Here is a 112,745-nt window from a genome sequence, read left to right as displayed (position 1 = left end):
CACACGGCCACGGTGGTCCCGCCACACCCCATGACCAATAAGGAGACGATCCGCGTCACGGGCCGCGCCGCGCGCGAGGCGTTCGCCGCATCGCCGCACCCCGATATCATCGTTTCAGATACTTACCTCGCGATGCTTTCGCGCGGGCTGACCGTGGCCAGCTACGTGCCCGTTCGCGGAGAGGCCGACCCGACTCCCCTCGCCCGTGCCGCCGTCGCGGCCGGTTGCGTCATCGCATTGCCTCACGTCACCGACCGCACCGCCCCATTGCGCTTTCTCGCATGGGATACGGAGGCCGCTCTGGTCGCTGGGCCAATGGGATTGCATCAGCCCGCCGAAAGCGCCGAGGAACTGGCCCCCGACATCGTGCTGACGCCACTCATCGCGTTCGATCGACGTCTGGGTCGACTCGGTCAGGGCGCAGGCTATTACGACCGCGCCTTCACCCGCTTTCCAGACGCACATCGTATCGGCGTCGCCTGGAGCGTACAGGAAGTGGGCGAAGTCCCGACCGACCCCTGGGACGTCGCGCTTCACGCGATCGCCACCGAAATCGAATGGATCACCCCATGACGCCAACCTGGCGCAAACCCGCGGGAATGCTCGCGATCCTGCTGCTGATCGCCTTGTGGTGCATCGCGATCGTCAGTTTCTCGGGCACGATCGGCGGCTGGCACTGGCTGGCGCAACTCGTCTTCTACCTCGTCACCGGCATCGTCTGGATCACCCCGTTGAAACCGCTGCTCCGCTGGATGGAGACCGGCCGCTGGCGCTAGAGTTCGTGGCATATCGGGACGGTCGAATCGTTCTCAGCGACGCCTTTCGTCTCCGGCTGTCTTTCCGACTTGATAGAAATCGCGATTTCCGGCGCAGCTCCGGCGAGCCCTTCCGCCATCGCATCGGGCATCGACAGTTGGTCCGATGAAATACGCAGGTTCTGGCAGAGGTGTCCCGCAGCGATCCGTTTACGGGACGTTCCGTCATAGACGCGCCATGAAATCTCGGCGACGCCCTCGCCATTGAATTTGCGCGTACGGCTCGTCAGCTTCGCCGGCCCCCATTGCGGGAAACAAGCATTCAACCGAACGCGCTTCACCGCGACGATCAGCCGCAGTTCTCCTTGCCTTTGCTTATCCCCGAGCCAATCGTCACCGTCGACCGATATGTCGACGCCGGACCGATGGAGCGCGCGCGCCAGCATACTGGCGGCGCGCGCAGGGTCCGGTGCCGCATCGCTCCAGCGAAGGTCACCTGCCGGAAGGCAAAACACACCCGATTTGCGTCGTCCAACGACGATGTCGGACGTGATTTCAAACCGTAGTGGGGCCACTGAATACGTCGGCTCGGCAGCGGACTCGCCAGCCGCAGACTGATCGAGGCCAACCTCAGCGCCCGCGGACTGAGCGGAAGCATTGGCCGCCGCCGACGCCGAAAGACCGACAATCAACAGCATTCGACATAGCGATCTGGTGATCGGCCTCTGGCGGGTGACGCTCGGGCTGAACACGCTAATTCTTGGGCGGGTTGACGACGGTGACGCTGGTTCCGGGCGTGACTGGGACGCTGATCGCCGCGGGTGAGGCGGTCGCCGTTGCCGGCGTTCCCGGTTGCGCTGAGGCATTGGTCGCGTTCCGCACGAAAATCGCTTCGTCGATCTTGTCCCAAGCGACCTTGTAGGTCAGCGGATCGAGGATCGGCTTGTCGTTCTTCGACTGCTGACCATAGGCGCTCGATGACGACTTCGAATTCAGGAAGTTGAGCCGAACCCGGGCCATCTTGTTCGGCATAGCCTCGACGAACGCAGTCGCCCGGGTATTGCCGCTGGATCGCTGACCCGCAAAAGCCTCCAGGAAATTGGTTTTGTTCTGCGTGGCGCTTGAGGCCGTGATGAAGCCACTCGGCATGTCGGCGTTTTCGAGCTGATATCCGAGATCCTGGAAAACGCTGACGACCGAAGCGAACAACACCTCCTTGCTCGTTTCGTATTCGTGAGACTGTAGCGCCTGCAGTTCCATCGGAGTCAGTTGCGGCTTCTTCTTTGCCTCCGACTGACTTGGAGCGACGAAAAGCAGTCCTGCAACGAAAACGGCGGCGATATTGCGCATCATCAATCCCCCTTAAAAATCACTGGTGCGGCTACGGAAGTCCGCGACCACATCAGATTTGTCGAACTTGATGATCAGGGTCATCGTCCGCGACGTTTGCGAAAATCCGTCCGCCGATCTGCCGCCGCCGGTGAGAAGGATCGTCCAATAGCTAGACGATGAACTGGATTGAGATACCGTCGCCATCCGCTGATAGCTCCAGACCTCCTGCCCCGCGCCGTCCCGCGTCGTGATGTTTGGCGAACCGAACTTTTCGAGCACTTCAGCCTTTGATGTCTGCCCCACCTGCAAGTTCAGCTGGACATTACCTTGCGTCAGCGCGCTGTTGCGCTGGTCGACCGGCGCGACCGCGGTCGCGCACGCGACTAGCGCTGCGCACAATGGCGCAACCCATAGAATTTTCATTGTTATCCCCCCGATTCGAGGGGATAAGGAGCCACTTGGTGGTCAGCCTGTCAAGAGATGCCGACGGTAAGGAAACTGAAATTCCTTACCCTAACGCCTTCTTCAGCAGGTCGTTGACCACGCCCGGATTGGCCTTTCCGCCCATCGCGCGCATCGTCTGGCCGACGAAGAACCCGAACAATTTGTCCTTGCCGCCACGATAATCCGCCACCTTGTCGCCGTTCGCCGCCATCACCTCGGCGATCACCGCTTCGATCGCGCCGGTGTCGCTCGTCTGCTTCAGTCCGCGCTCCTCGACGATTCTGCCCGGCGCGTCGCCGGTTTCGAGCATGATCTCGAACACCTGCTTGGCAAGGCTGCCCGACAACGTCCCGTCCGCGACCAGCGCCAGCAATTCCGCCGCCTGTCCGGGCGTTACGGGCGACTCTTCGATCGGCTTATCCAGTCGGTTGAGCGCGCCGAACAACTCGCCGGTCATCCAGTTCGCCCCGGCAACCGCGGGCGCGCCAGCATCTAGCAGCGCATCGAACCAGCGCGCAGATTCGACCTCCGCGGTCAGCACGTGGGCATTGTAGCGCGTGATTCCCAGCGCCTCGTATCGCGCGCGTTTCGCGCCCGGCAACTCCGGCAACGACGCACGACATTCGTCGAGGAACGCGTCGTCCAGTTCGAGCGGCAGCAGATCGGGATCGGGGAAGTAACGGTAATCGTGCGCGTCCTCCTTCGACCGCATCGACCGCGTTTCGTTGCGATCGGGATCGTACAGCCGCGTTTCCTGTACGATGCGGCCACCGTCCTCCAGCACACCGATCTGGCGTTTCGCCTCCTGCTCGACCACGGCCATCACGAAGCGCACCGAATTGACGTTCTTCGTCTCGGTCCGCGTGCCAAGCTCCTCGCCCGCCCTACGCACGCTGACGTTGACGTCGGCGCGCATCGATCCTTCTTCCATATTGCCGTCGCACGACCCGACGTAGCGCAGGATCGCGCGCAGCTTGCGCAGATACGCCCCCGCCTCCGACGGCGACGCCATGTCGGGACGGCTGACGATCTCCATCAGCGCCACGCCCGACCGGTTCAGGTCGACATAGGATCGCGTCGGATGCTGATCGTGCATCAGTTTGCCCGCGTCCTGCTCGACATGGATGCGCTCGACACCGATCGTCTTGACCCGGTCGCCATCCTCGATCTCCAGCGAACCTTCGCCGACAATCGGATGATAAAGCTGCGAAATCTGGTAACCCTGCGGCAGATCGGCGTAGAAATAATTCTTCCGGTCGAACCGCGACCATTTATTGATCTGCGCGTCGATCGCCATGCCGGTGCGCACCGCCTGACGGATGCATTCGCGGTTCGGCACCGGCAACATTCCCGGCATCGCGGCATCGACCAGCGACACCTGCGTGTTCGGCTCCGCCCCGAATTCGGTCGCCGCGCCGGAGAACAGCTTGGCGTTCGATGTCACCTGCGCATGGACCTCCAGGCCGATCACGACCTCCCACTCGCCCGTTGCACCCTGAATACGATAGTCGCTCATTTTACCACCAAGCCTCCGGCCGCGCGACGAACCCGGCGCGTTCCTCGATCGCGAGGGCGGCGTTCAGCACGCCTTGCTCGTCCAACGCTCGCCCGATGATCTGCAACCCCAGCGGCAGTCCCGCCTTGTCGACCCCGCCGGGCACGCTCATCGCGGGCAATCCCGCCAGCGACGATGGCACCGTGAAGACGTCGTTCAGATACATCGCGAGCGGATCGGCGCTCTTGTCGCCCAGCGCGAAGGCGGCGGACGGCGCGGTCGGGGTCAGCAGCACGTCGCACTGTTCGAACGCTCGCTCGAAATCGCGCGCGATCAGCGTCCTGATCTTCGACGCCTGCGTGAAATAGGCATCATAAAACCCTGCAGAAAGGACATAAGTTCCGATCAGAATGCGCCGCTTCACTTCTTCGCCAAAGCCCGCCGCACGCGTCGCGGCGTACATGTCCTGCAGCCCCGCCCCCTCGGGCAGATCGCGCAGGCCGAAGCGCACGCCGTCATAGCGCGCCAGGTTCGACGACGCCTCAGCCGGCGCGATGATGTAATAGGCCGGCAGCGCGTATTTCGTGTGCGGCAGCGATACTTCGACCACTTCCGCGCCCGCATCCTTCACCCATTCGATGCCCTGCTTCCACAGCGCCTCGATCTCCTCGGGCATATCATCGACGCGGTATTCCTTCGGGATACCGACGCGCTTGCCCGCCAGCGACGCGTTCAGCCCCGCCTCCCACTGCGGCACGTCGAGCTTGAGCGACGTCGCGTCCTTCGCGTCGAACCCGGCCATCGCCTCCAGCAGGATCGCGCAGTCACGCACGTCGCGCGCCATCGGTCCCGCCTGGTCGAGCGACGAGGCGAACGCGATCGTGCCCCAACGCGAGCAGCGGCCATAGGTGGGCTTGATGCCAGAAATGCCGACGAACGCCGCAGGCTGACGGATCGAGCCGCCGGTGTCGGTGCCGGTCGCGCCGGGGCAGATGCGTGCAGCAACCGCCGCCGCCGACCCGCCCGACGATCCGCCGGGGGCGAGCGGTGCGTTGCCGCCGTCGCTCCGCCGCCACGGACTGATGACATTGCCGAACGCGCTGGTCTCGTTCGACGAACCCATCGCGAACTGGTCCATGTTCAGCTTGCCGAGCATCCCCGCGCCCGCATCCCACAAATTCTGCGAAACGGTCGATTCATACTGCGGGGTGAAGCCGCCCAGGATGTGGCTGGCCGCGGTGGTCGTCACGCCCTTCGTGCAGAACAGATCCTTCATGCCGATCGGCACGCCCGCCAGCGGCTTCAGCACCTCGCCCGACGCCCGCGCATCGTCGGTCGCCGTGGCTGCGGCGATCGCGTGATCGGGGGTTTCGACAAGGAACGCGTTCAACGGCTTGGCCTTGCTGACCGCGACGACGAACGCATCGGCCACGTCGCGCGCAGAGAAAGTCCCTACACGCACGCCATCGCGGATTTCGCGAATGCCAAGGTCGGTCAGAACGGTCATTATTCGATCACCTTCGGCACGGTGAAAAACCCGTGCTCGGCCTGTGGCGCGTTCGCCAGCACCGCGTCGCGGATGCCGCCGCCGGTCAGCGGATCGGCGTTGACGACATCGTCGCGCAGCCGAAGCGTGTTCGGGATCACCGCGGTCATCGGCGCGACGCCCTCGGTATCGACCTCGGACAATTGCTCGATCCAGCCGAGAATGTTGTTGAGTTCGGGGACGAGCCGCTCGGCGGCGGCATCGTCGATCGCGATGCGCGCCAGGCTCGCGACCTTCTTCACGGTGGCAATATCTACGGACATGGCCGCGCCGCTACCACCACGCGGCGCGTCGGCGCAATGCCCGCGGTTGCGCGAAAGCGAGTGGTCGGGCACGGGCGCGGCATGGCCCGCAAGTTCCTCTACGTCGTCGCGTTCCTCATCGTCCTCGTCCTTGCCGGGGCGATCACCTATCGCATCTGGGGCAACGAGATCATCCGCTGGCGCTTCGTCCCTGCCGCCCCGTTCGAGGCGAAACCGCCGGTTCCGCGCGCGATCTACGACGACCAGAAGATGTGGTTGGCCCGCCCGGATATCGCGCAAAACCCCGCCCGCTGGACGCCCGCGGGCTACAGGGCGCAGCAACCGGGCAACGGCGCGGCGATCTTCTTCATCCACCCCACCTCCTACCTATCCGACGATCACTGGAACGCCCCGCTCGACGATGCCGAAGCGAACGGCCGCGCGGCGCTGTTCCTGCGCGGACAAGCGAGCGCGTTCAACGAAGCGGGCGATGTGTGGGCGCCGCGGTACCGCCAAGCGACCTTCGGCGCGTTCCTGACCAGCGCCGCCGACGCCACCCGCGCGCTGAACCTGGCGTACGGCGACGTACAGGCGGCGTTCGAATCTTTCCTGCGACAGGTCGGCCCGACCCGTCCGATCATCCTGGCCGGGCACAGCCAAGGCGCGCTCCACCTGACGCATTTGCTGAAGGACAAGGTCGCCGGCACACCGCTCGCACGACGCATCGTCGCGGCCTATGTGGTCGGCTGGCCTGTGTCGGTCGACACCGACCTGAAGGCGCTCGGGATGCCCGCCTGCACCGCCCCCGATCAGCGCGGCTGCGTGCTGTCGTGGGAGAGTTTCGCCGAACCCGCCGATCCGTCGCTGGTGCTGGACACCTACGATCGCACGACCGGCTTAGACGGGCGGCCGCGCAAGGATACGCCGATCCTCTGCACCAACCCGCTGACCGGGATAATCGGCGGCGACGCGCCCGCCAGCGCCAACCTCGGCACGCTCTTTCCGTCCAGCGACCTGGCGAATGCGGTCATCACCCCAGGCCGCGTGAGCGCGCGATGTGCCGACCGTGGTTTCCTGCTGATCGGCGAACCGCCAGAGGTCGGGCCGTACGTGCTGCCCGGCAACAACTATCATGTATACGACTACAGCCTGTTCTGGGCCAACGTCCGCGCCGACGCAGCACGGCGGCTCGCGGCTCGATGATCACCTCCGCCGCAGCGGATTTTCGCGCGGTGCTGCCGAACGGCGGACGGCTGATCGGGCTGGATGTCGGCAGCAAGACCATCGGCACCGCGCTGTGCGACGCCGGATGGAGCTTCGCCAGCCCCGCCACCCTCATCCGTCGCACCAAATTCCAGAAGGACAAAGCGCTGCTCGCCGACCTGATCCGCGCGCAGGCGGTGGTCGGGCTGGTCATCGGGCTGCCGATCAACCTGGACGGCAGCGAAAGCCCGCGCAGCCAGTCGACCCGCGCCTTCGCCCGTAACGTCTCCGATCTCGGCCCGGTGCTGCTTTGGGACGAACGCTGGTCGACCGTCGCGGTCGAACGCGTGATGATCGAACAGGACATGAGCCGTGCCAAACGCGCCGAACGGATCGACAACCTGGCCGCCGCGCATATCCTGCAGGCCGCGATCGACGCCTTGGTGCGCGACTGATCCGCTTTACCTTTCGTTAACCAAATTCCGTCATCCTTCGGTAAGGCGGACACGCGCTGTTTCCACGGCGGCGGGCACGCCACGGGAGTCATTCGAAATGTATCGCGCCATCATCGCGCTAGCTCTTCTGGGGCCGACGCTCGTCGGCTGCGCCACGCGGCCCAACGCGCTCGATATGGGGGCCACGGTCGCGATCGAGCCGACGAAGGCCGACCGCGCATGGCGCAAGGTGGCGGTTGAGGGAGATCAACTGCTGGTCGATGGCCTGCACGATCGCTTCGCACGCGCCCGCGCCGCTCTGCCCAGACGCGCCGTCCGCATGGCCTCGGACGAAGGCCCGCTGCTTGATCCGGCCGCAGCGCAGACCCTGCCGGCGCTGCCCCCCGGTCCCTATTACTGCCGCCTGGTCCGGCTCGGCGGACGCCGCGGCGTGGCCTCTTTCGCGCCCGATCTCTGCTACGTCGCTCCCGCCAAGGATGCGCTGGCGTTCAGCAAGCAGACGGGTTCCAACCTGCCCGAAGGATACATTTACGACGATGGCGATTCGCGGGCGGTGTTTCTCGGCACGTTCCGCACCGCAGGAGAGCCTGAAGGAGGCGGCTATGGCGCGGCCACGGGCGAGAATATCGTCGGCATCGTGGAACGCGTATCGTCGTTTCGCTGGCGGCTGATCCTGTCGCGCGCCGGGGGCGACGGCGCGCTCGACATGTACGAACTGGTTCCGGTCCCGCCGCAGGTGCCGGGCGCAAAGCCCGCCGTGCCGTCCGACTGATCCCGGGCGGACCGACCTTGCCCGCCGCGCAACGCGGCGCTAACCCGCGCCCTCGATGCAGCCATCGGACCACCGCCCCGCCACGTTGATTCCCGGCGGCACCGTCTTCCCGCACCGCCACCTGCTGGGTATCGAAGGGCTGGAGCCGCACCAGATCACCTTCCTACTCGACGAAGCGGAACAGTGGATCGCCGCGAACCGCGCGCATGCCGAGCCCGACAAACGCCTGGCGGGCCTGACGCAGATCAACGCCTTCTTCGAAAATTCCACCCGGACGCTGTTGTCGTTCGAGATTGCGGGAAAGCGCCTCGGCGCGGACGTGGTCAACATGCACGCCGCGCAATCCAGCGTGAAGAAGGGCGAAACGCTGATCGACACCGCGATGACGCTGAACGCGATGCGCGCCGACGTGATCGTGATCCGCCATATGTCCAGCGGAGCGGTCGCGCTGATCGCGGACAAGGTCGACTGCCCGGTATTGAATGCTGGTGACGGTCGGCACGAACATCCGACGCAGGCCCTGCTCGACGCGCTGACGATCCGGCGGCGGCGGGGCGGAATCGCCAACAAGCGCGTCGTGATCTGCGGCGACCTGCTCCACAGCCGCGTCGCGCGATCGAACATCCTGGCGCTGACCGCGCTTGCGGCAGAGGTGCGCGTCTGCGCGCCGTCGACGCTGATGCCCACCGCGATTGACCGGATGGGCGTCACCGCCTTCACCGATTTCGACGCCGCGCTGGAGGGGGCCGACGTCGTGATGATGCTCCGCCTGCAGACCGAACGGATGGCGGGCGGGTATGTCCCGTCCAGCCGTGAATATCGCCTGCGCTACGGCCTGACGCTCGACCGGCTGAAGCGGACGCCGGGGGCGCTGGTCATGCATCCGGGGCCGATGAATCGCGGGGTGGAGATCGATTCCGCGGTCGCCGATCATGCCGATCAATCCGCCATCACCGAACAGGTCGCGATGGGCGTCGCAGTCCGCATGGCCTGCCTCGACGTGCTCACACGCCGCGCGCGCGGTGTGGAGGGTTGGGCATGAGCGCGGTGCCAGCGCTCCATTTCGTCAACGCCGATGTGCTGGGCGGCGGCAAAGAATTGTTCGTTCGCGACGGCGTCATCGCCGGTTCCGCCGACCACGCCAACGGGGCGACGGTGATCGACTGCGGCGGCAAGTTGCTCGCGCCCGCGATCGTCGACCTCGGCGTCGCGGCGATCGATCACGCCGCCTTCCGTGCAGGGGGAATCGTTCGTGTCGGGCTGATGCCCGATCAGTCGCCGGTGCTCGACGAACCCGGCATCGTCCAGCGTTCGGCGTTGATCGGCCGCCCCGACCTTTGGATTCACCCGATCGCCGCCGCCACCCGCGGCCTCGCCGGGCTCGACCTCGCGGAGATGGCGATCTGCACCTCGGCGGGCGCGCGCGCGGTCGGCACCGGACGGCGCTGGATCGCCGATTCGGGCGTGATGCGGCGCGTGCTGGCCTATGCGCGCGACCTCGACCTGGCGGTGATCGTCCATGCCGAGGACGGCGGCCTCGTCGCCGATGCGGTCGCCACGGAAGGCGAGACCGCCACCCGCCTAGGGCTGCCCGCTGCGCCGTCGCTGGCCGAGCCGCTGGCGATCGCTCGCGATATGATGCTGGCCGAGGAAACCGGCGCGCGGCTGCATATCCGGCAGGTGACGACGGCAGCCGGGTTCGACCTGATCCGCGCCGCCAAACGCCGCGGCGTGCGTGTCACCTGCGGCATCACCCCTGCGCATCTTTTGCTGTCGGACATCGCGATGAGCGACTTCCGCACCTTCGCGCATCTGTCGCCGCCACTGCGTTCGGAGGACGACCGCAAGGCCGCGCTCGCCGCACTCGCCGACGGCACGATCGACGTCCTTTGCTCGGGTCACGACCCACGCGGTCCGGAAGAAAAACGCTTGCCTTATGCCGACGCCGCCGCCGGAATGGCGGGCGCGGCGACGCTGCTCGCGCTGGGTCTGGGACTGGTGCGCGACGGCGTCGTCACGCGCGTGCGATTGTTCGAGCTCGCGTCGAGCAACCCCGCACAGATACTTGGTGTCGAAACCGGACGATGCGCGGCAGGACTCCCGGCCGACCTGATCCTGGTCGACCCGGATGCGCCGTGGCGGATCGATTCGGACGAACTGACTGGCCAGGCTGGCAACACCCCATTCGATGGCCTGCCGGTTCAGGGCCGCGTCCTCCGCGTCTTCAAGGGCGGCCGCGAACTCTGCAGCCGATCCGCCCTTTAGTGAACCGCGGGGGATATTCGAATGGAGCGCCTTGCCGCCACACCCGCCGGGATCGCATTGAGCCCACTCGACAAGATCGTTGACGGCGCGGCGCGGAATTTCGTGCTGGAGATGCGCGCGGGCCGGTTCCACGGGTTCGTCGTGCGACGGGGTGATGCGGTTTTCGGTTATGTCGATCGCTGCCCGCATATGGGGCTTCCGCTTGCACAAAAGCTCGACGACTATGTCGCGAGCGGCCGGATCGTGTGCAGCTGGCACGGCGCGATCTTCGCGATCGACAGCGGCGAGTGTCTGGGCGGCCCATGCCCGGGCGCCGCGCTGACGCCGTGGCCGGTCACCGTTCGACACGGAACAATCTTCACCGTTTGAGCTTATGTTGCAATTCCGTGACGTCGCACGCACACTGCGCAGTCAACAGGAGTCGACATGGCGCGCGTTGCGGCAAACGGTATCGAGATCGAATATGAGGACTTCGGCGACAGGGATGCCCCGCCGGTCCTGCTGATCATGGGGCTCGGCGCGCAACTGGTGCGCTGGCCGATGCCGTTGGTCGACCAACTCGTCGAGCGCGGGTATCGCGTGATCCGCTACGACAATCGCGATGTCGGGCTTTCCACCAAGCTGGACGCGGCAGGCACGCCCAATATCGTGATGATGGCGGCGTCGAAATTTCTCGGCCGCAAGCCGGTCGCGCCGTACACGCTGACCGACATGGCGGCCGACGGCATCGGACTGCTCGATGCGCTGGGCATCAGGGCCGCGCATATCATGGGCGCGTCGATGGGCGGGATGATCGCGCAGTTGATCGCGGCGGGTTGGCCCGCTCGCACGCTGTCGCTTACTTCGATCATGTCGACTACCGGCAATCCGTCGCTTCCCTTCGCACGGCCGCGCGCGACCGGGGTATTGATGCGCCGGCCGCGTGGCGACGATATCGAATCGATCGTCGCGCACGGGGTACTCGCGGCGAAGGTCATCGGCAGCCCCGCCTATCCGATCGCCGATACCGATCTGGCCGAGCGCGTTCGCGCCGAAACCGAACGCGGCCACTATCCGCCGGGCTTCACGCGGCAGATGGCCGCGATCATCGCCGACGGCGACCGGCGCGATCGGCTCCGGACGATCGCAGCGCCGACCGTCGTGATCCACGGCAGCGACGATCCGCTCGTCAACGTGGCGGGCGGCCGTGATACCGCGGAGAGCATCTGCGGCGCGCGTTATGTCGAGGTGCCCGGCATGGGCCACACCCTCCCCGGCGCATTGATCCCGGTCGTTCTCGACGCGTTTGAAACGGTTTCAAAACCGCCGCTCGCCCGCGCCGCCTGAGGCTTGCGCTCGTTCGTATGGCTTCTTTGTAAGCTATTCGACAGTCACCGATTTAGCCAGGTTCCGCGGCTGATCCACGTCGGTCCCCTTGGCGACCGCGACGTGGTACGCTAGCAATTGCACCGGCACCGCATATACCAAGGGCGCGATCAGCGGATGGACTTTCGGCATCTCGATCGTCGCGATCGTGTTCTCGCCCGCCTGTGCGATCCCCTCCGCATCGGAAATCAGGACCACTTGCGCGCCGCGAGCTTGCGCCTCCTGCATGTTGCTGACGGTCTTGTCGAATAAAGGGCCGGACGGAGCGATGACGATCAACGGTACTGAATCGTCGATCAGCGCGATCGGGCCGTGCTTCATCTCACCTGACGCGTAACCTTCGGCGTGGATGTAGCTGATTTCCTTCAGTTTCAACGCACCTTCCAGCGCCAGCGGATATTCGGGGCCGCGGCCCAGGTACAGCACGTCGCGCGCCGCCGCGATCTTTGGTGCGATCGCCTCGATCTCCTCATCGTGCGCCAGCGCCGCGCTCATCGCTTCGGGCACCTGCTGGAGGTGCGCAACGACCTCGGCTTCGTTGGTCAGCCGACCGCGCGCCCGCGCCAGGTTGGTGGCGAGCGCAGCCATCACCGCGAGTTGGCACGTGAACGCCTTGGTCGAGGCGACGCCGATCTCCGGCCCCGCGTGGGTCGGGAGCAGCAGGTCGACCTCGCGCGCCATCGAACTGGTCGGCACGTTGATGATACCCGCCGTCGTCACACCGCCGGCCTTCATATGGCGCAGCGCGGCGAGCGTGTCCGCGGTTTCGCCGCTTTGCGAGATGACGATGCCGAGCGTGTTGGGCAGCAACACCGGATCGCGGTAGCGATATTCGCTCGCCACATCGACCTCGACCGGCAGCCGGGCCATCTGCTCGATCCAGTATTTCCCGATCATCCCGACATAGGATGCGGTGCCGCACGCCACGATCACGACGCGCTCGACCGTCGACAGGTCGAAATCGGTATCGGGCAGTGCGACCTGCGCCTCGAGCGGACGGAGGTACGACCGCAACGTCTGCGCGACGACCACGGGCTGTTCGTAAATCTCCTTCTGCATGAAGTGACGGTGGTTGCCCTTGTCCATCAACTGGCCCGACGCGCCCGAATTGACGATCGGCCGCTCGACCGCATTGTTGTCGCGATCGTACACCTCTACGCCCTCGCGCGTGATCGCGACCCAGTCGCCCTCCTCCAGATACGCAATACGCTGCGTTAACGGCGCGAGCGCCAGCGCATCGGAGCCGAGGTAGTTCTCGCCGTCGCCGTAACCGACGGTCAGCGGCGCGCCGAGCCGTGCGCCGAGCAGCAGGTCGGGATGCGTACGGACCATGACGCCCAGCGCGAACGCGCCGTGGAGTTGCGGCAGGACCGCAGCAAGCGCAGCGCGCGGCTCGGCCCCGCGCTCGATCTCTCGCGCGATCAGATGCGCGACGACCTCAGTGTCGGTCTGGCTGCGAAACTCGCGACCTTCCGCGACAAGCATGTCGCGCAAGGGTTTGAAATTCTCGATGATTCCGTTGTGCACCAACACCACGTCACCCACGATATGCGGGTGCGCATTGTCCACGGTCGGCGCGCCATGCGTCGCCCAACGCGTGTGCGCGATCCCCGCCGCACCGGGCAGCGGTTCCTCGGCCAGCCGCTTGGCAAGGTTCACAAGCTTACCCGGCGCGCGACGACGGTCGAAATCGCCATCGTGGACGGTGCAGATGCCGGCCGAATCATAGCCGCGATATTCCAGCCGCTTCAGACCGTCCAGCAACCGGTCGGCAACATCACCGTGCCCGAGTATTCCAACGATACCACACATTTAGCGGGCTTCCTTCTTGCGCGCGCTCATCATTTCCCGAAAACGTTTTGCCCAGTTGGGCTTGGCAGTCTGTGGCGGTCGGACCAGCGCCAGCGCGTCGGCCTCGACATCCGCAGTTACCACCGATCCTGCCGCCACGATCGCGCCATCGCCGATCGTGACCGGCGCGACCAGCGCCGAATTCGATCCGATGAACGCCCCCGCACCGATCGCAGTACGATATTTGAAAAAACCGTCATAATTGCAGGTGATCGTCCCCGCCCCGATGTTCGCGCCCGCCCCCACATCAGCATCGCCGAGGTACGTCAGATGGTTCGCCTTCGCGCCCTCGCCCAGCACCGTCTTCTTCACCTCGACGAAATTGCCGACGCGCGAGTTCTTGCCGAGCACCGCGCCGGGCCGCAGCCGGGCATACGGGCCGACCGACGCGCCTTCGCCGACGGTCGCGCCTTCGAGATGGCTGAACGCATGGATCACCGCGCGATCCGCCACGGTCACGCCGGGGCCGAACACGACGTTCGGCTCGATCCTAACATCGCGCCCCAGCGCCGTATCATAGGCGAACCACACCGTATCCGGCGCGGTCAGCGTCACGCCATCGATCATCGCCTGCGCGCGCCGCCGCTGCTGCCAGCCGAGTTCGACCGTCGCCAATTCCCCGCGACTGTTGACGCCTGCGACCTCGTCCGTTTCTGTTTCTATCACCGCGGACCCGCGCCCATCGGCGGCGGCCAGCATCACGACGTCGGGCAGGTAATATTCGGCCGCCGCATTGTCGTTGCCGACACGGGCCAGCAGCGCGAACAGATCGTCGCTGCGCACCGCCATCAGTCCCGAATTACATAGCGTTACGCCACGCTCCTCAGGCGAGGCGTCCTTATACTCGACCATCCGTGCGATCCGGCCGTCAGCGTCCGCGATCACCCGCCCATACGCCCCCGGATCATCGGGACAAAAGCCGAGCACCACCGCCGCCGGCGCATCATCGGCGTGCAGCCGCTCGGTCATCCGCCGCATCGTCTCCACCCCGACCAGCGGGACATCGCCATACAGGATCAGCACGTCGCCGGTGAAGCCGTCCAGTGCACGCTCCGCCTGTAGCACCGCATGACCGGTGCCGAGTTGCTCGGTCTGATGCGCGACCGCGACACCCAGCGGTGCGACCGCCGATTCGACCTGTTCGCGCCCGGCCCCCACCACCACCACGGTGCACGCGGGCGACAGCGCCTCCACGCTGGCGAGCAGGTGCAGCAGCATGGGCCGTCCCGCGATCGGATGCAGCACCTTGTGCAAATCGGATTTCATGCGTGTGCCCTTGCCGGCGGCAAGGACGATCGCGGCAAGCGGGCGATTGGTCATCGCCACGCCCTGCCACCGGAAACTTGCCATTTCCATAGCAACGCGTCACCGCGCGCAACGATGACCAGCTTTCGCTTCGATATCGTCGGGTTCGATCTCGACGGGACATTGCTCGACACCAGCGGCGATCTCGCCGCGGCGGTGAACCATGCGTTGGCCTCGATCGGTCGCACGCCGCTGACCGTCGAACAGGTGAAGCCGATGATCGGCGGCGGCGCGCGGCATATGCTGGCGCAGGGATTGGCGGCGACGGGCGGATGCGACGAGGCGGAGCTCGACCGGCTGCACGACCTGCTGCTCGGCTACTATGAGGCGAACATCTGTGTCCACACCGCGCCATACCCTGGCGTGATCGCAGCGCTGGATGCGCTGGCCGAATTGGGGCCAAAACTGGCGGTCGTGACGAACAAGAAGGAAGCCTTCGCGCTGTCGGTATTGCGCGCGGTCGGACTGATCGACCGCTTCGACTGCATCTTAGGCGGCGATGCGCTCGGCCCGGGCAGAGGCAAGCCCGCACCCGACCTGATCGAGGCGATGGTCGCGCGATGCGGCGGGGGACGTGCGGTGTTCGTCGGCGATTCGATCTATGACGTCACGGCGGCGCACGCGGCGGGACTGCCGGCGATCGCGTGCAGCTTCGGCTTCGTGACGGGTCCGGTCGCGGAGTTGGGTGCGGACGCGATCATCGATCACTTCGACGAACTGCTACCCGTGCTGAACCGCATATGACCGCGCGCGAACACCTGACCTTCTGGCGCTTGCTGCTGGCCGTGGCGATCACCGTCGCGATTGTGATGGCGCTGCTGCCGACCCCGCCGATGGTCCCGGCCAGCGACAAGACCCAGCACATGGCGGCATTCGGCGTGCTGACGGTGCTGTCCGCGCTCGCCTATCCGATGGCGCGGCTGTATCGGATCGGCGAGCGGCTGTCGTTTCTGGGCGCGATGATCGAGGTGGCGCAGTCCATCCCTGCGCTACACCGCGATTGCGACATACTGGATTGGGTCGCGGACACGTCGATGATCGTCGCGGTGCTGGTGGTGATCGCTCTCGTCAGGAGCCGTCGCGCCGTCGCGCCTTGATCCACAGATGCCGCGCCAGCATCGCGGGCGGCATCCGCATCCAATGCGAGCGGACGTAGAAGCCCAATCGCGTGACCGGCCAGATCGCGCGTCCCCAGCCGTCGCGCGCCAGCAACCGCCGCCGGATCAGCGGATCGAGCGCGTCGCGCTGGCGCCAGTCGTCGGGGATCGGCGTGCCGTACAGATCGTTCGCCTGCCGCGCCGCCCGCGCCACGACCGCGCCCGCCTCATGCTCCGCGGCGCGCGCGGCGAGTTTCAGCCAGAAGGAGTCGTCGCGGTCCGAGAACTCGCGCAGCAGCCGGTCGATATCCCACAGGTTGCGCAGCCCCCCCGACAGGTCGCCGTCCGCGAACAGATGGATCGCCGCGTGGACGACCATATCCTCCTGCGACAGGATCGAAAGCCCGCCCTCCAGCGGTTCGGCTGCCGCCAGCAGCTTCGCGGGGTCGGGCGTGATCCGGGCCGTGGGGGGAAGGATCGTATGGTGGACGTCGATCATCCAGTCGCGCTCGCGGTGGATCAGCGGCGGCAGTTCGTGCATCCAGCGGCGATAGTAATCGTCGTCATAGGGATCGGGCTTTACCCACTCCCAGCCCGCCGCGAGCAGCGCCGCCTCCACCGCATCGAGCGACGCACGCGGCACGAGGATATCGAGATCACCGATCGACCGCCCCTGCCCCGCGTCGAGCCCCGCAGCGACGAACGCCGTGCCCTTCAACAGCACGACCGGGCAGCCGAGCGGCGTCAGCGCCCGCCGCGCCATCTCCGCTTCCCACAAGGCGTGGCGACGACCTTCGGCGGCATCGGCGCGCGCATCCTCAAGGATCGCGGCGGCGCGCGGCGGGACGGCCAGGCCGTTCAGTCGATGCGCAAGGCTGCCAATCAATTGCTCCGCGCGCGCCATCGTCAGCAACTCGGCCCATCCGGCGGGATCGAGCGTCAGGCACGTCCCCGGATCGGTGAGCGTGCGGACGAGCAGGGTCGCGTCGCTCACCGCACCAGATCCTCGATCATCCGCGCGGCGGAAGCCATGTCGGGATAGTCGATCGCCGCCATCGGCACGGTCGAGACGAAGCGGGTCAGCGCGTCGAACCCGCGTTCGCCCAACGCGACGTAGTTGGTCGACGCCTGCGTCAGCCGCACGAACGCCTCCCCCGCCCCTACAGGCCGCTGTTCGGCAACGCTGCCGAAGCGCGGGAACAGCAGCAAGGCGGAGGTGGCGGGCGTGTCCATCATCGCGATCGCGCGCGCGTCGGGCACAAGATGCCGGATGTCGCCCTTCGGCGTTCCCGCGATCAACGGACCGAACATGGCCGCGGGCAAGGCCGCACGCGCCACCGCAATCGCTTCGTTCTTCAGACTCACCAGCCGCGGAAAAGCGTGGACCAGCCCCGTCACTGGATCGAGCAACGCGAATTCGTCGCCCATCAGCCGCCAGCCGCGCGCCTGAAGCAACGCAGCGAGCGTCGATTTCCCCGCGCCCGATTCGCCCGTCATCACGATCGCGCGCCCGTCGCGCTCGACCGCCGAGGCATGGAGCAGCAGGAAGCGCCGCTGCCCCAGCGCCATCTGCAGGTTCATGCCCATCTCGGCCGCGAGCAGCCCCTGCGACAGCGGCAACGGCAAGGCGTCGGGCAGTTCGTGATCGCCGGTCAGGCGGATCGACGGACGGATAAAGCGCCGCCACGGCCGCACCGCCTCAAGCCGGACGGTGAAGTCGGCGATGCCGTCGGCGGGGGCGGGATAACCGGCGTACAGCGTGCGCAATTGGTCGATCGGCGCGCGCCAGTCCGATCCTATGCGAAACCCCGCGGGGCCGATCCGCACCGCAAAGTCATGCCTCATGCCGCCTCGACTAGCCCGGCTTCCCCCAGTTCGTCGAGTCGCGCGATCAGCGCGTCGCGCCCGCCGTCGACCAGGTCGAACGCCGCCTCGATCTCGTCCGCCGTCCGCCACCGGCCTGCCAGTTCGTCGAGCAATTCGGGAACGGGCGACACGACGAGATGCGTCGTCGCCGACGCGCGGTGATAAATCGCGACGATATCGTCCAGCGGCACGATGCGCAGGCCGTCCGCGGGCGGCGCGCGCCACCGCGTCGCGGGCACCGTTATTTCCGCGGCATCTGGAGCGAGGCGTAGCAGGTGAAGCCGCTGGTCCCGCTGCGCAATCGCGACACGTATTTCAGATACGCACGGCTGCGTTCATATTCGATACCGGGCAGGTTGCCGCCGCCGGACAACGCTCGCCGCACATCCTCGCCCTTCAACGGTCGCGGCGGCGGGGCATATGCGCCCTTGGTGCCCGCGGCGACGACATTGCCGTCCTTGTCGATATAGCCGCCCGCGCGGCTCGGGTCGGGGACCGGGATTTCGCACGTCAGCACCGACCCCATCGTCTGCGCCATCGCGGGACGGATCGACACGATCGACGCCGCACCGACCGCGCCCAGCATCAACGCGCGGCGCCGAGTAGGATGGATCGGCTGGTCAGGATCGGTAATGTCGCTCATCGCATCCCTTATCGCTGATGCGCACTTCCATATTCCTAACGCGCGGACAAGGAGATGCGCGGATACGTTCCACAGCGGGACGTTAACCACGACGCGGGACGCGCGATCAGATAAGCGGGTGGCGTGTTAGAGGGAATCACGTTCCGGACCTGGCTTGGGGCCGCCATCGTCGCGATCACCGCGGGGATCGTCTTCGTCCTGTTCGATGTCCAGGCGGCCTTGCTGATGCTCGCGGGCGGAGTCGCGGCATTGCTGACCGCGACCAGCGGCGACGACCGCACCGCACCCGACGATCGCGTCGTGATGCCGGACGAGCCGACGACGCCGACCGACGCCATACTGGAGGCGATCGTCGAGCCGGTGCTGCTGGTCCGCGACAGCCGCGTCGCCTTCGCCAACAGCGCGGCGAAGACGTTGCTCGGCGCGCATATCGTCGGCGAGGATGCGCGCACCGCGATCCGCCATCCCGCTGCGGCCGGGCATCTGCTCGACCAGCGCGTGGGGGACGTGCTGCAACCGATCGAACTGGTCGGGCTCGGCACGCTAGACCAGCGCTGGGAAATGCGCGTCGCGGCACTGACCGACGGCACGCGCGTCGTCCACCTGATCGATCGCACCGGCAGCTATGCGGCGGAACGGATGCGCGTCGATTTCGTCGCCAACGCCAGCCACGAACTGCGCACGCCGCTGTCGTCGATCCTCGGCTATGTCGAAACGCTCGCCGACGCCGCGGGGGAAGAGCCCGAAACCCGCGCGCGGTTCCTGAAGATCGTGCTGGACGAGGCGCACCGGATGGAGCGGCTGGTCGAGGATCTGATGAGCCTGTCGCGCATCGAGGCGGAGAAATTCCGCCTGCCGGACGCGACCGTCGACCTGTCCGAACTGATCGACGAAGTGCAAGCCGAACTGGTCGACGCGCACGACGGCCGCGGGCGCGACGTGACGGTCGATGTCGCGAACACGATCCCGCTGGTGACGGGGGACCGGGTGCAATTGTCGCAATTGCTCCACAATCTGATCGGCAATGCGATGAAATACGGCAAGGCGGGCACGCCGATCCGCGTGACGCTGACCGCCGATGCGTCGCGCACGATCCGGCTGGTGGTGACGGACGAGGGCGACGGCATCGCACCCGAGCATCTGCCCAGGCTGACCGAGCGCTTCTACCGCGTCGATCCGGGTCGCAGCCGCTCGCTCGGCGGCACCGGGCTCGGGCTCGCGATCGTCAAGCATATCGTCGAGCGCCACCGTGGTCGCTTCGATATCGCCAGCACATTGGGTCAAGGCACACGCGTCACCGTGACGCTTCGCGGCGTAGAGGCCGTTTCGGCCGCGTCTGTCATCAAGGCGTAACGCGCATGTCACACGGGCTCGCTCGTCGCGGTCGCGCCGTCGCCGATCGCTTTGGGGTAATCATGATTCGCGCCAGCGCGCTTGCCGCCATGTCGATGCTCGCGCTCGCCGCCTGCCACGATCAGGCGGGCGGCGGCGGCGCAGGATCACGCGACCAGATAAAGGCGGTCGGATCGTCGACGGTCTATCCCTTCACCACGATCGTCGCCGAACAATATCTGTCGAACAATCCGGGCGCGAAGCCGCCGGTGATCGAATCGACCGGCACTGGCGGCGGCATGAAATTGTTCTGCGCGGGCGTCGGCGCGAATCATCCCGACATCGCCAACGCATCGCGCCGGATGAAGAAGGGCGAGTTCGAAACCTGCGCGAAGAACGATGTCGGCGCGGTGCTCGAAATCCAGGTCGGGATCGACGGGCTGGCCTTCGTCGAGGCGAAGAACGGGCCGAAAATGGCTTTGACCACGACCGACATTTATCGCGCGCTGGCCGCCGCGCCCGATGGCAAGCCCAACACCGCGCGGACATGGCGCGACGTGAACCCCGCGCTGCCCGCAACCCCGATCCAGGTTTACGGCCCGCCATCGACCAGCGGCACTCGGGACGCGCTGGCCGAACTGATCCTGACCAAGGGCTGCGAGGCGAACGACCCCGCGGTGAAGTCGCTCGACACCGACGCGAAAGAGGCGCGCTGCATCCGCGTGCGAGAGGACGGGCCGTATGTCGACGCAGGCGAGAACGACAATCTGATCGTCCAGAAACTGCAGTCGAACCCCAATGCGATCGGCATCTTCGGCTACAGCTACTTGGAAGAGAATGCGAATGCGGTGAACGGCGTCGCGGTGAACGGCGTCGTGCCGACCTATGAGGCGATCGCCGACGGCAGCTATCCGGGCGCGCGGCCGCTCTACATCTACGTCAAGAAGGCGCATCTGAACGCGATTCCTGGGCTGAAGCGCTTCCTGATTCAATATGCCCGGCTGTGGGACCGTGACGGGCCGCTGGTGCGACGCGGGCTGATCGCGGCCCCCGCCGACGTGCAGGCGAAATCGGCCGCGATCATCCGCGACGAAACTCCGCTCGACGGCGCGGCGCTTCACTGATGTCTGCCTCCGCGCTCCTTTTCCTCGTCGTCGCGCTCGGCCTGATCGGCTGGCTCAGTGGGCGGGCGCGCGCGGCGCGCTTCCGCAAAGGATCGCGCGAGCGGTTCAGTTCGCTGACCGGGCATTACGGCTGGTGGGTCGCGCTCTGCACCGTCCTGCCGCCGCTGATCTTCCTCGCGGTCTGGGCCTTCACCTCGCCCGCGCTGGTCACCGATGCCGTCTTGGCGACCCCCGCCGCGGCGCAACTTCCCCCGCCGGGGTTCGAACGCGCGTCGATCCTGTCGGAGGCGCGCAATCTCGCCCGCGGCGACGCTTATGGCGCGTTCAACCAGCTCTCGAACACGCTTGCCCCGGCCTATGCCTCGGCGCAATCGCGCTACGACTGGATCGCGACCGCCTTGTCGGTGCTGCTGGCCTTCGCAGGCGGCGCGTTCGCGTTCCTGCGCGTCGCGCCGCGCTTTTCGGCGCGCACGCAGGTCGAACGCGTCGTCATGGTGCTCCTGCTCGCCGCCTCGCTGATCGCGATCCTCACTACGATCGGCATCGTCGCCAGCCTGGTGTTCGAAAGCGCGCGGTTCTTCCGGATCGTGCCGGTGGCCGATTTCCTGTTCGGCACGCATTGGAGCCCGCAGGTCATCGACGCGCGCGATCCGGGCGCGAGCCTTGGCGCGGTGCCGCTGTTCTGGGGCACGTTCTTTATCGGCGCGGTCATCGCGATGCTGGTCGCGATCCCGTTCGGCCTGATGAGCGCGATCTACCTGACGCAATACGCCAAGCCGAACACGCGCAAGTGGATGAAACCACTGCTGGAAATTCTCGCGGGCGTCCCGACCGTGGTGTACGGCTATTTCGCCGCGCTGACCGTTGCGCCGGCGGTGCGCGATTTTGCGGTCGCGCTCGGGGTCAGTTGGGCGTCGTCCGAAAGCGCGCTCGCTGCGGGACTGGTGATGGGCGTGATGATCATCCCGTTCGTCTCGTCGATGGCCGACGATTCGCTCGCTGCCGTGCCATCTTCGATGCGAGACGGCAGTCTGGCGATGGGCGCGACGCCTTCGGAGACGATCAAGAAAGTGCTGGTTCCCGCCGCCTTGCCCGGTGTGGTCGGCGGCGTGCTGCTCGCCGTGTCGCGCGCGATCGGCGAGACAATGATCGTGGTCATGGCCGCATCCGGCGTCGCGACGCTGACGCTGAACCCCTTCGCCAGCACCACCACCGTCACCAAGCAGATCGTCGACCTGCTGACCGGCGAAGCGGCGTTCGACAGCGCCAAGACGCTCGCCGCCTTCGCGCTGGGGCTGACCTTGTTCATCGTCACGTTGCTCCTAAACGTCGTCGCGCTGATGGTCGTGAAACGCTATCGGGAGGCGTATGAATAAGCCCGCGCCCGCCGCGCCGGAACGCGCCCCGACCAACTGGACGACCGCCGCGATGCAGCGGCGTATCCGTGGTCGCTATGCCGCGGAACGCCGGTTCCGGATGCTCGGGCTGGGCGCGATCATCGTGTCCGCCTCGTTCCTGGCGTTCCTGCTCATCTCGATGTTTTCGCAAGGCGCGAGCGGGTTCACCGAAACGCGCGTGGCGCTGCCGATCGACTTCGCGAAGTCGGGCATGGCGCTAGACCCGGAACGCCTGCGCGGTCCGGGCGCCGACCTCGCACTCTCGGGCGCCGGTCTGGAAGGCGTCGTCGACACCGCCGCCGGAGCCGCGTTCGGCGCGGTCGGCGGGTCTGACATCCTGTCCGACGGGGCGTGGGTGCGCGTGCGCGATGCGGTGAAGGCCGACCCCTCATTGCTGGGCCGCAGCGCCGCTATCGAAGTGCCGGTATCGAGCGCGATCGACGTCGCCGCCAAGGGCAATGGTGCGCCAGAGGCCGAAGCGGTGGTCGCGAAGCTCGGCGACCGCCTGTCGCGCGGGCTGAATTTCGACTTCTTCGGCGGCGCGGATTCGACCGATGCGACCCGCGTCGGCATCTGGGGCGCGTTGAAGGGATCGTTGCTGACGATGCTCGTCACGCTCGCGCTCGCCTTCCCGATCGGCGTGCTGTCGGCGCTGTACCTCGAGGAATATGCGCCGAAGAATCGCTGGACCGATCTGATCGAGGTGTCGATCAACAATCTCGCCGCGGTGCCGTCGATCATTTTCGGCTTGCTGGGACTGGCCGTTTTCCTCGGCACCTTCGGCCTGCCGCGTTCCGCCCCGATCGTCGGCGGGCTGACGCTGGCGCTGATGACGATGCCCGTCATCGTCATCGCCGGGCGCAACGCGATCAAGGCCGTGCCGCCATCGATCCGCGACGCGGCGCTGGGCGTCGGGGCCAGCCCGGTGCAGGTAGTCTTCCACCACGTCCTGCCGCTCGCGCTTCCCGGCATCCTGACCGGCACGATCATCGGCATGGCGCGTGCGCTGGGCGAAACCGCGCCGCTGCTGATGATCGGAATGCGCGCGTTCATCGCCGCCCCGCCGGACGGCTTCCGCGATCCCGCGACCGTCCTGCCGGTACAGATCTTCCTGTGGTCGGACGAGGTCAGCCGCGGTTTCGTCGAAAAGACCAGCGCCGCGATCATCGTGCTGCTCGTCTTCCTGCTCGCGATGAACGGCGTCGCCATCTACCTCCGCAACAAATTCGAGACCCGCTGGTGATGATCAACGACGCGCCCAAGATGACCGCCGATCACGTCAACGTGTTCTATGGCGCGAAGCAGGCGATCAACGACGTCTCGATCAAGGTGTATCAGGACAATGTCACCGCCTTCATCGGCCCCAGCGGCTGCGGGAAATCCACGTTCCTGCGCACGCTGAACCGGATGAACGACACGGTCGCCAGCGCGCGGGTCGAGGGCAATATCCAGCTCGACGGCGAGGATATCTATTCGAAGGACATGGACGTGGTGCAGCTGCGCGCGCGTGTCGGCATGGTGTTCCAGAAGCCTAATCCGTTCCCCAAATCGATCTACGAGAACGTCGCCTACGGCCCGCGCATCCACGGGCTGGCCACGGGCAAGGCCGAACTCGACCGGATCGTCGAACAGTCGCTGCGCCGCGCCGGGCTGTGGGACGAGGTCAAGGACCGCCTGACCGACAGCGGCACCGCACTGTCGGGCGGGCAGCAGCAGCGGCTGTGCATCGCGCGCGCGATCGCGGTCGACCCGGAGGTGATCCTGATGGACGAGCCGTGCAGCGCGCTCGATCCGATCGCCACCGCCAAGATCGAGGAACTGATCCACGAACTGCGCGGCCGCTATGCGATCGTCATCGTCACGCACAATATGCAGCAGGCGGCGCGCGTCAGCCAGAAGACCGCCTTCTTCCACCTCGGCCAATTGGTCGAATACGGCGATACGTCAGACATCTTCACGAACCCGCGCCAGGAGCGCACCAAGGACTATATCACCGGCCGCTACGGCTGAGTGAGGGGAACAGAGCATGGCGACCGGCCAGGAACATACCGTCAAGGCGTTCGACAACGACATCGGGGAAATCCGCGGGCTCATCAGCCAGATGGGTGGACTGGCCGAGGAAGCGATCGCGGGCGCGATGAAGGCTTTGCAGCGCGGCGACCTGGAACTCGCCGCGCAGGTAAAGGCCGACGACAAGAAGATCGACGCGATCGAGGCCGAGGTCGAGAAAATGGCGGTGCGCATCATCGCGTTGCGCGCCCCGATGGCGAACGACCTGCGCGAAGTCGTCGCCGCGCTGAAGATCGCCGCAGTGGTCGAGCGGATCGGCGATTACGCCAAGAACATCGCGAAGCGCGTGCCGATGATCGAGAGCGAACACCGTATCGAGCCGATCTCGATACTGCCCGCGATGGCGAAGATGGCGTCGGAAATGGTCCACGACATCCTCGACGCCTTCGCCGCTCGCGACGCGGACGCCGCGATCGAGATCGTCGAACGCGACAATGCGCTGGACGATTTCTACGACAGCATCTTCCGCACGCTCGTCACGCACATGGTCGAAAATCCGAAAACGATCAGTCAGGTCGCGCATTTGCTGTTCGTTGCGAAGAACCTTGAACGCATCGGCGATCATGCGACGAACGTCGCCGAAATGGTTTATTTCGCTGCGACCGGCACACAGATGGCCGATCGCGAAAAGCCCGAATACGACTGAGAGGAAGTACGATGGCACGCGCCCGTATGTTGTTGGTTGAGGATGATTCCAGCCTCGCCGAACTGTTGATCTGGCATTTCAAGCGCGAGGATTTTGAGATCGCGCACACGATCGATGGGGAGGAGGCGCTGCTGCTGGCGCGCGAAAAGGTGCCCGACATCGTCCTGCTCGACTGGATGGTCGAAGGGATTTCGGGAATCGAGGTCTGCCGCCGGCTGCGCCGCACGCCCGAAACGCAGAACGTGCCGATCATCATGCTCACCGCGCGTGGTGAAGAGGAAGATCGCGTCCGTGGGCTCGAGACGGGCGCGGACGATTACGTCACCAAGCCGTTTTCGCCGCGCGAACTGGTCGCGCGCGTCGGCGCGGTGCTGCGGCGGGTACGGCCAGGGCTTGCAGGCGAATCGCTGATCTACGGTGATCTCGAGATGGATACTGTCGGGCACAAGGTCCGTCGTTCGGGCGAATTCATCCCGCTCGGACCGACCGAATTCCGCCTGCTGAAGCATTTCCTGGAGCATCCCGGCTGGGTGTTCTCGCGCGAGCGTCTGCTCGACGCGGTATGGGGCCATGACAGCGATATCGAGAGCCGGACGGTCGACGTTCACATCCGTCGGCTACGCAAGGCGATCAACGACGGCGGACGTCCCGACATCATCCGCACCGTACGTTCGGCCGGTTACGCACTCGATTCGGGCGCGTAATCATTCGCCCTATCTCGAATCGCTAACGAAACGATGGACCCTTCCCGGAACTTGCGCGTTGGCCAGCACGCGTAATTCGACGTTTCTGTCGTTCCCAAAAGGAGAGTTCCGCATGAAATCGTTTCTTCTGGCCGCCGCGGCGGTAATCGCCGTTCCAGTCGCCGTTCCGGCCATCGCGCAGGACCAGACCACGCAGCCCGCACCTGCTGGCGAAGCGCCTGCACCGACCGACCAGACCGCGCCGCCCCCGGCCGACGCGGCGACGCCCCCCGCCGCTGACACGATGACCACACCGCCAGCCGATCCGGCCGCACCTGCGCCCGCGCCTGCCGATCCGGCTGCGCCCGCCCCGGCCGCCGATCCTGCGATGCAGGCTCCGCCAGCACCGGCGGGCGATCCCGCGATGGCGCCGACGGCGGCTCCCGCCCCAGCCGCGGCAGGCGATCCGAACGCAGCCGACCCCTCAGGCGGCTATCAGCCCGCAGGCCCGGCGACGCAGGGCACGCCCGCACCGGGCGCAACCGTGCGCTTCCAGCCCGCGTTGTCGCCCGATCAGGCGTATCCTGCTCCGGCTCCGCTGAAGTCGTATCCGACCTGCAAGAAGGGCCAGTACGACAATTGCAAGAACCCCGGCGGCCGGTGACCGGCACATCGGGCGGTTGCATCCGCCCGATTGACGTTTAGGGAAAGGCGCTCATTCCATCTGGAGGGAGCGCCTTTTCCATGCCTGACACGATCCGTTTCGATAACAAGGTTGCGATCGTCACCGGAGCTGGCGGTGGTTTGGGCCGCGAATATGCGCTCGAACTCGCACGGCGCGGCGCGAAGGTCGTGGTCAACGACCTCGGCGGCGACCGCACCGGCACCGGCGCATCCGACGCGGCGCAAAAGGTCGTGGCGGAAATCGAGGCGATGGGCGGCGAGGCGATCGCCAACGGCGCAAGCGTCACCGAATATGACCAGATGGTCGCGATGGTGGCGCAGGCGAAGGAGAAGTGGGGCGGTGTCCACATCCTGATCAACAACGCCGGCGTGTTGCGCGACAAAACCTTCACCAAGATGGAGCCGACCGACTTCGAGTTCGTCGTGAAGGTCCACCTGATCGGATCCGCCTATGCCACCAAGGCGGTGTGGGATCTGATGCGCGAACAGAATTACGGCCGCATCCTGATGACCGCGTCGTCGACCGGGCTGTTCGGCAATTTCGGCCAGGCGAACTACGGTGCGGCGAAGCTCGGCCTCGCCGGGCTGACCAAGACGCTGTACCTCGAAGGCGCGAAGAACAACATCAAGGTCAACACGATCGCGCCCGTCGCGGGCACGCGGATGACCGAGGATCTGTTCCCCGAACAGGCGTTCAAGGCGTTCTCCCCCAACAAGGTCGTGCCCGCCGCATTGTATCTGGTCAGCGAAGACGCGCCGACCAACCAGATCGTCGGCGCGGGCGCGGGCGTGTTCCAGGCCAGCTACGTCACGCTGACGCCGGGCAAGCTGCTGACCGGCGACGATCTGTCACCCGAGGGCGTGGCGGCGCATTGGGCAGAGATCACCGACCGCACCGGCGAGATCGTGCCCGATTCCGGCGCGGGCCAATCGATGCTGATCGGCGCGAAACTTCAGGGGAAGTAAGCGAAAGGCTATCCCGGACGCCTGTTCGGGATAGCCTTATTCGTCGACCAGCTTCATCAGCCGCCGTTCTACTGGCGCGAGCACGGGAGCAAGTTCGTGCCCGCGTTTCAGCACCGCACCCGCTTCGTTGACCAGCGCCCACATCCCCTGCTTCCCCCGCAGCGACGGGCGCTTCTCGATGCGCACTTCGGGACGCTCGGCGCTGCGGCGGAAGGCGGCGAAGACGGCGGCGTCACGGCCGAGCTCGATCGCATAATCCCGCCAATGTCCGGCCGCGACCATGCGGCCGTAAAGGTCCAGGATGCGGGTCAGTTCCAGCCGGTCGAAGCCGATCTGGCTTGGCTTGCCGATCGGTAGCGGGAACGGGCTGACCGTTCCCATCAGGCGCGCGTCGCCTCACGATCAGGGGATTCGTGTTCGTCGAGCAGCGCGTCGAGCCGCTTCTTCATCGTCTGCAACTCACATCGCAGCAGTTCGACCTTCTGCGTCTGTGGATCGAACATCTCGCTGCACGGAGTGCCGTAAGGAACGAATTTCTTGTCCGCGGCCTGTCCGCCTTCGACCACTGTCGGACGCGCCGGAATACCCACCATCACCGCGCCTTCGGCCACATCCTTCGTGACCACCGCATTCGCGCCGACCCGCGCGCGCGCGCCGACGGTGACGGGTCCTAGCACCGCCGCGCCCAGTCCGACGATCACGCCATCGCCGATCGTCGGATGGCGCTTTCCCGCAACGCCATTGTCGGGGCTGGTGCCGCCGAGTGTCGCGCCCTGGTAGATCGTGACGTTATCGCCAATCTCGGCCGTCTCCCCGATCACCACGAAGCCATGATCAATGAAGAAATTGCGGCCAATTTTCGCGCCCGGGTGAATGTCGATCGCGGTCAGGAAACGCGACCAATGGTTTATCACACGGGCGAGAAAGAAGAATCGCCGCCGGTACAATCGGTGCGCGACGCGGTGGTATGCCAGCGCCCAAACGCCCGGATAGGTCAGGATTTCGGCGCGCGAATGCGGGGCCGGATCGCGTGCACGAATCGAATCGAGATAGTCGGTCAATCGCGACATGCCGCGTCCCCTTCAGCGTCACCACGCATCTAGGATTTCGAACCGGCGATTTCCAGCACCGGATAATCGCAACCACTATCGTGCAAATCACACCTATCTTGTAGAGATTGGTTTCCTGCGCCATGTACGCCGTTCAATCGCTGGAAGGGGACTGGCGTGGAAGTATCGATGGCGACGCTGGAGGCGTTGCTGCCGTTCGTGCTGGTCGGCTTTGGCGCGCAGATCGTCGACGGGGCGCTGGGCATGGCGTTCGGTGTGATCTGCAACACATTACTGGTCGCGGTAATGGGCGTCGCGCCTGCCCGCGCGTCCGCGAACATCCACATCGTCGAAACTTTCACGACCGCGGTGTCGGGGATCAGCCATCTGATCCACGGCAACATCGACAAGGCGCTGTTCCTGCGGCTGCTGATCCCCGGCATCATCGGCGGGGTGACCGGCGCCTACCTGTTGACCAATGTCGACGGCAATGTCGTGAAGCCCTTCGTGCTCGGTTACCTGGTGCTGGTCGGCATCTATCTTCTTATCCGCGGCATCCTGTTTCCGCCCAAAGCCGCCAAACCGAAGGTGGTCGAGCCGCTTGGGCTGATCGGCGGGTTTCTCGACGCGGCTGGCGGGGGTGGATGGGGACCGATCGTGACGTCCAACCTGCTGGTCCAGGGCGTCGAGCCGCGCAAGGTCGTGGGGACGGTCAATTCGGTCGAATTCTTCCTTACGTTGACCGTGTCGGCGACGTTCATCTATCATCTCGGTATCGAGGATTTCGCGGTGACCACGATCGGATTGCTGATCGGCGGCATCGCCGCGGCGCCGCTGGGCGCGATCATGGCGAAGAAGATTTCGACCAAGATCATGCTGATCCTGGTCGGCATCGTGCTGACGATCACCAGCACCTATGGCTTTATCAGCGCGGTGCTGTTGTAGAAAGCGCTTCGTTCGACCGGCGCGCCGCTTTATCTCGAATACATGGCTGCAACCTACCTGCCGACGCTGAAGCAGCTGCAATATCTGATTGCGTTGAAGGACCACGGCCATTTCGGGCGCGCGGCCGACGCCAGTTTCGTGACGCAATCGACGTTGTCGGCGGGGATTCGCGAACTGGAGACGCTGATCGGGGTAACGCTGGTCGAACGCACGCGCCGCGTGGTCCGCTTCACCCCGCTGGGGGACCAGATCGCGACGAAGGCGCGCCGCGTGCTGCGCGAGGCGGAGGAACTGGGCGACATGGCGCGCGCCGCCGGGCGGCCCCTGTCGGGCGAGATGCGGATGAGCGTGATCCCGACGATCGCGCCGTTCGTCCTGCCGCGCATCCTGCCGCGGTTGCGCAGCGACTATCCCGACCTGAAACTGTTCCTGCGCGAGGAGCCGAGCGGCCCAGCGTGCGAATCGCTGCAGAACGGGCGGGCTGACTGCGTGCTGCTGGCGCTGCCCTATGCGTGCGGCGACGTGACGACGCGCGCGCTGTTCGACGACGCGCTGTTCCTGGCGTTTCCAGAGGGCGAGCATCCGGCGTCGACGGCGTCGATTTCGGCGGCGGAAATCGACGAGAACCGATTGCTGCTGCTGGAGGACGGCCATTGTCTGAAGGACCACGCGCTGTCGGCGTGCAACCGGCCGGAGTTGCGCGCGGAGGCGCAGATGCTGGGCACGTCGCTGCATACGATCGTGCAGATGGTCGACAATGGCCTCGGCGTCACGTTGTTGCCGGAGATGGCGCTGACGGCGGGAATCCTCGATCATACCCGCGTGTCGGCGCGGCCGCTGGAGGGCGATAATCCGGCGCGAACGATCGCGCTGGCCTGGCGGCGCGCCTCGCCGCGCGAAAAGGATTTCCGGCTGCTGGCCGACATTCTCGCCGCCGACTGAATGAAACCATTTCGCGGCGTTGATCGTACCGAAAGGCAAGCGCCGCGTCCGCGGCAGGCTTATCGGGAGAGAATAGATGACCAAACTACCCTTGATCGCGCTGGTCGGCGCGCTCGCGATGGCCGGTTGCGCGCCGATGAACGCCGATACCGCCACTGCCTCCGATCCGGCGCCCGCCGCCGCCACGGCTGCGCCGGCCGACACCGCCATGGCCCCTGCGGGGAACAATCCGATGGTCGGCGGCGCAGCGATGGTCGCCACGAAGACGATCGTGGAAAATGCCTCGGCCGCGCCGAACCTGACGACACTGGTCGCGGCATTGAAGGCGGCCGGTCTGGTTGAGACGCTGTCGGGACCGGGGCCGTTCACCGTCTTCGCACCGACCAACGACGCCTTCGCCCGCCTCGCGCCGGGCACGGTCGACACGTTGCTGAAACCCGAGAACAAGGCGTCGCTGGTCAAGGTGCTGACCTATCACGTCGTGCCCGGCAACGTCGGTTCGGAACAACTGAAGACGATGATCACCACTGGCGGCGGGACGGCGACGCTGACCACCGTCGAAGGATCGACGCTGACCGCGCGGATGGAAGGTGCGGCGATCTCGGTGACCGACGTCAACGGCACCAAGAGCTATATCGAGACGCCGGACGTGCGGCAGTCGAACGGCGTGGTCCATGTCGTGAACGGCGTGGTCGTACCGAAGCTGGGTTAACTACCGTCCCACCGCGCGGCGGCGGCATCGTCGCTGTCGCGCGGTTCGACCCAGGTCGCGACATCACCACGCGTCTCGTTTTTCCAGAACGGCGCGTCAGTCTTCAGTCGATCGATCAGATACGCGCACGCCTCCAGCGCCGCACCGCGGTGATCGGCCCCCGCCCCGACGAAAACGATCCGCTCGCCAACCCGCATCGCGCCGACGCGGTGGACGATCGTCGCCGCGACCAGCGACCAGCGTGCGGCGGCCTCCTCGGCGATGCGGGTCAGCGCCGCCTCGGTGGCGCCGGGATAATGTTCGAGGCGAAGTTCGTTCACCCCGTCATCGCCGCGCACCAGTCCGGTGAACGTCGCCACCGACCCGCTGCGTTCGAGCGCGTGCAATTCCGCCGCGACGTCGATCGGCGCTTCGGAGATGGCAATACGGATCATCCGCCCGTCACCGGCGGAAAGATCGCGATCTCTCGCGCACCTGCAATCGGGGTGTCGAGCAGAACGAAATCCTGATCGATCGCCGCACGCAGGCGCGTTCGGTCGGCAAAGGCGGCGGCGTGGCCGTCGCTGCGGGTCGCCAGCCAGTCGATCAGATCCGCGATCGTTTTCGCGCTTTCCGGCGGCGAAGCCTCTTCCTCGCCCACCCCGATCCGTTCGCGCACCCAGGCGAAGTACAATACCCGCATGGTCAGTCCATGTGCTTCACACCGACGCGAAGGTAATCCCAGCCGGTGATGACAGTCAGCGCCGCCGCGCCCCACAGCGCGGCCAGACCGGTGACCTTGATCCACACCTCCGCCGGCAAAGCGCCGGCCAGAATCAACGCGCCGAACGCGACCAGTTGCAGCGTCGTCTTCCACTTCGCCAGCCTCGAGACGGGGAGCGACACCTGCAGCCCGGCAAGAAACTCACGCAAGCCTGACACCGCAATCTCGCGCAGCAGGATCACCAGCGCGGCGATGATGTGGATGCCGCTGATGATCGCGATATCGTCGTGCCGCGTGCCGACCAGCATCAGGATGACCGCCGCCACCATGATCTTGTCCGCGATCGGATCGAGGAACACGCCCAGTTTGGACACAGTGCCCTGCGCGCGCGCGAGATAGCCATCGAAATAATCGGTGATGCCCATCAGGCAGTACAGCACGAAGGCGATGGCGAACCCCGCCTCCCACCGCGGCCACCACAGGAAACCGACCAGCAGCGGCAGCGCGACGATCCGCGACAGGGTGAGCAGGTTCGGCAGTGACCACATCGTTCGACCGTTGGACTGCCAGCAACGCGCGCGCAACCCGCCCGCGACCCGCTTCACCCGCAATTCCTAGATTGGACCGCACCGCCAGCCTCCGCTATGGCCGCCGCAATGTCGCCACAACCAGGGCCTGTGCGTTCATGATCAATGCCCTCGGGCTTCTCAAGCGGCGGCGGTTCCTGCCGTTGTTCACCACCCAGTTTCTCGGCGCTTTCAACGACAATCTGTTCAAGACCTCGATGGTCCTGTTCGCGACGTACGAAATCTTTCAGGACGAGGCGCAGGAGAGTTTCTTCAACGCGCTCGCCGCCGCACTCTTCATCCTGCCGTTCTTCCTGTTTTCCGCGCTCGCCGGGCAGATCGCGGACACGACTGACAAGGCAAAGATCATCCGTATCGTAAAGATCGCGGAGTTCGGCATTATGGGGGTGGGTTGCCTGGGCCTCGTGCTCGCGCGCACCGGCGCGGTGACCGTCCCGGTCGTGCTGATGCTGACGGCCGTCGTCGGGCTGGGCATCCATTCCACTTTTTTCGGCCCGATAAAATATGCCATCCTGCCGCAACATCTGGAGGACGACGACGTGCTGGGCGGCACGGGACTGGTCGAGGCGGGAACGTATTTGTCGATCCTGCTGGGCACGATCGTGGCGGGCTTCATCTATCATTCGGTGTTCGTCGTCGCGGCGATGACCTTCGCGGTCGCAGCGCTCGGTCTGCTTACCGCGCGGATGGTGCCCCCTGCCCCGCGGCTCGGGCCGCCATTGAAGCTCGACCTGAACCCGTTCACCGCATCGTGGCGACTGATTTCGGCGACGATGCATATCCCGCGGCTGTTCCTGGCGATCTGCGCGATCAGCTTCTTCTGGACGATCGGATCGGTGCTGGTCGTCATCTTTCCCCCGCTGGTGAAGAACGTGCTGACGGCGGACGCGAGCGTCGCCAGCTTGGTGCTGGCGATATTCTCGGTCGGGGTGGCGATCGGGTCGGTGGTGGTGAACCTGCTGCTGCGCGGGCATATCTCCGCGAAATATTCGCCCGCATCGGTCATCGCAATGGGCGGCGCGGTGCTGGGTTTCTGGTTCGCGGTCGCCAATTGGGTACCAGCGCCGGAGGGCAAGCTGTTCGACATCGCTGCGTTCGTTACACACTCCGGCGCACCTTGGGTGCTACTGTCGCTGCTGGGCGTCGCGATCTTCGGCGGGATGTTCGTCGTTCCGCTCTATGCGTTCCTGACGACGACCGTGCCAAAGGACCAGACCGCACGCACGGTCGCGGCGAACAACGTGGTCAATTCCGGCGCGATGACTTTGGGGTCGCTATCGGTGGCCGGGGTTACCGCGCTCGGCGTCAGCGCAAGTCAGCTGTTGCTGCTGGTGGTCGCAATGTGCGGCGTATCGGCGTGGATCGCCCAGAAGCTGCACCGCGCCTGCGACTAGGTCACATGATCAGCGTGTAGAAGCAGACGAAAAACGCGGTGAAGCTCAAGACGAACAGCTTTAGATCGTGATCATCATCGCGCGTCGCCCGATCGATCACGGGCGGCGGAAGCGACCGGCGCAGCGGATGGCGGGCGGCTTCGTTGGTCAGGACTAATTGTCTGGTCATGGCGAAGTGTTAACGCTTCGTTTACGTTTTCGACCAGCGATATTCGTGGTTAACCGCGATCGTCCGATAACGGCACAGGAGAACGGGATGCCGCTCTACGAACTGCGCGGCCAGCGGCCGACCGTCCCCGCTTCGGCATGGGTGGCGCCGAGCGCCGATTTGATCGGCGACGTGCAATTGGCGGAAGACGTCAGCATCTGGTTCGGCGCGGTGATTCGCGGCGACAACACGCCCATCCCGATCGGCGCGCGCAGCAATATCCAGGAAGGCGCGATGCTCCATTCGGACCCTGATTCGCCGCTGATAGTGGGGGAGGATTGCACCGTCGGGCATCATGCTATCCTGCACGGCTGCACGATCGGAAACCGCGTGCTGATCGGGATGGGGGCGATCGTGCTGAACCACGCGACGATCGCGGACGATTGCATCGTCGGCGCGGGCGCGCTGGTGACCGAAGGAAAGACGTTTCCGGCCGGCAGCCTGATCGTCGGCAGCCCGGCGCGGGCGGTGAAGCAGCTCGACGATCGTGCGATCGCGATGCTGAAGCTGTCGGCGGCGCATTACGTCGAAAATGGCCGCGCCGCGGCGGCGGGGCTGAGGCGGATCGATTGACCCGCCCGCCCCGCCCGTTGGATCAGCGCGCGGTCAGCTCCACCCCGCGCTTCGCCTGCGCCGACGCGATCAGCGTATCGCGTTGCGGCGTGAAGGCGGCGATCGTGTCAACCTGGCAGGTTTTGGCCGCCCGGCGGCCGGCGCGGTCGAAGTCGACCACCGAAGCGCAAGCGTGCTTCGCCGCGATGGCGAGGCGGCGGTCGAACTTGGCGACGCCGTCCGCGGTGTCGAGCCGCAGGTCACTGACTCGGACGATGCGGGCGTTGGTGTCTTCGGCATAAGCCGAGGGCGTAGCGAGGAACCCCGCGGCGATCGCCGCGAGCGGAAGCAGGATCTTCATGTCGGGTCTCCGTAGTGTCATCCGGCAGCACCCGCTGCCGATGACTCGGTCTACCGCAAATATCAGTTGCAAACTAACACTGTTCTTGCACGACCATTCTGCATTGGTGCAGAATAGCGCTGAGAACGGAGCCGGTATGATCGAATGGGACGACCTGCGCCATTTCCTGGCCGTCGCCGAAACGGGGAGCACGCTCGCCGCCGGGCGTAAACTGCGGGTCAGCCAGACGACCGCCGCGCGGCGCGTCGCCGGGCTGGAGGAAACGTTGCGCCTGCGATTGTTCGATCGGAAGCAGGCGGGTTACCAACTCACGCCGGAAGGAGAAGCCCTGCTGGCGGGGGCGGAGGCCGTCGCTCAGGCGGTCGGCGCGTTCGAGGATGCCGCCGCCGCGCGCGTCCGGTCGATCGCCGGGGCGGTTCGGCTGACCGCGTCTGAAATCTTCGCGGTCACTTTCCTTCCCCCGATCCTGCGCGACTTTCACCTCGCACATCCCGACATCCGGATCGAACTCGACACGAGCGACGAGGTCCGCGACCTGGACAGCGGCGCGGCCGAGATCGCGATTCGCATCGCCACCTCGCCATCGGGCGCGGGCGTCGTCGGGCGGCGCATCGCCGACGACGAATGGGCGGTGTACTGCAGTCGCGACTATGCCGCGCGCCACGGCGTGCCCACCTCTACCGCCGAGCTCGCGGATCATGCGCTGATCGGCGGCGGTGAGGACGGCGTGTGGCGCTCCTATGGCGCCTATATCCGCGCACTGGGGCTCGAAGGATCGGTCAAGATGCACCACAACACCTCGCTCGGGTTGCTTGCCGCGGTGCGATCGGGTTTTGGCCTGTCCGCCCTGCCCTGCCTGGTCGCCGATCAGGAGGATGACCTGCTGCTATGCCTCGACACACCGCGCAGCGGGCGCGGGATGTGGCTGCTGACGCACGAGCGCTTGCGCCACGAACCCCGCGTGCGCGCGGTCATCGACTTCCTTTACGAACGGCTCGCACCGCTTGGCCGCGCACGCGCTGGACAGAGCGAAACACCGGCGACATAACATCCGTTATGTCCATTCCCGCCTCCCTGTCCCGCCTGTGGCTTCCCGTCATCGGATCGCCGCTGTTCATCATCTCCGGTCCCGAACTGGTCATTGCGCAGTGCAAGGCAGGGATCGTCGGCGCGTTCCCGGCGCTGAACGCGCGGCCGCAGGGGCTGCTGGACGAATGGCTTCACCGCATCACGGAAGAACTGGCGGCGCATAATCGCGACCATCCCGATCGCCCCGCTGCACCCTACGCCGTCAATCAGATCGTCCACAAATCGAACGACCGATTGGAGGCCGATCTGGCGACGTGCGAGAAATGGCAGGTGCCGATCACGATCACCTCGCTCGGCGCGCGCACCGAACTGAATCAGGCGGTTCACGGCTGGGGCGGGATCACGATGCACGACGTGATCGACGACCGCTTTGCGCGCAAAGCCGTCGAAAAGGGCGCGGATGGGCTGATCGCGGTCGCTGCGGGCGCTGGCGGTCACGCCGGGCGGCTGTCGCCATTCGCCATCATCCAGGAAATCCGCCAGTGGTTCTCCGGACCGCTCGCGCTGTCGGGCGCGATCGCGACCGGCGACGCGGTGCTGGCGGCGCAGGCGATGGGGGCGGATTTCGGCTATATCGGATCGCCGTTCATCGCCACGGTGGAGGCCAATGCCGACGAACGCTACAAACAGGGCATCGTCGCGGGCAAGGCGTCCGACATCGTCTATTCGAACCTGTTCACCGGCGTGCACGGCAACTACCTGCGCGGGTCGATCGAGGCGGCGGGGCTGGACCCCGACAATCTGCCCGAAGGCGACTACAAGACGATGAACTTCGGCCAGGGCGACAACGCGGGCAAAGCGAAGGCGTGGCGCGACATCTGGGGTTCGGGCCAGGGGATCGGCGCAGTCGTCGAGGTGGAAACGGTCGCCGCACGCGTCGACCGGATGGCGCGCGAATATAATGCGGCGAAGGCGCGCCTCGGGCTGTCACCAGCGCTGTCACAGGCGGCGTGAAGAGCGTCATCGCCGCGATCGCGCTGATCGCGGCTGCTCCGGCCTCCGCGTCGACCGATGAACGCGCGGCGATCCTGCGGGTCGTGGCCGATATGCAGGCGGCGTGGAATCGCGGCGATTTCCGCGGTTACATGGCGGGATTCAAGAACCCCGACGTCGTGTTCGTTTCCGGCGGCAAGTTTCAGGACGGCTGGCAGGGCACGCTCGACCATTACGTCCGTGATTATGGGGCGTCGCCAGACACGCGCGGCACGTTGCGCTTCTACGATATGAAGGTCGACTTGCTTGCCCCGGATGCGGCGATGCTGATCGGCCGCTACCACCTCGCTCGACCGAAACGCGCGATGGAGGGCGTCAACACGCGGCTGTTCCGTAAATTCGGCGGACGGTGGTTCATCACGATGAACCACGTTTCCGCTTATGAGATAGTTCCGCGAAAGTGAAATGTCGCATGGAAGCACGACTTTCCTACAACAACGGTTTCATGTAGCCTTGACGCCGATCTTTCTCATCCGATTCGACAGACTGGATCGATGGCGCACCGATCGGAAAATTCGTCCCCGTCATGTCTATGTATAATGCTCGCGTTGGCCTAACCTTAGACTAACTTTAGACGGTGCTAGCCCAGCCGCTTCCGGTTCGCGCGCACCTTCTTGCGATAGTGCCGCACCGCACCGCGCGTACCCGACAGCGGCGTCGTGCCGAGACCGCCGGTCATCCATGCCGTCTGCAACTCCATCGCAGCCTGCATCTTTTCGGACCACATCAATTGCGCTTCGCGGTCGGCGAGCGGGCCGCCGGTCGCCATCCGCATCAGGCGCAGACCGATCACCGTCGACGCCTCGATCCCGAGCGACCATGCCTCGATGCTGGCGCGGGTCCACTCCGCATAGGGAAAACGGTATGTCATGAATGTTCCTTGCCGACCCGTAGCGGCCGTTTGCACCTCAACGTACGGTCGCGGCAATCGGACCCGTCAGAATGCAAGCGCGAGGCGATCGAACATCGCGCGCGCCGGACTTTCGTCGCGCGCTTCCGCCCCCTGCGCAGCATCCAGCCGTGCGACGCGGCGATGCAGATCGACGCTGCCGCGGATCATCATCCGCGCCTGTTCGGGCAGCGCGTCGACCACCGCGGCGTCGCTGACCGGCGCATCGCCCAGCCGCCGCGACGGATCGAGCGCGTCGCGGGGGGCAAGCTCGCCCGCCTGCACCGCGCGCTGCGTCAACAGCCACGCGATGACGTGCATCAACCGCGTCGTCACCTTCAGCGATTCGCAACTGAACGACACGCGCGCCATCGGCGCCAGCGCCTCACGCTCGGCCCGTCCGCCCTCGTCGAAATAGCTGCGCGCCTCGTCCGCCAGCACCATCGATTCGACGTACAATGCGTCGATCAGCCGGCGTTGTACCGCCGAATCCGTCATCCCCCGATTCATGTCAGAGAGGTGACAGATTTCGCGGCCCCGCGCCACGGCGCAAACGCTCCATTCGTCCCGTCATGAAACTAGGCCGCGACCCAATCTGCCTTCGCGATGCCCTGTGCCCACAGCAGCGCGGTCAGGTCGCCGTGATCGATCCGCGCGTGCGCCGCCTGCGCGACGATCGGCTTGGCGTGATAGGCGACGCCAAGCCCCGCGATCCCGATCATCGCGAGGTCGTTCGCGCCGTCACCGACCGCCAGCGTCGCCTCGTCGGCAAGCCCGTGTTCGGCGCGCGCCCAGCGCAGCGTCCGCTCCTTCGTCGACGAATCGACGATCGGTTTCGCGACCGTCCCCGCGAGCGCGCCGCCACCGATCTCCAGCCGGTTGGCGATCACGCGATCGAAGCCGATCTCCGCACCGACCGGGTCCGCAAACGCGGTGAATCCGCCCGACACGAGAATCGTGGTTGCACCGCGCGCGCGCATCGTTCGCACCAGCGTCGCCGCGCCGGGGGTTAAACGCACGCGCTCGGCCCGGCAACGCTCGATCGCGCCTTCGTCCAACCCCTTCAACAACGCCACGCGCGCGTCGAGCGCATCGGCAAAGTCGAGCTCGCCTCGCATCGCGCGTTCGGTGATCGCGGCGATCTCCGGCTTGATGCCCGCATAGTCGGCGAGTTCGTCGATGCACTCGACGGTGATCATCGTCGAATCCATGTCCGCGACGAGCAGCATCTTCACCCGACCCGCCATCGGCTGGACCACCACGTCAACGCGATCGAACCGGTCCCCCAGCGCCTTGCGCGCCGCATCCGGGGCCAGCCCGAAATGGATATCGGCCGCGTCGCCCTCGTCCAGCCACCCGAGCGTCGTCGGAACGCATCCCGCCGCTGCCAGCGCGTCGTTCGCGTCGGACAAGGTCTGGGGCGAGAGCCGCCCTGCTGCTATCAGCGTCGCCGTGAACAAATCCGCCTCCACCCCGAGGGTCGCGCTCCCGAGGCTGGCGCTCATCGCAGGGCCGACCGCGAGCGGCAAGTCCGCGCTGGCGATCGCACTGGCCGAGGAGACCGGCGGGGTGGTGATCAATGCCGACGCCAGCCAGGTGTACCGCGACCTGCGCGTGCTGACCGCGCGACCGTCTGTAGAGAACGAAGCGCGCGTGCCGCACCGCTTGTTCGGGCATATCGACGGCGCGGAGAGCTGTTCGGCGGCACGCTGGGCGGCGGAGGCGCGCGCGACAATCGACGCGGTCCATGCTACGGGCCGCCTGCCGATCCTGGTCGGAGGATCGGGGCTTTATATCCGCACGCTGCTGGACGGGATTGCGCCGGTGCCGGGAATCGATCCGGCGATCCGCGATGAAGTCCGCGCGATGTCCGTGGCCGAGGCCCATACCGCTCTGACCGCCGCCGACCCAGCCGCGGCGCAACGCCTGTCGCCGAACGACACGACGCGGGTCGCGCGCGCGCTGGAGGTGGTGCGATCGACCGGGCGGCCGATCGCCGCGTGGCAGGAAGATTGCGCGGGCGGGATCGGCGACCGCATCGACCTCGCCCCACTGATCGTGCTGCCCGACCGCGACATGCTGCTCGAACGTTGCGACGCGCGCCTTGCCGCGATGTTCAACGATGGCGCGGTCGAGGAGGTGCAGGCGTTGCGCGCGCGAGCCGACGTTCCGGCCGACGCGCCGGTGATGCGCGCGATCGGCGTGCGCGAGGTTTCGGCGATGATCGACGGCACGATGTCGCGCGACGACGCGCTGACCAGCGCGCGGCTGGCCACGCGCCAATATGCCAAGCGGCAATACACTTGGTTCCGCAATCAGCCGCCTCCAAACTGGCCGCGAATTGACTTGGTTTCATATGATGTATTGAAACATTATTTCAATCTTTGGCCTTGACGCGTAATTTTCATTGCTCTAGCGCGCCCCGACCTGCCGGGCTATTCGCGTGTGCAGCAGATGAGGGAGCAATAAAGTGGCCGAGAAAAGCGGAGCCGATATCCTGGTCGAGGCGCTGTGCGATCTCGGCGTGGAGGTCGTGTTCGGCTATCCCGGCGGCGCGGTGCTGCCGATCTACGACGCCCTGTTCCGCACGAAACGCATCCGCCACATCCTGGTTCGTCACGAACAGGCCGCGACGCACGCCGCGGAGGGTTACGCGCGCTCGACCGGAAAGCCCGGCGTGGTGCTGGTCACCAGCGGCCCCGGCGCGACCAACGCGGTCACGGGCATCACCGATGCGCTGATGGATTCGATCCCGATGGTCGTCATCACCGGACAGGTGCCGACCGCGCTGATCGGCACCGACGCGTTTCAGGAAGCCGATACCGTCGGAATCACGCGCCACTGCACGAAGCATAACTACCTCGTGAAGGATCCCGCCGTCCTCGGCGCGGTGATTCATGAGGCGTTCCATATCGCGACCAGCGGCCGCCCTGGCCCGGTCGTGGTCGACATTCCCAAGGACGTGCAGGTCGCGACCGCGAAGTACAGCAAGCCCGGCCCGATCCAGCACAAGACATATCGCCCGGCGCTGAAGGCCGATCGGGCTGAGATCGAGCAGGTCGTCGACATGCTCGCCGCCGCCGACCGCCCGATCCTCTACACCGGCGGCGGGATCATCAATTCGGGACCGGGCGCCAGCCAGCTACTGCGCGAATTGCAACGCATCACCGGCGCGCCCGTCACCTCGACGCTGATGGGACTCGGCTGTTTCCCGGCGAGCCATGACGGCTTCCTCGGGATGCTGGGGATGCACGGCACCTACGAAGCCAACATGGCGATGAACCAGGCCGATCTGGTGATCGCGATCGGCGCGCGCTTCGATGATCGCGTGACCGGGCGGCTCGACGCGTTCAGCCCGAACAGCCGCAAGGTGCATATCGACATCGACCGCTCGAGCATCAACAAGACCGTGCGCATCGATCTGGCGGTGGTGGCCGACGCCGGCCACGCGATGGAGGACATGGTCCGCATCTGGAAATCGCGCCAGCATCCGAAACCCGACACGACCGACTGGTGGCGACGCATCGCCGGGTGGCGCGCGGTGAAGTGCCTCGATTTCCCCGAGGACGGGACCGAAATCATGCCGCAACGCGCGATCCGCGCCTTGTGGGACGCAACGCGCGCGCGGTCGCCGATCATCTCGACCGAGGTGGGTCAGCATCAGATGTGGGCGGCGCAGCATTTCGGCTTCGAAGCGCCGAACAAATGGCTGACCAGCGGCGGGCTCGGCACGATGGGCTACGGCCTGCCCGCTGCGATCGGCGCGCAACTAGGCAATCCCAATGCCTTGTGCATCGACATTGCGGGTGAGGCGTCGATCCAGATGAACATTCAGGAACTGGCGACGGCGACGCAATACCGCCTGCCGGTGAAGGTCTTCATCCTGAACAACGAATATATGGGCATGGTCCGCCAGTGGCAGGAACTGACCTACGAAAGCCGCTATTCGGAAAGTTACAGCGATTCCCTGCCCGACTTCGTGAAGCTGGCCGAGGCGTATGGCTGGAAGGGGATCAGGATCGAGGATCCCGCCGATCTGGACAGCGGCATCCAGGCGATGCTGGACCACGACGGCCCGGTGATGGTCGACTGCATGGTCGCCAAACTGGCGAACTGCTTCCCGATGATCCCGTCCGGCGCGGCGCATACCGACATGATCCTGCAGGCCAACGAAGTGTCGGGCACGATGGACGACGAAGCGAAGGCGCTGGTTTGAGTAATCACCGTCACCCCAGCGAAGGCTGGGGTCTTGTGCGGCAAGCGCACGCTCTAGCAACAGGGAGACCCCAGCCTTCGCTGGGGTGACGATTTTGCATATAAAAGAAGAAGCAGCCGAGCGGCATACGCTTGCCGTCATCGTCGACAACGAACCCGGTATCCTCGCGCGGATCGCGGGGCTGTTCACCGCGCGCGGCTATAATATCGAAAGCCTGACGGTCAGCGAGATCACCGCCGACAAATCGGTCAGCCGGATCACGATCGTGACCTCGGCCAGCCCGCACGTGCTGGAACAGATCGTCGCGCAGCTCGACCGGCTCGTCCCCGTCCATAAGGTGACCGACCTGACCGCGATGGGTGCGCACGTCGAGCGCGAGCTGGCGCTGATCAAGGTCCGCGGCGTCGGCGATCACCGGATCGAGGCGTTGCGGCTGGCCGATGTGTACCGCGCGCGCGTCGTCGATGCGACCACCTCCAGCTTCGTGTTCGAGGTTACGGGGGGGATCGAGAAGATCGACAAGTTCGTCGAACTGATGGGCGAAGTCGGCCTGATCGAGGTCGCGCGCACCGGCATCGTCGCGATTTCGCGGGGCAAGGAAGCCGCGTAACTCCATTCCGTCACCCCAGCGAAGGCTGGGGTCTCGTGCGGCAAGCGCACGCTTTAGCAACAGGGAGACCCCAGCCTTTGCTGGGGTGACGTTCCCGCAGAAAGGAACCTCAAATGCGTGTCTATTACGATCGCGACGCCGATCTGAACCTGATCACGGGTAAGAAGATCGCCATCGTCGGCTATGGCTCACAAGGCCACGCTCATGCGCAGAACCTGCGCGACAGCGGCGTCGCCGACGTGGCGATCGCGCTGCGCGAGGGGTCGGCCACCGCGAAGAAGGCGATAGACGCGGGCTTCGCGGTCAAATCGAACGAAGATGCAGCCAAATGGGCCGACATCGTCATGTTCCTGGCGCCCGACGAACATCAGGCCGCGATCTACGCCGACGATTATCACGAGCATATGAAACAGGGCGCCGCCCTCGCCTTCGCGCATGGTCTGAATGTGCATTTCGGATTGATCGAGCCGCGCGCCGACCTCGACGTCATCATGATCGCGCCGAAAGGCCCCGGCCACACGGTGCGCAGCGAATATGTCCGCGGCGGCGGCGTGCCCTGCCTGATCGCGGTCGACAAGGACGCCAGCGGCAACGCACACGACATCGCGCTCGCCTATGCCAGCGGCGTCGGCGGTGGTCGCAGCGGCATCATCGAAACGAACTTCCGAGAGGAATGCGAAACCGACCTGTTCGGCGAGCAGGCGGTGCTGTGCGGCGGTCTGACCCACCTGATTCAGGCCGGGTTCGAGACGCTGACCGAGGCGGGCTACGCACCCGAAATGGCCTATTTCGAATGCCTCCACGAAGTGAAGCTGATCGTCGACCTGATGTACGAAGGCGGCATCGCCAACATGCGCTATTCGATCAGCAACACCGCCGAATATGGCGACATCACCACCGGCCCGCGGATCATCACGTCCGAAACGAAGGCCGAGATGAAGCGCGTGCTGGCCGACATTCAGGGCGGGCGGTTCGTGAAGAACTTCGTCCTCGACAATCGCGCGGGTCAGCCCGAGCTGAAGGCGGCGCGAAAGGCGGCTGCGGCGCATCCGATCGAGCAGGTCGGCGCGAACCTGCGTGCGATGATGCCGTGGATCGGCGCGAACAAGCTGGTGGACAAGGACCGCAATTGATCGCCTGACCTGAAGCACCTTCCCGGTGGAGGCTGGGTAGGTGCTTTAGCCCCCGATCCGATTGCCCGCCCCGTTAACCTCCTGTAGGCGCGCGCCGATGTCGTATGGCGCGCACAAACCGGTTCGCGACCGGGCCGTTTCCGCGGCGCTGTCGATCGCGATCGTCGTTGGGCTGATTTTTGTCCTCCTGACGCTCGGCGCCTCGCCCGAACGACGCCGCGCCGCCGAAAAAATCCTCGCCACGTTCGACGTCCGTCCGCTCGCCAAGGTCGAAACGCGCGGGGTGAAAAACCCGCGGAATGCGAAGCCCGCGCTGCAACGCAAGGAAACGCCGCCACCGCCCGCCGCCGCGCCGCCTCCGCCCCGTCCCCCGCCGATCAAGCCGAACATGCTGGTCCTCACCAGCGAGGAGTTCGCCGCCGCCGACATCGGCTCTATCCCCGCGCGACCCGCCGACGGCGCAGGCAAGGGCGCGCAGACCGCCGACAGCGGATCGACTTATGGCCCCGGCGACGGACCCGGCGGGCAGCGGCTGTACAATGCCGCCTGGTATCGCGAACCGACCCGCGCGGAGATGGTCACATATCTGCCCCAGCGCGCGCAGGTCGGCTGGGGCATGATCGCGTGCCAGACGATCGAGCGCAACCGGGTCGAGAATTGCCGCGAGATCGGCGAATCGCCCGGATCGGGCATCGCGCGCGGCCTGCGGCAGGCGGCATGGCAGTTCCAGGTGCTGCCGCCTCGGATCAGCGGCAAGCCCGTCATCGGCGCGTGGGTGCGGATCAAGTTCGATCTGGTTCAGGGCGTCGTGAAGTAAAGCGGAAACGGCGCGTTTCGCGTTCGGACCTTCCGCTGGCCCGATCGTTGTGGTTGAACCTGCGCAACGAACCGGGAGAATCGAACCATGCGTATCGCCTATGCCGCGCTGCTGACGCTGTCCGCCACTGCCTTGCCGCTCGCCGCCCTGACGGCACAGGGTGCCCCGACGAAGCCGGGGTCGAAGAACCCCGCCGCTATCACCGGCGGCACCTACACCGCCGACAGTGGCCATTCGCTTGTCAAATGGACCGTCGATCATCTCGGCTTCACGCCATATTACGGCATCTTCGGCGATGTCGCGGGCACGCTGACGCTCGATCCGAAGAACCCCAACGCCGCCAAGGTCGACGTGACGATCCCGGTCAGCAAGGTGACGACCGCCAGCGCCGGCCTGACCTCGCACCTGCTGAAACCGGCGGCCGCGGGCGGCAAGCCCGACTTCTTCGGCCCCGCCCCCGCGGATGCAAAGTTCGTCTCGACCAGGGTAGTTGCCAGCGGCGAGACCGCGAAAATCACCGGCAATCTGACGCTGAACGGCGTGACGAAGCCCGTCACACTCGACGCCGCATTCTATGGCGCGGGCAAGGCCCCGGCGATGATGGGCGGCAAGGAGAACGTCGGCTTTACTGCGACGACGACCATCAAGCGCAGCGATTTCGGCGTCGCTTATGGCATCCCGATGGTGTCGGACGAAGTGAAGCTGGATATCGTCGCCGCGTTCCAGAAGTAACACTAAGCGGCGCGGCGCGCGGCGACCAGTCCCAGAAACGTCCCGCGCACCGCGTCCGATGCGCCGTCCAGCATCGTCGCCATCCGTGCGTCGAAGGCGTCGGCGGAGTCATTAGCGCCGCGCTTCGCCATCGCCCAGTCGCCGAACTGCCGCGCTTCTACCGCGCGATTGTGCAGCACCACGATCGCGACATGGCGCGGATCGGCGCGGATGCGGTCGAACACACGCTGCACGTCGGCATCCTCGCCTTCCAGCACCTGCAGGAAGCGGACACCGTCGGTATAGAGCAATCCGGTCACGCGATCGCGCCGGTTGTTGCGTACCGATTGCGCCATGATCGGGGCGACGTCGATCGGCTGGCCGCGCGTGGCGCTGGAACTGATGTAGAGAAGTTGGCGCATCGTTCGATCCTTCTGACCGACAGGAGCTATCGCTAACCCGTTACGAAACGGTCAATCTCGCGAGCGCGCTGGACATTGGTGTGCGGAACCGGCAATTCCTTTTCATGACCTGCGCACTGGCCCTTCGACTTATCCGCCCTTAGGGGTGCATCGAACCGGCACGCGCCCCTGAGGGCAATACCTGACGCCGATCACGGTCCGCCCAAGCGGACCGATCCCTCGGAGCCCATCATGCTGCGCGACCCATCGACCAAATACCGCCCCTTCCCCACGATCGACCTGCCCGATCGGCTCTGGCCCTCGAACACCATCACACACGCGCCGCGCTGGCTGTCGACCGATCTGCGTGATGGCAATCAGGCGCTGATCGATCCGATGGACGCGGAAAAGAAAACGCGGATGTTCGACCTGCTGGTGAAGGTCGGGTTGAAGGAGATCGAGGTCGGTTTCCCCGCCGCTGGGGCGACCGATTTCGACTTCATCGCCGGGCTGGTCGCGTGGGGCCGTATCCCGGACGACGTGACGATCCAGGTGCTGACGCAATCGCGCCGCGACCTGATCGAGACGAGCTTCCAATCGCTGAACGGCGCGAAGCGGGCGATCGTCCATCTCTACAATGCGGTCAGCCCCGCATGGCGCAAGATCGTCTTCGGCATGACGCGCGACGAAGTGCGTCAGATCGCGATCGACGGCGCGAAGGTGCTGCGCGACGAGGCGGCGAAGCAGCCCGATACCGACTGGCAGTTCGAATACAGCCCCGAGACCTTCTCCACCGCCGAACTCGATTTCTCGGTCGAGGTCTGCGCCGCGGTGATGGAGGTGCTGCGCCCCACCCCGGATCGCCCGATCATCCTGAATCTGCCCGCGACGGTCGAATGTGCGACGCCCAACGTCTATGCCGACCAAATCGAGTGGTTCATCCGCAACCTGCCGAACCGCGACAGTGCGGTCATCAGCCTGCACACCCACAACGATCGCGGCACCGGCGTCGCGGCGGCGGAACTGGGCATGATGGCGGGCGCGGACCGGGTCGAGGGCTGTTTGCTCGGCAATGGCGAGCGCACCGGCAACTGCGATCTCGTGACGCTGGCGCTGAACATGTACACCCAAGGCGTCGATCCACGGCTGGACCTGTCGGACATTGATGCGGTGGTGAACACGGTCAATTACTGCACCAACATCCCCGTCCACCCGCGCACGCCCTATGCCGGCGACCTAGTGTTCACCGCCTTTTCGGGCAGCCATCAGGATGCGATCAAGAAGGGGTTTGCGGCGCAGGAAGCGCGCAACGACGATTTCTGGGAAGTCCCGTATCTGCCGATCGACCCCGCCGATCTCGGGCGCAGCTACGAAGCGGTGATCCGCGTCAATTCGCAGTCGGGCAAGGGCGGCGTGGCGTGGGTGATCGAGCAGGACAAGGGGCTGAAACTGCCCAAGCGCCTGCAGGCCGATTTCAGCCGCCACGTCCAGCGCCTGGCCGACGAGACCAGCCGCGAACTGAACGCCGCCGACATCTGGGCCGCGTTCGAGACCGCGTACCTGCCCGCCGCCACCGACCGCTTCATGCTGCGCGATTACGAGGAGCACGGGCCTTCCGGGGACCGCACCTTCGTCGGCCGCGTGGCGATCGACGGCGAGGAACGATCTTTGTCGGGCCGCGGCAACGGCCTGATCTCGGGCGTGATCGCCGCGCTGGCGGATTCGACCGGGCCGGAGCTGGCGGTAGTTGACTATACCGAACACGCGATCGGCCACGGCGCGGACGCACAGGCCGCGACATACCTCGAATGCCGCACCGGCGACGGCCGGACCGTCTGGGGCGTCGGCATCGACACCGACATCGCGACGGCGAGTGTGCGCGCGGTGCTGAGCGCGGCGAACCGGGCGTGAAACGCGAAGGTTAGGCTAAGGTTAGGCCAAGACGGCGTTTCCTGGGCGCGCCAAAAGTCACGGTAAAGTCACACCTACGCGCGCCGATCAGACGCGATCGGCGTTTGCCGGTGTCCAGCGGTGAGAAACAGCTAACGCCCCTTAACAGGCCGGCGTCGTGTAGGAAACGCGCTGATCGACACTGGTGTTAGTGCCGGCAATTCGCCGATGAAGAGGACGGCGCTAGCAACTTTCCTATGCGAGCACTCGGCGCGATACGGCTGGGTGGCATTCAATGATTCAGTGTATCTCGCCGCTCTTTAGCGATCTGGTTGGTCTCGACAACCGGACGTTAACGCAGCTCGACTAGCACAGGCCAACTCATTGGAAGGACAAGCGATGACACGCTTTTGGCCCGGCCTCATGTTACTGGCGATCGCGCAACCCGCGTGGGCGGGCGATAGTGATGCGCCCTACTACGGTCCCATGAAGCGCTGGCACGGAATCGGCTACAAGTTTGGGTACCAGGACCGGACCGAGAAGGACGGATCCTGGCGGATCGATGCGGCGATCCATGGACGCGGCGACGCGATCAACATGGCGCTGTACCGCGCGGCGGAACGCGCGCGCGCAGAGGGATATCGCTATATCTTCTTCCTTGGCGGCGAGGGATCGAAATCGCCGGGAATGGATGCGGCCACGGTTTATGCACGGCCAAGTCATGAGGGGGTGCCTCCGCTCGGCTGTCGATCCAAGAAAATCACCAGTTGCTACACCGCCGATGTGGCGGAGGTGCTGCGCATCCTGGGCGGGCCTGGCGGCACCCAGCCGGGGGTGCCCATCGTGGATCACCGCGACCAATTCGGGCGAGAGGTCTTCTTGTCTGGTTATGGCACCGGCGGGGTCGCTACACTGCTGCCGGGCGGCATGGTCCGAAGCCACGTCGCGACGATCGTGGAAAACCGGTCGAACAGCAATCCGGCGGCAAACCCCCGCGTCGCGCCAATCCCGGCCCTGATGACCGCGGCGCCCGAGCGGGTTACGGCCGGAGCGGCTACACCGATCCCGGTCAACGCCGCAGTCGCGCCACGCGGCACCGCCGTTCCCATCGCAAATAGTCGGCTCGAACAGGCACTCAAAGCTAACCAGCCGGTGCGCGGTCGCGAGCCGAATCTGGGCTGGACTATCAGCGACTGACTGACCGGTCTCGCTCGAATGGTTCGGGCTGGCATATCGAGTCAGACCGAGCAGTCTCCAGCCAAAACCTGCCGGACTTCTATCCATTCGCGACGGTCGCCTAACGCCCCCGCACGATCTCACACCCGACCGTCGCATCGGGATACACATCGAGCTTCATCGACCTGACCCGAACCTCGCGCACCCGCAGGTCGGTGAGGCACAGCGCGGCGACCGCTTCGCATAGGGTTTCCTGCAGGGCGAAACCGGGACCGGCGGCCATTTGCTGCAAACCGGAGCGAACGAAGTCGTAGTCGAGCACTTCGGTGATCGCGTCCGCGCCGAGTGGTTTGGGATACACGACGGTCATCCACACCGACACGCGGACGCGTTGCGGGGCGATTTCGTGCGGGTGGATGCCGAGGTGCATCCGGACCTCGAGGTTTTCGAGGATAGTGGTGAATTCAGGCATCGCGTCCCTCGAACATCACGTCTCCGCCGCGCTTCAGAAACCTCTGCCCGCAATCGACGAACAGGTTCTGCCCCGTCACGCTCGCCGCCCCCAGCAGATAGACCACCGCGTCGGCCACCGCCGCCGCGCCTACCGGGCGTTGCAACAGGTTTTCCCGCGCCACGCGGTCGAACGCAGCCGCCGACTGATCCCCGCTCGGCAAGGTCAGCCCCGGCGATACGGCATTCACCCGCACGCGCGGGGCAAACGCCATGGCCTGCATGACAGTCGCGGCCTCCAGCGCCGCCTTCGTGCAGGTGTAGGAAAAGAAATCGGGGTTGAGGTTCGCGACCTTCTGATCGAGCAGGTTCACCACGGCGCCATTCGTCAGCCCGGCCTGCGCCGCCAGCGCGGCGGTCAGCAGCGACGGGGCGAGCAGGTTCGTCGCGTGGAGCTTCGCCGCGAGCGCCGGATCGATCGCGTCGGGCGAGTCGAATTCGAACAGCGAGGCCGAATTGACCAGTCCGTCGATCGGCCGGCCCGCCGCCTCGCAAGCGCGCGCGAACAGCCCGGGGACGCCCGCGCTGTCGGCCAGATCACCCTGCACGCTCACACCGCCGAGTTCCGTCGCCAGCGCCCCCACCGCATCGCGCGATGTCCGATAATGGATCACCACTTGGTGCCCGGCCGCAGCGCAGGCTCGCGCGATCGCTGCGCCCAGTCGCTTCGCCCCGCCGGTTACCAGAACGCGCATCAGCACCCCATCAGCGCGAGGACTTCCTTGCGGCTGCGCTCGTCGTCGCGGAACACGCCCATCATCCGACTGGTAACCATCGCTACGCCGGGCGTGCGCACGCCGCGCGCGGTCATGCAGGCGTGGCTCGCCTCGATCACCACCGCGACGCCCTGCGGCTTCAGCCCTTCCCAGATACAGTCGGCCACCTCGGCGGTCAGCCTTTCCTGCACCTGCAGCCGCCGCGCAAAAGCGTGGAGGACGCGCGCCAGTTTCGAGATGCCGACGACATGGTTGCGCGGCAGATACGCGATGTGCGCCTTGCCAATGATCGGCGCCATGTGGTGTTCGCAGTGCGACTGAAACGGAATATCCTTCAGGATCACGATCTCGTCATAGCCGCCGACCTCTTCGAAGATTCGCGACAGATGCTGTTCGGGGTGGTCGGCATAGCCCGCGCAATACTCCCGCCACGCGCGCGCGACGCGTTTAGGCGTATCGATCAGGCCTTCCCGCGCGGGATCGTCGCCGGCCCAGCGAATCAATGTTCGTATCGCATCCGCAACATTTTCCGGGACTTCGAGCTTGCCATTCGATCCGATCAAGTCCCCGTCTTCGGGACTCGCGTGTTCAATCGCCATCCGCCATCCTTCTTCGCAGGCGCAAGATTCCCGCACCGCACCATGACACAGGTTCGATATAGCAACTGTTTCATTTCGGCCACATCGACCTCATCCCGCAAGATTCCATCATAAAACCATTTGACGCGGGAAATTTTCGGACGCTACTTTCCATACCGGACCATTGAACGCCGCAGCACCGACATAGATCGGGCGCGGTCCCAGGAGGGGGATGCCATGACGAAGTTTGAGCTGCTCGCGGCCTCGGCTATCGCGTTGATCGCCGCTACACCTGCTTACGCCGCCGAACCCGCGCCCGCGCCGGGCCAGGATACCGCACCTACGAATACGGCCCCGGCGCAAACCGCCCCAGTTCAGACGGGCGGATACGGCGACGACGTGGTCGTGACCGCACAGCGGCAGTCGCAAACGCTGCAGGAGGTGCCGATCGCAGTCAGCGCGTTCACCTCGGCGGCGCTGGAGGCGCAGCAGATCGACAATGCGTCCGACCTGCAGCTCACCTTGCCCAACATTACGTTCTCGAAGACCAATTTCACCTCGTCCAGCTTCACGATCCGCGGGATCGGCGATCTGTGCGTCGGCATTTCCTGCGATCAAGCGACAGCGATCCATTTGAATGGCTCCCCGCTTCTCGCCACACGCATCTTCGAGACCGAATATTTCGATCTGGAACGCGTCGAGGTGCTGCGCGGGCCGCAGGGCACGTTGTTCGGCCGCAGCGCGACGGCGGGCGTGGTCAACTTCATCACCGCCAAGCCGCGCACGGACAAATTCGCGGTCAGCGCGGAAGGCGAATACGGCAATTACGAATCTATCCGCGCGAAGGCGATGATCAACCTGCCGCTGGGCGATACGCTGGCGGTGCGCGTGGCCGGGTTCTACCTGAACCGCGACGGCTATACAAAGAACCTGTACAACGACACGCGCCTGGACGGCCGCGACATGTATTCGGTGCGCGGATCGATCCGTTGGGAACCCTCGATCGACACCACGGTCGATCTGATGGGCAGTTACTTCAAGGAGGATGACAATCGCCTCCGCATCCAGAAGCAATTGTGCCAGACCGACCCGACCGGCGTGCTGGGGTGCCTGAACAACCGCCGCGACGCCGGACGGACCAACACCAATTCGACCTTCACCGGCACGCTGGGCAGCCGCGAGTTCCTGACGATCAACCTGCGCAATCCGGCGCTCGGACAGGCGTTCGGGCTCGGCAGCCTGTATGGCCCCGACGCCTATACCGGCAACCCGATCCTGAACGATCCGCGCGAGGTCTTCACCGCCTATGATCCGACATACAAGACCGATGAATTGACGGTCCAGGGACGGATCGATCACAATTTCGGCCCGATCAAGGCGCAGTTGACCGGTTTCTATCATGAGACGTCGGTCGATTCGTCGCAGGACTACAACCTCGGCGTACAGAACCGCGCGCTGGTCCAGCCTGCGCTGAACACGCTCGCCGCCGCTGCCGCAGGGCAGGTTCCCGGCCTTCCCGCAAGTTTCTTCGCGCCGATCGCGGCCGCGGTGATTCCGGGCGGTCCGACGGGTCAGATCTGTACGTCATTGCCAGAAGAGACCGGCCTCGGTTCGTATGGCGGCTTCAAACGCTGTTCCGACGTGCCGCTGGCGTTCGATCGATCGAACCAGAAGACGAAGGACTGGTCGGCGGAAGCGATCATCTCTTCCGATTTCGACGGGATGTTCAACTTCCTGCTCGGCGGCATCTATGTCGATGGAAAGGTCACCAACGGGGACTATTACGTCAACGCGTTCGCGATCGACTATATCACCGGATTGCTCGGCAGCTTCACGGCGCTGGGAACGAGGGCCGACGCCAATCCCGCCAACGATCTTCCACCGGGCTTTCTGGCTACGCCATTCTTCCGCAATGCGACCGCGCGCTTCGGCCTGAAGTCCTACGGGATCTTCGGCGAAACGTATTTCGACTTCAACGACCGGCTGAAACTGACGCTCGGGCTGCGGTACAACAACGACAAGAAGACGGTTCAGTCGCGCTCCACGCTGGCCAGTTTCCTGACACCGTATGGACAGACGGGCAGCGCGTTCGACTCGCCGTTCTACGGCTCATATGACGCGGACCCGGTTACCCCCGGCGTGCAGGATTTTGCGCGGCGCAAGAAGACCTTCGACGAATTCACCGGCCGCGCGGTCGTCAATTTCAAGGTCACCGACGACAATCTGCTCTATGCATCTTATTCGCGCGGCTACAAGTCGGGCGGGTTCAATCCGCCGGTGCAGGTGCCCGGTCTGACGGTGCCGGATGCGTTCGTGCCGGAAATCATCAACGCGTTCGAGGTCGGATCGAAGAATACGTTCGACAATGGCCGGTTCACGCTGAACCTCACGGGATTTTATTACAAGTACAAGGGTCTGCAGCTCAGCCGCATTGTCGCGCGCACGTCGATCAACGACAATATCGATGCCGACATCTACGGCGTCGAGGCCGAGGCATTCTTCCGTCCCGCACCCGATTGGGCGATCAACATCGGCGCAAGCTATCTGCATACCAAGGTGACGTCGGAAGCGCCGTTCATCAACCAGCGCGACGTTTCGGGCGGCGATCCCAACACCGTCATCATCAAGGACATCACCGCCGCGTTCAACTGCGTCGTCCGGGCGAATACCGGTGGTGCGGCGGTAGCACAGGGGTTCGTCACGGCAGTTAATTCGCAGCTCGGGTTGCGTGGACCGCAAGCCTTCCCTGCCGACGCGAACATCGGCGCATCGACGGGCGCCTTCAGCATTTGCGACGTGCTGAGGGGCGCTGCGGCCAATACCGCTGTCGTGCCAGCCGGACTCATCAGCGTCTTGGACGGCATCGGGGTCAGCATCAAGGGCAACGAATTGCCGCAGGCCCCGGTGGTGAAATTCTCCGCCGGCGTCCAGAAGACGTTCGAGTTCGGCAACGGGATGTCGTTCGTGCCACGCTTCGATCTTACCTATACCGGCGAAAGCTATGGCAACATCTTCAACGGGCGAATCAACAAGGTGTCCGGGTACGAACAGGCGAATGCCCAGGTTCAGCTGAACGGTGCGGACGAGCGCTGGTTCTTGCGCGGGTTCGTGCAGAACATCTTCGACAACAATGCGACGACCGGCCTTTATCTGACCGACCAGTCTTCCGGCCTGTTCACCAACATCTTCACGCTGGAACCGCGCCGCTACGGCATCGCGGCGGGCGTGAAGTTCTAAGCGGACGGCCCCGGCTTGCGATAGCAAGCCGGGGACTCGTCACGTCGGGCAGCGAGGGCGGCGCAGCCGTCCGCGTCTGACGACGTGACTGGAAGGGCTCCCTTCACCCGGGAGCCCTTTTTCATTTCAGCCGCTCCGCCGCCCAGGCGACATGGTCCGCCATGAAGGTCGAGATGAAATTGTAGCTGTGGTCGTACCCCGGCTGCATCCGCAGCGTCAGGTCGATCCCCGCCGCCGCGCACGCATCGCGCAGCAATTCGGGCTTCAACTGTTCGGCCAGAAACCCGTCCGCGTCGCCCTGATCGACCAGGATCGCATCGACCCGCGCGCCGTCCGCGATCAGCGCGCAGGCGTCATGGGCGCGCCACGTCGAACGATCCGCGCCGAGATAGCCGCTGAGCGCCTTTTCGCCCCAAGGAACCTCCATCGGGGCGACGATCGGGGCGAAGGCGGAAATGCTGCGGAAGCGGCCGGGGTTGCGCAGCGCGGTCGTCAGCGCGCCGTGCCCGCCCATCGAATGGCCCGTGATCCCCTGCCGCGCCATGTCGACCGGAAACTCCATCGCGATCAGCGCAGGCAACTCGTCCTCGATATAGCGCCGCATCCGAAAATGCTGCGCCCACGGTTCTTCCGTTGCGTCGACGTAGAAGCCCGCGCCCTGCCCGAAATCATAGGCGTCGTCGTCGGGCACGCCCTCCCCGCGCGGCCCCTCTCCCCGCGGTGACGTGTCGGGTGCGACGAACACGATCCCGGCCTCGGCGCAAGCGCGGCGATACTCGCCTTTATCGGTCACATTGGCGTGGGTGCAGGTGAGGCCGGACAGATACCACAGCACCGGCAACCGCGCGCCCTCGTCGTGCGGCGGCACATAGACCGAAAAGGTCATCGTCGTGCCCGTCGCATCGGATTCGTGGGCGTACACGCCCTGCGTGCCGCCAAACGCCTCGCTCTCGCTCAATGTCTTCATGTGCAACCAATCCCTCCGCCCGCGAATTGATCCATCTTCAACCAGATGGAGGCGCGTGTGACCGATCTGAAGAAGGGCGACAAGGTGACGTGGAACAGCCACGGCGGCACCGCGCACGGCAAGGTGGAGAAAAAGCAGACCGAGCCGACGACCATCAAGGGGCACAAGGTCGCCGCATCGAAGGACGAACCGCAGTTCATCGTCAGGAGTGACAATGGCGGAAAGGCGGCGCACAAGCGTGACGCGCTAAAGAAGGCGTGATTCCGAATAGCCGGAAAAACCGGCACAACAGGAAGGAATGCAATGGCTACCACGAAGACACCCGCCGCCAAGGATGGCGCACCCAAGACCGGCGGCATCCATGCTCCGGTTCAGCCGTCGCCCGAGCTGGGCGCGGTCGTCGGCAACGACCGGTTGCCGCGCAGTGAAGTGATCAGCAAGATGTGGGAATACATCAAGAAGAACAACCTGCAGAACCCGGAGAACAAGCGCGAGATCCTGGCCGACGACAAACTGAAGAAGGTGTTCGGTAAGGACAAGGTGACGATGTTCGAAATGAACAAGCACATCGCACAACACGTAAAGGCGTAACCGCCGCTTTCCTCCACCCGTCATGCCGGGTCAGCCCGGCGTCCTCCCGCGATCGCGCGCCCCTTCGTGGCGGCCGACACCGCGCGCGGAACCCGGCAGCAGGCCGGGGTGACGGGTGGCAGGTTTCTCGCGGCGGCGCGGAACGGCGTCAGTCGCCGCTGATGTCGCGGTCATCGTCGGGTAATTTCTCAGCCGCCCGCCGCGATCGCGCGGCCTGGATCACGTCTTCCATTTCGTAGAGCAGATCACGGCCCTGATTGGTCTTGCCGTTATCGTCCGCCGGATCATCGACGAACAGCGCCTTCGCGCGTGTGGCCAGGTCCACCAGTACGGCATAACGCTCCTCGCCCAATTTCTTACGGACCTTGCCGAAACCTTCGACGAGCGCGTGGAACTCGGTGTCGATGTTTTGTTCCGGGAACACGTCGGACTCGTCTATGAATGTCGGTGCACCGAAAACCATGCAACCAATCAGATCGTCGATCTCGCTCAGTGATCCGGGAATGTAAGGCTCCGGATTGTGATAGGAACTAGTGAAGTAGCGGCTCATCGCTTCGTCTCCGGGCGCGTGATAATGTAAGTGCTGTCGGGGCCGACCCGTCGTGGACGGATAATGACGACGTGAGTAGGCGCAAAATCCGCGCCGAAAAATCCTCGAACTTGTGGTGTTTTAAGCATTTTTTGTGTAAGCGTAACGTCGTAGGCAATGTTCCCGACCCTCGCATCCGGCCGCCGAAATGTCAGCTCGGAGCCAGACGTATCGTTCTCGCGACGGTTAACGCGGACCGGGCCTTTTCTGGCTGAATCAATTCCATATTGACCGTAGCGTCGGCGAAGATCGAGACGGACTCTTTGATCGATATAGTTGCCCAGCATTTCCTGCCTGGACAAACGAATTTTCAGCTTTCCGGATTCGATACGCTCAACGCCGTGATCATAAGCGCGGTCTGCACTCGCCTGGATGAATCGCAGGGTCTCAACCTATAACGGACGCAATTCGCCCTTCACGCGCATAAATGCGGCTGCTCGGTCGAAGCGCAGGCGGTTCAGTTGGTTGATTTGACCTTGAAGTGTTTCCGGAAAGCCCAGCGAGTCAAATCGGTAAGCCGGATCGATCGCCGCAATCTGATTGATTAGCGTATTTGACCAATTCAGGGTTAGTTGCGCAGTTGCCTCCCGCGCTGGTCCCGTGAGATCGAAAATGCTGTTCGCGACCGCGATAATTGAACCGCCCGGCGCGTCGCGTAGTCCGGGAAAGGTCTGCTCCAGCGTCATCGGATCCTCGAACGCGCGGCTGTTGCCGCCACGACGAGTCATCGATCCGCGTGAGATTTGCGCAGGCACTAACCGCGCATCGTTCTCGCTCGGCACATACACTGCATCCGACAGGCGCGCCGTCGACTCGTTCGATGCCTCGACCGAAACGGGCCGGACAGGATTTGATGGCGAGGAGGCCGTCCTGAGGAACTGCGCCCGGCCACGCTCGGAAACGATCACGTTGCTCAGCGAGCGCGGTCCACCCGGCGCGAAGGTGAACTGTCCGTTGCGGGGTTGTGATACGGATTGAACTTCAGTTCAGCCCCGTCGGCAGTTCGCACCGCCGGCCAAAACCCTGTCCGCACCCAATGAGAAAACGCCCGTCGCCTGTCCTGCGCCGATAATTCCATGCCGCCACCCCGTTCCGTAAACGCGGTGAGAACATATCAGCAACATTTTCCAACAAGTCATTCGAGCGCAGGGTGGAATTGGTGCCCCCGAGAGGATTCGAACCTCCGGCCTGCGGTTTAGGAAACCGTCGCTCTATCCGGCTGAGCTACGGGGGCATCCGGGAGCGATCGGTATCCCGCGCACCGCGGACGGTCAATCAGTTGGTGGCGTCGGGCGGGGTGATCGGCAGGGGAAGCGGCGCGACGGGGACGCCGTCGTCGGCTAGCGCCTTCGCCTCCGCGATCGTCGCCTGGCCGTGGATCGTTTCGTGCGGACGGTCGCCATCGTGGATCGCGCGCGCCTCTTCGGCGAACTTGCGGCCGACCCAGCGCGATCCGTCGAGCGCCTTGGCCTGCGCGGCGGCGAGCGCGTTCAGCATTTCTTTCACGCGCGCGGGCGGCGGGGCGTCGTTGCTGTTGCCCTTTGCCGAGACACGCGGGGCCATCACCGCCTTCGCAACGTCGGTCGCGCCGCAGATCGGGCATGCGACCAGTCCGCGTGTGCGCTGATCCTCCCATGCGGTGGACGAAGCGAACCATGCCTCGAACACATGTCCGCCATCGCAGCGCAGGTCGAAGACGATCATGCCACCGTTACCGCCGGGATGGGGCGGCGATGCGCGATGACCGGAATGCGTTCGCGTACGGATGCGACCGCCGCGGGATCGATCTCGGCGAAGCCCAGCCCAGCCTCCTCGCCCATGTCGAGCAACACTTCTCCCCACGGATCGATCACCAGCGAATGGCCGTAGGTGGCGCGACCGTCGGCGTGTTCGCCGGTCTGCGCCGCCGCGACGACGAACGCCGCCGCCTCGATTGCGCGCGCGCGGAGCAGCAGATGCCAGTGCGCCGCACCGGTGGGACGGGTGAAGGCGGCGGGGACGCTGAGGACCGTCGCGCCTGCGTCGCTCAATGCGCGATAGAGGTCGGGAAAGCGCAGATCGTAGCAGATCGTCGGTCCCAACGGTCCGGCGGGCGTATCGACCAAGACCGCCGCGTCGCCGCCGGCATAGGCCGCGGATTCGCGCCAGCTTTCACCGGTCGGCAGGTCGACGTCGAACAAATGGATCTTGTCGTAGCGCGCGCGGATTTCTCCCGCGTCGTCGATCACGAACCCGCGATTGGCGAGCCTGCCATCGGGGCGACGGAGCGCCAACGAGCCGAGGTGAACCCAAATTCCGACGGTCGCCGCGGCTTCCCGAACCGCCGCGAGTACGCGGTCGTCGTCCTCCGCTACGATCGACGCCGCCGCGCGCGCACGGTCGCGATCCAGCAGGCCGGACATTTCCGGCGTGAACAGCATCGCCGCGCCGCCCGCCGCCGCATCGGCCACGGCCTTTCGCAACGTATCGGCGTTCGCCGCCGGATCGACGCCGCTCGTCATCTGGAGCAGCGCGATCCTCACGCGGCGAGCAGCGCGTCGAGCTTTCCGTCGCGGTCCAGGGCGGCCAGATCGTCCGATCCGCCGATATGGCGTCCGTCGATGAACACCTGCGGCACGGTGGTGCGGCCGTTCGCGCGGTCGATCATCTCGACGCGCTTCGGCCCGCCCATCGTGATGTCGAATTCTTCCGATTCGACGCCCTTGTCGGACAGCAAGCGGAGCGCGCGTGCGCAATACGGGCAGAACGCCTTGGTGTAGATTTCGATCTTTGCCATGCGTCAGAGGTGTGGGCGCGGGCGGCGCTTGTCAATCGGCGGTGCTGAGGCCGTCGCCGTCGGGCAGCACCCGCGCCCAGCACAGGATGGTGACGCTCGCCGCGCCCGCGCGCAGCAACGCATGGGTGCAGGCGTCCGCGGTCGCGCCGCTGGTGTACACGTCGTCGGCCAGCACGATCGCGCGTCCTTTGACCGCCCCCGCGCCGCCCGTCGCCAGTCCGAACACGCCGCGTACCGCCCTTCGGCGTTCGCTCGGGTTCAGGCCGCGCAGGACCGGCGTCGGCTTCGTTCGTTCGAGCAACCGCGCATCGCTGCGAACCCCGCCGATCCGCCCCAGCGCGGTGGCGATCAGCGCCGCCTGATTGTAACTGCGCGACCACAGCCGCCGCCGGTGCAGCGGCACCGACAGGATCAGGTCGGTGTCGCCCGGCAGATGCCGCGCCATCAACCTCGCCGCGGTTTCGGCGAAGGCGGTGCGGCCGGCGTACTTCAACCGCAGCGCGACGTTGCGCGCGACCGGCCCGTAAGCGACCGCGGCGCGCACGCCCGCGTGGCGCGGCGGGCGGGCGATGCACGCGCCGCATACCATGCCCTCCCCCCGGTCATGATCGAACGGCAGGTTGCAGGCGGCGCACCAGGGCGGCGCGATGAAGTGCAACGATGACCAGCAACCGGCGCAGAAGCGGTGGTCCGCCGCCGTGACGCAGCCGCATCCGGGGCAACGCGGGGGCAGCGCCAATGCGAACAATGTGCCGAGCGCGGCGTGCATCGCGCCCTTGTCGCCGCGCCCGGCGCACGGCACAAGCCGCCGCGCGATGCAGCCGCCCGAAATCTTCGACCCCGCCGCGCGCCGCAGCCGTCGCGATCGCGCCGCGCCCGGTTACGCGGCGCACGCATTCCTGCGCGAGACGATGCTCGACGGGATTGCGGAGCGGCTGGACAGCGTGACGCGCGCGTTCACCGACGTGCTCGACCTCGGGTGCTTCGACGGTGCGTTCGTGCCGCCGCCTGGCGCGCGTGTTGCGCGGACCGACGCCGGGTTTGGCTTCGCGAAAGCTGCGGGCGGCGTGCAGGCGGATGAGGATCACCTGCCGTTCGCCGACGCCAGTTTCGATCTGGTGGTGTCGGCGGGGGTGCTGGATCAGGTCAACGACCTGCCCGGGGCGCTGACGCTGGCGCGGCGCGTGCTGCGGCCGGACGGACTGTTCCTGGCGGCGTTCGCGGGCGCGGGATCGCTTGCCGCGCTGCGTGAAGCGTTGCGCACCGCGGAGGGCGACCGGCCCGCCCCGCGGCTGCACCCGCAGATCGATGTGCGGGCGGCGGGCGACCTGCTGGTCCGCGCGGGATTTGCCTTGCCCGTTGCCGATGTCGAGACGGTGCGCGTCCGCTACGGCGGGGTCGACCGCCTGCTTGACGATCTGCGCGGGATGGCGGCGTCGAACCTGCTGCGTGAACGCCGCGCGCTGCGCCGCGATACGCTCGCTGTGGCGGCGGCGGCGTTCGCGGCGAAGGCCGACTCCGACGGCCGCACAACCGAACGGTTCGAGATCGTTTATCTGACCGGCTGGGCGCCTGCCCCCGATCAGCCGAAACCGGCGCGGCGTGGCAGCGGTACGACGTCGCTCGCCGCGACGCTCGGCCGGTTCCCGAAGACCTAGCCGATCATCCCGTCTTCGCGCGACGCCAGCACGCGGCCCATCGCGTCGAACAGGATATCCATCGCCACAGGTTTGAAGATCACGTCGTCCGCCCCCGCCGCCAGGCAGCGTTCGCGCAGGTCGACCGCGGTGTCGGCGGTGACGACGATGATCGGGGTGCGCCCCTTCGCATCGCCCCGCGCGCGAATGTGTCCGATCGCCGTGATGCCGTCCATGCCGGGCATTCGCAGGTCGACCAGCAGGATATCAAAATCCTGTTCGTCGATGATGCCGAGCCCGTCTTCGGCGCTTTCGGCTTCGACCATCGTCACGCCCGCGACGTCGAGCATGTCACGCACGACGCGGCGATTCATCCGGTCGTCCTCGATGAAGAGAACGTTCATGGGGCGTGGCCCGGACGGCTGATCGGTCGTTTCATGGCCGTTATCATTATCGGCTCACGCCGCTTGCGGCACAAGCACGGATACGCTCGGTTCGTCGCCAAACAGGCGCTCGATCAACGCGTCCTTGCCGATCGGCTTCGCAATGACCGTCGTCGCACCCGCCGCCAGCACCGCGGCGTGAGCGTCAGGGCAGAGCGGAGGACCGAGCAATGCGATGATCGCGCCGCGGGCAGCAGCGGCGATCGGCGCGACCGCCGTCGGCAACGCGTCCGCCGCGCCGAGCGTGGCGGCATCCAGCAAGATCGTCGCGGGGCGATCCGTCGCGATCCACTCCAGCGCGTCCGCCGCCGAATCGGCGAAGGTCACTGCGCCGCCACGCGGCTCGAGCAACGCCTTGAGCATCGAGCGCGTGATCGGATTGCGATCGACGACCAATACCCCTGCTCCGTCCGCGGCCGGTGCGGCCGTTGTGGTTTCGGCGCGGACCAGCGGCAGATCGAGCGTGAACGTCGCGCCCTGCCCCAAAACGCTTTCGACCGTCACGTCGCCATCCATCGCGCGCGACAGGTTGCGGCAGATGGACAGGCCAAGGCCCGTGCCACCGAATTGCCGGGTGGTCCCGGCGTCCGCCTGACGGAACGCTTCGAATATCTCCTCGTGATGGTCGGGCGCGATGCCGATCCCGCTGTCGGCGACGATTAGGCGCCAGCGGTCCCCGACGATCTGCGAGGACAAGGTGACGTGGCCGTTTGCGGTGAACTTCACCGCATTCGACAACAGGTTGAACACGATCTGCCGAATGCGCGCCGCATCCCCGACGATCCAGCCGAGGCCGTCATCCAGCGCCAGCGTGAAGGACAGGCCCTTGCCCCGCGCTTGTTCGCCCCACATCTGCGCCGCATCGGCGATCGTCGCACGCGCATCCATCGGCGTGGCTTCAATCGTCATCTTGCCCGTCTCCATCTTGGCGACATCGAGGATGTCGTCGACCAGCGCGCGCATCGTAACGCCCGCCCCGTGCACCACGGTCAGCCGTTCGCGGGTCGCCGCATCCATCGCGCGATCGGCCAGCATCACCTGCGTCATGCCGAGGATGCCGTTCAGCGGCGTACGGATTTCATGACTGGTGGTGGCCAGGAATTCGGTCTTCGCCGCCAGCGCCTTGCCCAGCGCGGTGTTGCTGATCGCCAGCTTGTTGCGGCTGCGGCGGATCGTGAACAACCCGATGCCCAGTATCGCGATGATCAACAGCGTGGCGATCCCGGCCCCGGCGAACATCGTCAGCTGGCTGCGCGACCGATCGCGCTCGAACGCGACCGTCTTTTGCAGATCGTCCGCCTTCAGCTTGGCGATCCGCAATTCCTGGTTGGCAAAATCGAACCGCGCCCCGGCCAGCGCGGCGCTGTTCGATCGCGCCAGTTCGGTCGCCTGATCGTCGAGCCTTTTCAGGGCGGCGAGGTGCGCCAGCGCGTCGGCGGCGCGTCCGCGCTGCTGATAGATGCGGTAAGCGGTAGCGTGCGCGTCGCGATCTTGCGGTGTTGTCGTGATAAGATCGACGCCCCGAAAGCGTTCGTCGATCAGCCGCTCAGCAATGCCCAGGTCTCCACGCTGAAACGCGGCCTGTGCAGCTAAAGCGCGAAAGATCGGCAACGTTCCCGCCGCGTCACTTCGACGCGCGAGTGCCATTCCTTCATCAATTGCGACCCGAGCGCGCGCCACATCGCCCTGCATCATTCGAACGCGGGCAACGTTGGACAGAACCTGAGCGGTCAGCAAGGCGCTCTTCAATCCGCGCGCCAAGGTCAACGCCTTTGCATATTGCGTCTCGGCCGCCGGGTATCGGGTCAATTCCTTGAAGGCATTGCCGCGCGCATTGTAGATGGCCAGAGATAGTCCCGGGTCGGCCTTGTAAACGTCGATCGCCTGATCGAGATAGCGAAGCGCGCTCAAGTGATCGTTGCCGCTTGCGTGCAGCATCGAAAGCAGTATCAGCGCCTTTGCTTGACTGCGCGTTTCACCTTCGTCGCGAAACATGCCATGCGCCTTTTGGATATCGCTTAATGCGAGCGCCACGTGACCCATAGCGGTTCGAACGCTGCCTTCCGAAAGCAGGATATCGGCGTGCAATCGCGAGCGCGGTGCGACCTTTTCTACGATTGAGCGCGCCTCGGCCAGAAGTACAACGGCGCGCTTCGGCTTTTCAGTTCGGCTGTAGGCTTCTCCCAGCAACCATTTCATCGTGGCGCGACGCTTCGGCGCTACCGTCGTCGCGCGATCATGCAGCACTTCCTCTGTGATCGCGATCGCTCGCGCCGGGTCACTTAGCATCGTCGCTTTTATGGTCGCGACGGTTTCCTCGAATCGGACATCCTGACGATTTGCCGCCACCAACATCGTGGGCGAGACGAGCGTCGCGGCCACGACCGCTAGCATCCAATGGTGAGCAATACGCCGCACCCTCAGGCGCGCTTCCATACCGTGGCCAATCGGCTGAACGACGCGCGACTGTCTTGTGGAACCTGGTGATGGCTGTCGTCGCGAAGGAAGACGATCAACGCCTCCAGCGCGATCGGCCGGCTGATCAGGAATCCCTGCACCATGTCGCAGCCCATGACGGCCAGCAACGCCAGCGCGGCATGGGTTTCGACCCCCTCGGCGACGACCTCCATCTCCAGCGCGTGCGCCAGATCGATCGTCGATCGCACGATGAGCGGATCACGGTTCGAGCTGGTCAATTGCGTCACGAACAGTTTGTCGATCTTCAGTTCGCGCGCGGGCAATTGCTTCAGATAGGCGAGGCTCGACAGCCCGGCGCCATAATCGTCGATCGCGATCGTCACGCCGATGTCGGCGAAGCGCTGAAGGTTTGCGATCGCGCTGCTCGGATCGCGGATCACCGAGGTTTCGGTGACCTCGAAACCCAGCTTGGCATCGCTCTCCGCGACCAGATCGCAGGCCGCGCACACGAACGCCGCATCGGCGAGCAACTGGCCCGAGATGTTGATGAAGATCCGCAGATCGTGCCCGGCGGCGCGCAACGTGCGTTGGTCCCGTATCACCTGCGCGATCGTCCACAACGTCATGCGATCAATGATCTGCGCCTGCTCGGCCGCGGGAATGAAGTCGTTCGGCAGCACCATGCCGCGTTCGGGATGGCGCCAGCGCACCAATGCCTCCGCGCTATTGATCTCCTGTCGCCGAACGTGGATCTTCGGCTGATAGACCATCAGCAATTCGTCTTGCTCGATCGCACGCCCCAGCTCGACCGCGAGCAATCGCGCTTCGCGGGCGGAGGACGGCGTCACGTCGTGCATCACGGTTCGATCCACGGCGCGCGCCTCTATCAACGCAGCCTCGGCTTCCTCCACGATCGAGACGTCATTGGCCTGGTCGATCCGCGCGCTGGCCGCACCGAACAGCAGCGACAGATCGTGTGGTTCGCCATCCAGATCGAACGGCTTCTCGCCTGCGAGCGTCAGATCGTCGAGCAATGTGTCGATTTCCGCGTGGGCGTCACCCTCGACCGCGATCTCGATCAGATTGCGGCCGACTGCGGTAATCCGCGTCTGCGGCGCGACGCCCGCGAGCCGCGCGGCGACATCGGCAACCAGCAGGTCGGCGCGCGGACAGCCGAGATGACGACGCAACGCGGCGAAGTTCGCAATCTCGACCAGGATATGAAATCGCCAGGCGGGGCGCTGGCCGAGCGCAGCGGCCGCCGTGGCGTGCGCTGCCGGGACGTGTGCTGTGACGGGTGCGCGGTCGACCATAAGCCTTCGCTCTACCCAGAACCGCTGAAGATAGTTTTAAGACCAAATCGGATGTGTCCCATCGACGAGGGTTAACGCGATTGTGAGGTGGTTAAAAATGCATTAAGCCCGGAGAGCATCTCGAAAGTGATGCTAACAAGGGAGAAAACCATGCTCGCATTCATTCTCGCGCTTATCTACTCCACCGACATCAAGCCCTGGTAAAGCCGGGCGCGGCCCGGAATCGACGTTTTTTGCGGTTTTCCGCAAATCATCGACGACTCCGGGCCGACCACTTTCGGGTGCCGCGAAGAATTAGTTTCGCGCGATCGTCAGGGTCGTCGTTAGCGGTCGGCGTTATGGCCTGCCGACACGCTCGGTCCCCAATCGGGACGATCTTTTCATCCGGTATAGCAAGCGGCCGCCAGCAGCGGCTATCCCGGCATGGTCAGGCCGCGACGCGTTCGCGCACTTTCGCCGGGACGGGATTCGAGAATTCCATGCTGTCGTCAACCGATCCGAACTTCAGCGCCATGATATCCAACGCATAGTTCTGGTTAAGCCGCCACGGCTTCTTGCTGCCCTGTTTCGGCAGGTGCGCGATGGCTCGTTGGACATAGCCTGACGAGAAATTCAGGAACGGCTCCTCCTCGATATGCTCGTTCCCGATCCGAGGCGTCGCCTGCCGCAGCCCGCGCTTCGTCATCGTGTTGAGTAGGCGGCAGACGTACATGCACGTCAGGTCCGCCTTCAGCGTCCATGATGCGTTGGTGTAGCCGAACGACGACGCCAGGTTCGGCACGTCGGAATACATCATGCCCTTATAGAGCAGCGCGTGCGCCATATCCTTGGCCACGCCGTCGACGCGGTACGCGATGCCGCTGAGCAACTGCATCTCAAGGCCGGTCGCGGTGACGATGACATCCGCAGGTAACGTCTTGCCCGACGACAGTTTGATGCCATCCGGGACGAACCGCTCGATCGTATCGGTTTCGACCGCCGAATCGCCCGCCTTGATCGATGCAAACAGGTCCGCGTCTGGCACCAGGCACAGCCGCTGATCCCACGGATTGTAACGCGGTGTGAAATGCGTCGCGACGTCGTAGTCGGGGCCGAGATGCTCGCGCACCATCCCGAGCAGCTTTTCCTTCACTTTCGCGGGCTTTTTGCGCGTCATGCGGTAGAAGAACATTCCCATCAGGACATTCTTCCACCGCGTCGCGCCGTACGCGACCTTGCCCGGCAGCTTCGCGCGCAACCAGTTCGCGATCGGATCTTCCGCCGGGCGTGACACGACATAGGTCGGCGACCGCTGCAGCATCGTCACGTGCGCGGCGGTCTTCGCCATTTCAGGGACCAAAGTGACCGCGGTCGCGCCGCTGCCGATCACAACGACGCGCTTGCCGGCGTAGACGAGGTCATCGGGCCAGAATTGCGGGTGCACGATGCGGCCGGCGAAATCCCCGGCTCCTTCAAAGTCCGGCGTGTAGCCCTTGGCATAGTTGTAATAGCCCGAGCACATGAAGAGGAAGTTGCAGGTTATCGTGGTGGTCGATCCGTCGGGGAGCCGCGACACGACGGTCCAGCGCGCGTCGGGTGTCGACCAGTCCGCGCTGACGACGTGGTGGCCGAACCGGATATGCCGGTCGATCCCGCCGTCACGCGCCGCATCTTCGACATACTCGCGGATCGAGGGACCGTCAGCGATCGCCTTCGCCTTCGTCCAGGGGCGGAAGTTGTAGCCGAGCGTGTGCATGTCCGAATCGCTGCGGATGCCGGGATAGCGGAACAGATCCCACGTGCCGCCGATCGCCTGCCGCCCTTCGAGGATCACATACGTCCGGTCGGGACAGCGCATCTGAAGATGATGCCCGGCGCCGATCCCCGAGAGCCCTGCGCCGACGATGATCACATCACGATGTTCTACGGTCATGCACATCCTCCGGCCGTACCCGATACTCGAAAACCGGGTTGCGGAAAAGGACTTACTTACCGGCCTGTCAGTAATCCTTCGAATATTTGAGCTGCGCGTTCGATCCGCCGAACGATCCGGCCTGCGTCAGCACGCTCAGCGCCTTGGTCAGCGCGATCGTAAGCTGCGTCGCGGTGAAACCGCGCGCGTCGGTGACGATCTCGATATAGATGTCGTCGGTCAGATACTTGCCTGCCGCCAGCGAAGTCCCGCGACCTGTCGCCTCATCCGCGCCCAGCACGCGCAGCCGGTCGAACCCCGTCGCCGAGCGCAGCTTACCGAGCGGGTTCAACCCGCCGCCCGATCCCCGCAGCGAATTGAGCGCAGCGGCCAACTGAATCGCCTCCACCGCCGACAAATTCTCGGGGTTGGTGCCGAACAGCAGGCGGCTCAGCACCTCGTCCTGCGGCAGCGCTGGTGTCGAGGTGAAGGCGATCTGCGGACGCTGGCCCGTGCCGGTGATGTTGATGACGAAGGTGACGCCGTCGTTGGCGGTCGTCGCGCGGATGTCGATGTCGGGATCGGTCAGCGCGCCGCCGCGGAAGCGCACGCGGCCGCGTTCGACCTCGAAATTCTTGCCTGCGAACGAATAGGTGCCGCGGATCAGGTCCAGCCCGCCCGCGATGGTCGGCGCGGTCGACGTGCCGCCGACGCGCATGTCCATCTCCCATTCGCTCTCCAACCCCATGCCGGACACGAACAATTGATTGTCCGCGCGCACGCGCAGGTCGAGCCGGAACAGCCCCGCAGGCGTGGCGACGGACCGGTCGGTCGGCCGTGCGACGCGAATGTCGCTCTTGCGCCGCACGCCGGTGAGTTCGGGCACTTCGGCCGCGCCCTGGCGGATGATTTCATAGCGCGCCTCGGGGATCGTCAGGTCACCCTTGATCAGCCCGCCGTCGCGGCCGTTGGTCAACTGGATATTGCCGGTCGCGGTCGCGCCGAGCGAATCGGATTTCGCCAGCCGCGCATTGTTCAGCACCGCATCGATCTGCAGCGGATAGCCCTGTTCGGACGACAGCGAGACGTACCCCTTGGCGCTGACGGTTCCGCTGCCCGCTTTCGCCTGCAACCGCGTGATCTCCAACCGGTCGTTGGTGAAGCGCGCGGCGAGCTGCATCTGCGACAGCCGCGTGCCGTAGGTTTCGTTGTCGTAGGTCAGATTGTCGGCGCGGATCAGGCCGTTGAGCCGCGGCGCAGCGACGCGCCCGCCGAAATCGGCGGCGACCGCGATCGGACCGGACAGTTGCTGCTCAGGCAACGCGGCGAAGCTGAACAGCACGCCCGACGGCCCGTTATAGCGGATGCCGCCCGACAGCGGGGCCTGCGTCAGCCGCGTGACCCACGATCCGTTGCCCGGCGGCAGCGGACGCAAGGTGGCGAGCATCCGCCCGACCGTCGTCGCGCCGCGCTTGACCAGCGCGCGCGCCTCGCCGCCATCGGCAACCAGACGGCCGGCGAATACGACGTCGACCGGGGTCGACACCGCGGCGATGCTCGACCGGGTGAAGTTGCGCACGGTCACGCGGGCGTCGGCCTGCGGAAAGCTGCTGCCGCTCGACTGATTGAAATCGAGGCTGCCGGTCGCGGTGCCGCCGATGCCGAGATCGGGGATCAGCGCGTTCAGCACCGACAGGTCAAGTGCGTCCAGCCGCGCCTGCGCCGCCATGCCGCGACCGTAGCTGCCAGCGACGCGCAGGCGACCCTTATCGAACACGATCTGCGTCGGGGCGAGCCGGTAGGTGCCCTTGTTTGAGGTGATCCGCGCAGGGTTGCCGGTGCGGAAGTTGATCCCGTTCGCCTGCCCCTGCAACGCGGCGAGATAGTCGTTCGGCGCCAGCTTCGCGTTGAGCGCGAGCCGGAAAGGGACGCCGTTGGAGCCGGTCAACAACGCCTGCGCAGTGCCGCGCCCGCCTGTGTAATTCACCTTCGCGCGGCCGGACTGGATAACGGTCGGGCCATAACGCATATCGGCGACCTGTGCGTCGGCGATCACCTGCGGCGAATCGTACAGCACGACGCTGGCCTTAACGATCGCGCGGCCGATCGTGAAATCGACGCTGCCCGGAATCGTCGCGGCATAAGCGCGGGCGTCGATGTCGGCGCGCTGGTACTTGCCCTGCGCAGCTAGGCGTGCATCGCCCGACAGCCCTGAGCCCGCGAAGTTGATCCGCCCCGCGAACGGCCCCGCCGCAGTTTGCACCACCCGCCCGGCGAAGTTCACGCCGGCGAACACCACCTTGCGGATATCGACTGCAAGTTGCGTCCCCGGCCGCACCAGCACATCGGCGGTGAACGGGCCGTAGGTCGTGCCGCCGCTGGCGGTTACGGCATAGGCCCCGCCCCGCCCGACAATCCGCGCTTGCAGGTTCGCAAGACCGACTCCCAGCCCCGGCCGCGGCGCGCGAAGCGCCACGACGGGCGCAGTGGCGATGCCCGTCACACGCGCGAACAGCGGGCCATATTGCGTCGAATAGGCGTCCGCCTCAACCAGCACTGCCCCGGTGTTCAAATTGTAGCGCCCGCCGCCGCGCGTCACGCGGAATTGCGGCGCGTTCATCCGCACGTTGCTGAACCGGACGAGCCCGGCAGGATCGTAGCCGATGTCGGCGCTAAGCACCGCATTGCCGCCCAGAAAGGTGCGCGCGCCGTCGTTGAAGATCTGCCGCGTGCGCACGCCGACACGCCCGACGATGCCGAACCCGCCGTTCGGGGTCGTCACCAGCTTCGCGTCGCTCGTCAGGTCGACGATGCCGACGCTTTCGATGCGATAATTGTTGACCCGCCCCTTCAGCGCGCCGGTGTAGCGCCCGGTCTGGACATTCGCGGCGATGATCGCGGTCGCGTCGATGCTGTCGGATCGGATACGCAGGTTGTCGGACAGGATGTCGGGCATCGCGATGGCGAGGTCGCCGTCGACGCGCACGTTATTGGTCAACCCGCCCAGTGCCGGGTTCAACCCGCTGATCCGACGCGCGCGCGCCTTGATCGGCACAAGAATCCGATCGGCGTTCACCGTCGCCAGACCCTCGGCGTACAGTTGTTCGACCGTCGTCGCGCCGAAGCCGATCGCCGCCGCGCGGACCTTGTAATCGACCGTCGGGGTCGCGAACGCGCCATTCAGTACGACCCGCACCAGCACATCGCGCCCGCGCAGATTGGGGGCGATCGCGCCCGGCGTCTTCAGCACCGCGTCAACCGCGAAATTTCCAAAGGTGTTGTTGGCGAGGTCGATCAGCCCGCCCGCATCGACGGACAAGGCGTCCGACGTCAGCTTGACCCGCGTATCCGCGCGGCGCTCGGCTAGTGTCGTGTCGATCGCGACGTTCAGTTGCGGCGCGGTCAGCCGTTCTACCGGCCCTTCGAGATACAGGCCGGGCTTCGCATAGCCGCGCACCGCAATCTTCCCGTCGCGCGCGCTGACGTTTAGGTCGGCGAGCTGGCCCCCGCCGAGCGTTGCGAGCGCCTTGCCCTGCCATGACTTCCAACCGCCGCGCCCCGAAACGGTCGCCGCCAGCGGCGCTTTCAGTCCGCCCAGTTGCGCGACGACGCCGCCGACCGGCGCGAGGAGCTTCGCATCGATCGTCAGTTTGTCGTCATCCGGCACCGCATCCAGCGTCAGCCGCAGCGAATCGCCGCCCGCGATCCCCGGCCCGCGGAGCGCGACCGCGTACGCCTTCAATTGCGCACGCCGGTCTGCGATATGCGCCGCCGCGTCGATCTGCCCGATATGGCGCTTGCCCGAAACGGGCGGCTCCACGACGAAACGCGCGACGCGCAGGCGATCGATATCGATGTCGAGATCGGGCAGGAACGGCGCGTTCGGATCGGTCGGGACCGCCTTCAGCGCCGGATTTCGCCGTAGCGTCACCAGTGCGGCGTCGAGGCTCTTCACGTCGACGTGGTTGTTGGCGAATGCGAACGGGCGCCAGTCGACGTCGAGCCGCGGCGAGGTCAGGAACACGCCCTGCGGATCACTGACCCGCACATCGCTCAACACCATCTTGCCGTAGATCGAGCCGTCGATCCGCCCGACCTTAATGTTCAGCCCGGATTCGGTCGAATAGCCGCCGATCTGGTCGGCAACGAAACGCCGCCCCGGATCGGTGTTGATCCCGACCACGATCGCGAGCAGCAGCAGGACGATCGCCAGCAATGCAATCGCGATCCATTTCAGGATGCGCTGCCATAGCGGACGGACGATCACGACTTCGGTCGGAGCGGTATCGTCGGCCATCAGAATGCCTGCCCGATCGAGATATAGAGCGCGACCTTGCCGTCGCCCGGCCGCGGGTTGAGCGGGGTCGCCAGATCGAAGCGCATCGGTCCGAAATTGGTGTAGAACCGCCCGCCGATCCCCGCGCCGTAGCGCAGGTCGCCGCCCTTGGGATAGACGGTCTCATAAGCGTTGCCCGCATCGAAGAACGGCACGATCCCAAAATCGCCGAAGCGATAGCGCGCCTCGAGCGCGAATTCGTTGAGGCTGCGTCCGCCGATCGGTTTCAGGTCGGCAAGGTTGATGTTGCCGTCCTCGTCGGGAACCAGCGACGAAACCGGCTCGAACGGCCCGAGCCGCTGGAAACCGTAACCGCGCACCGACCCGCCGCCGCCACCATAGTACCGCCGCGACGGCGCGATATCGTCGCGATCGATGCCAAGGATCGATCCGGCGCGGGCGCGTCCGGCGATCACCAGGCTGGGGCTGACCGGATAATAGAATGTGCCCTCCACCATCGCGCGCGCATAGGGTCGTACCGATCCCTGAACCGATGTTTCCGGGCTGAGATTGAGTTTCAGGCGATACCCGCGCGTCGGATTGAGCAGGTCGTCGGATTTGTCCCACACCGCCTGCACGGGAAGTGCGGCGATGCCATATGTACGGCGCGTGCGTTCGTTGATATCGAAGTCGAACGCGTTTTCATTGGTCCCGACAAGCTCGGCACCGAAGGCATAAGTGAACTGCTTCTGCCAGATTGGGGTCGAATCATACGCCCAGCGCACCGACAATGTGCCGGTGAACGCCTCGAACGCGTCGAAGCTGCTGCGGTTCGCCGATGCGATCACCTGGAACGTGCGGTCGCGGCGCCCCGCGTTGGATCGGCGGAACGTGCCCGACGCGCCCTGCTGCTGCGTGCCGGCGATGATGGTGCCGATCAGCGCGCCTTCGGGCGGGAACAGATTGCGGTGGGTCCATGACCCCTCCGCCTTGAAACCCTCGCCCGTGCCATAACCCGCGCTGGCGGCGAGGCTGCGCTGCGGCCCCTTGGTCTGCTTGACCATCAGATCGACCTGCTCGGTCCCGTCCGGCCCTGGCTGCCCGGTCCGCACCGGTTCGACGCCGATGCCGTTGAAAAGACCCGTCGCGACCAGCGCTTGCCGCAAATCGTCGGTCATCCGCGCATCGTAGAGTTCGCCCGCGTCAAACCGCGGGAAGATGTTCAGGTGCTCCAGATCGAACACCGCATCGCCCTCGGTCCGCAGCTTGCCGAACGACGATCGCGGCCCAGTGTCGACCGGCAAGGTATAGTCGCCCTTTACCGTAGCTTCGTCGAGCAGGATGTCGCGGTCGCCGACCTTGACGAAGGGATAACCGCGCTGCGGCAGCACCAGGCTGAGATTCGCCTCTGCGCCCTGAATGCGCGCAGCCTCGATCGGATCCCCAGATTTAAGCGGCAGTTGTTCGCGCAGCAACTCGGGCGGCACGGTCGGCCCGCCGACGATGTTGATCGCGCCCAGCGTATAGATCCGCCCCGACGTCGCGCTGACGATCGCGCGCAGCCTGCCCGGCGTGTTCGGGATCGATTCGATCGTCGAGATCGCGACCCCGTCGTAATAGCCCAGCGACTTCATCAGCCGCACCGCCAACGCCTCGTCCTCACGCGCGCGCGCCGCGACCTGCGTGGCGTTGCCCGCCTTGCCATCGCCCTCTTCCAGCGACGACAAGGATTTGAATTCGTCGGCCAGTTTCAGTTCGTCGAGCCCGCGGATCACGGTTTCATACCGGATTTCGGGCGCATCGCCGTCCGCTACCTGCACCTCGGTCACGAACGGCGTCGTGTCGAAGCTGCCGATCGGCGCGAGCGGTTGCGCGAGTTCGGGGTCTTCGGGTGCGGGCGGCGGCAGCGTGCCGACCGGCACGGGGGTCGCCGGTGACGTTTGCGCCGGGTTGGCCGGGGCGGACGGCGTAGCCGCGCTCATCGGCTCCAGCGGCGCGTTGATATCGTTCGATAGCGGTGGCAGCGCGCTGTCGAATTCAACGTCGGGAACGATCGGCGCATTGCCCTTCGGATCGCCCTGCGGCTGTTCGGTCGCGGACTTCGGCGCGTCGGGACCGGTCGCAGGAGCAGTGCCCGGCTTGGCGAGTTGCGCGTGCACGGAAATCGGTAACGTGGCGAGCAAGGCGACCGCGAGCCAGCGATGACGACCTGTCGAAAAAATCACTAACGCGCCCTTTTGCCCCGGCGCGTTCGATCCTGATCGATACGCCCCCTTACTCGCCGCAACGCACCATTTAGCAAAGGGTTTCATTCGCTTCCACCACGTAAGCTAACGATACTGGCATCGCGCAGATGATCGGCTTAAGCGCGTGGCCGAACGGACACATCTGGGAGCGGACATGAACTTCGATCTCGACGACGATCACCGGATGGTCGCCGACCTGGTTCGCCGCTTCGTCGACGACGAATTGATGCCGCTGGAGGGCGCGGTGCTGGCGCGCGACATCGCCGGTGAAGGTCCGCATCTCAGCGCCGAAGAACTGGAGCGGGTCGAGCGCGTTTCGCGCGAACTGGGCCTGTGGGGGCTCGACGCGCCGGCCGACGTCGGCGGTCACGATCTGCCCGCGGTGGCGATGGTCGCGGTGAACGAGGCGCTGGGGCGGACGATCGTTCCGTTCACTTTGCCGCCCGACAGCCCGAACCTGCGGATGCTGGCCGCGACCGTCACCGATCGTCAGCGCGAGGCGTATCTGGCACCCTACGTGCGCGGCGAGACCGTCTCCGCGATCGGCATTTCGGAACCGGGCGCAGGCACCGATCCTGCGGGGATGAAGACCCGCGCCGATCGCGACGGCGACGACTGGATCCTGAACGGGCGAAAGATCTGGATAACCAAGGCCGATCACGCCGACTTCACGATCGTGATGGCGGTCAGCGACCGAGAAAAGGGCGCGCGCGGCGGGATGACCGCATTCCTGGTCGATCGCGACGCGCCGGGCTTCAACGTCGTCCGCCCGATCCCGATGATCGGCGGGCATACCACCTTTGAGGTCGCGCTCGACGATTGCCGGGTCGAGGGGTGGAAGGTGCTGGGCAAGGAAGGGCAAGGCTTCGCGCCGATGCAGCTTCGGCTCGGGACGCGGCGCTCGGAAATGGCGGCGAATGCGATCGGCATGGCGCAGCGCGCGATGGAGATGATGATCGACTATGCGCCGCAACGCTCCACCTTCGGCAAGCCGCTGTCGGAACGCCAGACGGTGCAGAACTGGATCGCCGACGCCGCGATCCGCATCCACGCCGCGCGGCTGATGACCTATGATTGCGCGTGGAAGCTGGACGAGGGGCGCGACGTCCGCAGCGAGATTTCGATGATCAAATCCTATGCGCTGGAAATGGCGTGGGAGGTGGTCGATCACGCGATGCAATGCTTCGGCGCGATGGGCATGACGCGCGAGATGCCGCTGCAGATGATGGCGTCGCGGCTACGCGTCATGCGGATTTATGACGGGCCGACCGAAATCCATAACTGGGTGGTCGCGCGCAATCTCTTGGGGACACGGGCATGAGAGAGCATATCGCGGTCACCACGACCGATCACGTCGCGACGATCGTCATCGATCGCCCGCCGCACAACCACGTCAACGCCGCGCTGATCGGCGCGCTGGCCGACGTGCTGGAGGAACTCGACGGCGATATGGCGTGCCGCACGATCGTGCTGGCGACCGCTGGACGCGTGTTCTGCGGCGGGGCCGATCTAACCGGCGACAAGCCGCTGGCGAACGAGGAGGGCGAGAGCGAGACGCCCGCTTTGTACCGCAACGCGGTGCGGCTGTTCGCGGCAAAGAAGCCGATCGTCGCCGCGGTGCAGGGTGCCGCGGTCGGTGCGGGGCTGGGCCTCGCGCTGATCGCCGATTTCCGCGTCGCCGCGCCCGAAGCGCGCTTTTCCGCCAATTTCGTGACTTTGGGATTCCACGCCGGGTTCGGCATCACCCACACCCTGCCCCGCGTCGTCGGCGAACAGAAAGCGTCGCTGATGCTGCTAACCGGCCGCCGGGTGAAGGGTGAAGAGGCGCTGGCCTTCGGTCTCGTCGACGAAATCGCCCCGCTTGATGGCCTGCGCGCGGAGGCCGAAACGCTGGCGCGGGAAATCGCCGCCAACGCGCCGCTCGGCGTCCAGGCGACGCGCGCGACCTTGCGTGGCGACCTTGCGCAGGCCGTCGCCAAACGCACCGATCATGAGCGCGCGCAGCAGGACATATTGATGGCCACCGCCGATTTTCGCGAGGGGATCAGGGCGGTTGGTGAACGCCGCCCCGGCCGGTTTGTGGGCGCGTGACCTTCGCACTTGCAAAATAACCTGCTCGAGCCGAGAAACCATTTGCCTTGGCAACTGTTTGTGGGGGCTTGTGCCGACCTTTATAGTATCGGGTGTAACGGGTTGCGGTTTGTGAATCGAGAACGTCGGCTCGTGCTCGCGGCGGCCGTGTTGCCGCTGTTGCTGGTCGCCTGTGGCAGCGGCCAAGGGCAAGAAGCGCAAGGCAAGGGCGGTCGCAGTGGACCGACTGGCCCGGTGACAGTGGGCTACGTCGTCGTCCAGCCGACCAGCGTTCCCGTGACGACCGAACTCGCCGGGCGCACCGTCGCCTTCCAGAGCAGTGAGGTCCGTCCGCAGGTGTCCGGCGTGATCCAGCGGCGCTATTTCACCGAAGGTTCGATCGTGAAGCGCGGTCAGCCGCTCTACCAGATCGATCCCAGTCTCTACCGCGCCGCCGCGAACGAGGCGAGCGCCAACGTGGCCAGCGCGCAGGCCACCGCTGCCGCCGCGAAGATCCGCGCCGATCGCTTCCGCCCGCTCGCCGAGGCCGAAGCGGTCAGCAAGCAGGACTATACCGACGCGATCGCCACGCAGCGGCAGGCGCAGGCGTCGATCCTGCAGACCCGCGCGCAACTCGACACCGCGCGCGTCAACCTGCGCTTCACCACCGTCCCCGCGCCGATTACCGGACGTATCGGGCGTTCGCTGTTCACGGTTGGCGCGCTCGTGTCGATGAGCCAGACCGATCCGCTGGCGACAATCCAGCAGCTCGACCCGATCTTCGTCGACATGCAGCAATCCTCCGCCGACCTGCTCGCTTTGCGCCGTGCGCTCGCGGCCGGCGGAGCGGTCCCCGCCCGCGCCGCCGTGACATTGCGGCTGGAGGACGGCAGCGACTACGGACTGACCGGCAGCGTCGAATTTTCCGAAGCGGTGGTCGACACCGCGACCGGCACGGTGACTCTGCGCGCGCGCTTCGCCAATCCGGAAGGGCTGTTGCTGCCGGGGATGTTCGTCCGCGCAGGCTTCGCGCAATCGGTCGACACCAACGCATTCCTGGTGCCGCAAGCCGCGGTCGCGCGCGATCCGCGCGGCAATGCGACGGTCTATATCGTCGGGCCGAACAACAAATCGGTTCAGCGCACGATCAAGGCGGAGCGCACGCAGGGCGCGTTCTGGGTCGTCACCGACGGGCTTCGTCCGGGCGACAAGGTCATCACGCAGGGCACCGCGAATCTGAAGCCCAACGGCGACATTCGCCCGGTACCGGCGAACAGTCCGCAGCGCATCGCTCCCCCATCCCAGGAATCACAGGGCGCCGCCGGAAAGGCGGGCTGAGCCCATGTCGAAGATCTTCATCGACCGCCCGATCTTCGCGTGGGTGTTGGCGATCATCGTGATGATGGCAGGCGTCGGTGCGATCCTGTCGCTGCCGATCGCTCAGTATCCCGACGTCGCGCCGCCGCAGGTGTCGATCTCCGCCAGTTACCCCGGCGCGAATGCAACGACGATTCAGAACAGCGTCACGCAGGTCATCGAACAGCAGCTGACCGGCATCGACGGACTGCTGTACTTCAGTTCGTCGTCCTCATCCCGCGGATCGGTGAACATCACCGCAACGTTCGAGAAGGGCACCGACCCCGACATCGCGCAGGTCCAGGTGCAGAACCAGGTCCAGCAATCGATCAGCCGCCTGCCCGCGCAGGTTCAGCAGCAGGGCCTGCGGGTGCGCAAGTCGAACCCCGACTTCCTGATGATCGCGGGCGTTTATGACGTTACCGACAAGCTGACCAATCAGGACGTCAGCGACTATCTGGTATCGAACCTGCAGGATCCGCTGGGCCGCGTCGAAGGGGTCGGCGACACCAACGTGTTCGGCGCGCAATATGCGATGCGCATCTGGCTCGATCCCGCGCGGCTGGCGAGTTACCAGCTGATCCCCGGCGACGTCATCACCGCCGTGACCAACCAGAATACCGAGGTCGCGGCGGGCGAGCTGGGCGGTCAGCCGATGCCGAACGACCAGATGCTGAACGCGACCGTCACCGCGCAGTCGCGACTGCAAACCCCCGAACAGTTTCGCGCGATCATCCTGAAGACGCTGCCGTCGGGCGCGACGGTCAAACTGTCGGACGTGGCGCGGATCGAACTCGGCGCGGAAAGCTATGCCGCGCAAAGCCGCGTCAATCGCCATCCCGGCGCGGGCATCGCGATCCTGCTGGCCCCCGGCGCCGACGCGCTGAAGACCGCCGAACTGGTGAAGGCGGAAATCTCACGCGTCGCAAAGACCTTCCCGCCCAATCTGCGCGTCGCCTACGCCAACGACACCACCGCCTTCATCAAGCTGTCGATCGAGGAGGTCGTGAAGACGCTGATCGAGGCGGTGATCCTGGTCGTCATCGTGATGTTCGTGTTCCTGCAGAGCTGGCGCGCGACGCTGATCCCGACGATCGCGGTGCCGGTCGTGCTGCTCGGCACGTTCGCGATCTTCTATTTCGCCGGGTTCTCGATCAACACGCTGACGCTGTTCGGCCTCGTCCTCGCCATCGGTCTGCTCGTCGACGACGCGATCGTGGTGGTCGAGAACGTCGAGCGGCTGATGGACGAAAATCCCGAAATGACGCCGCGCGAGGCGACGATCGAATCGATGAACGAGATCACCGTCGCGCTGGTCGCGATCGCGCTGGTCCTGTCGGCGGTGTTCCTGCCGATGGCTTTCTTCGGCGGATCGACCGGCGTCATTTACAAGCAATTTTCGCTGACCGTCATCTCCGCGATGGTGCTGTCGGTGCTGGTCGCGCTGATCCTGTCGCCCGCATTGACCTCCACCCTGTTGAAACAGAGGAGCGAGGAGGGCAGCTTGCGAGAAGGTTGGCTCGGCCGCCGTTTCCCGCGCGTCGCCGAGAAGGGCGAACAGGCGAAGGACTGGTTCAACCGCAATTTCGAACGCGGGACGGATAAGTACGTCAGCGCGGTGAAGACCGTGGTCGACCGCAAATGGATCTTCTTGCTGGTTTACGTCGGCACGGTCGCGCTGCTCGCGGTGCTGTTCCTGCGCCTGCCGACCGGTTTCCTGCCGACCGAGGATCAGGGCGCGGCGAGCATCCAGTTCCAGCTTCCGGCCGGCGCGACGCAGGGCCGCACGACCGAGGTCCAGCAGCAGATCGAACGCTATTTCGCCGACAACGAGAACGGCAATATCGCCACCATGTTCACCGTCGCGGGTGGCGGAGGCGGCGGCGCGAGCGGGCAGAACACTGGCCGCGGTTTTCTGAACTTCGTCGACTGGTCGGATCGCGCGGGCAAGGAAAACAGCGCCGACGCGATCATCGCCCGCGCCACCGCCGCCTTCCGCAACTTCCGCGACGCGCGCGTATTCGCATTGGTCCCTCCCGCCATCCGCGGCCTCGGCCAGTCGGAGGGGTTCACGGTCGAACTGCAGAACACCGGCGGACTGAGCGACGCGGACTTCAACGCCGCGCGAGACCGTCTGCTGGAAATGGCCAATGCCCAAGGTTCCGGCCTGGCTGGCGTTCGCCTGACCGAACTTCCCGATATCGGAACGTTGCAGGTCCACACCGACGCCCAGAAACTCGCCGCGCTGGGGCTGACGCAGAATGACGTGAATACGACGCTGTCGACCGCCTGGGGTGGGCGCTACGTCAACGATTTCGTCGATCGCGGCCGGGTGAAGCGCGTGTACGTGCAGGGCGACGCCCCGTATCGATCGAAACCCGACGACCTGGATCAATGGTTCGTGCGCGGATCGGACGGGCAAATGGTGCCGTTCTCCTCCTTCGCCACGACCAGCTGGTCGCAGGCCCCGACGACCTTGTCGCGCTTTAACGGCGTCAGCAGTTTCGAATTCCAGGGCTCGGGGGCGAATGGCGCGAGTTCGGGCGATGCGATGGACAGCATCGAAGCTCTGGCCGCAAAGATACCGGGCACCAGCATCGCATGGGCGGGCATATCGTATCAGGAACGACTGTCGTCGGGTCAGGCGCCGCTCCTGTACGGCCTGTCGATCATCGTCGTGTTTCTGTGCCTCGCCGCGCTGTATGAGAGTTGGACTATCCCCCTGGCGGTACTGCTGGTCATTCCGCTCGGGCTGATCGGCGCCATACTGTTCGTAACGCTGCGCGGGCTGGTAAACGACGTCTATCTCCAGATCGGTCTGCTGACGACGATGGGGCTGGCGGCAAAGAACGCGATTCTGATGATCGAATTCGCCGAACAGGAGGAAAAGAAGGGCGCGCGCGTCATCGACGCCGCGCTGAAAGCGGCGAAGCTGCGCCTGCGCCCGATCCTGATGACGAGCCTGGCCTTCATCTTCGGCGTGTTGCCGCTGGCGATCTCGACCGGCGCAGGCGCGAACAGTCGGATCGCGATCGGCACCGCAGTGATCGGCGGGATGCTGACTGCGACAATCCTCGCGATCTTCTATATCCCGCTGTTCTTCGTCCTGGTTCGCCGCGGGTTCCGTGACGGTTTCAAGCGTTTCCACCACAGGGACGATACGACGCCCCCTGCCCCTCCAGCCGAACCGAAGCCCGCATGATGCGCCGTCTTGCCCTGTTGCTGACGACCGCCGCACTGTCCGGCTGCAGTCTCGCGCCGAAATACGTCCGGCCCGAATTGCCGGTCCCGCCGTCATGGCCGGTCGGCGACGCGTATCTGCGCCAGTCCGAAGCGGCGCTGCCCGCCGTCACCTACCGCGACATCTTCCGCGATCCGCGCCTGCAGCAGATCATCGACCAGGCGCTCGCGAACAATCGCGACCTGCGCGTATCGGTCGCGAATATCACTGCGGCGCGCGCGCAATATCGCATCCAGCGGTCGGAGCTGTTTCCTCAGGTCGATGCGTCGGGCAATTATACCTATCGCGACAGCGGTAGCGGATCGACCGGCACCGGCGGAACGGGAACGGGAACGGGAACCGGCAGCGTCACGAACTTCTCCGGTTCCGGCAGCAATTTCTCGGCCAGCGTCGGCGTGACCGGTTTCGAGATCGATCTGTTCGGCCGCGTTCGTTCGCTCAGTTCCGCCGCGCTGAACCGCTATTTCTCGACTGAAGCCGCCGCGCGCGCAACGCGCCTGACGCTGGTCGGAGACATCGCCACGGCGTGGCTGACCTATGCCGCGGACCGCAGCCTGCTGAAGGTCGCCGAGGACACCGCGAACAGCGCGCGCGCCAGCGTCCGGCTGACCAACCTTCGCCTGCAGGGCGGCGTCGCGCCGCGCACCGATCTGCGTCAGGCGGAACAGATCCTCGCTACCGCTGAATCCGACCTCGCGAGCCAGAAGACCGCGCTGGCGCAGGACGTCAACGCGTTGCAATTGCTGGTTGGTGCGCCGGTCGATCCGGCCTTGCTTGCTACGTCGATCGAGGAAGCCGCAAAGACCGTCGCCGAACTCCCCGCCGGGCTCAACAGCGGTGTGCTCCTGCGTCGCCCCGACGTGGTGCAGGCCGAATACGAACTACGCGCGACCAATGCCGAGATCGGCGCGGCGCGTGCGCAGCTTTTCCCGCGCATCTTACTGACCGGATTGCTCAGCTTCGCCAGCAACGCGCTGTCCTCGCTCTTCACCGGCGGCGCGTTCAGCTATTCGGGCGGTGGCGGGATCAGCTATCCGATCTTCCAGGCCGGGGCGGCGCGCGCCAACGTCGCGCTGACGCAGGCGCAACGCGACGCCGCGCTCGCGACGTATGAAAAGGCGATCCAGACCGCGTTTCAGGAGGTGTCGGACGCTCTCGCCCGACGAGGCACGATCACCGATCAGCTCGCCGCGAACCAGCGTTTTGCGGTGGCCGCGGCGGATACGTACCGCCTGACCGATATGCGCTATCGCGGCGGGATCGACACGTTCCTGACCAGCCTGGACGCGCAGCGCCAGCTATATTCCGCGCAGCAACAGCTCGTCTCGATCCAGCTGATCCGCGCGACTAACCTGGTCACGCTTTATCGAACATTGGGCGGCGATTCTTCGCTCGAGCCGACCGCTAACGGCCCCGTCCCTGTTGCGCAGCAAACGTTGCCACCGCGATAACTTGACCGCCGCACGCGGGCGTGAAAGGTTCGGACCATGACGACCCCGCCCGATCCCTCCGCCTTCTTCCGCGATATGCTCGGCCAGTGGGAAAAGGCTGTGAACAGCTTCGGCGGGGAGGCGATGAAGACCGAGGAGTTTTCCCGCGGAATGAACGCCGCCACCGCGGCCACCGCGCAAATGCAGGCCAGCATGAACCAGGCGACCGAACGCGCGCTCGCCGCCGCGAACCTGCCCAGTCGCAACGATATCGAGGCGCTGACCGCGCGCATCGCCGCGATCGAGGCGACGTTGCTGCGGATCGAGGCGAAGCTGGCACCCGCCGCGCCCGACCCGTCGAAGCCACGCCCAACCCGCAGCCGCAAGCCGCCCACCGCGAAGTAATTGATGGCCGACGCCGACATCATGGAACCGATCGCCGCCGCGCAGGCCGAGTTCGAGCGCATGATGACGCGCAACATCCGGGGCCTCAGCTACTTCACCTCCCCCGCCCCGGTGGTCGGCGCGACGCCGAAGGACGTGCTGATCGAACGAGGCACGATGCGCCTCTATCATTACCGTCCTCGCACCGACGACGTGTACCGTGTGCCGGTCCTCCTGGTGATGGCGACCACCAACCGCGGCTTCATCTTCGATCTGGTGCCGGGGCAGAGCCTGGTGGAATTCCTGCTCGACGCCGGGTTCGACGTATTCATGCTCGATTGGGAAGCGCCGCGCCCGCACGAAAAGACGCTGACCTTCGAAAGCTACATTCTGGATTTCCTTCCTGCCGCGGTCGCGCGGATCGCGGACGAAACCGGCGAACCCGATGTCAGCATCGTCGGCTATTGCTTCGGCGGCGTGCTGTCGCTGCTCTACGCCGCGCTCCATCCCGATAACGTCGCCAATCTGGCCACCTTCACCACGCCGGTCGACTTCACCAAGATGGAGATGTTCCGGACCTGGTCCGACCGGCGCTATTTCGACGTCGACCGGCTGGTCGACGCGTTCGGCAACGTGCCCGGCGAGATGCTCTATTCCGCATTCGATCTGCTGCGCCCGGCGGCGCGCGCGGCGGGCAACATCCGTCTGTACGACAATCTTTGGGACGACGAATTCGTAAAGTCGTTCCGGATGTTCGAACGCTGGAACAACGACACATTGCCGCTGGCGGGCGAATATTTCCGCCAGACGACGCGGATGCTGATGTGGGACAATCAATTGCTGCATGGCGAGATGCAGATCGGTGGCCGCAACATCGATTTGTCCACGATCACCGCACCGTTCCTGCACGTCGCCGCCGAACACGACCATATCGTGCCCCGCGAAGCCTCCGCCCCGCTGATCGGCATGATCGGCTCCGCCGACAAGCAGGAGATCGTGATGAAGGGGGGCCACGTCAGCCTGGTCGCGGGCGGTAACGCCGTCAAACGGATGTGGCCTGCGCTGGCGCAATGGCTCGCTGAAAGGTCGACATGACGCATCGCATCCGCCGTTTTCGCTCCACCGACAGCGATGCGATGCTGGCGTTCGCGCAGAGCCTGCCCGAACACGACCTGCTGTTCCTCGGCCGCGACCTGAAGCACCCGCGCGTGATCGAGGCATGGCTATCGGCGATCGACGACGGCTGGATCGACAGCATGATCGCAGAGGAGGACGGCGCGGTCGTCGGCACCGTCGCGCTGGTCCACGATCCGCTGGGCTGGAGCGCGCATGTTGGCGAGGTGCGGTTGCTGGTGTCGTCCGCGCGTCGCGGCGCCGGGCTGGGACGCGACCTGCTCGAGGCGATCTTCCGCCTAGCGGTGAACCGCAAACTGGCCAAGCTGACCGCGGCGATGACCCCCGACCAGGGCGGATCGGTTGCGCTATTCGAAAGCCTCGGCTTTCGCGGCGAGGCATTATTGAAGGATCAGGTCCGCGACCGCGCCGGAAACGCGCATGACCTCGCAATCCTCAGCCTAGATCTGGCCCGCAACGCCGCGCAGCACCGCGCTTACGGTTACGATACAGCCTGATCCACATCAACCGATCGAACTTTTGTGCACTGCAGCGCGTTGACCGCGTAACGACAGGAGATTCCTCTATGGCCACCGCCGCCCACCTGGCACCCGCATCGCGCCAGCCCGACATTCGTCCGCCATCGCCTTTTTTGGCGCTGACCGAATTGCCGCGCGCTTTGGTCGAACTCGGCTCGCTGCCATGGGCCGCGCCGTTGCTGCGCTCCGCGCCCAAGGGTGATGGACACCCTGTGCTAGTGTTACCTGGCTTCACGACGTCCGACATCTCGACGACGGTGATCCGGCGTTACCTCACCCGCATGGGGTATGACGCGCACGCGTGGGAACTCGGCCGCAACCTGGGTCCGAAGGCGATCGGACGTGAGGGAGAGAAGCTCGTCGAACGGTTGCGCGCGGTACACGACCTGACCGGCAAGAAGGTCAGCCTGGTCGGCTGGAGCCTCGGCGGCATCATGGCGCGGATGGTCAGCCGACAAGCGCCCGACGCGGTGCGGCAAGTCATCTCGCTTGGCTCACCCTTCACCGGCTCACCGCGCGCGACCAATGTCTGGCGCGCGTATGAACTGCTGACCGGTCAGCGCGTCGACGATGCGCACACCCGCGAGCAGCTTCGCGAAAGCGCGACGCCCCCGCCCGTCCCCTCGACTGCGATCTGGAGCCGCGAGGATGGCATCGTCGCATGGCAGAATTGCGTCGAACCGTTCAGCACCAACAGCGACAATATCGAGGTTCACGGCAGCCATTGCGGGTTGGGTGTGAACCCGGCGGTGCTGTACGCGGTCGCCGACCGGCTTGCCCAGCCCGAGGACGACTGGAAACCGTTCAACCGCGCCGGGATGCGGGCGTTGTTCTATCCGTCGGCGGGGCACGCCTGACGACACAACGCAGCCTCCCAAAAAAAACTTCGCTCGGGCTGAGCGAATTCGAAGCCCACGCTCCAACGTGCCCTTCGACTTCGCTCAGGGCGAACGGAAGATGTCTACGGTTTGGCCGTCTTCGCCAACGTCACCTTCGGCGCCTCCGCAAACGGCTTGATCCCGAATTCTGGATAAACTTCGCTCGGGAAATAGACCGTGCCGTCCTTCACCACCATGCGAATGGTCTTGATTGCTTTCACGTCCTTCGTCGGATCGCCGAGAACCAGAAAGAAATCCGCCCGCTTGCCGCGCGCGATCGATCCGGTCGCCTGGTCCTCGCCCAGATAGCCCGCCATGTCGTAGGTCGCGCGCTTCACCACCTGCGCGGGGGTGAAGCCCACACGCGTGAGCAATTCCAGTTCGCGGTGATAGGTGAACGATCCACCGGTATCGGTCCCCGGCACGATGAAGACGCCGCGATCATGCAGCATTTTCGTCGTCGCGATGATCTTGTCGAACGCCCCGCGGTATGCCGCATCGTCGCCCTGCGCGCTGGTGTCGACCCACGCTTTCTTCGCGTCGCGCTGATAGCCAATCGGCATATGGTCGAGATAGTCGACCGCGCCCGGCGGCACCTGACCATCGCGATTCTGCGTCAGTTGTTCGTGGATACCGATCGTCGGGTCGATCGCCTTTTTGCCATCGACCATCGCCTGGATCGTCCGCTGGACGGGCGCGCTGTTCAGGTCGAGCGCGGGCAGCCGTTTCAGAGCGGTCAGGCGGAACAGCGTGCGCGTGTCCTCGCTCGGCTTGATGACCCAGCCGAGCATGAACTGGTTGATGTGCGTCATCTCGTCATAGCCCGCCGCGATCATCGCGTCGGCGGTGGAGAATGCAGGCACGTGTCCGGCGACACGCATCCCGAGCGCATGCGCCTCCTTGACGATCGCCGGCACCCACGCCAGGTTCATCGAGTTGTAGACCTTGATCTGGTTATAGCCGCGCGCACCGTACCAGCGCACCGCGTCGATCGCCTTCGCCTGACTCTCCACGACGAAGCCGTTGTTGGCGCTGAACGGGCTGCGGCCCTCCAGGAAGCCGCTCTTGATGATCCGCGGCCCGCCGATGATCCCGGCGTCGATCCGATTGGACAGTTCGGCGAGCACCGCGTTGTCGTTGCCCATGTCGCGAACCGTGGTGATCCCGGCCATCAGGTTCAGGAGCGCGTCGTCCTGCCCGAGATGCGCGTGCATTTCGTACATGCCGGGTATGAGCGTGCCGCCATCGCCGTCGATCGTAACTTCGCCCGGCGTCGCGGGGCTGTCGGGCTGTTCGATTGCCGCGATGGTGCGGCCGTTCACCAGCACCGACATCGGCTTCGTCAGCGTCGCGGTCTTCGCGTCGAACAGGCGGACGTTCCTGATCCGCACCGGCGCCCTATAGTCATGCGCGACCTTCTTCTGGATCGCGACATAGCGATCGGTCGACCATTTCGCGGCGAGCCCGCGCAGCCGTTCTTCCTCGCCTTCATAGCCATCGCGGATGATGATGAAGTCGGCCGACACGATCGAGATCAGATCGCCCTCGGCGTCGAGCAGCATCGTCGTCGGGGTCAGGTCGATACCCGAAATATCATAGGCGGTGGTTTGAAGCGTGCCACCCTTACCCGTGATCGTCACCGCCTCGCCCTTGGTCAGCCGCAGCGTCCCACCGGGCAGAGCGGGCATCGTGTTGTCGGCGTCTTTCAGCAAGGCTCGGGCGTAGAGGCCGAGCGCCCACGGACTGGCGCCCTGCGCGACGTAGAGGCCAGTGCCGCGAGCCGCCTTTCCCGGACCGGTGGAATCGGTCCAAGTCGCGCGACTGCCGGTGACCGCATAGTTTTCCGCGGTCTTGCTGCCGAATGTCGTCGTCCCGTCAATCTTCCACGCGACGGGCAGCCCGGTCGCGTCGGTTCGGATCGTCTCCTTGATCGTCGGACCGCGACCGTTGTTCTTGTAATCGAAGTCGATCAACGTCTGGTCGCCGGTCGTATCGGCGTTCAGATGCCCGACGTTTCGGCCGCCGAAGATCACCGAAAAGCGTTCGGATTGTGCGGTTGCGGCGGTGGAGAAGAAGGCGGCGGCCAGCGCGGAGGCGGCTAGGAGAATGGATTTCATTTCGGCAGCGTAAGGCGGTTCCCGACGGCTGGAAAGAGCCTGTTTGCCACAAGTTGAGCCACCCCGGCGAGAGCCGGGGCGGCGTCGATAGACCTCAGCCCTTCCCACCCCGCATCGGCGCGACGGCGTCCTTGCCGAATTGCACGATCAGTTCGCCGATCTCGCGCGCCTGGTTCATCGACCGGTTCGTTTGTTCGCGCAGATAATCGCCCTGGATCTTCATCACCTCGGACAGATCCTTCGCCTTGGCCGCATCGCGCATCGCGGAAAACGCCTCGCGCGCATTCTGTTCGGCCTGGTCGATCATCTTCACCCCGATCGTCTGCGATCCCTCGGCGACCTTCTTGCCCGATTCCTTCATCGCCTCGCCAGCGCGCTTGGCCGGGTCGGCGACCTTTTCGCGGAACGTGTCCTGTGCCCTTTGCGCACCCGCGCGCATCTTGTCCGTTGCGTCCTTGGCGGCACCCGCAGCCTTGTCGGTCGCAGCCTTAGTCCTGGCGGCGGTTGCGTTGATCGCGCTCTTCGTGTCGTCAGCCATTTCTTGCTCCTTTGCTGCGGGCTCGCGCCGGTCGCTTCGCCGCTGGTTTGTCGTCGTTCGCCTTAACCGGCGGTGCGGACGAAGGTTTCACCGCCGCCGCCTTCAATGCCGCAAAGCTGTCGCGCAGGCCCTGCGCATAAACCTCAGGGTCAGGCATCATGTCGCGGTCGCAGGTGAAGCTGATCGCGATCGTATCGCCATAGCTGTAGACCGGATTGATCAGTCCCATCCCGTCGAACACCGGCCCGGTGCCGTACATGCCCACCATCCGCGCACCGCAGAAATACAGTGGTACGCGGCTGCCCGGCACGTTCGTGACGACGCAATTATATGCCGGTGCGTGCGCGTTCGCCGCGCCCGCCCGCGTGTAGAGCCGCGCCGCCAATCCGGCGAGGGCGGATGGCATCAGCTGGCTGTAGTCGGACAGGGTCTTCGCACCGACCGCGTTGGTCATCGCCTTCGAATTGACCGCCTCGTCATGCACGAAGCGCAGGCGTTCCAGCGGATCCTCGATCTGCGTGCCGAGCCCGACAACCATCGCGGACACCATGTTGCCGAGCGCCGCCTTTTCGCCCTCCTGCCGCACCGAGATAGGGGCCATTGCGGTCAGCGTGTCCTTGGGCAGTTCGCCCTTGTCCTTCAGATACGCGCGCAGCCCCCCGCCGACGATCGCCAGAATCGCGTCATTGACCGTCGCGCCGGGCACCGCTTCCTTGATCGCGCGAATGTCCTTCAGCGGGAACGACACCGCATCCCACACGCGATGCGGGCCGACGCGCTGGTTGAAGCGGGTGCGCGGCGCTGGTCGTGCATTGCGGATCGATACGTCGCCCTTGCGCACCTCGCTCGTCAGCCGCGCCATCCCGGGCAGCGACCGCCCGATAGTTTCCATCACGCGCATCGGCTGAATCAGGCTGTTGAAATAACTGCGCACCAGCAGATCGGCGACGTTCGGCATATTCTCCGGCCGCCACGTGTCTGAGTTGTCGGGATCGGTCACATCAGCGTCGACCGAATGGACCGCGGCCGACATCTCGACCCCGCTCATCCCGTCGATCGCAGCGTGGTGCACCTTGCTGACGAGCGCAAAGCAACCCGGCGGGAGACCGTCGATATTGTCGAGCCCCTCGACGACGGTGAACTCCCACAACGGCCGAGCGAGATCCATCGGCCGCGAATGCAGCCGCGCGGCCTGAATGCACAATTGCCGCCAGTCGCCGGGTTTGGGGAGCGCGATGTGGCGGACGTGGAATTCGATGTCGAATTCGGGGTCTTCGATCCAATACGGATGATCGAGATCGAACGGCACCCGCACCAGCCGCTGCCGGAAACTCCGCGCCCCGCCGAGGCGCGCCTGGATGAACTGCAGAATGTCCTTGAACCGCACAAACCCGCCCGGCGCGGTGGACGGATCGTAGATTGCGACCGACCCGATGTGCATCGGCGTGTGCGGCGTCTCCAGATAAACGAACGACGCATCCATCGCGCTCAACTGCTGCATCGGCCTCTCCTTCCGCCGTGATCCGGCTGTTATGACGATGCTGGACCAGCGATCGACGGCTTACAATAGCACCGTGGATGTGCCCAAAAGTTCCGAAGGTTCCGGGAAAACGACATACTTGCCCGGCTTTTCGACCATCGCGGTGTTTGTAGAACTCTATCGTAGCGCGCGCGGATCATTGAAAGCATCAAAACAGAAATGATTGGTGTAGGAAAGTTTTGTCGTGTCGACGCAGCTATTTTCCGAAGCCGAATACGTCCTGATGGAAGCGCCCCGTCTCGATCATCCTTTCCAGCCAGGCCGAGCCTTTCGCGTGCTCCTCGCCAACCTGTTGCATCGCGATGCAGATCAGCGTGTCGCGGACGGCTGGGGCCATCAATTTGCCGTCGCCGCACAGATAGATCGACGCGCCTGCCTCGATCGCGCGCCAGACCCTTTCCTGTTCGGCCCAGAGCGCATCCTGGACGAATTTCCACGGATGCGACGGAACCGACGAGAAAGCGGTGTAGAGTTCCGCCACGCCGTCCGCCTGCCACCGCTCCATTTCGTCGCGGCAGAACCAGTCGTGGTCGGGATGACGGCAACCGAAGAATACGAGGCTTGGCGCGACACGCTCGCCTACCTTTTGCTGCGCGGCACGTTCCTGGAGGAAACCCCTGAGCGGGGCGAAGCCGGTGCCGGGACCGATCAAGATCATCGGCACGCTTGGATCGGCGGGCGGGGCGAAGGGCGGGTTGGGGCGGCGGACGTAGCCGAACACATGGTCGCCGGCGGCGACCTCCTGCATGTAGCTCGACGCAAAGCCGCGGTGCTCGCCGAGACCCGACCAGGCGGGCGCGGCCATCGTGCCGACGATCAGATCGGCGGTGTCGGGCGAGACGAGCGGCGAAGAGGCGATCGAATAAAATCGCGGGCTGATCGGCGCGGATAGCTCGACCAGCGCGTCGAGTGACAATTCGGCGGCCGGATGCGCCTCCAGCAGGTCGAGCAACGTCATGCGCTTTCCCGCAACTGCAGTATCATAGTGGGCTTCGAGCGCCGCCAATTTCGCCTTCGTATCCGGGCAGCGTGTCGACGCCCCAACCACCGCCAGCGCGCGTTTCGGAAGCGGATCCGACAGTTCGACGAAATCGGTCAGCAATTGCCCGACAGTCACCGTCTGTCCCAGCGGCAGATGCTTGAATCGCCCGCCCTGCCCGTCCACGCGCAACTGCGCCGCCGCGTCCAGCTCGAGCCGATCGACCGCGCGCCGAACCAGATCCGGCCGGTTACGCGCATAGACCGCGATGTGATCGCCGGTGTGATAGACCTGTCCGTCGGGCAAGCGGATGCGGATCAGCCGCGTGGAGGGCCGTGGCGGCTCGATCGCGAAATCCCACAGGCCGTCGGCGGGCTTCACCATCTCGTCGTTGCCGACGATCTCCAGCCGTTGCGCGTGTTCTGGCAAGACGCGCGAGCGAGTTTCACCCGAATCGACAACCGATAGCGACAGCGACGCAGACGATTCACTCGGTCCGGCATCGCTGCCCAACGCCTTCCAGAGGTCGCGGACGAAGCCAGCCACCGCGCCATCGAAATCGCCCTGCCCGTCGGCCTCGGCACGCGCGATCAGCCGCGTCGCGCCGGTCGCCTCGATCGCGGCGTCGACGCGTTTCGGGAAGACCTGATAGTTCGGCCACTGGCTGTTACCGACGCCAAGCACCGCAAACCGCGCACCGCTCCAGTCCGCGGCGTTTATATTTTCAGGGGCGAAAGCCCCCGCATCCAGCGCGCGTTCCACCTCGATCGCGGTGTCGGGCGCGCGGCCGTTGTAGGTTGCGGTGACGATCACGATCACCTTGTCCTCTGGCTCCGCGCCGCCCTTGAAGCTGTCGTCCATGCTGCGCACCACGACCTCGAACCCGTCGACCCGCGCACGTTCCGCGATCTCCTCCGCAATGTCGCGCGCGGTGCCGAGCGACGATCCGTACAGCACCGCGAACCGCTGACCCGTCCCCGCGACCGCAGCGACCTCGCTGTCCTCGACGATCTCCGACACGCCGATCTGCAACCGCTCACGCGGCTGGCGCAGCCGGATACGCATGAAAAACTCGTCGGGCTTGATCGACAGCGTTTCCTTGATCCGCAATTTGTACGAATGCGGATCGCTGATCGAGAAGGCGCGCAGCATCATCGCGAGCGCAATCTTGGCCTCGACCATCGCGAACTGCCGCCCGATGCAGGCGCGCTCGCCATTGCCGAACGGCTTGTAGGCATGGGGATGCCGCGCGGCCTCGGCCTCGGGCAGCCAGCGGTCGATGTCGAACTCCTCCGGATCGTCCCATGCCGCGGGCGAGCGATGCAGGCCGGGGCCGAAGACGTTGACCGGGCGGTCCTTCCGCATCAGCCAACCCGCCTTCCCGTTCTGGCCGCCGATCAGCGTATCCTCGAACGGCGCGACGCTGAACGCGGGCGCGGTCGGCCACAGCCGCAGCGCTTCCTTCAGAATGCGTTCGATCACCTCCAGCTTCGCGACCTGCGCGTAATCGGGCCGCACGTCGCCTGGCAGCACGCGATCGACTTCGGCATAGGCCTGCGCCAATATCGTCGGGTTGCGCAGCAGGTAACTGAACGCGAACGTCAACATCCCCGACGTCGTCTCATGCCCCGCGATCAGGAAGGTCAGCACCTGGTAGCGGATGTTGATGTCGTCCAGCCCCTCGCCCGTTTCCGGGTCGATCGCGGTCAGCATCAGGTTAAGCAGATCGCGCCCATCTGTCGGATGCACGCGGCGATCGGCAATGATGCCGTCGACCAAAGCGTTCATCTCGGCGATGTCGGCTTCGTACTGCGCGTTCGCCTTCTTCGCGAAACGGTTCTGGATCGGCAGCCGCGTGATCGTGCTCATCGCCGCCGACAGCGCGCGCCCCAGCGCCTGCAGGAAGCTGTCCAGTTCCTCGCGCTCGAACGAATTGAAGCGGTGCCCGAACCCGGCGATCGCGATCGAATCCAGCGTCAGCCGCGTCATGTCATCGGCGACAAGCACGTCGGTGCCCGCAGCCTTCGTCCATTTGTCGACCAGTTGGTCGCAAACCTCCACGATCATGTCGAAATAGCCGCGCATCGCGCGCTGGCTGAACGCGGGCAGCAGGATGCGGTGCGCCTTGCCCCAGTTCGGTTCTTCGCTGAACGCCGTGAACAGCCCGTCGCCGGCGAATTTGCGCACCACGCGCAGGCCCGGTCCCGGCATTTTACGGAACCGCGTCTCGTCCGACAACTCCGCCACCAGATCGGGGTCGGTGACGAATACGCCGACACGGCTGCCGAATTTCAGCTTGAAGATGCCGTCCGGAAAATCCCGCGACACGCGCAGCAGATGCCCGATCAGCCCGGCGCGCGCGATCTGGTGGAGGTGACCGACCACCGGCAGGCCGGGCGGCGCGGGAATCGAGGCATATTCCCGTGATGTGGCCGGTGCCGTCGTCGCCATGACCTCTCCCTCGAACCTTACATCAACACACCGTTCAGCGCCGCGCAAGTTGCCGCAAGGGAAAGGGCGTGGGGTGTTAGCTCAGGGTGCAATCGTCCCCGGGGCACGCTACAGTGAGACGATCCACAGGAGTTTCCATGCGCCCGACCTTTGCCGTGATTCTAGCTCTCCTTCCCATCACCGCCGCGGTGGCGCAGGAACCGGCGGCCGAAGCCTCGTGCGCCAACGTTCGCGTCGCTCTGCCCGCCGAGTTTTCCGGGTGGAGCGAGCAGATTCCGGTCAGCGCGGGCGTAAAACCGGGCGACGGCGCGACGGTGTCGGTCGGCAAGGCCGCGAATGTGTCGCTCCATCCCGCCAAGCATCTCGCGCTAAGCCCAGCGCCCGAGAAAGCGGCGGCGGTCGACAGCAATGGCGGGACGCTGGCGGTGTCGATCGTGACCGCGGGAACGTATCGCCTGGCTCTGGGCGGCGCGGCCTGGGTCGATCTGGTGCAGGACGGCAAGGCGGTGGCGTCCAGCGCGCACGACCACGGCCCGAAATGCACCGGCGTGCGGAAAATGGTCGATTTCAAGCTGACGCCGGGGACTTATGCGATCCAATTGTCGGGCAGTGCAACGCCGTCGCTGGCGCTGATGCTGGTGAAGCTCGCCTGATGCGGATGTTTGCGCTCGCGCTGCTGGCGCTTTCTTCGCCGACAGTAGCGCAGGTCGCGCCCACACCGGTCGCGGCTCCCACGCCCGCGCCGGTACCGGTCGGCCTCGTCCGGGTAACGCTAACCACTGCCGAGGGTTCGATCGTCATCGCGCTGGACAAGCAAAAGGCGCCGGTCACGGTCGCCAATTTCCTGCGCTACGTCGACGGCAAGCGGCTGGACGGCGCCGTCTTCTACCGCGCGGTGAAGGTGCAGGAGAATTACGGCTTCATCCAGTTCGGCGCACAGAACGATCCGAAACGCGTGCTGCCCTCGATCGCGCATGAACCGACAACGAAGACCGGCCTGTCGCACACCGATGGCGCGATCTCCATGGCGATGGGCAAGCCCGGCACCGCGAACGGCGATTTCGTGATCCTGGTCGGCGACATCAAATCGATGGACGCAACCGCGACTGATCCCGGCTACGCGGTATTCGGCCATGTGGTGGAAGGAATGGACATCGTCCGCCGCATCCTGCCGATGCCCAGGTCGGTGACGAAGGGCGTGGGGATGATGAAAGGTCAGATGCTGGAGCCCACGGTGAAGATCATGACGGTGCGGCGAACGCCGGTGACGACGCCAGCAAAATAATCGGTCACTTCGACGGAGTAATCCTCACTCAGCAACATGACCGTCACCCCAGCGAAGGCTGGGGTCTCTGGCGACGGCGCGGGACAAGAGCCGCTCGAGACCCCAGCCTTCGCTGGGGTGACGGAAGGCGCTGCGGTGACGGAATGGGTTCGGTTGACGGGATGGCCTGGGGTGACGGGCGGGCGGCGCGAGCGTAAGCTGATGGCAAAGGAGTCGCTCCATGACCACCACCCTCGCCAACCGCACCGACTGGACCGCCATCGGCACCGCGCAGCTGGACGATGTCGTCGCCCTGCGCCGCGCGATCCATGCCGAGCCGGAAATCGGCCTGCACTGTCCGCTGACCACCGCCAAGATCAAGGCCGCGATCGCCGACCTGCCGCTCAATATCCACGACAGCACATCGACCACCGGCTTCGTTGCGATTCTTCGTGGTTCGCAGGGAGGCAACGGTCGCACCGTGCTGCTCCGCGGCGACATGGATGCGCTACCGATGACCGAGGAAACCGGCCTGCCGTTCGCCTCGACGATTCCGGGCGCGATGCACGCCTGCGGGCATGACGCACATACCGCGATGCTGGTCGGCGCGGCGAAGGCGCTCTGCGCGCGAAAGGACGAAATTCCCGGCACGATCGTGTTCATGTTCCAGCCCGGCGAAGAGGGTCATCACGGCGCGCGCTGGATGATCGAGGACGGCCTGCTCGACATTGCGAAGCCCGACGCCGCGTTCGCGCTGCACATCACCCCCAATGCTCCGGCTGGCGTGTTCGTCGGTCGAGAGGGTCCGCTGCTAGCCTCCACCGATACCGTCAACGCCACGATCCGCGGCCGCGGTGGCCACGCCGCGATGCCGCACGACGCGCGCGATCCGATTCCCATCGCGTGCGAGATCGTGACCGCGCTGCAGACCTTCATCGCGCGCCGCATCCCCGTCGCCGATCCGGCGGTGCTGACCATCACGCAGATCCACGCGGGCAATTCGCACAACATCATCCCCGACGAAGCGAAGATCATGGGAACGCTGCGAACCTTGTCCGAACAAACGCGAACCACCGCGCGCGAGGCGTTTGGCCGCATCGCACAGGGCATCGCCGCCGCGCACGATTGCGTGGCGGAGGTGTCGATTGACGAAGGCTATCCCGTCACGATGTGCGATCCGCGCGCGACCGCGATGATGCGCGATATCGCAGGCGAATTGTCGGGTGAGAATGGCTGGTCGCGCATGCCCGCGCCGATGATGGGCGGCGAGGATTTCAGCTACGTGCTGCGCGACGTGCCGGGCGCGATGGCGTTCATCGGCGTGGCGGCGGATGGCAGCGACCCGCGCACCAACCCCCCGCTCCACAATACCCGCATGACGATCGACGAGGCCACGCTGGCCAAGGGCGTCGCGATGCACTGCGCGGTGGCGGAGCGGTTTCTGGAGAACGGACTGGATTGAAGGCGGCGATAGCTTTCCTTCATTGCACCCCCACACAAAATCCCGCATCGGACCGATCGTAACCGAAGGACGTGAACGATGGCCGCCAATTGGGCCCCCGACAGCTGGACCACGCATGAGGCGCGCCAGCTTCCCCAATATCCCGATACCGCGGCTCTGACCGCGGCGACCGACACGCTCGGCAGCTTCCCCCCGCTCGTCTTCGCGGGCGAAGCGCGCAATTTGACCGCCGATCTGGCGAAGGTCGCCGCGGGCAAGGCGTTTCTGTTGCAGGGCGGCGATTGCGCCGAAAGCTTCCACGAACACAGCGCCAACAATATCCGCGACACCTTCCGCGTCATCCTGCAGATGGCGGTCGTCCTGACCTACGCATCGAAACTGCCGGTGGTGAAGCTCGGCCGCATGGCGGGGCAATTCGCTAAGCCGCGCTCGACCGATACCGAGACGATCGACGGCGTCGAACTGCCCAGCTACCGCGGCGACAACGTCAACGACATCGCCTTCACCCCGGAAGGCCGCATCCCCGATCCGCAGCGCATGGTGCGCGCGTATAGCCAGTCCGCGGCGACGCTGAACCTGCTGCGCGCGTTCGCCAGCGGCGGGTACGCGAACCTGCACCAGGTCCATCGCTGGACGCACGATTTCATGGGCCGCAGCCCGTGGTCGAAGAAATATGCCGAAACCGCCGATCGGATCGGCGAGGCGCTGGAGTTCATGGCCGCGTGCGGGATCGATCCCGAAACCGTGCCGCAACTGGCGCAGACGCAATTCTACACCAGCCACGAAGCGTTGCTGCTGCCCTACGAACAGGCGCTGACGCGGCAGGATTCGCTGACCGGCGACTGGTATGACACGTCGGCGCACTTCCTGTGGATCGGCGATCGCACCCGGTTCGAGGGGTCGGCGCACGTCGAATTCCTGCGCGGCATCGGCAATCCGATCGGCGTAAAATGCGGGCCAACGCTCGAACCAGATGTGCTCCTGCGGATGCTCGACACGCTCAATCCGGGCCGCATCCCCGGCCGCATGACGCTCATCACCCGCTACGGATACGACAAGATCGAAGCGGCCCTGCCCCGCCTCGTCCGCGCCGTGACTCGCGAGGGCCATCCGGTGGTGTGGAGCTGCGACCCCATGCACGGCAACGTCGTAAAGGCCGCCAACGGCTACAAGACGCGGCCGTTCGATCGTATCCTGGCCGAAGTGCGCGGTTTCTTCGCCGTCCACCGCGCGGAGGGCACGCACGCGGGCGGCATCCATGCCGAGATGACCGGGCAGAACGTGACCGAATGCACCGGCGGCGCGGTCGACGTTACCGAACAGTCGCTCGCCGATCGCTACCACACGCACTGCGATCCGCGCCTGAACGCTGGCCAGTCGCTCGAACTGGCGTTCCTGCTGGCCGAAATGCTCAACGCGGAAATGGCGGAGCGGCGCAAAGCCGCGTAATTCTAACCGCTTGCTATTGCAGCGGCGATCGGGCTGAATGATCCCACATCGGCGAAGACCGACGTTGGGGGGCGCGCGCTTGAAAGCAATTGACCACGTCGACGCGCCTGACGATCGACCGGTTCGCGCGCGATTTCATACCCCTGCTCGCGATCTGGCCCAATTTGTCATCGACTACGCAATCTATGATTCGGGACCAGCCGGATCCTTTCCCCGCAGCAACATCTACGCCCCCGGCCCCGCCAATATCGCGCTGACGTTTAATGCCGGACCGGTGCGAGCGCGCATCCGTCACTGGCGGCACGAATGGACCGACGGTTCGGTCCTGTTCGGCCCGACCAGCCACCCGATCCACGTCGAAAGCAACGGCGGCCGGCTGATCGGCTTCGGCCTCACCCCGCTCGGCTGGTCGCGTCTGATCCCGCATTCCGCGGACAAGCTCGCCAATCGCGTGACGCCTCTTTCCGGCGTGATCGGCGCATTCGCCGAACGCCGGCTTCACACGACGCTCGCCGCCGCCGACGATGACGCAGCGATCGTCGCGACGCTCGATATGTCGCTTCGCCGTTGGCTGCTGCCGCCCGGCGAGGACGAGGCTGTAATCCGTGCGCTATCCGATGCGCTGCTCGATCCCGCGGTCGGCGACGTTGCGAGGATCGTCGACCGGCTCGACATCTCCCCGCGGCAAGTCCGGCGCGTTGCCAGCCGCTATTTCGGCTTCGCGCCCAAGCTGTTGCTCCGTCGCATACGCTTCATGCGCGCGCTGATGGCGATGGCGGAGACGGATCCAGCCACGATCGACTTCGGGAGCGTCGCGCCGGGTTATCACGACAAATCGCACTTCATCCGCGATGCGCAATTGTTCCTCGACATGACGGGACGCCGGTTCCTGCGCGACATTACGCCGCTGATGGAAACGATGCGGCAGGGCAGACGCGCGCGGTTCGGCCAGCCGTTGCAGGGCCTGATGATGCCCGGCCGCGACAACATCGGGCCGCAGCTTGACGATTCCCGGCCCCCCGCGTAGACGCCCGCCTCGCACCGCGCACGGCCCCTTCGTCTAGCGGTTAGGACGTCGCCCTCTCACGGCGAAAACACGAGTTCGATTCTCGTAGGGGTCACCATGGCAACGAAGCGTGGCGGTTTTGCGTGCTTTTTTAGTGGCTTAGGGGTTCGATACGGCTGATCGCTCCTCAAAACCACTTTCGGCTCAATTCCAAGTACCTGAAATTACGGTATTTTTTACCTTGCTTGTTCGGTTCGGGTGCGATCGTTCCGCAATCGAACGCCATGCGATGGCAGTAGCAGTAAGCGCCGGTGAGCCACTTTTCCGCCCGCTTCCGCAGCTGTGCGCTCTCCCGTGAAGTATCCTCACCGTTATGATCTCACCGCAGGTTGCAGGCCAGACTGACATCACACTTATCCCTTCCAGGACATGGCTCGTCACCCTTTTACGAAGACGCCGAGTCCATCCGATGTTTTGGTCTGCCTCATGCATTTTCCGCCCGCAATAGGCAGGGCACTGTAGTGCCCAAAGCGGCATTTCAATGCCGTTTTTAGAGCTAACCGCCCCAAATACGATGCACGCCTTTACGCAGATTAGGCACTTCCATGCTCCGGGGAGGGCAGCGGCCACGTCAAACTTCTTCCCACTCGCCGCGAATCCACATCGAATAGAGTTCGTACGCCGACTGCTCGTCTTGAATCGGATCGCCGTAAACAGCGGTCTCGACATAGGGGATGCCAACGTCGAGGCGCTCGCCGGAGACGTCACCGAAGCGGTGATCGTAGCAAGCGAGTAGCACGCCGATCGAGAGGAGTTTGGACGAGATCGGCGACACGAACGCCTTGCACCCGCCCATCTCTCTGAGTGCCCGCCGGTACCTGTCCATCGCCACGAAGATCTGCTTGTAGGCCTCGAAAGGGTTATATTCGCACGCGAGCAGGATGTTGGCCGGTTCGATCTGAAACTCGTCAAACAAGATCGCGCGGTGTTCATCGATGATCTCGTCACCGCGCCGCGGCGCACGCGAGGGAAACGGAATTACCGGGCATATCTCGTCGGGATCGATAAAATCGCGGATCAGGTCGAGCCGCGCCTGCTGACGTTCTCCCAAGACCGGAAACCACACGCGAGGCCAGTTTTCGGTCGTCTGCGACGTGAGTTGCCCCGAAAAACCTACGACCAAGGTTACCTGATCCTGCAAGGTACCCTGGGCAGCGTCATTGTCGGCCGCAACGCTTTCCGCTGTGGTCACGTGGAGGTTCACGCTTTTTCCGCCGGCGCGCGCAACGCCATCGAGCTTGGCTAGCAGAACGGCGACGGTCGTCATTGCCACGAGACGGGGCATCGCACTGATATCGACGACAACATCGTCGAAGAGAAGGCAATCGCCAGCCGCTTCGAGCGCGGCCTTGGTGTTGCGTGATGTCGCGGTCTCACCCGCGGTGCCCCCGATCGCGATATCGATGGGCGTTATCGCGGCCGTACCGAACAGCGCGACCAGCCCGTTGTAGTTCGCTTGGGTCAAAGCCGATCGTTTCGCGCTGTCGTTGAGGCCATTGTCATAGGCGAGCAACCACACCGCCACGTTCGCCCCGACACCCTTGAGCCGCGTCGCGGTTTCGAGAGCGCGCACGTCGAACCCGCGTCCCAGGACCAGCAGTATCAGCCGGTCCCGCTTCCCGAGGTGGGCACGCCAAAACCCGTCAAACTCGGCATCACGCGTGAGCGAGTAAGGATCCCAGCGCATAACCGCCTTATCGTCAGACAAGGGTCGCCTCCTTGACCAGCGTCTCGGCTTTGGCGCCTTTCTCCTGCCAGTGCATCAAATCCTTGAGCGACTTTGCGCGCCAGCCGCCATAGCCCAGCGGAAGTCCGAACTGAACGCAAAGCAGGCGATTGAGATAGAAGACGACGAGCGATTTCCCGTTGTTCTGATGATCGAGCTTTGGGACCAGCAAATTGTGCGCGACCAACGACGTCAAGACGTCGCGAAGCGGAATCAAATGGCGGACATCGTCATCCGGGCTATCGATCAGCAAGGCACGGTCCTGCATGGTGATCGCAATGCCCGTAACTCCGGGGGCATAGGGCGCATTTTCCCTGAAGGTCTGCTGACGACAATATTCCCCGATCGCCTCAAGCAGGCGCCTGGCCTCATAGCCCCGCGGCAAGCGACGTACCAAACCCTCCCAGCGCGACGCGGCCACCTTGCGTATCAAGGCGTCCTGTCGCTCTGGCGATAGCGGCATCGGTTGCTCGCGGCGGAATCGGATCTTTGCCAGGATTTCCTCGAACAGCTCGCCCGCCACCTCGAGATATTGGTCCACGTTCGACGATGAGACGGCGCTGAGCACGTCCTTGCCGAAATAGATGGGCGCTTCCACTTCAGTGCGGAGAAAATGTTCGGCTGCACGCTCCGTCGCGCTGCTTCCACGTTTTTCCAGCTCCTGGGAGGCCAGCGCGTCGAAATCGAAAGATGATTGCGCGCGCCGCTGATCGCGCGCCACCAATATCTGCGTGGTGCGCCAATGCAGGGCACGATCGAGCGCCGAGCCGGAGCGACCACGCCCCTCGTCCAGCCAATTATCGTACCTGTTGCCGTTGCCATTCGCGTCGCCGATCAGGTGTTCGATCTTCACGCTCGCCTCATCGAAACGCTCAGACCAGGCTGTCAGGTCGTCATGCTCTTCAATGAGCGTAAAGAAATTCCGGTTCTCGAACCCGTCCGCCTTGGCGGCGCGCAGATTGGCAATGGATTCGACGAAGCGGCCGAACACCTTCGCCTTGGAGCCGCTCCAGCGACGCTCGAGTTGGATGATGCCCTCATAGTCGCGGTCCTTCAGCGCCCCTTCCGAAAGCAGGTCGCGGTGGGTGAGCGCCTCAAGGCGTTCGGCAATCCAGACACCACATTGCTCACGAGCGGCCGTCACAAATTCGATCAAGCTGGTGCGTTGGCCGGGTGCAAGGGTCTGCAGCTCGTCGAGCAGCAGAACCCGTTTCACCTCCACCGGCCCTTTGGGATCCCGGATGCGGACATGGGCGAACCATTTAAGGCCGTCGAGCCGCGCGTGCCCGCCCTTGACCGGCGGCGTAACACCAAGATCGTCCATCCGCTCGTAGAAGCCCCGTTCGATCTCTGACGCCCATTCGAACAGGTCGCGGCCATTGGCACTGGCGGGAATGGTTGCCCCCGATTCCGGCGCCCAATCAAAATGGATCTTGTCGAGGTCTTCGGGATAAGCGCGGCCTGCGCGATCTAGGACGGCGCGCAGCGTTGCGATGACGATACGCGAGTTCACCAATTCGCGAAAGAGCGCGTTGGCGCGGTCGAATCCGGCCATTTCTCTATATTCACTGGTGAACACGACCATGGTGCCCAAGAGGTCCGGACCCGATGACGCCAGAGCACCGACGTCGCGCAGCGCGTCGCGCGTCTCCTTCACCTGCTGGTCTGTATCGGCAAGCTGATCGGTCAGCCTGAGGGGCCGAGGAGTCAGGAGGCGGAGAAAACTGGTCTTGCCGCCACCAGGCGCACTGCGGAGGAAGACAAGCCCCCCCCACGGATCGGCGACTTTCTCCATTAGGTCGAGCGCTCCCGCCCCGAACAGCTGCACGAACTCCTCATCGCTGACGGACCGCTGGGAAGCGCGGATGCGAAACGGGTTTCTCATCCTATTGCAGCTTCCGGTGGCGATCGACCCGGGGGAAGAGCCCCCGTACGTTCGTCTCGTCGGGCGCCCAGATCAGGAAGATCGAGTTGTTCGGGGTGTTGTGGCCCAGCACAACGGGAAGACGGCCTTCCGCATACCCCAGGCGCTTCGACTTTTTACCGACCGCCGCATGCTGATCGTCTACATAGTGATCGAAATAGCGTTCCTGGTTTGCGAGCGCCAGAATGGGCTCATCTCCAACATCGTCGAGACGGACCTCAGCACCAAGCCGGTGCACGACGTCGAAGAGGATCGAGCCCTTCGAGAATGTCAGGCTCTCCAGCAGCTCCCTGGTGTGCACGATGGCCTGTTCCGACGCGACATATACGACGATCACGAGCGTTACGCCGGCATCCGCGATCGCGGATCCCAGCCCGTCGGCGGCGTCGAGCATGGCGACGATCTTCGGGATCTTGCCATCCCACACGCCGTCGTCATCCCGGCGGATAGCGCTTGTCCCGCTGGCGGAAAAATCGTCGAGCAGCACGACATGTTCGAAGCGCGATTCCTCGTCCGTCGGGTCCCTATCGAGAATCTGACGGAGCGCCGACTTCAGTTTCTTGACCATGTCGCCGGTCTTGCCTTCGGAAACGTCATAGGCGTGGAAGACCTGCTCGTTGGACATATCCTGCGGATTGGCGCGCCTGAACCAGTCCGTCCTCGCGCCGTCGCTCATCCCCAGCACTAGCGTTCGGCGCAAACGCATTCGATACTCTCGTGTCGCTAAAATCGCTTTGATATGATCCGGATCCACGCCGAGTTCGGCTGCCGTGGCGGCGATGAGCAGCGGCCTGATGATCGTCGGAAAACTGAGTTCGACGAGATGGTTCATCTCGTCCATTGAGATGAAGATCAGCCGGTTGCACACGAAATCATAGGCTGTCCGGCGTTCGTTGCCCGCGTCGAATTACGCCAGCCACAGCGCAAGGCTCTCAATGAAGCGGCGGCCGGGCGAGAATTGCTGATACTCGTCATATTTATAGCTGGCGAAGCTCTCGAGGCGCGCACGCTGCATCGCCTTTTCCGCATCCGTCCAGCCCATGATCTTCGCGAGAAGATTCTCGGCCAGATCTTTCTTCACGCACCAGCCTCCCCACGCACTTGTCTGCCGGTGCCACCTACCGGCGGTTCGGACCCGCTCTATCCTCCGTGATGCTTGCGCCCCCGCAAGTACCAGCGGCACGTTGGCACGTTGGACAGACGATTGCATCCGGTAATCGCCCGTCGACGCGTTGCAGGCACCGACGCCGCCGTTTCAATTGATCCGTTTTGGCAGCATCCCGCCGGACTCTGTGGTCTGTTGCCCTATCCGCGCCGCGCCTCGGCGACCGCTTCCAGCACGCGGGCAAGTCGATCAGCGCCCTGCGGCGTCCGGTCCCAGACCTTGCGGACGGACTTTTCCAGGCGGGCCCACGCCGCATCGGTGCGGATTTCGGCTGCCGACGCCGCATCCGGCTGAGACTGGCCGCGCACGCCGGACGATGCGGGGCGTGCCGCGATCGGAACTTTCAGCGCCGTGCAGATTCGCACGACACTGTCGCTGATAGTGCGAAAATCGCCGCGGCAAATCCGGGACACTTGGCTTGGGTCCACTTTCGCCAGGTCCGCCAAGGCCGCGTTGGTCAGGCGCGAACGCTTCCTGGCTTGCCGGATCCGCCGCTCCAAATCAGTCCTTTCCTTGCGAGTCGGCTTCATGCTAATTTGCATGCTACTGAACGTGCATATTTGCAACAGGAGGCTGAGAATGAGCGACGGCGAGATCCGATTCTATCGGGCAAGCGAGAAGCCGTATGGCGCGTTCAGCAACCTGTACCGGCGTGAGATCGAGTTCGAGGGCGATGTCTATTCGACGAGCGAGCACGCCTATCAGGCTGGCAAGGCGCGCAAGCCCGAGGTTAAGGCCTGGCTGATGGCGGCGCCCTCACCAGCGTTGCTCGCCATGGCGGCACACGGCCTCTATTATTGGGACGTCGCGCCGGGCTGGTCCCAGAGCAAGTTCGATCGCATGCGAGGCGTGCTGCGCGCGAAATTCACGCAGCACCCCGACTTGCGTGAATTGCTGCTATCCACGCAATCGGCACGTCTCGTTGAGGCAGCCACGATCGACAACGAGGTCAACCGCCTGTGGGGTGAGGTCAACGGCCAGGGTCGGAATATGCTCGGCGAGTTGCTGATGGAGCTTCGCGATCAGCTGCGCGGTGAAGCCCGCGAGATCGGCTCAACCCGCAAGGCGGCCTGAGCAGGGGTGCTTATTGGGCCTCGCCGCTGAGCACTGACCGCGCATAAGCCGCGCCACGTTGGCGGAAGAGGCCTCGTGCGCCGACATAGGCGCAATTCTCCGCCGCGAGCCGTTGCCCGGCCTCGATGCCGGGCACCAGCATATCGATCAAGGCCGCTCTGGCGCGAAGGGCGATGGGCCAGCAGCCAATCGATCAAGCCTACACTCACCATGTCGCCTGACCCGCAGGTATCGCGCACTTCGGGTGCCGGATAGGAATGGCACCAATGCCGATTGCTTCCCATGCGAAGCTCCAGTCCGGCCTCACCATAAGTGACGATCGAAATCGCCGTACCCGGAACGCCTTCATCCATGAACCCGTCGAGGCGGTCAGCGGAAAACTTCAGGACGGTAGTCACCGCGACGGCGCGCCGAAACAGGTCCGCGCGCTTCACCTCGGAAGGTTCGAAATAGACGATGGCCCCTGCTCCGGCGGCGGTTTCCATCGCCTCCACGATCGCGTCTGACAAACGGTCGGTATAAAAGATCGCGCAGTTCATCAGCATCGGCCGGGCGTGCTCGACATCCTCTCATTCGATCGGCTCGTAACGAGGCAGTTCCTCGTTCGTCTCGGGGCAGGTGAAAGCGAAGAAATGACTCCCTGACATGGTATCGAGGTGCTGCGCCAAGACCGGTGACCGGCGGTCGCTGCGACGCCGTATGAATCTTGTTTCCGCGCCGGCGCCCTTGAACTCGCCCACGAGCCGGTTGCCGACGTCATCCAGACCAAGATTGAGAACCGGCGCAACGCAACGGCTCAGCATGGCAAGAGACAGCAGAACGTTACCGCAGGATCCGCCTAGTTCCTCCGACGCGACGGCGCGCAGGTCCGCATAGATGCGGTCCAGCACCGTGAAGCCGGTTCCGACAACGTCGACCGTTTCCGTTGCCATCGTCAAAAGGTTCCGCGAATCATTCATGTTCTCATTATGTACCAATTATGTTCTCGTCAGTCGAGTTTATGCGGTCGATGTCGAAGGTGCCATGCGAATCTTCGACTCGCATCGCCTGCAGCATCGTCGACACTGCGGCCGGTCCTGTGAGCGTGTCTCCGAAGAACGTCCAGCAGCCGTTAAGGCTCCCGCAAACACTGTCCACGCTGATGCCATAAGCCCCAGAAAGAAGCTCATGGTCGTTGCCGAGCGGTGAACCGCTGTCGCCGATTCCGATCACTTTTGCAGAAGGATCGCCAGCCCGCGCCACCACCGCCTTCACGACCGCAAGCTTGGAGCTGCGCTGCGGCACCAGGTCGAAACTGTGATGGGAGCGCAGCACCTTAACGCGCCCATCGGCTACCTCTGGACAGGCTCGTATCCTTTCCGCAAATCGAGCCGGTTCCGCGAGATGCGCCTGGTTGAGGGCAAGTTGCACCCGGCCTCGTTTCACAGACCTGCCGGCGGACAAAAGGCCCTCGGCTTCGATCCAGTCAGCCACTCCCAGAATATCTGCATCCTGTCGCGGTTGGTCCTCATCGATGTTCACATCAAGCATCCTGAGGTGTCCGCCGTTATAATAGCCGACGGTGACCGAGGCGTGAACGCGTTCCGGCAGTGCTTCGCGCAGCATGTCACCGACCGATCCCCCGCGCCCCGTTGCAATGCCGAGGATCATGCCACCATCGACAAGTCTTACAAGCTCCTCGATCAGCAGGGGATCGGGCCTTTCAAGCCGGGCCTGGGTGGTGACGATCGTGCCATCATAGTCGAGCACGACCCCACGGAAGCGGGCCTCTCTCAGCCTCTCAATGCGCTCTCGCGCGGTCATGCACACACAGGCGCCCTCATCATCGAGCGGGTCGTGGGCCTCTCGTGCCTTCAGCTTGTGCCGCGCAGCGCCCGACAGTTCCATCGACAGCCGATCAAGGCTCGCGTCGTCGTAGATTGCTTTTGCGAACTCGCCGCGCCCCGGTTTCCCTGGATCGATACCAGCTGCATCGCCCAGCGAGCGGACGATATGAAGGCCTTGCAACACGCCCACCGCGCACCGGAATCTCCCGGCGGCGCCAAAGTCGACCTCCCCGGCACGCAAGCCGGTCGGCAGCGCCTCGGCAATAGGACGCCACACCGCACGGCTTTCCGCGGCTGTCAGCGCCAGGATGAACATTTGGTCCGGATATTTGGCTGCCCAGACGTGGCGACCATGCGCGAAGTTGCGGAAGTCGGTTCGTTGAACAGGCGCGATTCCGGTTTCCCAAAGCGACGTCTCGACCAGTACGGCTATGGTTCTGACGCGCGGATCGCATAAGAGCAGCAACGTATCCCCGGTTCGAAAACCGAGCATGGCGTTGGCCGCGATCGAATCGGGTGCGAGTAGCTCCCGCGCCGTCTGCGCAAAGGCGTCCACGAGTGAATTGCCGGACGGCCGCTCGCAGAGCGCGTCGCAAGCCAGCAACAATGCCGTGATCATCGCCGTCATCGAATGAGTGGCGAGGAAACCGTCCTTCGGATCGGCCACGGGAAGTACGTAAAGACAGCTTTTCGCGCTCGCCGCCGCCGCGACTGCGGTGGCGCCCGACTGCGATACGGTGACAAGCCGAACGGCCACAGCACCTGACTGCGTCGCAGTGCGGTAAGCGGCGGCGACATCGGGATTGTCAGCGCCTGCGCTGAACAGCCAAATCTCACAGCCGCGACAGCTCTCTCCAGACAAAACGAGTTCCATCGGCGTCATCACGACGGTGCGTTCGAAACCAAGCGTGGCACGACATCTCGCGAGAAATTCAGCAGCAACCGCGGAGCCGCCTGAGCCGACTCCTATCACGGTGCGATCCCGGCCTTCCTGCAGGGCATGCGCCAATTCACCATTGCCGCAGCCGCTGACTAGCGTGATCGTCTCGTGAAGGCGCGATAACTTATCCGAGAAAATGGTCATCTGCAGACCGTAGCTCGCGATGGATCGAACCGCGACCGATTCCAATCAAGGTCCGTTTCCGTCCGTCCTGTAGCTCTCAGACTGCCGTCTTCATAACGATGTTCAACGTTTATCGCCCGAGCGTAACGTCTTCTCCAGCAAAACCATCATCTTTCAAGCGGCGGGACAGCGAACGAATGGATCGACGCAATCCGCGAGAAACATCGTCTCGACATGATGCCCCGATCCCTCAGCGAGACTTCGAGCCATCAGCGGCAACTCGCGCACTGAGCGTACGACATCATCCAGAGCGATGGGCGTTGCCGACTCTGGCGGATCGATGCGCAAAACGTTGTTTTTGCCCACGAGCAGATAGGCTTGACCAAGGGCGTTCTTAGACTGGGCGCGTGCTGCTGCCGAAAAGGCGCGCATCAATGCCCATTGCCGGATCCCGCCCGCCCGCGCGTTCTCATTCACCGTGAACTCGGCCTCACCAGTCCCAATGCTTAGGATACGGATATTTTCGCGGGGAATATCATAGCAGGAGAGCACATCGACGAGCGCATTCATCACCGGGTTGTTGGCCCATACACCTCCATCGATCATGACATACCCATCGTCTTCGACCCCGGGGTAATAGGACGGCGCCGCAGTCGTGTGCAGCGCGACATGCGCGAACTTCTTATGGCGGTCTTTCTGGTAATCCGGGTGATGCGGCGTCTTGTAGAGGAAGGGCTCGCCAAATCGCCCTTCGAAGCTCGGAATAACGAGACGGGTTCTGGCATGATCGAGCACCGCTTCCCCGAAGATCGCGAGCAACTCCTCTTTCAAGATGCCCTGATCGTGCTTTGGCCGCGAGATCCACCGGAGGATGCGATGCCATTTGCGCCACCCGCTTAAAGGCGGGAAGATGCGGTCCCCACGTTCGATATAGATTCGAAGCGCGTCGCGCGCGGTCAAACCATGCGCCAGGGCCAGCGCGATGATGCCACCCGTCGACGTGCCAGCCACCATGTCGAAGCAACTCGCGATCGATCGGTCACCGAGAAAGCGCTGCTCCAGCTCGGCGAGATAAGCGGCCGGAAAAACGCCCCGAATGCCTCCACCGTCAATCGACAGGATGCGGAAAACGCGGTCCTTCGGCCAAGGCTGCTTGACGCGCATATGCTGGATCGTGCCATCCGAACGTCGGGCAGGAACATAGGTCATACGGCGCCCGCCAAGTTGGGGACGGCAGCACCATGGCGGCCACCACCGGTCCAGCGACCCGTCATGAGCCAGAGCTCGTAACAAGCGAGCCAATCGCATGCCCACGGCACCGTCGTCTCCGCGATCGCCATCGACGAGTCCCATTGGTCTGCCGCAGGATCGAAGAGGCAAAGGGTCGGATCATTCGCCGGCGGGTAGACATGTGGGAGCTGGCCCTCGACGTTGCCTGGAAGCCGGACCAGTTGCGGCCCCATCACGCGGACGTGAGGAAAATCGCCAAGGCTGTAGCGGATTTCCAGGGTAAACCGGCTGAACTGGGGTCGGACTTTCCCGGTCCACCGGGCGCTCTGCTCTCGACGGTCCAATCCCCGCACGACAAATCCCGGCCATGCCCGACACATCGCGGCGCATTGCGCTTCGATGGTGAGCGCGCCCCTATCCATCAGATGCGGGTACCGTAGAAGCTATGCGGGTGGGCCTGGACAATGCTCGGGCTGGCAACGGCCGCGACCACCCCCGCGCTCGGCAGAAGCAAGCCGCCCCTACGAGTATAGCGCTGTTCCGCGGACTGAACCCCTGCCCCGATCTCTTCCGCCATGCGGTCAGCCGCCTTCGTGACGACGCGGTCCCCGAAGCGATTGCGAAGCCAATCCATCAGTCGATCAGGGAACATCGCGCCGCGCTTCGCGGATTCGAGACCCGCGACGAGATCCTTGAGGTGGTCGGCAAACTCATTCTGCTGAGCGACGTTCTCGGGCCAGCGGTCCGTGAAGACGTCGTCCGCGCAAACCGGATTCGCCACATGCAGCTCGCGGCCATAGAGCGACGCGCTCTCGATATCGCCGATAATCCAGTTCGCAATCCGGATGATCATCTCGGAAAGCGTGCTGTCTGGCTTCGCCGCCATGCCAGCATAGTAGGACAGCATGACCGAAGGCGGGATGCGTCCCTGATAACTGGCATAACGAATGTTGCGAAACCGCTTCACGATCTGCAACGCCAGCGTCGCCATATTCTTCACGGTGAACTCGCACTGATCAGGAACCTCATCGACTTCGGCGTCGGCGCGAATCCCGCCTGCATCCAGGGCGAGCCAGTGATCACGAAACGCCTTGGCCAGGCGATATTCCAGCGGCGTCCGCTCGCGATACCAGTTGGCAAAGCCGAAGGCGTTCATGTCTACGAGACAGTCGCTGACCGAGGGCTGAGGCCCCTTGCCATGGGTGATGAAACTTTCGCGATCGAGCGTCCCATAAGCGCGGAGCGCGGGCGTGATGTCGAGGTGCATGCGATCGGCATAATAAAGCGTCACGCAGCGGGTCTGGCGCACCACTTTCTGAACGGGATAGTCGGCCAAAGCACGCTCGAGGGCGAGGAGAATAGCCAGCGGTTCCATCTGGCGGAATCGGCCGCCGAGCTGGGAGACGATGTCGAGATCATACTCGTCATCGGTACCGCGGTTGGAAATGGTTGCGTCGATCGCCATCGATCCCTGGGGATAGAAATGCTCGATCTGACCTTCGAACTCGGGATCGGCCTCCAGATAGGTCCGGACCGATCCGTAGCGCCCGCTCGCCTTCTTGTGCAGCGAGGGCGGGAGCTGGGTGCTGAGCCCAATCTCCGCAAGAATCCTGTCCAGCGGATCGTCGAAAGGGTTGCGACCCTGAGGCGGAAATGGCGCGTTCAACTTGTCCTCCTTTAAGGCAGACCTGTTCAGCCTGTGGATAAACTCGATATCGCTACTCTGAACTTTACCGTCTGCTCCTTGCATGCCGCTGTCAAGGGTATTAGAGTTATCCTACTCCGAACTTTTGAAGGGCCACTCATTCATGGAGATAAAATTCGGTGACCGGATCAAGGAGCGCCGAACAGCGCTGAAGCTGACCCTTGAGCAGCTGGCCCAGGCAACCGAATCCTCCAAGAGCTACATCTGGGAACTGGAGAACAAGAATCCCCCGCGCCCATCCGCAGAGAAACTCTCGGCAATCGCCAAGGCGCTGGACGTGACGGTGGACTATCTCTTCGGCAGGGACGAGCAGACCCTCGACGAAGCCGAGGACAAGGCCTTCTACCGCTCCTATAGCGGCCTGCCGCCCGAAACGCGCCGAAAGCTTCGCGAAATGGCCAAAATCCTCGGCACGAAAAACGACCAATGAGCCAGGTCGCGCGGCCCCGCCCTCTGAAGGAAGCCGCACGTATCACCCAGATGCTGGATACGGTGCTGGGTGCAGACCGGTTCGATCAGGCGCCCGTCGACATCGCAACCCTGGCGATGGAATATTCGACCAATGTCGCGCCGAACGGCCCTATCCATGAGGTTGTGGAGCAGGACATCCCAGGATGCGTGGGTGCCCTCGTCTGCAGCGACAGCCAGCCTCGGCAATGGGCGATCATGTATAATGTCGGCCAGTCGGAAGGCCGCAGGGCCTATACGATCGGTCACGAATTCGGGCACTTCGTCCTACACCGCGATCTGATCGAAACCGATCCCAGCTATGATCTCGCGATCTATTGCGACGAGGAAGCGGTGACGCAGCGTGATGGGTTGGGCATCGAACAGGAAGCCGATGCATTTGCAGCGGCGCTTTTGATGCCACTCCACGATTTTCGTTCACAGCTCCCTGCGAAGGCTCGCCCTGACTTCGAGAAACTGGGTGAGCTTGCGACGCGATACGGTGTGTCGCTCACGGCCGCAGTCTTGCGATGGCTCGAATACACCGAGACCAGGGCCATGCTCGTCGTGTCAAACGAGGGTTTTGCCCATTGGGCGAAGCCGAGCAAAGCTGCGCTTCGTTCGGGCCGCTACATTCGCACCAAGAATGAGGTGTACGAGCTACCTGCGCTCGCGACCGCTGTAACTCGCGGATTCACGAATGAGACCAAGGCCGGCATTCAACAGGACAGCGGCGTGTGGTTTCCCGAGCCAGTCGTTGAGATGTGCTTGCGATCCGATCGCTATGACCAGGAACTCACCCTCCTTCATTTCGAGAGCAATGGTCCTTGGCATCAAGAGGAAGAAGAGATCAGCGATAGTTTTGACCGTTTCATGGAAAGCTGAGCGCGGTCCCTACATGCGCGCCAGGTGGAATGGCGCTCGCCCGTTCGGTGCCGGCGCTCCCGAATTACCAAAAACTGCTCTTTCTGTCCTATCACCGTGCTCTTCGGCATGAGGCCGCTAGCTGATTGGAAATTCGGGACAATACGGACAAAATATATAATCGCCGCTATTCAGCGTCAGTAAGGAGCGATGATCAATGAAGCCGCAGTTGCACGGTGATGCGAGCGCCGGTGTTCGCGGACTTGTGGAAAGCAAGGTCGGCGAAGTTCTGACGGGCCAGCCCGACCTTACCAAGGGCGCCGCCGCCGATACCGCGCAGATCGCCGCTGTGGTTGCTGCCGCTGTAATCGCGCTACCGCTTGCACAGCAAAAGAGACTGAAGGCCAAGATCGCCGACGTCGTCGACATGATCGCGGCACTCGCCTGTAATGATGATCTGGCCGAGCGCGTCTAGGTTCCAGAGCCTGTCGAGATCGAACAGAGCAAGGGCAGTGGTTTTGGCAAGTCGATCGATGTAGAAGAGGGGCGCATCGACGAGGTCGTAGAGGCCGTGCAAGCCTTGCAACTCTAGGCCGCTTCCACATCCAATTCCGACGATGGGTTAAGGCGTCCGCACCTCTCAGTTTCGCCGCCATCCTGACTTCTGATCATCGCGTTGAACCGCGCGATCAGCCGCAGCGTCCCAGGCGCAGGGTGGTGGAATATCGCCTTGAGCGCGACAGTCGCGCCCGGCTGATCACAATGGTCGGCGGCCGGGTGTGCTGCTCGAGAAAGGTGATCGGCGAAACCCTCAAACGGCGGATTGAAGGTCGCAGTCAGCCTCCCGTTTGCCCATGTGCAGCTCGATATCAGCAGGCTGACTAATTCCCGCTTCCCCACGGCAGGCAGCCAAGCGAGATCCTTATACGCGGCGCGCGCCAAGTCTACTAACGCGACTCCGTCCGACACTAGCGCGCCTGGATTACCAGCAAGCTGTCCCCTCTTCCGAAATGCCATAACACGATCCTCCAGATCGGCATCCGCCTGCGTCTCGCAGAGAGCCTGCCGTATCAGCGCGAACTGCTGATCATCGCATTTCAACTGTCGCAGCAACTCAATGAAATGCTCCTCGAGCACCTCCTGCCGGACATAGCGCTCAGGGCATTTCCCGCGATAACCGGTGCAGTGATAATAGATGTACCGCGCCTTCTTGATCTCGGCGACGATGGCGCAACCGCAATGTCCGCACTTGATCAGCCCGCTGAATGGAAAATCGTGTGGGTCGGCGCGGATGTTCGAAGCAGCACGCCCGTCGAGGATCTCTTGCACGACATCCCATAGCGCGATCGACACTAATGGCTCGTGGACGCCGGCATAGGTCACTCCCGCCCAGTCGAACGAGCCGGTGTAGAAGCGATTACGGAGCACCTTCTGCACCGTGCTGGCGGCAATCGGCCGACCGTTGCGACGCCCCTTGAGGCCAGCCAGCCGTGCCTTTTTCATTATCTGCGTGAGGGAATAGCTCCCGGTGGCGAACCATTCGAACAGTAGGGCGACCAGCGGACCAACTTCGGGCTCGACCACGACGATCTTGCGCCCATTTGGATCGACAACGTTGGCATAGTCGAGCGGTGCATAGGACGGCCATAACCCCTGCCGGGCCTTCTCCAACATGCCCTTGGTGGATTCCTCGGAGAGATTGTCGATGTAGCTCTTCGCAACCAGCACCTTGATGCCGTGCATGAACTTTTCCGAGGATCGGCAATCGTCGGAGAGGATGAAATTCTCCTTCACGAAATGCACCTCGATCCCGAGATCGTCGATGATCGCCCAGTCTTTCAGATTGCGGTACAACCGGTCAGTCTTTTCGACGAGCAGGATGCCGATCTCGGGATCGCGGCGGAGGCAGCGCAGCATCTCGCCAAAGGCGGTACGCCCGGCCTTCTTCGCCGTCTCGACGTCAACATGCGTGCTGGTGACGATGATCCCGTTGAGCGCTGCGTAATCCTCGAGGAGCTTAATCTGCGCAGGGATGGAATAGCCTTCGCGCTCCTGATCCGGTGTGGACACCCGCGCATAGAGAACCGCTTTTCTGACTCCGGAGCTTTTGTCAGTCTTCGTCTTGGTTCGCTTATTTCGATTTCCGGCACTCCTCGGTCTCGCCAACGCTATCGCTCCTGCTTTATTACTCTAGGGAGCCGAGCCTATAGGCGCCGATTTCGATCCATATAGGACGCGATCAAGCTGCCACCGCTTCATAACGAATTACTTCACCGATCAAGCGGCCTTGCCATCGCACGCTGACATCGACATCGCATCCCAGCCGGGACAGCATGCTCAACAGCCGTTCCACGGACATTTCCCGAAACCCACCGCGCAACAACCTCGATAGATCGGATTGTCCCATTCCGATTAGTCGTGAGGCGGCGGTTGGACCAAGACCGCTGGATTTGAGGACGCCGTCGAGCTTGTGCACAAGTTCTGCCCTGAGCTTATGCGTTACAGGATCGGTGAGCCCGAGATCGGCAAACACATTGCCGCTGCTTTCACGGATCGTGTCACCGCTCATTTCTTACCCCCTCTATGCCGCCAATCAGTCCGTATCGGCACCAGATTGCCGAAAACAGCACGCCAATGCCCTCCCCATTGCGCGGGCGAGGGCGATTCGTCATCCTCGCCCCAGATCGATTTTCGGCTTCGCGCAGACCGCCCACGGCGAGAACCACAAAACCGGAATCGA

The 112,745-nt window shown here is 64.7% G+C and carries 114 protein-coding genes and 2 tRNA genes; 60 read left to right on the top strand and 56 right to left on the bottom strand.

From position 1 onward, the window contains the following. Positions 1-30 precede the first annotated feature (30 nt). Both M0208_RS16995 and M0208_RS16990 read left to right on the top strand, forming a co-directional pair. The gene (locus M0208_RS16995) at positions 31-573 is read left to right on the top strand and encodes a 5-formyltetrahydrofolate cyclo-ligase (RefSeq protein ID WP_258892849.1); all 543 of its coding nucleotides are present in this window, start codon (positions 31-33) and stop codon (positions 571-573) included. Next, positions 570-776 carry a DUF2842 domain-containing protein gene (locus M0208_RS16990; RefSeq protein ID WP_258892848.1) on the top strand — a complete coding sequence of 69 codons (207 nt, stop codon included), beginning with the start codon at positions 570-572 and terminating at the stop codon, positions 774-776. Before M0208_RS16995 ends, M0208_RS16990 begins: the two co-directional genes overlap by 4 nt. On the opposite strand, the gene M0208_RS16985 is transcribed toward M0208_RS16990, so the two are convergent. The 6 genes from M0208_RS16985 to gatC all read right to left on the bottom strand — a co-directional run bounded on the left by M0208_RS16985 (position 773) and on the right by gatC (position 5,835). Then, positions 773-1,453, bottom strand: coding sequence for a hypothetical protein (locus M0208_RS16985; protein ID WP_258892847.1), 681 nt, complete (start codon positions 1,451-1,453; stop codon positions 773-775). The genes M0208_RS16990 and M0208_RS16985 overlap by 4 nt on opposite strands. A 55-nt stretch (positions 1,454-1,508) precedes the next feature. Continuing rightward, a complete protein-coding gene (locus tag M0208_RS16980; RefSeq protein ID WP_258892846.1) occupies positions 1,509-2,108 on the bottom strand; it encodes a hypothetical protein in 600 nt (199 codons plus the stop codon). Positions 2,109-2,117: 9 nt separating this feature from the next. Beyond that, entirely contained in the window at positions 2,118-2,510 is a 393-nt protein-coding gene (locus tag M0208_RS16975) for a hypothetical protein (protein WP_258892845.1), read from the bottom strand. Positions 2,511-2,595: 85 nt separating this feature from the next. After that, complete coding sequence (gatB, locus tag M0208_RS16970; RefSeq protein ID WP_258892844.1) at positions 2,596-4,047, bottom strand: Asp-tRNA(Asn)/Glu-tRNA(Gln) amidotransferase subunit GatB; 1,452 nt, start codon at positions 4,045-4,047, stop codon at positions 2,596-2,598. Position 4,048: 1 nt separating this feature from the next. Beyond that, complete coding sequence (gatA, locus tag M0208_RS16965) at positions 4,049-5,533, bottom strand: Asp-tRNA(Asn)/Glu-tRNA(Gln) amidotransferase subunit GatA (protein ID WP_258892843.1); 1,485 nt, start codon at positions 5,531-5,533, stop codon at positions 4,049-4,051. Next, positions 5,533-5,835, bottom strand: coding sequence for an Asp-tRNA(Asn)/Glu-tRNA(Gln) amidotransferase subunit GatC (gatC, locus tag M0208_RS16960; RefSeq protein WP_258892842.1), 303 nt, complete (start codon positions 5,833-5,835; stop codon positions 5,533-5,535). Before gatC ends, gatA begins: the two co-directional genes overlap by 1 nt. 81 nt (positions 5,836-5,916) lie before the next feature. On the opposite strand from gatC, the gene M0208_RS16955 reads away from it, so the two are divergent. The 7 genes from M0208_RS16955 (at position 5,917) to M0208_RS16925 (ending at position 11,835) form a co-directional block, all read left to right on the top strand. Then, the gene (locus M0208_RS16955; RefSeq protein WP_258892841.1) at positions 5,917-7,017 is read left to right on the top strand and encodes a DUF3089 domain-containing protein; all 1,101 of its coding nucleotides are present in this window, start codon (positions 5,917-5,919) and stop codon (positions 7,015-7,017) included. Beyond that, positions 7,014-7,472, top strand: coding sequence for a Holliday junction resolvase RuvX (gene ruvX, locus M0208_RS16950; protein WP_258892840.1), 459 nt, complete (start codon positions 7,014-7,016; stop codon positions 7,470-7,472). The genes M0208_RS16955 and ruvX overlap by 4 nt, the downstream gene beginning before the upstream one ends. Positions 7,473-7,569: 97 nt before the next feature. Next, entirely contained in the window at positions 7,570-8,244 is a 675-nt protein-coding gene (locus M0208_RS16945; RefSeq protein WP_258892839.1) for a DUF4893 domain-containing protein, read from the top strand. Positions 8,245-8,299: 55 nt separating this feature from the next. After that, positions 8,300-9,286, top strand: a complete 987-nt coding sequence (locus tag M0208_RS16940) for an aspartate carbamoyltransferase catalytic subunit (RefSeq protein WP_258892838.1) — start codon at positions 8,300-8,302, stop codon at positions 9,284-9,286. Beyond that, positions 9,283-10,509, top strand: coding sequence for a dihydroorotase family protein (locus M0208_RS16935; protein ID WP_258892837.1), 1,227 nt, complete (start codon positions 9,283-9,285; stop codon positions 10,507-10,509). The genes M0208_RS16940 and M0208_RS16935 overlap by 4 nt, the downstream gene beginning before the upstream one ends. Positions 10,510-10,530: 21 nt before the next feature. Then, the gene (locus M0208_RS16930) at positions 10,531-10,878 is read left to right on the top strand and encodes a Rieske (2Fe-2S) protein (protein ID WP_258892836.1); all 348 of its coding nucleotides are present in this window, start codon (positions 10,531-10,533) and stop codon (positions 10,876-10,878) included. A 57-nt stretch (positions 10,879-10,935) separates the two neighbouring features. Beyond that, a complete protein-coding gene (locus tag M0208_RS16925; protein WP_258892835.1) occupies positions 10,936-11,835 on the top strand; it encodes an alpha/beta fold hydrolase in 900 nt (299 codons plus the stop codon). 33 nt (positions 11,836-11,868) lie between these two features. Here the strand turns inward: M0208_RS16925 and glmS are convergent, their stop codons facing one another. Continuing rightward, positions 11,869-13,686: a glutamine--fructose-6-phosphate transaminase (isomerizing) gene (glmS, locus tag M0208_RS16920; RefSeq protein ID WP_258892834.1), complete on the bottom strand. Its 1,818-nt coding sequence runs from the start codon at positions 13,684-13,686 to the stop codon at positions 11,869-11,871. After that, positions 13,687-15,075 carry a bifunctional UDP-N-acetylglucosamine diphosphorylase/glucosamine-1-phosphate N-acetyltransferase GlmU gene (glmU, locus tag M0208_RS16915; protein WP_258892833.1) on the bottom strand — a complete coding sequence of 463 codons (1,389 nt, stop codon included), beginning with the start codon at positions 15,073-15,075 and terminating at the stop codon, positions 13,687-13,689. It abuts the gene before it with no gap. 30 nt (positions 15,076-15,105) lie between these two features. Between glmU and M0208_RS16910 the strand changes: the two genes are divergently transcribed. Both M0208_RS16910 and M0208_RS16905 read left to right on the top strand, forming a co-directional pair. Continuing rightward, positions 15,106-15,774 (top strand): HAD-IA family hydrolase, encoded by a 669-nt coding sequence (locus M0208_RS16910; protein ID WP_258892832.1) that lies wholly within the window; start codon positions 15,106-15,108, stop codon positions 15,772-15,774. Continuing rightward, complete coding sequence (locus M0208_RS16905) at positions 15,771-16,127, top strand: hypothetical protein (RefSeq protein WP_258892831.1); 357 nt, start codon at positions 15,771-15,773, stop codon at positions 16,125-16,127. Before M0208_RS16910 ends, M0208_RS16905 begins: the two co-directional genes overlap by 4 nt. Here the strand turns inward: M0208_RS16905 and M0208_RS16900 are convergent. From M0208_RS16900 to M0208_RS16885, 4 genes are read right to left on the bottom strand one after another with little or no spacing between them, the layout of a single operon-like run. After that, positions 16,099-17,121, bottom strand: coding sequence for a nucleotidyltransferase family protein (locus M0208_RS16900; protein ID WP_258892830.1), 1,023 nt, complete (start codon positions 17,119-17,121; stop codon positions 16,099-16,101). The two genes, M0208_RS16905 and M0208_RS16900, sit on opposite strands and share 29 nt — an antisense overlap. Then, complete coding sequence (locus M0208_RS16895; protein ID WP_258892829.1) at positions 17,118-17,972, bottom strand: HprK-related kinase A; 855 nt, start codon at positions 17,970-17,972, stop codon at positions 17,118-17,120. Before M0208_RS16895 ends, M0208_RS16900 begins: the two co-directional genes overlap by 4 nt. Beyond that, positions 17,969-18,232 carry an HPr-rel-A system PqqD family peptide chaperone gene (locus M0208_RS16890; RefSeq protein ID WP_258892828.1) on the bottom strand — a complete coding sequence of 88 codons (264 nt, stop codon included), beginning with the start codon at positions 18,230-18,232 and terminating at the stop codon, positions 17,969-17,971. Before M0208_RS16890 ends, M0208_RS16895 begins: the two co-directional genes overlap by 4 nt. Before the next feature lie 2 nt (positions 18,233-18,234). After that, positions 18,235-18,636, bottom strand: coding sequence for a hypothetical protein (locus M0208_RS16885; protein ID WP_258892827.1), 402 nt, complete (start codon positions 18,634-18,636; stop codon positions 18,235-18,237). 123 nt (positions 18,637-18,759) lie between these two features. Between M0208_RS16885 and M0208_RS16880 the strand changes: the two genes are divergently transcribed. The 9 genes from M0208_RS16880 to M0208_RS16840 all read left to right on the top strand — a co-directional run bounded on the left by M0208_RS16880 (position 18,760) and on the right by M0208_RS16840 (position 27,538). Further along, positions 18,760-19,989 (top strand): ATP-binding protein, encoded by a 1,230-nt coding sequence (locus M0208_RS16880; RefSeq protein ID WP_258892826.1) that lies wholly within the window; start codon positions 18,760-18,762, stop codon positions 19,987-19,989. Positions 19,990-20,051: 62 nt separating this feature from the next. Next, positions 20,052-21,092, top strand: coding sequence for a substrate-binding domain-containing protein (locus M0208_RS16875; protein ID WP_258892825.1), 1,041 nt, complete (start codon positions 20,052-20,054; stop codon positions 21,090-21,092). Continuing rightward, entirely contained in the window at positions 21,092-22,468 is a 1,377-nt protein-coding gene (pstC, locus tag M0208_RS16870) for a phosphate ABC transporter permease subunit PstC (RefSeq protein WP_258892824.1), read from the top strand. The genes M0208_RS16875 and pstC overlap by 1 nt, the downstream gene beginning before the upstream one ends. Further along, positions 22,461-23,732: a phosphate ABC transporter permease PstA gene (gene pstA / locus M0208_RS16865; RefSeq protein WP_258892823.1), complete on the top strand. Its 1,272-nt coding sequence runs from the start codon at positions 22,461-22,463 to the stop codon at positions 23,730-23,732. Before pstC ends, pstA begins: the two co-directional genes overlap by 8 nt. Beyond that, positions 23,732-24,499, top strand: a complete 768-nt coding sequence (gene pstB, locus M0208_RS16860; RefSeq protein WP_258893294.1) for a phosphate ABC transporter ATP-binding protein PstB — start codon at positions 23,732-23,734, stop codon at positions 24,497-24,499. Before pstA ends, pstB begins: the two co-directional genes overlap by 1 nt. A 16-nt stretch (positions 24,500-24,515) precedes the next feature. Next, positions 24,516-25,205: a phosphate signaling complex protein PhoU gene (phoU, locus tag M0208_RS16855; protein WP_258892822.1), complete on the top strand. Its 690-nt coding sequence runs from the start codon at positions 24,516-24,518 to the stop codon at positions 25,203-25,205. An 11-nt stretch (positions 25,206-25,216) separates the two neighbouring features. Continuing rightward, a complete protein-coding gene (phoB, locus tag M0208_RS16850) occupies positions 25,217-25,909 on the top strand; it encodes a phosphate regulon transcriptional regulator PhoB (protein WP_258892821.1) in 693 nt (230 codons plus the stop codon). 112 nt (positions 25,910-26,021) lie between these two features. Next, positions 26,022-26,552: a hypothetical protein gene (locus M0208_RS16845; RefSeq protein WP_258892820.1), complete on the top strand. Its 531-nt coding sequence runs from the start codon at positions 26,022-26,024 to the stop codon at positions 26,550-26,552. Positions 26,553-26,632: 80 nt separating this feature from the next. After that, positions 26,633-27,538 (top strand): SDR family NAD(P)-dependent oxidoreductase, encoded by a 906-nt coding sequence (locus M0208_RS16840; RefSeq protein WP_258892819.1) that lies wholly within the window; start codon positions 26,633-26,635, stop codon positions 27,536-27,538. A 36-nt stretch (positions 27,539-27,574) separates the two neighbouring features. On the opposite strand, the gene M0208_RS16835 is transcribed toward M0208_RS16840, so the two are convergent. Beyond that, positions 27,575-27,919, bottom strand: a complete 345-nt coding sequence (locus tag M0208_RS16835; RefSeq protein WP_258892818.1) for a DUF2794 domain-containing protein — start codon at positions 27,917-27,919, stop codon at positions 27,575-27,577. Further along, positions 27,919-28,608: a serine O-acetyltransferase EpsC gene (gene epsC / locus M0208_RS16830; protein WP_258892817.1), complete on the bottom strand. Its 690-nt coding sequence runs from the start codon at positions 28,606-28,608 to the stop codon at positions 27,919-27,921. Before epsC ends, M0208_RS16835 begins: the two co-directional genes overlap by 1 nt. Before the next feature lie 168 nt (positions 28,609-28,776). On the opposite strand from epsC, the gene M0208_RS16825 reads away from it, so the two are divergent. From M0208_RS16825 to M0208_RS16815, 3 genes are all read left to right on the top strand, one after another. Next, a complete protein-coding gene (locus M0208_RS16825) occupies positions 28,777-29,532 on the top strand; it encodes a sulfite exporter TauE/SafE family protein (RefSeq protein ID WP_258893293.1) in 756 nt (251 codons plus the stop codon). A gap of 42 nt (positions 29,533-29,574) precedes the next feature. After that, positions 29,575-30,474 (top strand): hydrogen peroxide-inducible genes activator, encoded by a 900-nt coding sequence (locus M0208_RS16820; RefSeq protein WP_258892816.1) that lies wholly within the window; start codon positions 29,575-29,577, stop codon positions 30,472-30,474. Positions 30,475-30,550: 76 nt separating this feature from the next. Beyond that, a complete protein-coding gene (locus tag M0208_RS16815; RefSeq protein ID WP_258892815.1) occupies positions 30,551-31,186 on the top strand; it encodes a fasciclin domain-containing protein in 636 nt (211 codons plus the stop codon). Here M0208_RS16815 and M0208_RS16810 read toward each other — a convergent pair. The 3 genes from M0208_RS16810 to pgsA are packed head-to-tail and all read right to left on the bottom strand — an operon-like array spanning position 31,183 to position 32,437. Beyond that, positions 31,183-31,620 carry a molybdenum cofactor biosynthesis protein MoaE gene (locus tag M0208_RS16810; protein WP_258892814.1) on the bottom strand — a complete coding sequence of 146 codons (438 nt, stop codon included), beginning with the start codon at positions 31,618-31,620 and terminating at the stop codon, positions 31,183-31,185. The genes M0208_RS16815 and M0208_RS16810 overlap by 4 nt on opposite strands. Next, complete coding sequence (gene moaD, locus M0208_RS16805) at positions 31,617-31,874, bottom strand: molybdopterin converting factor subunit 1 (RefSeq protein WP_258893292.1); 258 nt, start codon at positions 31,872-31,874, stop codon at positions 31,617-31,619. The genes M0208_RS16810 and moaD overlap by 4 nt, the downstream gene beginning before the upstream one ends. Continuing rightward, positions 31,871-32,437 (bottom strand): CDP-diacylglycerol--glycerol-3-phosphate 3-phosphatidyltransferase, encoded by a 567-nt coding sequence (pgsA, locus tag M0208_RS16800; protein WP_258892813.1) that lies wholly within the window; start codon positions 32,435-32,437, stop codon positions 31,871-31,873. The genes moaD and pgsA overlap by 4 nt, the downstream gene beginning before the upstream one ends. Before the next feature lie 137 nt (positions 32,438-32,574). Between pgsA and M0208_RS16795 the strand changes: the two genes are divergently transcribed. Next, complete coding sequence (locus M0208_RS16795; RefSeq protein WP_258892812.1) at positions 32,575-33,870, top strand: MFS transporter; 1,296 nt, start codon at positions 32,575-32,577, stop codon at positions 33,868-33,870. Between the two features lies 1 nt (position 33,871). Here the strand turns inward: M0208_RS16795 and M0208_RS16790 are convergent, their stop codons facing one another. Further along, positions 33,872-34,039 (bottom strand): hypothetical protein, encoded by a 168-nt coding sequence (locus tag M0208_RS16790; protein ID WP_258892811.1) that lies wholly within the window; start codon positions 34,037-34,039, stop codon positions 33,872-33,874. Between the two features lie 87 nt (positions 34,040-34,126). Between M0208_RS16790 and M0208_RS16785 the strand changes: the two genes are divergently transcribed. Then, on the top strand, positions 34,127-34,651 hold the full coding sequence (locus M0208_RS16785; RefSeq protein WP_258892810.1) for a gamma carbonic anhydrase family protein: 525 nt from the start codon (positions 34,127-34,129) through the stop codon (positions 34,649-34,651). 22 nt (positions 34,652-34,673) lie between these two features. Here the strand turns inward: M0208_RS16785 and M0208_RS16780 are convergent, their stop codons facing one another. Further along, entirely contained in the window at positions 34,674-34,991 is a 318-nt protein-coding gene (locus M0208_RS16780; protein WP_258892809.1) for a UrcA family protein, read from the bottom strand. Positions 34,992-35,127: 136 nt separating this feature from the next. Here M0208_RS16780 and M0208_RS16775 point away from each other — a divergent pair, with 136 nt between their 5' ends. The 3 genes from M0208_RS16775 to M0208_RS16765 are packed head-to-tail and all read left to right on the top strand — an operon-like array spanning position 35,128 to position 37,477. Continuing rightward, positions 35,128-36,039, top strand: a complete 912-nt coding sequence (locus tag M0208_RS16775; protein WP_258892808.1) for a LysR family transcriptional regulator — start codon at positions 35,128-35,130, stop codon at positions 36,037-36,039. An 8-nt stretch (positions 36,040-36,047) separates the two neighbouring features. Then, a complete protein-coding gene (locus tag M0208_RS16770) occupies positions 36,048-37,034 on the top strand; it encodes a nitronate monooxygenase family protein (protein WP_258892807.1) in 987 nt (328 codons plus the stop codon). After that, a complete protein-coding gene (locus M0208_RS16765; protein WP_408988116.1) occupies positions 37,031-37,477 on the top strand; it encodes a YybH family protein in 447 nt (148 codons plus the stop codon). The genes M0208_RS16770 and M0208_RS16765 overlap by 4 nt, the downstream gene beginning before the upstream one ends. Before the next feature lie 176 nt (positions 37,478-37,653). Here M0208_RS16765 and M0208_RS16760 read toward each other — a convergent pair whose 3' ends face one another. From M0208_RS16760 to serB, 3 genes are all read right to left on the bottom strand, one after another. Beyond that, the gene (locus M0208_RS16760; protein WP_258892806.1) at positions 37,654-37,944 is read right to left on the bottom strand and encodes a hypothetical protein; all 291 of its coding nucleotides are present in this window, start codon (positions 37,942-37,944) and stop codon (positions 37,654-37,656) included. Positions 37,945-38,010: 66 nt separating this feature from the next. Continuing rightward, positions 38,011-38,460 (bottom strand): DUF1465 family protein, encoded by a 450-nt coding sequence (locus M0208_RS16755; protein WP_258892805.1) that lies wholly within the window; start codon positions 38,458-38,460, stop codon positions 38,011-38,013. Positions 38,461-38,540: 80 nt separating this feature from the next. After that, positions 38,541-39,422: a phosphoserine phosphatase SerB gene (gene serB, locus M0208_RS16750; protein ID WP_258892804.1), complete on the bottom strand. Its 882-nt coding sequence runs from the start codon at positions 39,420-39,422 to the stop codon at positions 38,541-38,543. Here serB and miaA point away from each other — a divergent pair. The 6 genes from miaA to M0208_RS16720 all read left to right on the top strand — a co-directional run bounded on the left by miaA (position 39,415) and on the right by M0208_RS16720 (position 45,470). Next, entirely contained in the window at positions 39,415-40,356 is a 942-nt protein-coding gene (miaA, locus tag M0208_RS16745) for a tRNA (adenosine(37)-N6)-dimethylallyltransferase MiaA (RefSeq protein ID WP_258892803.1), read from the top strand. The two genes, serB and miaA, sit on opposite strands and share 8 nt — an antisense overlap. A gap of 76 nt (positions 40,357-40,432) precedes the next feature. Next, complete coding sequence (locus M0208_RS16740; RefSeq protein WP_258892802.1) at positions 40,433-42,178, top strand: acetolactate synthase 3 large subunit; 1,746 nt, start codon at positions 40,433-40,435, stop codon at positions 42,176-42,178. A gap of 94 nt (positions 42,179-42,272) precedes the next feature. Continuing rightward, a complete protein-coding gene (gene ilvN, locus M0208_RS16735) occupies positions 42,273-42,788 on the top strand; it encodes an acetolactate synthase small subunit (protein WP_258893290.1) in 516 nt (171 codons plus the stop codon). Positions 42,789-42,901: 113 nt separating this feature from the next. Next, on the top strand, positions 42,902-43,921 hold the full coding sequence (ilvC, locus tag M0208_RS16730) for a ketol-acid reductoisomerase (protein ID WP_258892801.1): 1,020 nt from the start codon (positions 42,902-42,904) through the stop codon (positions 43,919-43,921). 97 nt (positions 43,922-44,018) lie between these two features. Continuing rightward, on the top strand, positions 44,019-44,738 hold the full coding sequence (locus M0208_RS16725; RefSeq protein ID WP_258892800.1) for a hypothetical protein: 720 nt from the start codon (positions 44,019-44,021) through the stop codon (positions 44,736-44,738). An 87-nt stretch (positions 44,739-44,825) separates the two neighbouring features. After that, positions 44,826-45,470 carry a YceI family protein gene (locus tag M0208_RS16720; RefSeq protein ID WP_258892799.1) on the top strand — a complete coding sequence of 215 codons (645 nt, stop codon included), beginning with the start codon at positions 44,826-44,828 and terminating at the stop codon, positions 45,468-45,470. Between the two features lie 2 nt (positions 45,471-45,472). On the opposite strand, the gene M0208_RS16715 is transcribed toward M0208_RS16720, so the two are convergent. Continuing rightward, complete coding sequence (locus tag M0208_RS16715; protein ID WP_258892798.1) at positions 45,473-45,871, bottom strand: BLUF domain-containing protein; 399 nt, start codon at positions 45,869-45,871, stop codon at positions 45,473-45,475. Positions 45,872-46,102: 231 nt separating this feature from the next. Here M0208_RS16715 and leuA point away from each other — a divergent pair, with 231 nt between their 5' ends. Then, the gene (gene leuA, locus M0208_RS16710) at positions 46,103-47,761 is read left to right on the top strand and encodes a 2-isopropylmalate synthase (RefSeq protein WP_258892797.1); all 1,659 of its coding nucleotides are present in this window, start codon (positions 46,103-46,105) and stop codon (positions 47,759-47,761) included. 378 nt (positions 47,762-48,139) lie between these two features. Beyond that, the gene (locus M0208_RS16705) at positions 48,140-48,937 is read left to right on the top strand and encodes a hypothetical protein (protein ID WP_258892796.1); all 798 of its coding nucleotides are present in this window, start codon (positions 48,140-48,142) and stop codon (positions 48,935-48,937) included. Between the two features lie 100 nt (positions 48,938-49,037). Here M0208_RS16705 and M0208_RS16700 read toward each other — a convergent pair whose 3' ends face one another. Genes M0208_RS16700 through folE form a run of 3 tightly spaced genes read right to left on the bottom strand, consistent with a single transcriptional unit; the run spans position 49,038 to position 50,741 of the window. Next, a complete protein-coding gene (locus tag M0208_RS16700) occupies positions 49,038-49,388 on the bottom strand; it encodes a dihydroneopterin aldolase (protein ID WP_258892795.1) in 351 nt (116 codons plus the stop codon). Next, complete coding sequence (locus M0208_RS16695) at positions 49,381-50,121, bottom strand: SDR family oxidoreductase (RefSeq protein ID WP_258892794.1); 741 nt, start codon at positions 50,119-50,121, stop codon at positions 49,381-49,383. Before M0208_RS16695 ends, M0208_RS16700 begins: the two co-directional genes overlap by 8 nt. Then, positions 50,121-50,741: a GTP cyclohydrolase I FolE gene (gene folE, locus M0208_RS16690; protein ID WP_258892793.1), complete on the bottom strand. Its 621-nt coding sequence runs from the start codon at positions 50,739-50,741 to the stop codon at positions 50,121-50,123. Before folE ends, M0208_RS16695 begins: the two co-directional genes overlap by 1 nt. Positions 50,742-50,957: 216 nt before the next feature. Between folE and M0208_RS16685 the strand changes: the two genes are divergently transcribed. Then, entirely contained in the window at positions 50,958-53,957 is a 3,000-nt protein-coding gene (locus M0208_RS16685; RefSeq protein ID WP_258892792.1) for a TonB-dependent receptor, read from the top strand. Between the two features lie 121 nt (positions 53,958-54,078). Here the strand turns inward: M0208_RS16685 and fghA are convergent, their stop codons facing one another. Beyond that, positions 54,079-54,924 carry an S-formylglutathione hydrolase gene (gene fghA / locus M0208_RS16680; protein WP_408988115.1) on the bottom strand — a complete coding sequence of 282 codons (846 nt, stop codon included), beginning with the start codon at positions 54,922-54,924 and terminating at the stop codon, positions 54,079-54,081. 45 nt (positions 54,925-54,969) lie between these two features. Here fghA and M0208_RS16675 point away from each other — a divergent pair, with 45 nt between their 5' ends. Both M0208_RS16675 and M0208_RS16670 read left to right on the top strand, forming a co-directional pair. Next, positions 54,970-55,185 carry a DUF2945 domain-containing protein gene (locus M0208_RS16675; protein WP_408988114.1) on the top strand — a complete coding sequence of 72 codons (216 nt, stop codon included), beginning with the start codon at positions 54,970-54,972 and terminating at the stop codon, positions 55,183-55,185. 42 nt (positions 55,186-55,227) lie between these two features. After that, positions 55,228-55,515, top strand: coding sequence for an SWIB/MDM2 domain-containing protein (locus M0208_RS16670; RefSeq protein WP_258892789.1), 288 nt, complete (start codon positions 55,228-55,230; stop codon positions 55,513-55,515). A 148-nt stretch (positions 55,516-55,663) separates the two neighbouring features. Here the strand turns inward: M0208_RS16670 and M0208_RS16665 are convergent, their stop codons facing one another. From M0208_RS16665 to M0208_RS16635, 7 genes are all read right to left on the bottom strand, one after another. Beyond that, a complete protein-coding gene (locus tag M0208_RS16665; protein WP_258892788.1) occupies positions 55,664-56,065 on the bottom strand; it encodes a hypothetical protein in 402 nt (133 codons plus the stop codon). A 431-nt stretch (positions 56,066-56,496) separates the two neighbouring features. Then, positions 56,497-57,012 carry a hypothetical protein gene (locus tag M0208_RS16660; protein ID WP_258892787.1) on the bottom strand — a complete coding sequence of 172 codons (516 nt, stop codon included), beginning with the start codon at positions 57,010-57,012 and terminating at the stop codon, positions 56,497-56,499. Between the two features lie 249 nt (positions 57,013-57,261). Beyond that, positions 57,262-57,338, bottom strand: a tRNA-Arg gene (locus M0208_RS16655). Positions 57,339-57,379: 41 nt separating this feature from the next. Next, entirely contained in the window at positions 57,380-57,808 is a 429-nt protein-coding gene (locus M0208_RS16650) for a DUF1178 family protein (protein WP_258892786.1), read from the bottom strand. After that, the gene (locus tag M0208_RS16645) at positions 57,805-58,626 is read right to left on the bottom strand and encodes a carbon-nitrogen hydrolase family protein (RefSeq protein WP_258892785.1); all 822 of its coding nucleotides are present in this window, start codon (positions 58,624-58,626) and stop codon (positions 57,805-57,807) included. Before M0208_RS16645 ends, M0208_RS16650 begins: the two co-directional genes overlap by 4 nt. Then, positions 58,623-58,880 carry a glutaredoxin 3 gene (gene grxC, locus M0208_RS16640; RefSeq protein WP_258892784.1) on the bottom strand — a complete coding sequence of 86 codons (258 nt, stop codon included), beginning with the start codon at positions 58,878-58,880 and terminating at the stop codon, positions 58,623-58,625. Before grxC ends, M0208_RS16645 begins: the two co-directional genes overlap by 4 nt. A 31-nt stretch (positions 58,881-58,911) precedes the next feature. Continuing rightward, positions 58,912-59,649, bottom strand: coding sequence for a ComF family protein (locus tag M0208_RS16635; RefSeq protein WP_258893289.1), 738 nt, complete (start codon positions 59,647-59,649; stop codon positions 58,912-58,914). Between the two features lie 46 nt (positions 59,650-59,695). On the opposite strand from M0208_RS16635, the gene M0208_RS16630 reads away from it, so the two are divergent. Further along, the gene (locus tag M0208_RS16630) at positions 59,696-60,538 is read left to right on the top strand and encodes a class I SAM-dependent methyltransferase (RefSeq protein WP_258892783.1); all 843 of its coding nucleotides are present in this window, start codon (positions 59,696-59,698) and stop codon (positions 60,536-60,538) included. On the opposite strand, the gene M0208_RS16625 is transcribed toward M0208_RS16630, so the two are convergent. The 6 genes from M0208_RS16625 to M0208_RS16600 form a co-directional block, all read right to left on the bottom strand. Then, the gene (locus M0208_RS16625; RefSeq protein WP_258892782.1) at positions 60,535-60,921 is read right to left on the bottom strand and encodes a response regulator; all 387 of its coding nucleotides are present in this window, start codon (positions 60,919-60,921) and stop codon (positions 60,535-60,537) included. The genes M0208_RS16630 and M0208_RS16625 overlap by 4 nt on opposite strands. Positions 60,922-60,975: 54 nt before the next feature. Next, positions 60,976-62,955 carry an ATP-binding protein gene (locus M0208_RS16620; protein ID WP_258892781.1) on the bottom strand — a complete coding sequence of 660 codons (1,980 nt, stop codon included), beginning with the start codon at positions 62,953-62,955 and terminating at the stop codon, positions 60,976-60,978. A 425-nt stretch (positions 62,956-63,380) separates the two neighbouring features. Beyond that, positions 63,381-64,691, bottom strand: coding sequence for an EAL domain-containing protein (locus M0208_RS16615; protein ID WP_258892780.1), 1,311 nt, complete (start codon positions 64,689-64,691; stop codon positions 63,381-63,383). Positions 64,692-65,118: 427 nt separating this feature from the next. Continuing rightward, positions 65,119-66,603: an NAD(P)/FAD-dependent oxidoreductase gene (locus tag M0208_RS16610; protein WP_258892779.1), complete on the bottom strand. Its 1,485-nt coding sequence runs from the start codon at positions 66,601-66,603 to the stop codon at positions 65,119-65,121. Positions 66,604-66,670: 67 nt separating this feature from the next. After that, a complete protein-coding gene (locus M0208_RS16605) occupies positions 66,671-70,879 on the bottom strand; it encodes a translocation/assembly module TamB domain-containing protein (protein WP_258892778.1) in 4,209 nt (1,402 codons plus the stop codon). Beyond that, positions 70,879-73,017, bottom strand: coding sequence for a BamA/TamA family outer membrane protein (locus M0208_RS16600; protein ID WP_258892777.1), 2,139 nt, complete (start codon positions 73,015-73,017; stop codon positions 70,879-70,881). The genes M0208_RS16605 and M0208_RS16600 overlap by 1 nt, the downstream gene beginning before the upstream one ends. Positions 73,018-73,258: 241 nt before the next feature. On the opposite strand from M0208_RS16600, the gene M0208_RS16595 reads away from it, so the two are divergent. From M0208_RS16595 to M0208_RS16555, 9 genes are all read left to right on the top strand, one after another. Continuing rightward, entirely contained in the window at positions 73,259-74,425 is a 1,167-nt protein-coding gene (locus tag M0208_RS16595; RefSeq protein ID WP_258892776.1) for an acyl-CoA dehydrogenase family protein, read from the top strand. Next, positions 74,422-75,195, top strand: coding sequence for an enoyl-CoA hydratase/isomerase family protein (locus M0208_RS16590; protein WP_258892775.1), 774 nt, complete (start codon positions 74,422-74,424; stop codon positions 75,193-75,195). Before M0208_RS16595 ends, M0208_RS16590 begins: the two co-directional genes overlap by 4 nt. 132 nt (positions 75,196-75,327) lie before the next feature. Continuing rightward, positions 75,328-76,512: an efflux RND transporter periplasmic adaptor subunit gene (locus M0208_RS16585; RefSeq protein ID WP_258892774.1), complete on the top strand. Its 1,185-nt coding sequence runs from the start codon at positions 75,328-75,330 to the stop codon at positions 76,510-76,512. A 4-nt stretch (positions 76,513-76,516) separates the two neighbouring features. Further along, complete coding sequence (locus tag M0208_RS16580; protein WP_258892773.1) at positions 76,517-79,732, top strand: efflux RND transporter permease subunit; 3,216 nt, start codon at positions 76,517-76,519, stop codon at positions 79,730-79,732. After that, positions 79,729-81,222 carry an efflux transporter outer membrane subunit gene (locus M0208_RS16575; protein WP_258892772.1) on the top strand — a complete coding sequence of 498 codons (1,494 nt, stop codon included), beginning with the start codon at positions 79,729-79,731 and terminating at the stop codon, positions 81,220-81,222. Before M0208_RS16580 ends, M0208_RS16575 begins: the two co-directional genes overlap by 4 nt. A gap of 36 nt (positions 81,223-81,258) precedes the next feature. Further along, complete coding sequence (locus M0208_RS16570; protein ID WP_258892771.1) at positions 81,259-81,606, top strand: poly(R)-hydroxyalkanoic acid synthase subunit PhaE; 348 nt, start codon at positions 81,259-81,261, stop codon at positions 81,604-81,606. A 3-nt stretch (positions 81,607-81,609) separates the two neighbouring features. Then, complete coding sequence (locus M0208_RS16565; RefSeq protein WP_258892770.1) at positions 81,610-82,680, top strand: alpha/beta fold hydrolase; 1,071 nt, start codon at positions 81,610-81,612, stop codon at positions 82,678-82,680. Further along, complete coding sequence (locus M0208_RS16560) at positions 82,677-83,216, top strand: GNAT family N-acetyltransferase (RefSeq protein ID WP_258892769.1); 540 nt, start codon at positions 82,677-82,679, stop codon at positions 83,214-83,216. Before M0208_RS16565 ends, M0208_RS16560 begins: the two co-directional genes overlap by 4 nt. Before the next feature lie 68 nt (positions 83,217-83,284). Next, positions 83,285-84,094 (top strand): triacylglycerol lipase, encoded by an 810-nt coding sequence (locus M0208_RS16555; RefSeq protein ID WP_258892768.1) that lies wholly within the window; start codon positions 83,285-83,287, stop codon positions 84,092-84,094. A 104-nt stretch (positions 84,095-84,198) separates the two neighbouring features. Here the strand turns inward: M0208_RS16555 and M0208_RS16550 are convergent, their stop codons facing one another. The 3 genes from M0208_RS16550 to M0208_RS16540 all read right to left on the bottom strand — a co-directional run bounded on the left by M0208_RS16550 (position 84,199) and on the right by M0208_RS16540 (position 88,271). Further along, positions 84,199-86,232 (bottom strand): amidohydrolase family protein, encoded by a 2,034-nt coding sequence (locus M0208_RS16550; RefSeq protein WP_258892767.1) that lies wholly within the window; start codon positions 86,230-86,232, stop codon positions 84,199-84,201. Positions 86,233-86,326: 94 nt separating this feature from the next. Then, on the bottom strand, positions 86,327-86,770 hold the full coding sequence (locus M0208_RS16545) for a phasin family protein (protein ID WP_258892766.1): 444 nt from the start codon (positions 86,768-86,770) through the stop codon (positions 86,327-86,329). After that, complete coding sequence (locus tag M0208_RS16540) at positions 86,763-88,271, bottom strand: wax ester/triacylglycerol synthase family O-acyltransferase (RefSeq protein WP_258892765.1); 1,509 nt, start codon at positions 88,269-88,271, stop codon at positions 86,763-86,765. The genes M0208_RS16545 and M0208_RS16540 overlap by 8 nt, the downstream gene beginning before the upstream one ends. A 31-nt stretch (positions 88,272-88,302) precedes the next feature. Here M0208_RS16540 and M0208_RS16535 point away from each other — a divergent pair, with 31 nt between their 5' ends. Then, a complete protein-coding gene (locus M0208_RS16535) occupies positions 88,303-88,473 on the top strand; it encodes a hypothetical protein (protein WP_258892764.1) in 171 nt (56 codons plus the stop codon). A 33-nt stretch (positions 88,474-88,506) separates the two neighbouring features. Here M0208_RS16535 and M0208_RS16530 read toward each other — a convergent pair whose 3' ends face one another. After that, on the bottom strand, positions 88,507-91,740 hold the full coding sequence (locus tag M0208_RS16530) for a bifunctional cytochrome P450/NADPH--P450 reductase (RefSeq protein WP_258892763.1): 3,234 nt from the start codon (positions 91,738-91,740) through the stop codon (positions 88,507-88,509). Positions 91,741-91,877: 137 nt separating this feature from the next. On the opposite strand from M0208_RS16530, the gene M0208_RS16525 reads away from it, so the two are divergent. The 6 genes from M0208_RS16525 (at position 91,878) to M0208_RS16500 (ending at position 97,039) form a co-directional block, all read left to right on the top strand. After that, positions 91,878-92,393 carry a homogentisate 1,2-dioxygenase gene (locus M0208_RS16525; protein ID WP_258892762.1) on the top strand — a complete coding sequence of 172 codons (516 nt, stop codon included), beginning with the start codon at positions 91,878-91,880 and terminating at the stop codon, positions 92,391-92,393. Beyond that, positions 92,393-93,025, top strand: coding sequence for a peptidylprolyl isomerase (locus M0208_RS16520; protein WP_258892761.1), 633 nt, complete (start codon positions 92,393-92,395; stop codon positions 93,023-93,025). The genes M0208_RS16525 and M0208_RS16520 overlap by 1 nt, the downstream gene beginning before the upstream one ends. A gap of 220 nt (positions 93,026-93,245) precedes the next feature. Next, positions 93,246-94,466 (top strand): M20 family metallopeptidase, encoded by a 1,221-nt coding sequence (locus tag M0208_RS16515; protein WP_258892760.1) that lies wholly within the window; start codon positions 93,246-93,248, stop codon positions 94,464-94,466. A gap of 78 nt (positions 94,467-94,544) precedes the next feature. Further along, positions 94,545-95,915 carry a class II 3-deoxy-7-phosphoheptulonate synthase gene (locus M0208_RS16510; protein ID WP_258892759.1) on the top strand — a complete coding sequence of 457 codons (1,371 nt, stop codon included), beginning with the start codon at positions 94,545-94,547 and terminating at the stop codon, positions 95,913-95,915. A 79-nt stretch (positions 95,916-95,994) separates the two neighbouring features. Further along, on the top strand, positions 95,995-96,942 hold the full coding sequence (locus M0208_RS16505; protein ID WP_258892758.1) for a helix-turn-helix domain-containing protein: 948 nt from the start codon (positions 95,995-95,997) through the stop codon (positions 96,940-96,942). A 22-nt stretch (positions 96,943-96,964) separates the two neighbouring features. Next, positions 96,965-97,039: transfer RNA gene (locus M0208_RS16500), tRNA-Glu, on the top strand. A 513-nt stretch (positions 97,040-97,552) separates the two neighbouring features. Here M0208_RS16500 and M0208_RS16495 read toward each other — a convergent pair. From M0208_RS16495 to M0208_RS16475, 5 genes are all read right to left on the bottom strand, one after another. Continuing rightward, a complete protein-coding gene (locus M0208_RS16495) occupies positions 97,553-98,689 on the bottom strand; it encodes a hypothetical protein (protein ID WP_258892757.1) in 1,137 nt (378 codons plus the stop codon). Then, the gene (locus M0208_RS16490; protein WP_258892756.1) at positions 98,682-100,592 is read right to left on the bottom strand and encodes a hypothetical protein; all 1,911 of its coding nucleotides are present in this window, start codon (positions 100,590-100,592) and stop codon (positions 98,682-98,684) included. Before M0208_RS16490 ends, M0208_RS16495 begins: the two co-directional genes overlap by 8 nt. Before the next feature lies 1 nt (position 100,593). Next, positions 100,594-101,472 (bottom strand): hypothetical protein, encoded by an 879-nt coding sequence (locus M0208_RS16485; protein WP_258892755.1) that lies wholly within the window; start codon positions 101,470-101,472, stop codon positions 100,594-100,596. Between the two features lie 66 nt (positions 101,473-101,538). After that, positions 101,539-101,712, bottom strand: a complete 174-nt coding sequence (locus M0208_RS16480; protein WP_258892754.1) for a hypothetical protein — start codon at positions 101,710-101,712, stop codon at positions 101,539-101,541. 224 nt (positions 101,713-101,936) lie between these two features. Continuing rightward, positions 101,937-102,326, bottom strand: coding sequence for a helix-turn-helix transcriptional regulator (locus M0208_RS16475; RefSeq protein ID WP_258892753.1), 390 nt, complete (start codon positions 102,324-102,326; stop codon positions 101,937-101,939). A 49-nt stretch (positions 102,327-102,375) separates the two neighbouring features. Between M0208_RS16475 and M0208_RS16470 the strand changes: the two genes are divergently transcribed. Continuing rightward, complete coding sequence (locus M0208_RS16470) at positions 102,376-102,870, top strand: NADAR family protein (RefSeq protein ID WP_258892752.1); 495 nt, start codon at positions 102,376-102,378, stop codon at positions 102,868-102,870. Here M0208_RS16470 and M0208_RS16465 read toward each other — a convergent pair. From M0208_RS16465 to M0208_RS16445, 5 genes are all read right to left on the bottom strand, one after another. Next, entirely contained in the window at positions 102,819-103,415 is a 597-nt protein-coding gene (locus tag M0208_RS16465; RefSeq protein ID WP_258892751.1) for a hypothetical protein, read from the bottom strand. The two genes, M0208_RS16470 and M0208_RS16465, sit on opposite strands and share 52 nt — an antisense overlap. Positions 103,416-103,439: 24 nt before the next feature. Continuing rightward, positions 103,440-103,802: a hypothetical protein gene (locus M0208_RS16460; protein WP_258892750.1), complete on the bottom strand. Its 363-nt coding sequence runs from the start codon at positions 103,800-103,802 to the stop codon at positions 103,440-103,442. A gap of 34 nt (positions 103,803-103,836) precedes the next feature. Beyond that, positions 103,837-105,780: a hypothetical protein gene (locus tag M0208_RS16455; RefSeq protein ID WP_258892749.1), complete on the bottom strand. Its 1,944-nt coding sequence runs from the start codon at positions 105,778-105,780 to the stop codon at positions 103,837-103,839. A gap of 153 nt (positions 105,781-105,933) precedes the next feature. After that, positions 105,934-106,968, bottom strand: a complete 1,035-nt coding sequence (locus tag M0208_RS16450) for a CBASS cGAMP-activated phospholipase (protein WP_258892748.1) — start codon at positions 106,966-106,968, stop codon at positions 105,934-105,936. 442 nt (positions 106,969-107,410) lie between these two features. Continuing rightward, entirely contained in the window at positions 107,411-108,655 is a 1,245-nt protein-coding gene (locus M0208_RS16445) for a nucleotidyltransferase (protein WP_258892747.1), read from the bottom strand. Between the two features lie 142 nt (positions 108,656-108,797). On the opposite strand from M0208_RS16445, the gene M0208_RS16440 reads away from it, so the two are divergent. From M0208_RS16440 to M0208_RS16430, 3 genes are all read left to right on the top strand, one after another. After that, positions 108,798-109,124: a helix-turn-helix domain-containing protein gene (locus M0208_RS16440; protein ID WP_258892746.1), complete on the top strand. Its 327-nt coding sequence runs from the start codon at positions 108,798-108,800 to the stop codon at positions 109,122-109,124. Further along, positions 109,121-110,026, top strand: coding sequence for an ImmA/IrrE family metallo-endopeptidase (locus M0208_RS16435; RefSeq protein WP_258892745.1), 906 nt, complete (start codon positions 109,121-109,123; stop codon positions 110,024-110,026). The genes M0208_RS16440 and M0208_RS16435 overlap by 4 nt, the downstream gene beginning before the upstream one ends. A 196-nt stretch (positions 110,027-110,222) precedes the next feature. Continuing rightward, the gene (locus tag M0208_RS16430) at positions 110,223-110,480 is read left to right on the top strand and encodes a hypothetical protein (protein ID WP_258892744.1); all 258 of its coding nucleotides are present in this window, start codon (positions 110,223-110,225) and stop codon (positions 110,478-110,480) included. Between the two features lie 113 nt (positions 110,481-110,593). Here M0208_RS16430 and M0208_RS16425 read toward each other — a convergent pair whose 3' ends face one another. Together M0208_RS16425 and M0208_RS16420 are read right to left on the bottom strand one after the other, a co-directional pair. Next, the gene (locus M0208_RS16425) at positions 110,594-112,171 is read right to left on the bottom strand and encodes a recombinase family protein (protein ID WP_258892743.1); all 1,578 of its coding nucleotides are present in this window, start codon (positions 112,169-112,171) and stop codon (positions 110,594-110,596) included. A gap of 73 nt (positions 112,172-112,244) precedes the next feature. After that, the gene (locus tag M0208_RS16420) at positions 112,245-112,574 is read right to left on the bottom strand and encodes a helix-turn-helix domain-containing protein (RefSeq protein ID WP_258892742.1); all 330 of its coding nucleotides are present in this window, start codon (positions 112,572-112,574) and stop codon (positions 112,245-112,247) included. Positions 112,575-112,745: the final 171 nt, after the last annotated feature.

Origin of the sequence: Sphingomonas sp. SUN019, from assembly GCF_024758705.1 — a bacterium.
Classification (GTDB): Bacteria; Pseudomonadota; Alphaproteobacteria; order Sphingomonadales; family Sphingomonadaceae; genus Sphingomonas.
The sequence above is the reverse complement of the archived record's forward strand: the minus strand, read 5'-3'. Positions and strand labels throughout refer to the sequence as shown.

Bases quoted from the DNA above. Each gene is read 5' to 3' on its own strand.
- M0208_RS16550 (WP_258892767.1), bottom strand. From the start codon at position 86,232: ATGAAATCCATTCTCCTAGCCGCCTCCGCGCTGGCCGCCGCCTTCTTC.
- M0208_RS16770 (WP_258892807.1), top strand. From the start codon at position 36,048: ATGTCCATTCCCGCCTCCCTGTCCCGCCTGTGGCTTCCCGTCATCGGA.
- M0208_RS16630 (WP_258892783.1), top strand. From the start codon at position 59,696: ATGCAGCCGCCCGAAATCTTCGACCCCGCCGCGCGCCGCAGCCGTCGC.
- M0208_RS16925 (WP_258892835.1), top strand. From the start codon at position 10,936: ATGGCGCGCGTTGCGGCAAACGGTATCGAGATCGAATATGAGGACTTC.
- M0208_RS16930 (WP_258892836.1), top strand. From the start codon at position 10,531: ATGGAGCGCCTTGCCGCCACACCCGCCGGGATCGCATTGAGCCCACTC.
- M0208_RS16990 (WP_258892848.1), top strand. From the start codon at position 570: ATGACGCCAACCTGGCGCAAACCCGCGGGAATGCTCGCGATCCTGCTG.
- M0208_RS16605 (WP_258892778.1), bottom strand. From the start codon at position 70,879: ATGGCCGACGATACCGCTCCGACCGAAGTCGTGATCGTCCGTCCGCTA.
- M0208_RS16420 (WP_258892742.1), bottom strand. From the start codon at position 112,574: ATGAGCGGTGACACGATCCGTGAAAGCAGCGGCAATGTGTTTGCCGAT.
- M0208_RS16615 (WP_258892780.1), bottom strand. From the start codon at position 64,691: ATGGTCGACCGCGCACCCGTCACAGCACACGTCCCGGCAGCGCACGCC.
- M0208_RS16980 (WP_258892846.1), bottom strand. From the start codon at position 2,108: ATGATGCGCAATATCGCCGCCGTTTTCGTTGCAGGACTGCTTTTCGTC.
- M0208_RS16570 (WP_258892771.1), top strand. From the start codon at position 81,259: ATGACGACCCCGCCCGATCCCTCCGCCTTCTTCCGCGATATGCTCGGC.
- M0208_RS16940 (WP_258892838.1), top strand. From the start codon at position 8,300: ATGCAGCCATCGGACCACCGCCCCGCCACGTTGATTCCCGGCGGCACC.
- M0208_RS16450 (WP_258892748.1), bottom strand. From the start codon at position 106,968: ATGACCTATGTTCCTGCCCGACGTTCGGATGGCACGATCCAGCATATG.
- M0208_RS16885 (WP_258892827.1), bottom strand. From the start codon at position 18,636: ATGAGCGACATTACCGATCCTGACCAGCCGATCCATCCTACTCGGCGC.
- gatC (WP_258892842.1), bottom strand. From the start codon at position 5,835: ATGTCCGTAGATATTGCCACCGTGAAGAAGGTCGCGAGCCTGGCGCGC.
- M0208_RS16905 (WP_258892831.1), top strand. From the start codon at position 15,771: ATGACCGCGCGCGAACACCTGACCTTCTGGCGCTTGCTGCTGGCCGTG.
- pgsA (WP_258892813.1), bottom strand. From the start codon at position 32,437: ATGTGGTCACTGCCGAACCTGCTCACCCTGTCGCGGATCGTCGCGCTG.
- M0208_RS16435 (WP_258892745.1), top strand. From the start codon at position 109,121: ATGAGCCAGGTCGCGCGGCCCCGCCCTCTGAAGGAAGCCGCACGTATC.
- M0208_RS16440 (WP_258892746.1), top strand. From the start codon at position 108,798: ATGGAGATAAAATTCGGTGACCGGATCAAGGAGCGCCGAACAGCGCTG.
- pstC (WP_258892824.1), top strand. From the start codon at position 21,092: ATGTCTGCCTCCGCGCTCCTTTTCCTCGTCGTCGCGCTCGGCCTGATC.
- M0208_RS16825 (WP_258893293.1), top strand. From the start codon at position 28,777: ATGGCGACGCTGGAGGCGTTGCTGCCGTTCGTGCTGGTCGGCTTTGGC.
- M0208_RS16485 (WP_258892755.1), bottom strand. From the start codon at position 101,472: ATGGACGAGATGAACCATCTCGTCGAACTCAGTTTTCCGACGATCATC.
- M0208_RS16620 (WP_258892781.1), bottom strand. From the start codon at position 62,955: ATGTTTCGCGACGAAGGTGAAACGCGCAGTCAAGCAAAGGCGCTGATA.
- M0208_RS16635 (WP_258893289.1), bottom strand. From the start codon at position 59,649: ATGCACGCCGCGCTCGGCACATTGTTCGCATTGGCGCTGCCCCCGCGT.
- M0208_RS16665 (WP_258892788.1), bottom strand. From the start codon at position 56,065: ATGAGCCGCTACTTCACTAGTTCCTATCACAATCCGGAGCCTTACATT.
- M0208_RS16715 (WP_258892798.1), bottom strand. From the start codon at position 45,871: ATGCGCCAACTTCTCTACATCAGTTCCAGCGCCACGCGCGGCCAGCCG.
- M0208_RS16545 (WP_258892766.1), bottom strand. From the start codon at position 86,770: ATGGCTGACGACACGAAGAGCGCGATCAACGCAACCGCCGCCAGGACT.
- M0208_RS16955 (WP_258892841.1), top strand. From the start codon at position 5,917: ATGGCCCGCAAGTTCCTCTACGTCGTCGCGTTCCTCATCGTCCTCGTC.
- pstA (WP_258892823.1), top strand. From the start codon at position 22,461: ATGAATAAGCCCGCGCCCGCCGCGCCGGAACGCGCCCCGACCAACTGG.
- M0208_RS16755 (WP_258892805.1), bottom strand. From the start codon at position 38,460: ATGACGGATTCGGCGGTACAACGCCGGCTGATCGACGCATTGTACGTC.
- M0208_RS16720 (WP_258892799.1), top strand. From the start codon at position 44,826: ATGCGTATCGCCTATGCCGCGCTGCTGACGCTGTCCGCCACTGCCTTG.
- M0208_RS16705 (WP_258892796.1), top strand. From the start codon at position 48,140: ATGACACGCTTTTGGCCCGGCCTCATGTTACTGGCGATCGCGCAACCC.
- folE (WP_258892793.1), bottom strand. From the start codon at position 50,741: ATGGCGATTGAACACGCGAGTCCCGAAGACGGGGACTTGATCGGATCG.
- M0208_RS16430 (WP_258892744.1), top strand. From the start codon at position 110,223: ATGAAGCCGCAGTTGCACGGTGATGCGAGCGCCGGTGTTCGCGGACTT.
- M0208_RS16845 (WP_258892820.1), top strand. From the start codon at position 26,022: ATGAAATCGTTTCTTCTGGCCGCCGCGGCGGTAATCGCCGTTCCAGTC.
- M0208_RS16465 (WP_258892751.1), bottom strand. From the start codon at position 103,415: ATGCTGATGAACTGCGCGATCTTTTATACCGACCGTTTGTCAGACGCG.
- M0208_RS16895 (WP_258892829.1), bottom strand. From the start codon at position 17,972: ATGAGGCATGACTTTGCGGTGCGGATCGGCCCCGCGGGGTTTCGCATA.
- M0208_RS16910 (WP_258892832.1), top strand. From the start codon at position 15,106: ATGACCAGCTTTCGCTTCGATATCGTCGGGTTCGATCTCGACGGGACA.
- M0208_RS16580 (WP_258892773.1), top strand. From the start codon at position 76,517: ATGTCGAAGATCTTCATCGACCGCCCGATCTTCGCGTGGGTGTTGGCG.
- epsC (WP_258892817.1), bottom strand. From the start codon at position 28,608: ATGTCGCGATTGACCGACTATCTCGATTCGATTCGTGCACGCGATCCG.
- M0208_RS16565 (WP_258892770.1), top strand. From the start codon at position 81,610: ATGGCCGACGCCGACATCATGGAACCGATCGCCGCCGCGCAGGCCGAG.
- leuA (WP_258892797.1), top strand. From the start codon at position 46,103: ATGCTGCGCGACCCATCGACCAAATACCGCCCCTTCCCCACGATCGAC.
- M0208_RS16975 (WP_258892845.1), bottom strand. From the start codon at position 2,510: ATGAAAATTCTATGGGTTGCGCCATTGTGCGCAGCGCTAGTCGCGTGC.
- M0208_RS16670 (WP_258892789.1), top strand. From the start codon at position 55,228: ATGGCTACCACGAAGACACCCGCCGCCAAGGATGGCGCACCCAAGACC.
- M0208_RS16525 (WP_258892762.1), top strand. From the start codon at position 91,878: ATGCGCCCGACCTTTGCCGTGATTCTAGCTCTCCTTCCCATCACCGCC.
- M0208_RS16995 (WP_258892849.1), top strand. From the start codon at position 31: ATGACCAATAAGGAGACGATCCGCGTCACGGGCCGCGCCGCGCGCGAG.
- M0208_RS16835 (WP_258892818.1), bottom strand. From the start codon at position 27,919: ATGGGAACGGTCAGCCCGTTCCCGCTACCGATCGGCAAGCCAAGCCAG.
- phoU (WP_258892822.1), top strand. From the start codon at position 24,516: ATGGCGACCGGCCAGGAACATACCGTCAAGGCGTTCGACAACGACATC.
- M0208_RS16475 (WP_258892753.1), bottom strand. From the start codon at position 102,326: ATGAAGCCGACTCGCAAGGAAAGGACTGATTTGGAGCGGCGGATCCGG.
- M0208_RS16595 (WP_258892776.1), top strand. From the start codon at position 73,259: ATGAACTTCGATCTCGACGACGATCACCGGATGGTCGCCGACCTGGTT.
- M0208_RS16790 (WP_258892811.1), bottom strand. From the start codon at position 34,039: ATGACCAGACAATTAGTCCTGACCAACGAAGCCGCCCGCCATCCGCTG.
- ilvC (WP_258892801.1), top strand. From the start codon at position 42,902: ATGCGTGTCTATTACGATCGCGACGCCGATCTGAACCTGATCACGGGT.
- gatA (WP_258892843.1), bottom strand. From the start codon at position 5,533: ATGACCGTTCTGACCGACCTTGGCATTCGCGAAATCCGCGATGGCGTG.
- M0208_RS16695 (WP_258892794.1), bottom strand. From the start codon at position 50,121: ATGCGCGTTCTGGTAACCGGCGGGGCGAAGCGACTGGGCGCAGCGATC.
- ruvX (WP_258892840.1), top strand. From the start codon at position 7,014: ATGATCACCTCCGCCGCAGCGGATTTTCGCGCGGTGCTGCCGAACGGC.
- M0208_RS16700 (WP_258892795.1), bottom strand. From the start codon at position 49,388: ATGCCTGAATTCACCACTATCCTCGAAAACCTCGAGGTCCGGATGCAC.
- M0208_RS16840 (WP_258892819.1), top strand. From the start codon at position 26,633: ATGCCTGACACGATCCGTTTCGATAACAAGGTTGCGATCGTCACCGGA.
- gatB (WP_258892844.1), bottom strand. From the start codon at position 4,047: ATGAGCGACTATCGTATTCAGGGTGCAACGGGCGAGTGGGAGGTCGTG.
- M0208_RS16945 (WP_258892839.1), top strand. From the start codon at position 7,570: ATGTATCGCGCCATCATCGCGCTAGCTCTTCTGGGGCCGACGCTCGTC.
- M0208_RS16610 (WP_258892779.1), bottom strand. From the start codon at position 66,603: ATGACCGTAGAACATCGTGATGTGATCATCGTCGGCGCAGGGCTCTCG.
- M0208_RS16575 (WP_258892772.1), top strand. From the start codon at position 79,729: ATGATGCGCCGTCTTGCCCTGTTGCTGACGACCGCCGCACTGTCCGGC.
- M0208_RS16725 (WP_258892800.1), top strand. From the start codon at position 44,019: ATGTCGTATGGCGCGCACAAACCGGTTCGCGACCGGGCCGTTTCCGCG.
- M0208_RS16985 (WP_258892847.1), bottom strand. From the start codon at position 1,453: ATGCTGTTGATTGTCGGTCTTTCGGCGTCGGCGGCGGCCAATGCTTCC.
- M0208_RS16815 (WP_258892815.1), top strand. From the start codon at position 30,551: ATGACCAAACTACCCTTGATCGCGCTGGTCGGCGCGCTCGCGATGGCC.
- M0208_RS16535 (WP_258892764.1), top strand. From the start codon at position 88,303: ATGACGATGCTGGACCAGCGATCGACGGCTTACAATAGCACCGTGGAT.
- M0208_RS16510 (WP_258892759.1), top strand. From the start codon at position 94,545: ATGGCCGCCAATTGGGCCCCCGACAGCTGGACCACGCATGAGGCGCGC.
- M0208_RS16490 (WP_258892756.1), bottom strand. From the start codon at position 100,592: ATGAGAAACCCGTTTCGCATCCGCGCTTCCCAGCGGTCCGTCAGCGAT.
- grxC (WP_258892784.1), bottom strand. From the start codon at position 58,880: ATGGCAAAGATCGAAATCTACACCAAGGCGTTCTGCCCGTATTGCGCA.
- M0208_RS16935 (WP_258892837.1), top strand. From the start codon at position 9,283: ATGAGCGCGGTGCCAGCGCTCCATTTCGTCAACGCCGATGTGCTGGGC.
- M0208_RS16460 (WP_258892750.1), bottom strand. From the start codon at position 103,802: ATGGCAACGGAAACGGTCGACGTTGTCGGAACCGGCTTCACGGTGCTG.
- glmU (WP_258892833.1), bottom strand. From the start codon at position 15,075: ATGGCAAGTTTCCGGTGGCAGGGCGTGGCGATGACCAATCGCCCGCTT.
- M0208_RS16875 (WP_258892825.1), top strand. From the start codon at position 20,052: ATGATTCGCGCCAGCGCGCTTGCCGCCATGTCGATGCTCGCGCTCGCC.
- fghA (WP_408988115.1), bottom strand. From the start codon at position 54,924: ATGAAGACATTGAGCGAGAGCGAGGCGTTTGGCGGCACGCAGGGCGTG.
- glmS (WP_258892834.1), bottom strand. From the start codon at position 13,686: ATGTGTGGTATCGTTGGAATACTCGGGCACGGTGATGTTGCCGACCGG.
- M0208_RS16795 (WP_258892812.1), top strand. From the start codon at position 32,575: ATGATCAATGCCCTCGGGCTTCTCAAGCGGCGGCGGTTCCTGCCGTTG.
- M0208_RS16775 (WP_258892808.1), top strand. From the start codon at position 35,128: ATGATCGAATGGGACGACCTGCGCCATTTCCTGGCCGTCGCCGAAACG.
- M0208_RS16555 (WP_258892768.1), top strand. From the start codon at position 83,285: ATGGCCACCGCCGCCCACCTGGCACCCGCATCGCGCCAGCCCGACATT.
- M0208_RS16530 (WP_258892763.1), bottom strand. From the start codon at position 91,740: ATGGCGACGACGGCACCGGCCACATCACGGGAATATGCCTCGATTCCC.
- pstB (WP_258893294.1), top strand. From the start codon at position 23,732: ATGATCAACGACGCGCCCAAGATGACCGCCGATCACGTCAACGTGTTC.
- M0208_RS16685 (WP_258892792.1), top strand. From the start codon at position 50,958: ATGACGAAGTTTGAGCTGCTCGCGGCCTCGGCTATCGCGTTGATCGCC.
- M0208_RS16760 (WP_258892806.1), bottom strand. From the start codon at position 37,944: ATGACATACCGTTTTCCCTATGCGGAGTGGACCCGCGCCAGCATCGAG.
- M0208_RS16455 (WP_258892749.1), bottom strand. From the start codon at position 105,780: ATGACCATTTTCTCGGATAAGTTATCGCGCCTTCACGAGACGATCACG.
- phoB (WP_258892821.1), top strand. From the start codon at position 25,217: ATGGCACGCGCCCGTATGTTGTTGGTTGAGGATGATTCCAGCCTCGCC.
- M0208_RS16540 (WP_258892765.1), bottom strand. From the start codon at position 88,271: ATGCAGCAGTTGAGCGCGATGGATGCGTCGTTCGTTTATCTGGAGACG.
- M0208_RS16515 (WP_258892760.1), top strand. From the start codon at position 93,246: ATGACCACCACCCTCGCCAACCGCACCGACTGGACCGCCATCGGCACC.
- M0208_RS16590 (WP_258892775.1), top strand. From the start codon at position 74,422: ATGAGAGAGCATATCGCGGTCACCACGACCGATCACGTCGCGACGATC.
- M0208_RS16810 (WP_258892814.1), bottom strand. From the start codon at position 31,620: ATGATCCGTATTGCCATCTCCGAAGCGCCGATCGACGTCGCGGCGGAA.
- M0208_RS16675 (WP_408988114.1), top strand. From the start codon at position 54,970: ATGGAGGCGCGTGTGACCGATCTGAAGAAGGGCGACAAGGTGACGTGG.
- M0208_RS16625 (WP_258892782.1), bottom strand. From the start codon at position 60,921: ATGAACGTTCTCTTCATCGAGGACGACCGGATGAATCGCCGCGTCGTG.
- M0208_RS16470 (WP_258892752.1), top strand. From the start codon at position 102,376: ATGAGCGACGGCGAGATCCGATTCTATCGGGCAAGCGAGAAGCCGTAT.
- M0208_RS16785 (WP_258892810.1), top strand. From the start codon at position 34,127: ATGCCGCTCTACGAACTGCGCGGCCAGCGGCCGACCGTCCCCGCTTCG.
- M0208_RS16820 (WP_258892816.1), top strand. From the start codon at position 29,575: ATGGCTGCAACCTACCTGCCGACGCTGAAGCAGCTGCAATATCTGATT.
- M0208_RS16520 (WP_258892761.1), top strand. From the start codon at position 92,393: ATGCGGATGTTTGCGCTCGCGCTGCTGGCGCTTTCTTCGCCGACAGTA.
- M0208_RS16780 (WP_258892809.1), bottom strand. From the start codon at position 34,991: ATGAAGATCCTGCTTCCGCTCGCGGCGATCGCCGCGGGGTTCCTCGCT.
- M0208_RS16650 (WP_258892786.1), bottom strand. From the start codon at position 57,808: ATGATCGTCTTCGACCTGCGCTGCGATGGCGGACATGTGTTCGAGGCA.
- M0208_RS16560 (WP_258892769.1), top strand. From the start codon at position 82,677: ATGACGCATCGCATCCGCCGTTTTCGCTCCACCGACAGCGATGCGATG.